The sequence below is a fragment of the Halopseudomonas sp. genome (assembly GCF_036960865.1).
Taxonomy (GTDB): domain Bacteria; phylum Pseudomonadota; class Gammaproteobacteria; order Pseudomonadales; family Pseudomonadaceae; genus Halopseudomonas.
Genome location: NZ_JBALWE010000005.1, coordinates 1 through 114,080 on the forward strand (window position 1 = coordinate 1; position 114,080 = coordinate 114,080).

Consider the following 114,080-nt stretch of genomic DNA (forward strand, 5'->3'; position numbering starts at 1 on the left):
CCGGGGGCAGCAATATCGCCAGTGATCGCCTGCCGGGCGCGGCCGGCATGTTGAGCATCGAGCTGCTGATCACCGAGCCCAGCCAGCACTACATCGCCAGTGCGGTGGGCTCAAGCGCAACCGTACGCGAGGGCGCGCGTTACGTGGCTCTTGGTCCGGGCGTTGCGGCGGCGGAGGCTCGCGCCTCCTTGCAGCGCCTGGTCAGTGAACCGGGTATGCAGCACATCAACGCCATCGCCAATGGCCAGACGCATGCCCTCTGGCATGACTTTTACAACAGCCCGTTCAATGTGGTCGCGGTGCAGGTCATGGCCAAGTGGCTGTATCCCGAGCAGTTTGCCGACCTGCAGCCGGAACAGACGCTGCAGCGGCTGCAGTCGCGCTATCAACCGGTGCCGCTGGCTGGCGTCTACTGGATAACGCTATGACAGCGCAGCAGTCAGACTCTCTAGCAAAGGGCTATCGCCGATTGTGGTGGCGCCGCGCGGCGCTTTTGTTGTTGCTGGCAGCGGCGCTCTTGTCGGCTTTTGTTTTCGACTTGTCGGTCGGGCCTATGGGGCTGGGCTGGTGGGATGTCATTCAGCTGGCCTTTGGCTGGGTAGAAGGTGACGCCGCGCAACGGGTCATCGTGCTGGAGCTGCGTTTGCCCTATGCGCTGATGGCAGTGCTGGTGGGCGCGAGCCTGGGCCTGGCTGGCGCGGAAATGCAGACGGCATTGAACAATCCGCTCGCCAGCCCTTTTACGCTGGGCATCGGCGCCGCGGCAACGTTAGGCGCTTCTCTGGTGATTGTGTTTGCGCCCACGCTTGCAGGGTTTAGCCAACTGATCATGCTGCCGCTGGCGGCGTTCGTATTTGCTGCGGCCTCCTGTGCCTTGCTGCTGTTGGTTGGCCGCACGCTGGGCACCGAGGTGCATACGCTGGTGCTGTTTGGTATCGCCATGCTCTTTGGTCTCAACGCGCTGGTGGGTCTGGTGCAATTTATGGCCGATGCCGAAGCAGTACAGCAGATCGTGTTCTGGACGCTCGGCAGCCTGGCGCGTGCCAGCCTCGACCGGGCTGCATTGCTGGCCGTGATACTGGCGGTCTGTCTGCTGTTTGCTCTGCGCCAAGCCTGGGCTTTGACCATACTGCGCACCGGTGAAGATCAGGCGCGCAGCCTGGGTGTGCCGGTGGGTCGGCTGCGCGCCTTGGTGCTGCTGCGCGTCAGTCTGCTGACCGGGGTGGCCACGGCGTTTGTGGGAGAGGTGGGCTTTATCGGCCTGGTGGGCCCGCACATCGCCCGCCTGCTGCTGGGTGAAGATCACCGTTTCTTTCTGCCCGGTAGCGCGCTGGCGGGTGCTCTGCTGTTGTCGCTGGCGTCGATTGCCAGCCGTGGCATCTTGCCCGGCGTGGTGTTGCCGGTCGGCCTGGTCACGGCGCTAGTGGGTGTGCCGCTGTTTGTTAGCTTGATCCTCGCGCGTGGCCGGAGGGCAGGGCTATGACGTTGCAGATAGCTAAACTGAGCAGCGGCTATCGGCAGCGTAGCGTGCTCCAGCAGATCACCCTGCCGCCAATCGCGCCGGGCTCGCTGGTGGCGCTGATCGGGCCGAATGGCGTGGGTAAATCCACTCTCGTACGGTCGCTGGCTGGATTACAGCCTGCCAGCGGGCAGATAACGCTAGATGGCGATGCGCTTGCGGCGCTGTCTCCCCGCGAGCGACAGCGCCGGGTGGCTTACCTGCCGCAAACCCTGCCGCAGGCGACTTCGCTGATCGTCTACGAAATGCTGCTGGGCGCTGCCTATTTGAGTGGCGAAACAGTGCAGGCACAGATCACCGCCGCCATCGCCCGGGTGGCGGACTCGCTGGGTATCACCGAGCTGATGCTGCGCCGCCTTTCCGAGCTGTCAGGCGGACAGCGACAGATGGTCGGCCTGGCCCAGGTACTGGTGCGCCAGGCGCCGCTGTTGCTGCTGGACGAGCCGACCAGTGCGCTGGATCTGCGCTGGCAACTGAATGTGCTGGAGGTGGTACGCAGCTATGTGCGTGAACGCCAGGCCATCGCGTTGGTGGCCAGTCATGACTTGAACCTGGCGCTGCGCTTTGCCGATCAGGTGATCATGCTGGCGCCAGGTGGCGACTGTCGCACGGGCGAGCCCCTGCAGATGGTGACGCCGGACTCGCTGCAGACCTGTTATGGCGTGCGAGGGCGGGTGGAGACCTGTTCGCTGGGCTATCCGGTGGTGTTGGTGGATGGTGTAGCGGAGCAATGAAAAATACCCGGATTTTTTAGCGCTGGTTGCACGCGGCTGACGAGTGCACGGACCCGTAGTCCCATCTGAGCGGGCGAGTAGCGCAGAGCTGCCGGGAAAAAGATGCTTGCGGTGTCTGAGGTGCGCAGCGCCGAGTTTGCGAGCATCCCCGGCAGGTCGAGCAACGCAGCGGACCCGCAGGGCCGCGCAGCTGGGTGCCCGAGGGGGTTGTTAGGGGGAGATGGGCAAGCATCTCCCCCTGACTCGCCTAGAGGCGAAAAACGATAATCAGCTGAACGAATTACTTGATACCGGGACAGTCCTTTTCCCTGCCTCGGTTGACAAGGTTGTTTGTAACGGCTCCCAGTCAGCAGCGCTTCAAGTTACATCAACTCAATCGCAATAGCAGTCGCCTCACCACCGCCAATGCACAGCGAGGCGACACCGCGCTTGCCGCCGGTGTTCTGCAGGGCGTTGATCAGGGTGATGATGATGCGCGAGCCGGTGGAGCCTACGGGGTGGCCCTGGGCGCAGGCGCCGCCGTAGATGTTGACCTTGGCATGGTCCAGGCCGTGTTCGCGCATGGCCAGCATGGTAACCATGGCAAAGGCTTCGTTGATCTCGAACAGGTCCACATCGTCCTTGCTCCAGCCGGTCTTGTTGAACAGGTTGCGCATGGCGCCGACCGGGGCGAGCGTGAACTCGCTGGGGTCCTGGCTCTGGGTCGCATGGCCGACGATGCGGGCCAGTGGCTTGAGACCACGCTTGTGCGCTTCAGCTTCGCTCATGATCACCAGTGCACTGGCACCATCGGAAATGGAGCTGGCATTGGCTGCGGTAATGGTGCCGTCTTTGCTGAAGGCCGGTTTGAGGGTGGGGATTTTCTCCAGATTGGCGTTGTGCGGCTGCTCGTCATCCTTGATCACGACCTCGCCCTTGCGCGTGTGCACCGTGACCGGGACGATTTCCTTCTCTAGTGAGCCATTCTCGATGGCCGCCTGGGCGCGTTTCAGAGACTCGATGGCATAGGCGTCCATGTCTTCGCGGCTGATGCCGTGTTGCGCTGCGGTGTCCTGCGCGAAGGAGCCCATCAAGCGGCCGGTGCGGGCGTCTTCCAGGCCATCGAAGAACATGTGGTCCTTGATCTCGCCGTGGCCCATACGCAGGCCCGAGCGTGCCTTCTCCATCAGGTAGGGCGCATTGGACATGCTTTCCATGCCGCCGGCGACCATGATGCTGTTGCTGCCGGCCTTGATCAGGTCATGGGCCAGCATCACGGCTTTCATGCCGGAGCCGCACAGCTTGTTGATAGTGGTACAGCCGGTAGCGGCGGGCAGGCCGGCATTGAGGCTGGCCTGACGGGCCGGGCCCTGTTTGAGGCCGGCGGGCAGTACACAGCCCATGATCACTTCCTCGACGGCTTCGGCCTCAATGCCGGCACGGCTGATGGCTTCGCGAATGCTCAGGGCGCCCAGATCGACAGCGCTGACGCTGGACAGGCTGCCCTGAAAGCCGCCCATGGGCGTGCGCGCACCGCTGACGATAACAATGCTGTTGTCGGACATGCTGTTTGGCTCCATTGTTGTGATTGTGAAACTATGAATTATGATTCAGTCATAAAGCGACTTTTATTTACAATTATACGCTTAATGGCCTTGATTAAAATCCGTATGATGTTTTGCGGTTGTGCCGGCTGAGCTATTCTTTAGGCTGTTTTCTCATAGGCTGATTGGGCTCGCGCACTGTTCCCATGCCCTGACAATCCCAAAAACACTAGGTCATTTCATGCTCAATACTCGTATCCTCAAGCCCACCGATGAGGCGCGTTCCACGCCCTTGCTGATCAAGAACCTGTTGCTGTCCGGACAGCGTTACGAGCGTACCCAGGAAATAATCTACCGGGATATCAGCCGGTACGATTACGCCACCTTCAACGAGCGCATCTGCCGCCTGGCCAACGCCCTGTCCAAGGCGGGCGTCAAGGCTGGCGATACCGTCGCCATGATGGACTGGGACAGCCACCGCTACCTGGAGTGCATGTTCGCGGTACCGATGCTGGGTGCCGTCATGCACACCATCAACGTGCGTCTGTCGCCGGATCAGATTCTCTACACCATGAATCACGCCGAAGACATTGTGGTGCTGGTCAACAGCGAGTTCGTTCCGATTTACAAGGCCATTGAAGATCAACTGACCACGGTCACCACCACCATTCTGCTGACCGACGAAGACAGCAAGGAAGCCGATCTGCCAGGCCTGGCAGGTGAGTACGAGCAACTACTGGCCGCGGCTGAACCCACCTACGACTTTGCCGACTTCGATGAGAACTCGGTAGCCACCACCTTCTATACCACCGGCACTACCGGCAACCCCAAGGGTGTGTACTTCACCCACCGTCAGCTGGTGCTGCATACCCTGTCGCAGGCTGCCTCACTTTCGGCGCTGGATACCGTGCGCCAGTTCGGCAATCGCGATGTGTACATGCCAATCACGCCGATGTTCCATGTGCATGCCTGGGGCATTCCGTACACCGCGACCATGCTGGGCCTGAAGCAGGTTTACCCTGGCCGCTACGAGCCTGAGCTGCTGGTCGATCTGATCAAGCAGCACAAGGTCAGCTTCTCGCATTGCGTACCCACGATTCTGCAGATGGTGCTCAACGCCAAGGGCGCCGAAGATTTCGACTTTGGCGGCATGCGCGTGATCATTGGCGGCAGCGCCCTGAACCGCAGTCTGTACGAGGCCGCCAAAGCCAAAGGCATGCAGTTGGGCGCCGCCTATGGCATGTCGGAAACCTGTCCAATGATTTCTGCTGGCTACATCAACCTGGAGCTGGAAGAGGGCAGTGAAGAGCAACGCGTCGCGTATCGCATCAAGGCAGGCGTACCTGGCCCCATGGTGGAAGCGCAGATCATGGGGGCTGATGGCAAGCTGCTGCCCAATGACGGCAAGACCCAGGGCGAGCTGGTGTTGCGCGCACCTTGGCTAACCCAGGCTTACTTCCGCGAGCCGGAAAAGAGCCAGGAGCTGTGGGAAGGTGGCTGGATGCATACGGGTGATGTGGCCACCATCGACCCCATGGGCTTTATCGATATCCGTGACCGCATCAAGGACGTCATCAAGACTGGCGGCGAGTGGTTGTCTTCGCTGGAGCTGGAAGATCTGATCAGCCGCAGCCCCAGCATCAAGGAAGTGGCCGTGGTCGGGATTCCCGACCCGCGTTGGGACGAGCGTCCCTTTGCGCTGGTGATCGCGGCCGCTGGTCAGCAGGTAAGCGCGGCCTCGTTGTGCGAGCATCTGCAGCCCTTCGTCGAAGAGGGCCGCATCAATAAGTGGGCCATTCCCACCCAGATCGCGGTGGTGAACGAGATCCCCAAGACCAGCGTTGGCAAGCTCGATAAAAAGCGCATTCGCGGTGAGATTGCGCAGTGGCTGGAAAACGGCGATGAGTGCATTTCTTCACTGAAGTAAGCTGACAGCGTGTCCACAACCGCCAGCCGCTGCCCCGGCTGGCGGTTTTTTTTGCCTGCGCAGCTGGTGTGAGCAATTGTCACTGAATGTCTCATGCTCTAGTGTCGTCTGTTGTTCGCGGTGCCCCATTGCGCGAGGCCTTCAGCTGGCCTATTGGCTGCCATTCGACTGGCTAAATGGGACAGCTGGGCTTGCTTGCCTCGGCGCCAATCTATAAAGTGCGCAGCTCCTCAAGGAATTACAAAAAGCCTAATAATCCTGAACGCTGTGTTGTGTCGGTCCATCGGACTGTCGGGCACGGGCGTTTTCGTGCGTCTACACTTTATGCAGGCGCGATGCTTGCGCTTCCTTGATGTCACCCGTCCGGCCTTGCCGCTGTGCCTATTTCAGCAGCGCTGAGCCGCCAATAATCAAGCAAAACAGGGCGAATCGATGAAACCCATTATCCTTGCTTCTACTTTTCTGGCCTCTGCGCTGGCCGCACAGATCAGCTTTGCCGCTGCCGATGCACAACAGGTTGCCGAGCTCGGCAACAGCCTGACCCCCGTGGGCGCAGAAGCCGCTGGCAACGCTGCAGGCAGCATTCCGGCCTGGACTGGCGGTCTGGCGACCGACGCTGCCGCTGTGGATGCCAACGGCTTCTTTGCCAACCCCTATGGCGACGACCAGCCGCTGTTTGTGATTACGGCCGCCAACTATGAAGAGTATGCCGATCAACTGGCTCCGGGCCAGATCGCCATGTTCAAGCGCTATCCTGAGACCTTCAAGATGCGCGTGTTCGAGAGCCGCCGCAGTGCTGCCCTGCCGCAGGAAATCTACGACGCCGCCAAGCACAACGCTGCGAAAACCGAGCTGGTTGCCGGTGGCAATGGCCTGACCGATTATCAGATGGCTTATGCCTTCCCGATTCCCAAGGATGGCCTAGAAGCAATCTGGAACCAGATCACGCGCTACCGTGGTGCTTCGCTGCAGCGCACCGTGACCCAGGCGACTCCGCAGGTCAACGGCAGCTACAATCTGGTGCGTTTTGTTGAAGAGTATGTGCTGCCCAGCGCGCTGACCGATTACGATGCCAGTGCCAACAACGAGATGCTCTACTACTTCAAGCAGCAGGTAACCGATCCGAGCCGCCTGGCCGGTAACGTACTGCTGGTACACGAGACCATCAACCAGGTCGCCAACCCGCGCATGGCGTGGATTTACAATGCCGGCCAACGCCGCGTGCGTCGCGCCCCCCAGGTGTCCTATGACGGTCCGGGTACCGCAGCCGATGGCATGCGCACCTCAGACAACCTCGACCTGTACAACGGCGCGCCTGACCGTTACGACTGGAAGCTGGAAGGCAAGCGCGAGATGTTTATCTCGTACAACAACTTCGAGCTGGCTTCACCTGATGTCAAATACGATCAGATCTTCAAGGCTGGTCACATTAATCAGGACCTGGTGCGCTATGAGCTGCATCGCGTTTGGAACGTGACCGCTACCGTGAAGCAAGGTGAGCGCCACATCTATGCCAAACGCGACTTCTTCCTGGACGAGGACTCCTGGCAGGCGGCTCATATCGACCATTACGATGGTCGTGGCGAGCTTTGGCGGGTAGCCGAGGCAGAAGCTCTGCAACGTTTCCCCGACAAGGTTCCAAGCTACGCGATGGAAACCCTGTATGACCTGGTGGCGGGTCGCTACCTGGCCATGGGCATGAACAACGAAGAACGCAGCAACTACGACTACAGCTACAAGGCGTCAAGCAATGACTTCACGCCGACTGCGCTGCGTCAGGCTGGTGTTCGTTAAGCGTTGAGGGATTGTGGCCCGTCGCTCTGGCGGGTGAGGTCCAGAAAAGGCGTATGGAGTCTGCTCCATACGCCTTTTTTTATCGGCTGCTCAGGGTCTCAGAAACTGACGGCCAGGCTCAGTGCGGTACCGGAGACACCATCACCAAACATCTGCCGAATCAGTACGCGGGTTCGCGTAATGAAGACCGGGTAGGCGCTGGAATCGAATTCGATGCCCGCACCCACGGTCGACAGGCGGTCAAAGCCTAGCGCGCCTCGTTGCTCGCCCAGATACTCGGAGTGCGAGTACTCCAGTACATAGCGCAGCGGGTTTTGCATCAGCGTCCAGCCGGTGGGTGCGCGGTAGCGAGTCCAGAGGTTGGCTGTCTGCGCAGTGACATTGCCCTCAATGGCCCGGTCTCCGCCGATGTTCTGCAGATCCAGGTAGCTGTAGCGCAGCTCCAGATCGGCTTCATACTCTTCTCGCACGCGCTCCCAATCGAGCATCATGGCACCGCCCAAGCCCAGCGCGCCCATTTGCCCGTCATCGAGAAACTCGATCTCGCGGTCCAGTTCGTAGTTCAGGTACAGCCGCGCACTGTTGATATCGCTGCTGATATAGCCCAAGGCGATATTGCCGATAGGGCGCAGTACCCATTCATCGTCCAGCGGAAAGTCCCAGCCAATACCGCCGGCGGCGGTGACCGAGGTCCATTTCACCGGGATGGTGCGGGTTTGCACGCCGTCGCTGGCAACGAATTTGGGATCGTAGCGGCTGTAGGCCACCGAGCCCTCGAGGTACAAGGGGATCTCGTCACTCATAGTCGCGCCACCGCCCAGTTGGGTCATGGTCAGCGCCGGATCGCCGGTATCGTTATCGTTGATCTGCAGCGCGCTCGAGGCCAGGTCCAAGGTCATGGAGTATGACATCAGGGTCAGGATTCCATTGACCTTGTCCTCTACGTTGGCAGCGGTGAGCCGGAGCGGTTCGGCAGCCAGAGCAGGAGCGCTGAACAAGGCCAGCAAGGCGAGGGTAGTGGGCGTTCTGGGCATGGTTGCTGGCGCGCTTTGCGGTAGGGTTGGCAATAATATACAGCGTTCTGCGGGAATGTCCTGCCGCTGACGGGGCTCTCCCGGCGGGCGGCAACCCACGGCTAGAAGCGCCAGACCGCGCCACCGCCCAGGATGTGCAGGGCGCTTTTGTCATAGCTGCCGGACAGGGTCTCGCCAGAGCGACTTTTGCTTTGCGCCACGTCCATATCGCCCAGCCACACCAGGGTGTAGGCCGCGTGCAGTTCTAGGTTGTCGTCCACGGCATAATTGAGGCCGCCGGCCAAGCGCCAGGCCGCTGCTGCCGGATTGTCGACCGTGCGATCGGCGTCATCGACCATGCTGCTGTCATAGCCTATACCCAGGTTCCAGCGCAACTGAGCGCTGGCCTGATACTGGGCACCAATGGCGGCGTGCCAGGTATCTTTGTAGCGACGATCCACGCCGGTCGTCACGCTGCCGGCGTCGGCTTCCACCGCGACGCCAATGTCGCCGAACTCGCTCCAGTCCTGCCAGCCGAGGCTGCCCAGCAGGTTCCACTGTGGATCGAGCGCGTAGCTGTAGCTGAACAGCAGCGTCTGTGGCACCTGCATCGCCAACTCCAGGTTGCGGACGTTGGCGGCCTGCAAGGCTCCATTCAATAGCGGGTTGTTGATGTTGTCGAAGCTGGGTCGGTCTGCAAACTCAAGCTCTACCTTACTGGTATAGGCCAGGCCCAAGTCCACACGCTCATTGAGGTGGTAGAGCAGGCCCATATTCACGCCGATACCGACGTCGGTGTCCTGGTATTCCAACTGACCATCGCTGCGACCACCGCCCAACCCCAGTACGTTATTGTAGACGGCCGCCTGGGTACGGTAATAGCCATACATGATGCGTGGCCCGATACCCAGCGACAGCTTGTCGTCCACCTTGTAGGAGTAAACCGGCTCAAAGCTCAGGCCAATAACCGCAGCCTCTTGGGTAAAGTAGCGTCCTGCCCAGCTATCGTTGTACTTCACTGCCAGACCAAAGTTGCCGTACATGCCGAAACCGATACTGGACCTATCGTCGATTTGGTGACTGATGAAAAAACTCGCGCCGGGTAGGTATTTCAGTGCGTTGCCGCCGTTGTTACCGTCGAAATCGCTGGATGCATCACCGGAGAATTTGATGTGGCCAATCACTAGTTGCCCGTTCGCGTTGACCTGGGTCCCTTCAAGCCGTGAAATGCCCGCCGGGTTATTCATCAGCACACTGGGGTCGTTTGCCAATACCGCCGCACCAGCGTTGGCCAGGCCAGCACCTTCCTGGCCAACCTCGTACAGCATGATGCCACCGGCACTGGCCTGGTTGGCGCAGACAAGGCTCAGCAATGCTGCTGCGCCACCCCTGATCACGCGGTGTGAGTTTGTCTGTCTATCCATGTAAGAACTCCCTCAAGTGTCGCGGCAGCGGGCGGGATGCGCTGCGTGGCGACGGGCTGGGTCAGGCTCGGTGGTGTCTCTGCGGCAAACACAAGCGTAGCCAATCTGGGCATATTGGCCAGCCGGCGCTGCGTTGATCACGGCTGACGAGAATGCCAAGCTTGCTGACTGTTATCATGCGGATAGTCGCGCACTGCGCTTTCAAGCCCATACTGCCAAGAGGATTGCCATGACCCTTGCACCAACCCCCTTGATCCGCGAAACCTTTCCCGTCGGTCCGCTGGGATGCAACTGCACTATCGTGGGTGACCCGCTGACGAAGAAGGCGTTGGTGATTGATCCGGGCGGTGATCACCAACTGATCCTTGATCGTCTCGAGGTCTTGGGTCTGAAGGTGGTCAGCATTATTCATACGCATGCCCACCTGGATCACTTTCTGGCCTCGGGCGAAATGAAGAAAGCCACTGGCGCCTCCCTGCACCTGCACCAGGAAGATCAGTTTCTCTGGGACAACCTGGAGATGCAGTGCAAGCGCTTTGGTGTGCCCTACGTGCCGGTGCCGGCACCGGATCAATGGTTGCAGGATGACGAAGAATTGGCCTGCGGCTGCGGTGTGGCGTTGCATACACCGGGGCATACGCCGGGCTCAATGAGCTTCTGGTTCCCGCAGGAAAAGCTGCTGATTGCAGGGGATACCCTGTTCCGTCGGGGTATCGGGCGTACCGATCTGTGGGGCGGCGATTATCAGAAAATTGAACGATCCATCCGTCAGCGGCTCTATAGCTTGGATGAAGAAGCTGTAGTGGTAACTGGCCATGGCCCGGATACCCGTATTGGCGACGAGATTCGTGAGAACCCGTTTATCCGTGGTTAACGTGAATGCCTTGCCTCATTGGTGCAGCTTTGGGAGTGGGTGGTGCTGTTGACGCTGGTCCGGCATGAGCCCTGTTGGTAGTGAATGATTCAGATAACAGATGAAAGGGAACAAAATGATGAAAAAAAGCCAAGGTTTGATTGCTGCCGGCGTGTGCGCGCTGGTATTGACCGGTTGTACCAATAACCCCTATACCGGCGAGGAAGAAGCAGGCAAGTCTGCCAAGTATGGTGGCTTGGGTGCCCTGGCGGGGGCCGCTGTGGGCGCTGCTACCTCAAGTAGTGACGACCGTGCCAAGGGCGCGCTGATAGGTGCTGCTGTGGGCGGCGCAGCAGGCGGCGGCTACGGCTATTACGTCGACAAGCAGGAGCAGCGTCTGCGTCAGGAACTGACTGGCACCGGCGTACAGGTTGTACGCAACGGCGACAGCATCCAGTTGGTCATGCCGGGTAACATCACCTTCGCTTCTGGCTCTTCCGACATCTCCAGCAGCTTCTACCCGACGCTGAATTCGCTGGTCAAGGTGTTCAAGGAATTCGACAAGAACGGCATCAACATCGTCGGTCATACCGATAGCACAGGCTCCAACGAGTTGAACATGCGCTTGTCGCGTGAGCGGGCCAGTGCAGTGGCTTCCTACCTGTCAGGCCAGGGTGTGCCCAGTGCGCGTATCAGCAGCGCCGGTGTTGGCCCAAGCCAGCCGATTGCCAGCAACGATACCGAAGCGGGTCGTGCGCAGAATCGCCGGGTTGAGATCAATCTCCGCCAGCTGTAATTCGGCAGTAAAAAGCCGCGCCGAGGCAAATGCCCGGCGCGGCTTTTTTGTGTCTGCGTTTTGTTCAGTCGTTATGGCTGCGAGCTTGGTCTGCGGGGGTGGGGTACTGGGCGTGCAGTCTTGCCAGGTGAGCGTCTTTCTCCAGCCACAGCTGGTTTACCCAAGCCTGGAACTCGGCCCGAAAGGCAGCATCCTGCTGGTAGTTCTTGCCCAGAAAGTCCGCCGGGATGGGCTTGAGCTCGCAGTGCATGACCACGTGCGGTAACTTGCCGCTAAGCAGATCCCAGAAGCTCGGATTGCCGTTGGGATAATGGATTGTGATATCAAGCAACGAGCGCAGTTGGCTGCCCATGGCATCCAGCACGAAGGCAATACCGCCGGATTTGGGTTTGAGCAGATAGGTGAAGGGTGACTGCTGCTGGGCGTGCTTGGCTGGTGTTAGGCGGGTGCCTTCCAGAAAGTTGAATACCGCCACCGGGGTAGTCTTGAACTTTTCACAGGCCTTGCGGGTGGTTTCCAGGTCCTGGCCGGCTTTCTCCGGGTATTTCTCCAGGTAGGCCTTGCTGTAGCGTTTCATAAAGGGGAAATCCAGCGCCCACCAGCACAGGCCAATCACCGGCACCCAGATCAATTCCTGTTTCAAAAAAAACTTGAGCATGGGCATGCGGCGATTCAATACATGCTGCAGCGCCAGAATGTCGACCCAGCTTTGGTGGTTGCTGGTCACCAGATACCAGCCGCGATAATCAAGCTGGCTTAGCCCTTCCACTTCCCAGCGGGTGCTGCCGACCAGCTTCATCCAGCCGCTGTTGCAGAGCATCCATAACTCGGCAATGGCAATCATCAATACGGTGCAGGCTTTTTGCAGTGCCGGGATTGGCAGCAGTTTGACCAGGGCAATTGCGAACAGCACCGAAGCGCAGCACAACGTATTCAGCGCCAACAGCAGGGTGGCGAGAATGCCGCGCAGAAAGGCAGGCAGGAAAGACAGCATGGGTATGGGCTCGTCAGCAGGACCGCTGCAGCGGTCGTTCTCGTTATGTCATTGGTTGTTATAGGCCTGTATGGCCGTCAACGCGATGGTATACACAATATCGTCCACCAGTGCGCCGCGCGACAGGTCATTCACCGGCTTACGCAGGCCTTGCAGCATCGGTCCAACGCTAATGACGTTGGCGCTGCGCTGCACCGCCTTGTAGGTGGTGTTGCCAGTATTCAGGTCGGGGAAGACAAATACAGTGGCTTGGCCGGCCACTGGGCTGTCTGGCGCCTTCTGGCGTCCGACGCTGGCAATCGCGGCGGCATCATACTGGAGCGGACCGTCGAGCAACAGCCCGGGTTCGCGCGCTTTGGCCAGGCGGGTGGCTTCACGCACTTTCTCGACCTCGCTACCGCTGCCGGAGCTGCCGGTTGAATAGCTGATCATCGCGACCCTGGCGGGAATGCCGAATGCTTCAGCCGAGCGCGCGCTCTGGATGGCGATTTCCGCCAGGTCCTCGGCGTTGGGGTCGGGGTTGACCGCGCAGTCGCCGTACACCAGCACCTGCTCGGGAAGTAGCATGAAAAAGATCGAAGACACCAGGTTGTAACCGGGTGCGGTCTTGATCAGCTGGAAGGCGGGGCGAATGGTATTGGCCGTGGTGTGGATTGCGCCGGAAACCAGGCCGTCTACCTCGTCGAGTGCCAGCATCATGGTGCCGAGCACTACATTATCTTCCAGTTGCTGCAGGGCCATGGGTTCGTTCAGGCCCTTGCCTTCACGCAGCTTGACCATGGGCGCGACGTAGCGCTCGCGCACCTCATCGGGATCGATGATCTGCAAACCCTCGGGGAGGGTGATGTGCTGCGCCCGGGCCACGGCTTCCACCGAGTCACGCTTGGCCAGCAATATGCAATCGGCAATCCCCCGGCGCTGGCAGATGGCCGCGGCTTGCACTGTGCGCGGCTCATCGCCTTCGGGCAACACGATGCATTTGGCTGCCCGCTGTGCCTGACGCACCAGTTCGTAGCGAAAGGCGGGCGGTGACATGCGCTTTTCGCGCGGCAGGTCGCAGCGCTTGGCCAGCCAGGCGTGGTCGATATGCGAGGCCACGAAGTTGGTCACCCGCTCGGCGCGATCGCGGTCGTCAATCGGGATTTCGCGGTTCATACGATCCAGCTGGGTGGCGGTATCGAAACTGTTGGTGCGGACGCCCAGAATGGTCAAGCCCTGATCCAGGGCCGGTTGGCATAGCTGGATGACCCGTGGATCGGGGGGCATGTCGCCGGTCAGCAGCAAGCCCGCGAGCGGTGTGCCGGCTAGTGAGGCCAGGCTGCTGGCAATGATGATGTCGTCGCGGTCGCCGGGTGTGACGATCAGGGTGCCGGGCTTGAGGCGATCAATGATGTTGGGCACGGTGCGCGCGCACAGGGCAATTTCCATCACCCGACGCTGTTGCATCTCGCCAGGATGGTAGATGGTGGTTTTCAGCAGGGTGGCTATATCGGCTGTGCGCGGCGCGTTGAGCTCGTCCTGCCAAGGTACACAGCCGATCAGGCGGAAGTCGTCGGTGTCGAGCCGCACTGATGCCTGCTTGAGCGCTTGGGCGAAACTCTTCAGGGTGTTTTTCAGCGCGCGGCCATCAGGCACATCAACCAGCGCCTCGTCGTCGAGGTCATGCACCTTGTTGACGATCACGCCCAGTACCTTGGGATGGCTGGGCCCGCCGAAAGCCTGCGCATGAATTTCGATGCGATCTGCCAGGCTGGCCATGTCGTCGCCATCTGGGGTAGTGACCAGGATCACGTCAGCATCCAGACTCTTGGCCAATGCCTGGTTGATCTGTGCGGCGTAGCTGCTTTGCCGTGTCGGTACCATGCCTTCGACTACCACCACGTCGGCGTCCTGCGCTGCCTGCTGGTAGCGGCTGACCATTTCTTCCATCAGGTCGTCCAGTTCGCCTATCGCCAACTGGTGCTCGACCTCGGCCAGGGGCATGGCAGGAGGCGGTGACAGGCCGAGTGTGCGGCTGATCAGCTCGGTTGAGCGCTCGGGGCCCTCGTCGCCGGGATGTGGCTGGGCGATGGGCTTGAGGAAGTGCACGCGCAGTCCGGTGCGCTCCAGAGCGCGTATCAAGCCCAGGCTGGTAGAGGTCAGGCCGACACCAAATCCGGTGGGGGCAACAAAAAAGGTGTGTTGGCTCATGCCGGGGATTCCGTTCCAGTGTATGCGCGATCCAGCAGTGCCAGACTCTCTTCTGCAATCTGGCGCTCCTCGTCGGTGGGTATGACCAGAATAGCTGGTGAGCCGGCAGCTTCAATGTGGCCCGCTTCGCGGCGGGCCAGGGTGCTGTTGCGATCCGGGTCAACGTGCAAACCCATGACACCCAGGTGACTGAGCGTTAGCGCGCGGGTCAGCGCCGAGTTCTCGCCAATGCCGCCGGTAAAGATCAACCCGTCGATGTGCGGTAGCGCAATGGCCAGCCCGGCAAGTGAGCGCGCCAAGCGGTAGCAGAATACTTCGATGGCCAGCTGCGCGCCGCCGTGACCGTCGGCACGTGCCTGCTCCAGCTCGCGCATGTCGTTCGACAGCCCCGAGAGGCCTAGTAAACCACTTTCGCGGTTCAGCAATTGCTCAATGCGGGGCAGATCCCAGCCCAAGGTGCGGGCGAGGTGGGCGTGCAGATTGGGGTCGACATCGCCGCTACGCGTGCCCATTACCAGCCCCTCGAGTGGCGTAAGCCCCATACTGGTGTCCATGCTCTTGCCATCAAAAATGGCACAGCTGGAACAGCCATTACCCAAGTGAGCGCTTAGCCAAGCACCTTTGCCGTTCTTTTTCCCGGTCATGAGGCTGGCCTGGTGGGCTACGTACTGATGGCTGGTGCCATGGAAGCCGTAGCGACGCACGCCGTGTACGGCATAAAGCTCGTCCGGCAACGCATAACGGAAGGCGTGTGGCGGCATGCTCTGATGGAAGGCGGTATCGAATACGGCGACCTGCGGGAGATCTGGCAGTAGAGCCATGGCGGCGCGAATGCCACTCAGGTTGGCCGGGTTATGCAGTGGCGCCAGTGGCGCGTTGGCCTCGATGCCCGCGAGTACTTCATCATCGATCAGACGCGCTTCGGTAAACTGCTCGCCGCCGTGCACAACGCGATGTCCTACCACGCTGATCGGGCCGTTGCTGTGCTGTTCGACCAAGGGGAGCAGGACTTTCAGCGCCGCCTTGGTGTCCGCGTCGGGCAGGCTGATGCTCGGGCCACCAGCATACGTATAACTGGCCTGGGGGGTGTTCAGACGTTCAGCCTGCGCCTCGAAGACGGGCTCGGAACTTCCCTGTTTGCGCAGTGCCAGCTTGATCGATGAGCTGCCACCGTTGATGACCAATACCAGACGATCTCTCATGGTATGTCAGTGTTCCTGTTTCATGGGGCAGCATCAGGCTGCCGGTAATTAAGGCGCGTGTTGCGCAGCGTGCCAGCCGTTTGATGCGCCTGTGCCCGCAAGGTTCAGTCGGACTGCGCAGTGGGGGCGCGCTGGTTGTGCCGCGTCCAATGGCACCACGTTGTCGTGGTCTTTATGGGCTGCGGGTCTCATCTTCAGTCTGCCCGCTAGTCGGGTCAAGCCGTGCGTTTGCCACCCAATCCGCGTACACTCACGATTTTTAAGCAAATGATAGGAACGATATTATGCAGATTGCTGCCAACAAGGCTGTTTCCATCGATTACACCCTGACCAATGCAGATGGCGAGGTGCTGGATTCCTCCAATGGTGGCGCGCCGCTCGTCTACCTGCATGGTGCGGGCAATATCATTCCGGGCCTGGAAAAGGCGCTGGAAGGCAAACAGGCAGGTGATGCCGTCAATGTAACCGTCGAGCCGGCAGAGGCCTATGGCGAGTTCAATGCCGAGCTGATCGCTGTACTGGGTCGCAACATGTTTGAAGGCGTTGACGAGCTGGAAGTCGGCATGCAGTTCCACGCGTCCGGTCCCGATGGCAGCATGCAGATCGTGACCATCAAGGCACTGGAAGGTGACGAAGTCACTGTTGATGGGAACCACCCGCTGGCCGGCGAGCAGCTGACCTTCGACGTCAAGGTAGTTGAGGTGCGCGAAGCGACCGACGATGAAATGGCCCACGGCCACATTCACGGCGAAGGCGGCGTAGAGCACTGATAGCAGCGCTCCACAGCACAAAAAACCAGCCGACAACGGCTGGTTTTTTTTCGCCCGCAAATGGCGCGCAGCCGATGCGCTCAATTCTTGGTTATCACTGAAATCAATAGTTATCTCTCGCTCTATTAAATAAAGTTGACCGGTCGTATAGTGCTCGCATGAATACGATCCAGGATAAACGCGCGCGCATTTTGGCGGCCGGCACCAGTGTCATGCTGCGTAAAGGCTATAACGGGACGGGTGTGCAAGAAATCACCCAGGGCGCCGGCGTGCCCAAGGGGTCCTTCTATCATTATTTCGAGAGCAAGGAAGATTTCGCCATACAGGCGCTGCATTACTACTACACGCCGCGCATAGAGCGTTTTGCGGCGGCGCTGAGTGTGCCGGAGCTGTCACCGCGCGAGCGAATCCTGCGGTGTTACCGCGACCTGATCGGCTATTTCGCCAATCAGGAACAGCCATCCCATCAGTGTTTCATTGGCAGTCTCTGTCATGAGAAGGCGGACGAGAGTCAGCCTATCGGGTATGCCGCCGCAGCTATTCTGCAGCGCTCCAGCCAGGTGTTGGCTGAGTGTCTGGAACAGGCGCGTGCGGCCGGCGAAATATCTCAGGACCAAGACCCTGTCGCGCTGGCAGGTTTTATCGGTGCGGCCTGGGAAGGGGCTTTGCTGCGGATGAAGACTGATCGTCAGATAGCGCCGCTGCGGGTATTCATCGATCAACTGGAGCGCCTGCTGCGCGCCTGAATCAACTTTAAATAAACCGAGACGACCGGTCAGCTTCATGTCCTCTGGCAGCGCTGACCCAGACCCAAGAGGATTAACCATGTCTGCTGATGTAGCTCCGCTGTTTGCCCCCATTACCCTTGGCCCGCTGAAGCTGAGTAACCGTATTGTGATGGCGCCGATGACCCGCAACTTCTCGCCCAAGGGCGTGCCGAACCAGGCCGTGGTGGACTACTACCGTCGACGCGCCGAATCGGGTGTGGGCCTGATCGTCACCGAAGGGACCGTGGTCAACCACGCGGGTGCCAACGGCTACCCCAACGTGCCGCACTTCTATGGTGAAGAGGCCTTGGCGGGCTGGAAGCAAGTCGTGGATGCAGTGCACGCCGCCGGCGGCAAGATTGCGCCCCAGCTGTGGCACGTAGGTAATGTCCGCCGTTTGGGTACCGAGCCCGATCCGGAGGTGCCGGGTTATGGCCCGATGGAAAAGCAGAAGGAAGGTAAGGTACTGGTTCGGGGCATGACCCAGGCCGACATCGACGATGTGGTTGCGGCCTTTGCGCAGGCGGCCAAAGACGCCAAGGACATTGGCTTTGATGCCATCGAGCTGCATGGCGCCCACGGTTACCTGATCGACCAGTTCTTCTGGGAAGGTACCAATCAGCGTACCGACGCTTACGGCGGCAGCATGGAAAACCGTGGCCGTTTTGCGGTAGAGGTGATTCGCGCCGTGCGAGCGGCGGTGGGTCCCGACTATCCGATCATCTTCCGTTTTTCGCAGTGGAAGCAGCAGGATTACACCGCGCGCTTGGCGCCGACGCCTGAGCTGCTGGAGCAGTTCCTGGCGCCGCTTTCAGACGCCGGGGTGGATATTTTCCATTGCTCGCAGCGCCGTTTCTGGGAGCCGGAATTCGAAAGCTCCGAGCTGAACCTTGCGGGCTGGACGCGCAAGATCACCGGCAAGGCGGCGATCACCGTTGGCAGCGTGGGCCTGGATGGCGAATTCCTGGAATTCATGGTCAATACCGACAAGGTTGCGCAGACCGCGAACATTGATGATCTGTTGACGCGCCTTGGTGCTGGCGAGTTTGACCTGGTGGCGGTAGGGCGTGCGTTGCTGGTTGATCCGCAATGGGCCGACAAGGTGCGTGAAGGCCGTTTCGCCGACATCGAACCCTTCAGTCGCGAAGCGCTGAAAACCCTGGTCTGATGCCGTCTGGTGCTGGTGGCCTACTTGCTGGGCACCGCCTGCACTGGAATGCTTTGACCTAGCGCGGCCTGCAACAGGCAGCGTTCGAAGCGTTGCACTATTGCCTGCCAGTCCAGCTGGCAGGCACGGTGTCTTGCGTGCAGGCGGATGCTGCGGCGCCCTTCGGCATCTTGTACGAGCCAGCACAGGTTGTCGGTAAATAGCTGATCATGGCCTGCTGGCGCCAGGCATCCACTGTAGCGATCCTGAATATGCTGATGCGCTGCGGCGGTGTCGAATGCGCATACGGCCAGGCCGGATGCCATGGCTTCGGTTACCACGTTGCCGAAGGTTTCGGTCAGACTCGGAAAGATAAAGATGTCGGCACTGGCGTAGGCGCTCGCCAACGCATTGCCGGTCAGGGCGCCGGTGAAGACAGCCTCCGGCATACGTTTGCGCAATTCCCGCGCAGAGGGGCCGTCCCCCACGACCACCATGTGTAAGCGGGCTCCGTTGGCAGTCTGACTGGCGCGCAGCTTATTCCAGCTGTCTATCAGCAACTCCGGGTTCTTCTCTGGCGATAGTCGCCCTACGTGCAGCAGCACTAAATCGTCGACTTTGGCGCCCCACTGCTCGCGCAGGCTTTGGCTGCGGTGGGTTGGGTGAAAATGCGTGCAATCCACGCCGCGACCGAGCAGTGACAGGTTGTGCACGCCCAGGCGATTCAGTTCGCGCTGCTGGGTCGAACTGGCGACCAGGGTCTGTAGGGTCTGATTGTGAAACCAGCGCAAATAGCGCAGTGCTGGCTCGTGAAACAGTCCCAAGTGGAAGTGGTTGCTGTATTGCTGGAAATTGGTATGAAAACCGCTGATCACCGGGATTTTCATGCGTCGCGCCAGACGCAGTGCTGACCAGCCCAGCGGACCTTCGGTGGCCAGGTAGATCGCATCAGGGCGCTGGCGCTGCCACAGCTTTTGCAGCTTTCTCGCGGCCGGCAGGCCCCATTGCAGGCCAGGGTAGCCCGGAATCGGCAGGCCGCGCACACAGCGTTCCAACAGGTTTCCGGACTGAATCAATCCGGGCTTTTCACCCGGCTGGGCAGGGCGGATGAGCTGCACTCGATGGTTGCGGCCCAGCAGGCCTTGGCAGAGTTTGCCCAGCGTATTGCTGACGCCATTGATTTGCGGCGGGTAAGTTTCTGTCACCAATGCGAAGCACTGGCCGGAAGGCTGGGCTATGTTCATGATCCGAGTATGGTCCCGGGCCATGATGCCGGCGTGACATATTTATTACGTTTTTATGATACTCGGCTGCCGCGTTCGCGTACCCACAGAAGGGTAGAGCCGGCCACTGCCGCTGGCATCACCAGCAGATTGACCAGCGGGATCAGCATGCCGACGTAAACCGGCAGACCAAAGCCCAGTGAGATGCCGCGCCGGCCGCGCATCCAGCGCAGCATGTCGATGAAGCTGACCTTTTCATTGTCAGCCTGATAGTCGATGTACTGTACGGCCATCATCCAGACGCCAAAGGCCAGCAACAACGGTGAGGCGACCAGGTTGACCACGGGAACCAGCGTCAGCAGCAACAGAATCCCCATGCGCGGCAGGTAATAGAGCAGTTTGCGCAGCTCGCGGCCAACGCTTTGCGGTACGACCAGCATTATGTCGCGATAACTGGTGGGCGGACTGACCTCGTTGCGCTCTTGTTCGGCGATTTTCTCCGCCAGAAAACCGTAAAAAGGCGAAGCGATGATGTTGGCGACCACGCTGAAACCAAAGAACAGCACCAGCAGTACAACCAATGCGAACAGCGGCCAGAGTAACCATTCGATGAACGAAGCCCACGCCGGTAGCTGCGGCATCAGTTCTGCCATCAACAGGTTGAACTGCTGGACGCCCCAGCTGATCAGGGCCGCAAACACCATCAGGTTGAGCGCTAATGGAATCAGCACAAAGCGGCGCAGGCCGGGTTGCCTGATGCGATGCCAGCCCTCCTTGAGGTAATCGGGGCCGCGCAGAACGTCGAATGTAGCCTTCATGGGGGTAGGTTCCTCGATGAAAAACGGGCTTGGCAAAGCCTATAGGGGTAAACTATTTGGCTGATACAGTCTTTACAATTTCCATAATCGGATGGGCGCCGTAAGCTGCGTCCCTAGATGACTCGGGAGGGTCGCGATGAGTGTTCTGGTGAATCGCACGGCACCAAATTTTGTTGCGCCAGCGGTATTGGCTGATGGCAGCATTGTAGAGGATTTTGACTTCGCCTCACTGCGCGGCAAATATGTTGTGGTATTTTTCTGGCCGCTGGACTTTACCTTTGTCTGCCCGTCGGAAATCATCGCGCACAACAATCGCATGGACAAGTTTCGCGCGCTGGGCGTTGAGGTGGTCGGTATTTCGGTCGATTCGCAGTACACCCACTATGCCTGGCGCAATACCCCGGTCGAGAAGGGCGGCATTGGCCCGGTTGGCTTCACCATGGTGGCTGACGTCAAGCACGAGATAACCCGTGCCTACGGTGTGGAGCACGAGGATGGTGTTGCGTTGCGTGCGTCGTTTTTGATTGATCGCGCAGGCATCGTGCAGCATCAGGTGGTGAACAATCTGTCGCTGGGTCGTGAAGTGGATGAGATGATTCGCCTTATAGATGCGCTGCAGTTTACCGAGGAGCACGGTGAAGTCTGCCCGGCCGGCTGGCGCAAGGGGCAGCCCGGTATGCAGGAAAGCCCTGAAGGTGTCGCCAGTTATCTGGCCATGCACGCCTCGGAGCTCTGAACGAATTGATTTTCCAGAGTGGTCAGCCCTGTGGCGGGTTCCCCTTAACCCAGGATCGCTCTGCTTTTTTTATCGCGCCACTGCGGTGGTGAATCGGAGGATTTTATGTCTGAAGTGCGTCATTCCCGTCTGATCATTCTGGGTTCCGGCCCGGCCGGCTATAGCGCGGCAGTCTATGCTGCGCGCGCCAATCTCAAGCCGTTGTTGATCACCGGCATGCAGATGGGCGGTCAGCTGACCACCACTACCGAAGTCGATAACTGGCCTGGTGATGTAGAAGGGTTGCAGGGTCCGGAGCTGATGGAGCGCATGCGCAAGCACGCCGAGCGCTTCGAAACCGAAATCCAGTTCGACCACATCAACAAGGTCGACCTGAGCAAGCGCCCGTTCACGCTCTGGGGCGACAGCGGCGAGTATCAATGCGACGCGCTGATCATCGCTACCGGGGCTTCGGCACGTTACCTTGGCCTGCCCTCCGAAGAGGCGTTCATGGGCAAGGGGGTTTCCGCCTGCGCTACCTGCGATGGTTTCTTCTATCGCAACCAGGACGTTGCCGTTGTGGGCGGTGGCAACACCGCCGTTGAAGAAGCGCTCTACTTGGCCAACATCGCCAAGAAGGTCACCGTGGTGCACCGCCGTGAGGTGTTCCGCGCCGAGAAGATACTGGTCGACAAGCTGCTGGCGCGGGTCGCCGAAGGCAAGATCGAGCTGAAGCTGAATGCACAGCTGGACGAGGTACTGGGCGATCAGACCGGGGTGACCGGCATGCGTATCGCGCTGAACAGTGGTGGTACTGAAGATATCGCCCTGGCCGGCGTATTTATCGCCATTGGCCACACGCCCAATACCAGCCTGTTTGAAGGGCAGCTGGATATGCATGACGGCTACCTGAAGATCAAGAGCGGCACCGAAGGTAACGCAACCCAGACCAACATCCCCGGTGTGTTTGCCGCAGGCGATGTGGCTGACCATGTATACCGTCAGGCGATCACCTCGGCGGGCGCAGGTTGCATGGCCGCACTGGATGCCGAGCGCTTCCTCGACGAGCTGTAAGCAGTCCTCTGTGCGCTTGAAAAGCCCCGCCCAAGTGGGGCTTTTCTGTTTTCGGCGGCTGTGAAATCATGCGCCGCACAGTCGCGGTGAGGAGTCAGCATGCAGGAGTTGTATCTGGTCATCATTCTGACGCTGATGGCAGGCATGGCGATGCCCCTGGGTGCATTGCTGGCAGGCATAGAGCAGCTGCGTCCGGATTGGCTGAAGGAAGAGTATCGCCACGGCATCATCGCCTTCGGTGGCGGTGCGCTGCTGTCGGCGGTGGCCCTGGTGCTGGTGCCTGAAGGTATTGCGCCGCTGTCACCTTGGCTGGCTGCGCTGTGCTTCGTTGGTGGTGGCGCTGCTTTCATGGCGCTGGATATTCTGCTGGACCGGATTCACACGCCGGCAGGCCAATTGGCCGCTATGCTGTCGGATTATTTGCCCGAGTCACTGGCACTCGGTGCCGCTTTTGCAGTGGGTGAAAGCAGTGGTCTGCTGCTGGCCTGCTTGATGACCCTGCAAAACCTGCCGGAGGGATTCAATGCCTGCCGTGAGCTAAGTGCTGCCACGCACTACCGTGCGCGTCGAGTAGCGCTGATATTTGCCGTGATTGCGCTGCTGGGGCCGCTGTTCGGTGTGTTGGGTTATGCCTGGCTGTCGGCTTATCCGGGTGTGGTGGCGATGGTCATGCTGTTTGCTGCCGGCGGAATTTGCTACTCGGTATTTCAGGATATTGCACCACAGGCGCGACTGGAGAGGCACTGGGCGCCGCCCATGGGCGCGGTGCTTGGCTTTGTGCTGGGCATGGTCGGTCATCAGATGACGCTGGGCTGAGCTGCTTGCGGTCACGCTGAGCGGGAAGCTGGCGGCCAAACCGGCTATCATCATTTATCTGACGGCGTGTCGCTTGCGGCTCTAGGTTGCCAGCCCGGGTTAATCGCCTTTTTCAGTGTGCAATCTTTATTGAGGAACGCCCCATGAAACGACTTTCCCTGCTGGCCGCTGTTGGCGTCTTTGCATTCTCCGGTCTGGCTGCCGCCAGTAGCTTTGTTGCGACTACCGACACCATTGGAGCCTCTTTGGCCAATAGTGTTGAAGGGACCAGCGATGTCAGCTCCGGTGGTAATGACAAGGTACTTTTGCAGGCGCAGGACGATGCCGCCAGCTTTGTTGCCAGCGGTGGCGCCATTCGCGGGGTTCGCCTGGAGGCGGCACTGGCGCATATTCGTCAGCAGCAGCCCGCGCTGAGCGCCACTGACATGCAGCTCGCCGAGGCTATTCTGGCACGTTGATCGGCTTGTCGCTCGGCGGCCAGTCTCGCCTGCGCGTGGCACTACGCTGGTTGCTGGGCTGTGGTTTTCTGGTGTGTCTGCAGGCGCAGGCAGAGTTGCAGTTGGTGCTGCAGCCACGCGGGCTGAACGCCGAACAGCGGCTGGCCACAGAGGCCTTGCTGGCCGACGCTGCAAACGCGCTCCCGCCTAGCCTGCGGCTACGCCTGGATAAGCGCATTCCGGTGCGCTGGAGCGAGCGCTTGGGCGCCGATGTAATTGGGCGTGCCACCGGCAGCGGTACTTTACTGCTCAATCGTCGCTGGCTGCAGCGCTTGTTGGCGCTGGAGGCCCGCGCCGACGCGCATTCCGAATTGCTCGCCACGCTGCTGCATGAGCTGGCGCACTTCTACGATCGCATCGCATACTGGCCAGAGGGTCAGCGCGCGTTGCTGCTGGCCTGCCGTCAGCAGCAAGAGAGTCTGGGGCCGGTGGGGCTGCCACCTCGCTGTCGCGGGGAGGGTGAGCGCCAGTTCAGCTTGAGTGATGATCCGCGCCTGCTGGATCTGGCCGGCTGGCCGGAGCAGGCCGGACAGCGCGGTGTGCGAGTGGATACCAATCCGCAGCGGGACCGCAGCCCAGACCGCTATGAGCTGAACAGTCCGAGCGAGTTTGCTGCGGTCAACCTCGAATATTTCCTGCTCGATCCGCAATACGCCTGCCGCCGTCCGGCACTGTATGGCTACTTCACGCAGCATTTCGGCTGGGCGCCTCCCACGGCAGCGGACTGCGCCCACGCATTGCCTTATGTAAACGCCAGTCTGGATGAACCGCAGGCTGTGGGCCGTATAGACCCCGAGCGTGTCTATGCCGTGCATTATCTGCTGGCTGAGCCAAATGAGGCCTGGGCCAGCCGTTGGGGGCACAGCATGTTGCGCCTGGTGATCTGCGCGCCGGGGCGTCCGCGTGGGCCCGATTGCCTGTTGGACGTCAGTGAGCATCTGGTGCTGTCATTTCGCGCTTTCGTTGAGGATGTGCAGTTGTCCAGTTGGGATGGTCTGGTCGGCAATTACCCATCGCGCCTGTTTATTCTGCCGTTGACCCAGGTGGTGGATGAGTACACCAAGCTGGAGCTGCGTAGCCTCAGCTCGGTACCGCTGCGGTTCAGCCGGTCTGAGCTAAATGACCTGCTGCAGCAAGCGCTACAGCTGCATTGGAGTTATGACGGCGACTACTATTTCATCAACAACAACTGCGCGGTAGAAACGCGCAGATTGTTGCGTGTAGGCACGCAAAGCCCTGCGCTGCGCGACCTGCAGAGTATTACCCCGACCGGCCTGCTGAGCTTGTTGACGGCGCGCGGTATAGCCGACCAGCAGCCCTTGCAGGATCGACAGCAAGCGCTGCGCCTTGGCTATTTTTTCGACTCGTTCCGTGAACGCTATCAGTTGATGTTCACGCAGGTACAGGCTGGCCTGGATCTCCCGGTGCCGGATGTTGAGGCTTGGTTCGCCCTGAGCGCTGAGGCACGTGCTCAGTGGCTGGGGCAAGGCGATGTGCGCACCACGGCGGCGCTGCTCCTGCTCGAGCAGGCCGCGCAGCGGCGCCAGTTGCTGCTAGTGCGGCAGGAGTTGAAGGAGCGCTACCTGTCAGGGCGCGGCGGCGTTGATACGCAGTTGGGTGAGGCTGAAAGTTTGCTGCAGGAGCTGCTGGCGCAAAGTGGCTTTCTCAGTCGCCCGGCAGAGCTGCTTCCTGAGGGTTACGGTCTGCCGCAGCCGGATGAGTGGCAGCAGTTGCAGCAGCAGAGCGAAGGGCGGCGGGCCAGTCTCCAGGCCATGACGGCGCGTCTGGATGATCAGTTGCTGGCACTGCTGGATGCCGCGCGGCAGGCGGAATTGAGCGGCGGAACGCGGAATATTCGGCAATTGGCTGAGCGTCTGAAAGCGCTGCATCAGGCTGCGGGTGGAGTGCAGTTGCCATAATACGGGCACAAAAAAACCAGCTCAGGGCTGGTTGTTTCGGGGGCTTGCCATCACCATCTGAGTTGTACAGATGGTGCCTCGAGGGAGAATCGAACTCCCACTCTGTCACCAGAAACGGATTTTGAATCCGCCGCGTCTACCAATTCCGCCATCGAGGCTCGCATGCTTTTCACAAGCCGGCGCGGAGTATACGAAGCAGTTGCCGGCAAGGTCAATCCTCTCGTCACAATCGTTACGTCTGTGGATCGCGGCGAGGCACGTTTTCGGCTACTATGTGCCCCCTTTGAATGGCCTTCGGAACCGCTCCCCGCATGCGTCTCAGTGATTTTGCCTTTGATTTGCCTGATGAACTTATCGCGCGTCACCCCTTGGCCGAGCGTCGGGGCAGTCGCCTGTTGTGTCTGGACGGTCCTACCGGAGAGCTGCACCATCGGCAGTTTGTGGATCTGTTGGAGCAACTGCAGCCCGGGGATCTGATGGTGTTCAACAACACCCGGGTGATTCCGGCACGGCTGTTTGGTCGCAAGGAGACCGGCGGCCAATTGGAGGTGCTGGTGGAGCGGGTGCTGGACGAGTACCGCGTGCTGGCCCACATTCGGTCCAGCAAGTCGCCCAAGCCGGGCAGTCGCATTCTGCTCGATGGCGACGCAAGTGCCGAGATGGTTGCGCGCCACGCCGCGCTGTTCGAGTTGCGCTTTGCCGAGCCAGTGCTGCCGCTGTTGGACCGCGTTGGCCACATGCCGCTGCCGCCCTATATCGACCGGGAGGACGACAGCGCCGATCGTGAGCGCTATCAAACCGTGTACGCCAAGCGCGAGGGTGCGGTTGCAGCGCCCACCGCCGGGTTGCATTTTGATGCAGCCCTGCTGCAGGCAATTCGTGATAAAGGCGTAGAGACCGCCGAGGTGACCCTGCACGTGGGCGCCGGCACTTTCCAGCCGGTGCGCGTCGATCGCATCGAAGATCACGTAATGCATCAGGAGTGGCTGGAGGTCAGTGCCGAGGTAGTGTCGGCGGTGGTGCAGTGCAAGGCACGCGGCGGCAGGGTGATTGCAGTGGGTACCACCAGCGTGCGTTCACTGGAGTCCGCCGCGCGCGACGGTGTGCTCAAACCCTTCAGTGGTGATACCGATATTTTCCTCTACCCGGGCAGGCCCTTTCACGTGGTCGATGCGCTGGTGACCAATTTTCATTTGCCGGAGTCGACCCTGCTGATGCTGGTCTCGGCCTTTGCCGGTTATCCCGAAACCATGGCGGCCTATGCGGCTGCGGTGGCCGAGCGGTATCGATTTTTCAGTTACGGTGATGCCATGTTCATTACCCGCAATCCTGCCCCGCGTGGGCCAGAGGTATCGCAATGAGTCATATGTCCTTTGAGCTGCTGGCCACCGACGGCAAAGCCCGTCGCGGCCGCCTGACCTTTCCGCGCGGCGTGGTGGAAACGCCTGCTTTCATGCCGGTAGGCACCTACGGTACGGTCAAGGGCATGTTGCCGCGCGATGTCGAGGCGATCGGTGCGCAGATCATTCTCGGCAATACCTTCCATCTGTGGCTGCGCCCCGGCACCAAGGTGATTCAGCAGCACGGCGACCTGCATGACTTCATGCAGTGGAAGGGCCCCATCCTGACCGACTCGGGTGGCTTCCAAGTGTTCAGCCTGGGTGCGATGCGCAAGATCAAGGAGGAGGGCGTCTACTTCTCTTCCCCGGTTGACGGTGCCAAGGTGTTCATGGGTCCGGAGGAGTCCATGCAGGTTCAGCGCGAGCTGGGCTCCGACATCGTGATGATCTTTGACGAGTGCACCCCCTATCCGGCCGATGAAGACACGGCGCGGCGCTCCATGGAGCTGTCGCTGCGCTGGGCCAAGCGTTCCAAAGCGGCGCATGAGGGCAATCCCTCTGCGCTGTTCGGTATCGTGCAGGGCGGCATGCACGAAAATCTTCGGCTGCGCTCACTCGAAGGCCTGTGCGAGATCGGCTTCGACGGCCTGGCTATTGGCGGTCTCTCGGTTGGTGAGCCGAAGGACGAAATGATGCGCGTACTGGATTTTCTGCCGGGCCATATGCCGCCGGAAAAACCCCGTTACCTGATGGGCGTTGGCAAACCCGAGGATCTGGTGGAAGGTGTGCGCCGCGGCGTCGACATGTTCGACTGCGTGATGCCCACGCGCAATGCGCGTAACGGCCATCTGTTTACCGAGGCGGGTGTGATCAAGATCCGCAACGCGGTTCACCGGCACGATCAGAATCCGCTCGATCCGGCCTGTGACTGCTACACCTGCCAAAACTTCTCGCGCGCCTACCTGCATCACCTGGACAAGTGCGGCGAAATGCTCGGCAGTATGCTCAATACCATCCATAACCTGCGGCATTATCAGCGGCTTATGGCAGGTTTGCGCAGTGCCATTCAACAGGGTACATTGACCGACTTTGTGGATGACTTCTACGCTAAACTGGGTCTGCCGGTTCCGCCGTTGCAGGCTTGATTAGCGCCCGGATCGCCCCCATAACCGATTTTCTTGCAGTTCAATAACAGGAGTGTCACATGAGCTTTTTCATTCCCGCCGCTATGGCGCAATCAGCTGGCGGCGCAGCCGCACCCGCGGGTGCCGGCTTCGAATGGATTTTTCTGGTCGGTTTTGTCGTCATCTTCTATCTGATGATCTGGCGCCCCCAGGCCAAGCGTGCCAAAGAGCACAAGAATCTGCTGGCCAACCTGTCCAATGGTGATGAAGTGGTAACCGGCGGCGGCATTCTCGGCAAGGTCAAGAAGGTCACCGACGAGTTCGTGGTACTGGAAGTAACCGAGAGCCAGGAGCTGAAGTTTCAGAAAGGCGCGATTGTCGCCGTGCTGCCCAAGGGCACACTGAAAGCCATCTAATCCTTCACGTAGAACTCTGTTCCGGGCGCCGATTAGGCGCCCGGACTGCTATCAGGCCCTGATATGCTCAACCGTTACCCCCTCTGGAAGTATTTGCTGATTCTGGCCGTGCTCGCGCTTGGTCTGATCTACGCCATGCCCAACCTGTACCCGGACGATCCTGCGATTCAGATTTCCGGTGCCAGTTCCACGCAATCCATCGAACAGTCCGATCTGAACCGCATCGAGCAGGCCCTGGCTGCCGCCGGGTTGCAGACCAAGGGCAGCGAGTTGGGTAGTAACAACCGTTCCGGTCTGGTGCGCCTGGTCAATCGTTCCGATCAGCTGCAGGCGCAGGATGTAGTGCGGGATGCGCTGGGTCGCGAATACGTCGTGGCGCAGAACCTTGCGCCCACCACACCAGAGTGGTTGAGCAACATCGGTGCTGGCCCGATGACCCTGGGTCTGGACTTGTCGGGCGGCGTGCACTTTCTGCTGCAGGTCGACATGGACAAGGCGCTGGAGTCGCGGGTTAATGTCTACCAGAGTGAGGTGCGTGGCCTGATGCGCACCGAAGGGCTGCGTTATCGCAGTCTGCCGACGCAAGGCACCACGCTGCAGTTTGGCTTTGCCGACGAAGAACAGCTGGCTGACGCGCGCCGGCTGATCGGCAAGCAGTACAGCCAGTTTGCCCTGACCTCGGTTGAGAAGGATGGCCAGCAGGTGCTGCAATTGGCGTTGACCGATACCGAAGTGGCTGCGATTCGCGAGTACGCGGTCAAGCAGAACCTGACCACTGTGCGCAACCGGGTGAACGAACTGGGTGTGGCTGAGCCGCTGGTGCAGCGTCAGGGTGCCAACCGCATTGTGGTCGAGTTGCCCGGCGTGCAGGATACCGCCGAGGCCAAGCGCGTGCTGGGCAAGACCGCCAACCTGGAATTCCGCCTGGCTGCGGAGCCCGATGCTGCCGCCGCCACGACCGAAACCTTTGAGTACCACGGCAATAACGGCCGCCCACCGGCGCAGGTTGAGCGCAGTATCATCATCACCGGTGATCAGGTAACCGACGCGCAGTCCAACTACGACGAGAACGGTCGTCCGCAGGTGAATATCAAGCTCGACAGCCACGGCGGCGAGCTGATGAACCGTGCCACCCGCAACAATATTGGTCGGGGCATGGCGGTGCTCTTTATCGAGCAGCGCCAGATCAGCCGTACGGTGACGCAGGAAGTCGATGGCGTTGCGCAGCAAGTCGAGATTCCGGCCTTCGTTGAAGAAAAGTCGATCATCAGTCTGGCCACAATTCAGAGCGCGCTGGGCAACCAGTTCCGCATTACCGGTCTGGATTCCCCGGCTGAAGCCTCGGAACTGGCACTGCTGCTGCGTGCCGGCGGTCTGGCGGCGCCCATGCACTTTGTGGAAGAGCGCACTATTGGGCCAAGCTTGGGTGCTGAAAACATCGCCAAGGGCGTAACCGCCACACAGGTAGGCTTTGCCCTGGTGCTGGTTTTCATGTTGCTGGTGTACCGCGCTTTCGGCGTGTTCGCCGGCATAGCGCTGACCTTCAACCTGGTGCTGTTGCTGGCACTGATGTCGCTGCTGGGCGCGACCCTGACCCTGCCGGGTATTGCCGGTATCGTGTTGACCCTGGGTATGGCGGTCGATGCCAACGTACTGATCTTCTCGCGGATCAAGGAGGAGGTGGCCAACGGCATGTCGCCACAGCGTGCAGTGCACGAAGGCTTCGACAAGGCGTTTTCCGCCATTATCGACGGTAACCTGACTACCCTGCTGGTGGGGGTCATCCTCTTTGCCATGGGCTCCGGTCCGGTCAAGGGCTTCGCCGTAACACTGTCGCTGGGGATTCTGACCTCGATGTTCAGTGCCATCATGGTTACCCGTGCCATGGTCAACCTGTCCGTCGGTGGACGCGACATCAAGAAGCTGTGGCTGTGAGGATCAACCCATGACAAATATCAAAACCATTAATTTCCTCGGCCTGCGCAAAGTTTTCTTCGTTGTTGCCATTGCGCTCATGCTGGGGTCTATCGGCAGCCTGGTGGTCAAGCAGCTGAATCTGGGGCTGGATTTCACCGGCGGTGCCTTGGTGGAGCTGAATTACACTCAGCCCCCTGAGCTTGAAGACATTCGCACAGTGCTGCGGGGTAACGGCTGGAACGACGCGGTGGTGCAGAACTTCGGCGCTTCAACCGATGTGCTGATCCGTCTGCCCAGTGACAACCCGGATCTGGGTGCGGAAATCGCCGAGCTGGTCAAGCGTCAGGACGGCAACGATGTGTCGGTCAAGCGCGTCGAGTTCATTGGCCCGCAGGTGGGTGAGGAGCTGCGCGACAAAGGCGGTATCGGCATGCTGCTGGCGTTGGGTGGCATCCTGTTGTATGTCTCGCTGCGCTTTCAGATGAAATTCGCCGTGGCGGCCATCGTAGCGCTGTTCCACGATGTGATCTTTACCCTGGGTGTGTTCTCGCTGTTTGGGTTGTCTTTCGATCTGACAGTGCTGGCAGCGCTGCTGGCGGTTATTGGCTACTCGCTGAACGATACCATCGTGGTCTTTGACCGCGTGCGTGAAAATATGCGGGTAATGCGCAAGACCGAGCTGACCGACATCATCAACGTTTCGACGACGCAGACGCTGGGTCGAACCTTGGCGACTTCGTTCTCGACCGTTCTGGTACTGCTGGCCTTGTTCTATTTCGGCGGCGAGAATATTCACGGTTTTGCCACGGCGCTGCTAATCGGTGTGGGGGTGGGTACCTACTCCTCAATCTACATTGCCGGCGGTTTGCTGGTGACCATGAAGCTGACCCGTGATGATCTGATTCCGCCGCAGATCGAAGAGGCGATTGACGATCGTCCCTGAAGCATCTGCAATGACAAAAAAAGCCCGCAGCGGAATCCGTTGCGGGCTTTTTTGTAGGCGTTTGGCGGTGTCGGACAAATGCGCTCGACAGCCCAAGGCCGCTCGTAAAAAAGCCCGCACCATGCAAGGAGCGGGCTTTCTTGTTCAGCCAGCGGTGCCAGCAAGTGTGGCGGCTGGGAGCGCTGCTTGGTTAGAGCTTCATGCCTGAGGTCAGATGCGGCTGGATTGCCGTCAGCACTGCCTTGAAGCACTTGGGGTTGCCGGCAACGATGTGGCCCTTGTCGAGGAACTGATGACCACCGGTAAAATCGCTGACCAGGCCGCCAGCTTCCTGGATCAGCAGTGCGCCAGCGGCCATATCCCACTCAGCCAGACCAAATTCCCAGAAGGCGTCGTAGCGGCCAGCGGCAACATAGGCAAGGTCGAGGCTGGCGGCACCGGCACGTCGAATCCCGGCGGTCTGGCCAACCAGGCTACGGAACATGCCGAGGTAGTTGTCCAGCGCGTCAATCTGATTGTCGCGGAAGGGGAAGCCAGTGCCCAGCAGGGCGCCATCGAGTGATTTGCGGTTGCTGACCCGCAGGCGGCGGCCGTTGAGTGCGGCGCCACGGCCACGGCTGGCGGTAAATTCTTCCTGACGGATAGGGTCGAATACTACGGCGTGCTCGGTGCGGCCTTTTACGCGACAGGCGATACTGATCGCGAAGTGCGGTATGCCGTGAATGAAGTTGGTGGTGCCGTCCAGCGGATCGATAATCCAGACGGTGTCTGCGCCTTCACCCTGGCCCGGCTGGAAGCCTGATTCCTCGGCCTGGATGCTGTGGTCCGGATAGGCTTTGCGCAGTTGCGCGATGATGGTCTGTTCGGCAGCGCGGTCAATGTCGGTGACGTAGTCACGCGCATCCTTCTCGTCGACGGTGAGCACATCAATACGTTCCATGGAACGGTAAATCAGTTCTCCGGCGCTGCGCGCGGCACGGAGGGCGATGTTCAGCATGGGCTGCATAGTGATGTATCTCTGTCAGGAAGATGAAAAGCCGGAAATTATAGCAGATAAGCCGGGCAACATGAATGCATCATGGCTATCGCAGCACAGCTTTTGTAAGATGCAGGGTCCATTCTGGCTCGTATAGGTGCTGCTGTGTTGAATAATGTGCGTGTGGTGTTGGTCAATACCAGTCATCCTGGCAACATCGGCGGCGCGGCGCGGGCGATGAAAAACATGGGTTTGCATGAGTTGGTGCTGGTTGACCCGGTCCGCTTTCCCGATCCTGCTGCCAGTTCCCGTGCGGCCGGGGCGGATGATGTTCTGCAAGGCGCGCGTATCGTTGGTACGCTCGAAGAGGCCATCGAGGATTGCGTGCTGGTGCTCGGTACCAGTGCTCGCGATCGGCGTATTCCCTGGCCCGTGCTGGACCCGCGCGAAGCTGCAGATGAAGTGCTGGATCGACTTGAGGCGGCCGAAACGGGCCCCATTGCCATCGTATTCGGACGCGAGGATTCCGGTCTAACCAGCGAAGAGCTTCAGCGTTGTCAGTACCATGTGCATATCCCGTCGATGCCGGATTTCAGCTCGCTCAATCTGGGCGCGGCAGTGCAGGTGCTGGCTTACGAGTTGCGTATGCAGTCCCTGCAGCGCGCTGGCGCGCCGACCAAGATGCACAAGGTGGAAACCACTGCTCTGCCGAATGAAATTCCCGCTACGGCGGGTGAGCTGGAGCAATATTTTCAGCATCTTGAGCAGGTACTGGTTGAAATCGGCTTCCACGACCCTCAAAAACCGAGACAGTTGATGCCGCGTTTGCGTCGCCTGTACGGCCGCATTCAGGTCAATCGCATGGAAATGAACATCCTGCGCGGCATCCTGACCGAAACCCAGAAGGCCATCGGAGTCAAAGCATCCGGTGCGCGGAGACGTTAAGCATGTTTGAACGCATGAAAGAAGATATAGCCAGTGTTTTCCATCGTGATCCTGCTGCGCGCAACACGCTGGAAGTACTGACTTGCTATCCGGGTTTGCATGCGGTCTGGATGCATCGGTTGTCGCATGGGCTTTGGGTGCGCAACGCCTTTTTGCTGGCGCGCATGGTGTCGCACCTGGCGCGCTGGTTGACCGGTATCGAGATTCACCCCGGCGCCAAGCTGGGGCGTCGTTTTTTCATCGACCATGGCTTTGGTGTGGTGATTGGTGAGACGGCCGAGATTGGTGATGATGTGACCCTGTATCAGGGTGTCACGCTGGGCGGCACCAGCTGGGACCAGGGTAAGCGCCATCCGACGCTGGAGGACGGCGTGGTGGTGGGCGCTGGCGCCAAGGTATTGGGGCCCTTCACCGTCGGTAAAGGGGCCAAAATTGGCTCCAATGCCGTGGTCACCAAGGCAGTGCCGGCCGGTGCCACCGCAGTCGGGATTCCCGGCCGGATTATCGTCAAGGAGGCGGATCAATCGGCCGACGAGCAGCAGGAAGCCAAGCGTCAGGCGATGGCCGAGAAGCTCGGGTTTGATGCCTACGGTGTAAGCCGTGACATGCCGGACCCGGTCGCGCGCGCTATTGGGCAGATGCTGGATCACATGCAGGCAGTTGATAGCCGGCTGGAGGGTATGTGCAAGGCGCTCAGCGAGCTGGGCAGTGATTACTGCGCCAAAGAGCTGCCAGCACTGGGCGGCGAGGACTTCGAGCTGTTGAAGGACGATACCGATGCTGCAGTGGACGCTGAACGCAACGACACCACTGCACGCTGAGGCAATCGCATGAAGCAACCCATTTACCTGGATTACGCAGCCACCACACCGGTCGACCCGCTGGTGGCGGAAAAAATGATGGCCTGCCTGACGCTGGACGGCAACTTTGCCAACCCGGCGTCGCGCTCGCACCTCTACGGCTGGAAAGCCGAGGAGGCAGTCGAGCTGGCGCGTCGTCAGGTGGCTGATCTGGTGGGTGCTGATCCGCGCGAAATCGTCTGGACCTCGGGCGCCACTGAGTCGGATAACCTAGCGATCAAGGGCGTGGCGCATGCGCAGGCTGAGCGCGGCCGCCATATCATTACCTCTAAAATCGAACACAAGGCGGTGCTCGACAGTTGCCAACAGCTGGAGCGCGAAGGCTTTGAGGTGACCTATCTGCAGCCTGGCGCTGAGGGTGTGATTACCCCGGAGCAATTGCAGGCAGCGCTGCGTGACGACACCGTGCTGGTGACGTTGATGCACGTCAACAACGAAATCGGCACCATCAATGACATTGCGGCGCTGGGTGCGCTGGCGCATGCCCGCGGCGTGCTGATGCACGTGGACGCCGCGCAGTCGACCGGCAAGCTGGCGATTGATCTGCGCACGCTGCCGGTCGACTTCATGTCGTTCAGCGCGCACAAAACCTACGGCCCCAAGGGCATTGGTGCCTTGTTCGTGCGCCGCGGCCTGGCGCTGCGGCTGCCAGCGCAAATTCACGGCGGCGGGCACGAGCGCGGCATGCGCTCTGGCACCTTGGCCACCCACCAGATCGTCGGTATGGGTACGGCCTTTGAGCTGGCCGGCAAGCTGCTGGTGAGCGAGTCGGCGCGCATTGCCGGCCTGCGTGACAGCCTGCTGTCCGGTCTGGCGGCGTTACCTGGCGTGACGCTCAACGGCTGCGCTCAGGCGCGGGTGCCGCACAACCTGAATCTCGCCTGCGCGGGTGTGGATGGCGAGCTGTTGCTGCTGGCGCTCAAGGATCTGGCGTTGTCGAGCGGTTCGGCCTGCACCTCGGCTGCAGTCGAGCCTTCCTACGTGCTGCGCGCTATCGGTCTGGACGACGAGTTGGCGCACAGCTCTATCCGTCTGTCGCTTGGCCGTTACACCAGTGAAGACGATGTTCTGCGAGCCTCCGAAATCATCTGCCAAGTAGTGCAACGCCTACGTCAGGCGGGCTGAATTCGCCGCCAGTCGGGAACCGCGCTGCTGTTATCTATTTGTCTTTAACCTGCGTATAATCCGCAGGTTAACCATCTTTTATCATTTCAATCCGAAAAAACTGTCTGGAGAGTTACATGGCCGTTGAACGCACCCTGTCCATCATCAAGCCCGATGCCGTCGCCAAGAACGTTGTTGGTCAGATCATCAGCCGCTTCGAGCAGGCTAACCTGAGCGTGGTAGCTGCCAAAATGGTTCAGCTGTCCCAGTCTGATGCCGAAGGCTTCTACGCCGAGCACAAAGAGCGTCCTTTCTTCAAGGATCTGGTTGGCTTCATGACCTCCGGTCCGGTTGTTGTTCAGGTGCTGGAAGGCGAAGGCGCGATCCTCAAGAACCGTGACCTGATGGGCGCTACCAACCCGAAAGAGGCCGCTGCCGGCACTATCCGTGCTGACTTCGCCGAATCCATTGATGCCAACGCGGTACACGGTTCTGACTCTGCCGCTTCTGCTGCGCGCGAAATCGGCTACTTCTTCGCCGAAACCGAGCTGTGCCCACGCTAAGCTTGTTTTTATCCTGACAAACCAAATGATGTGACCACCATGACCAATGCAACCAGCAAGACCAATCTGCTGGGTCTGACACAGCAGAAACTGGAAGCTTTCTTCGAGGAATTGGGAGAGAAGCGTTTTCGTGCCGGCCAGGTCATGAAATGGATTCATCACTATGGTGTCGACGACTTCGATGATATGACCAATGTCGGCAAGGCCCTGCGCGAAAAGCTCAAGGCCTGCGCCGAGATTCGTGGCCCCGAAGTTGTCAGCGAGGATATTTCCCGCGACGGCACACGCAAGTGGGTCGTGCGGGTTGCCTCGGGCAGTTGCGTGGAGACGGTGTATATTCCGCAAAATGGGCGTGGCACCCTGTGTGTCTCGTCCCAGGCGGGCTGTGCGCTGGACTGCAGCTTCTGCTCGACCGGCAAGCAGGGCTTCAATAGTGATCTGACCGTGGCCGAAATTATTGGTCAGGTGTGGATTGCCAACAAGTCCTTCGGCTCTGTGCCTGCTACCGTGGATCGCTCGGTGACCAATGTAGTAATGATGGGCATGGGTGAGCCGCTATTGAATTTTGATAATGTCGTCGACTCAATGCAGTTGATGATGGACGACATGGGTTACGGTATTTCCAAGCGCAAGGTGACGCTGTCTACCTCGGGCGTGGTACCGATGATCGAAAAACTGGGCGAGATTACTGATGTCGCTCTGGCTTTGTCGCTGCACGCGCCGAACAACGAGTTGCGCAGCCAGCTGGTGCCGCTGAACAAGAAGTACCCGCTGGAAGTGCTGCTGCCGGCTTGCAAGAAATACATCGCCGGACTGGGCGAAAAACGTTCGCTGACGATTGAGTACACGCTGCTCAAGGACGTTAACGATCGCCCTGAGCACGCCGCGGAAATGATCGAATTACTGCGCGACATTCCATGCAAGATCAATCTGATTCCGTTCAACCCCTTCCCGCACTCGGGTTACGAGCGGCCGAGCAATAATGCCATTCGGCGCTTCCAGGATATGTTGCATCAGGCCGGCTATAACGTCACCGTACGCACGACACGTGGCGAAGATATCGACGCAGCCTGTGGCCAGTTGGTAGGCCAGGTCATGGATCGCACGCGTCGCAGTGAACGCTATATCGCCGTACGCCAGCTCGCCGCCGAAGCAGAAAACGCGGAACCGGTGAGCGGCAGTAACCACTAATACTCTCCAGCCAGGAAGGATGACCGCATGAGTAAGTCTGCAGCCTTGATGTTAACGCTGAGCCTGCTGCTGACCGGCTGCGTGACCACCGGCGATACCGGTCGCAAGGTAGATCCGGAGCAGGCGCGTGACGCTTACATTCAGCTGGGTCTCGGTTACCTGCAAAAAGGTGAGACCGAACGTGCGAAGAAGCCGCTGAGTGAAGCGCTGGCGCTGGATCCGAAATCCGCGGCCGCCAACACGGCCCTGGCCCTGGTATTCCAGTATGAAGGGGAATACGAAACGGCCGAAAAACACTTTCTTGCTGCCTTGGCTGGCGACCCGCAGAACGCGCGCATTCTGAATAACTACGGTGCTTTCCTGCTGGATCGGGAGCGTTATCCGGAGGCGTTGGGTTATTTCCAGAAGGCCTCGGAAGATACGTTGTACGCCGAGCGTTCACGGGTTTTCGAAAACCTCGGGCTGACCTACCAGCGCATGGGCGCACCCGCCGAAGCCCGCGAGAGTTTTGAGCGCTCACTGCGGCTTAACAGCCGTCAGCCGCGGGCGCTGCTGGAGCTGGCACAGCTCGAATTTCAGGCGCAGGATTACGTGCCCGCGTGGCAGCATTATCGCGCCTTTGCCGAAATGTCCGGACAGAATGCCGCCAGTCTGGGACTGGGTATTCAGTTGGCAAAACGCTTTGAAGATCATAGCCGCGCGGCCAGTTATGCGTTGCAGCTCAAGCGCCTCTACCCTGCTAGTCCTGAAGCGAAAGCGCTTATGGAGTCTGAATAACTATGAGTTCCGAACGTCATGATGCAGGTGCAGGCATGGCTGAACAGCAGCGTCTGAGCAACCCCGGAGAAACCTTGCGGGCAGCGCGGGCCGAGCGTCGCATGACGCAGGTCGAGATTGCTCAGAACCTGAAGATTTCGGTGGCCGCGGTAGAGGGCATCGAGAACGGGCTTTATGACCGCCTCCCCGGTGATACCTTTGCCCGTGGCTACATCCGCAGCTACGCACGCTTGGTGGGGCTCGATCCCAATCGGCTGGCAGTGGAGTTCGATCGCTTTCGGGGTATTGAGGCGCGTGAACGTCCGGTCAGCGGCATCAGTCGAGTAGCAGAGCCGCGCCGCAGCAGTGGCGGCGCGATGCGCTGGGTCGGTCTGGTGGTAGTGTTGGCGCTGGTCGCCTCGGCGGTTTGGTGGTTCGACAACCGCGCCAACGAGGTGGTCGCCCCGCTCGACGATGATGCGCTGTCCGATGATGCCTTGCTCGATGAAGTGGAAGTCGACGCGCTGACCTTGCCGCCGTCGATTGCCGAGCAGGCCGAGAGCCTGACCGACGAGCAGCTTGGGCTGAATGTTGGCGAGCCAGCCACCGAAGAGTCGGCGCCGGTTCAGGGGGCCGAGGAGCAGGCGATCGCTGAGCAGCCGGCAACCGCAGCTGACTCCGCGAACGCCGCGAACGAGGCCGCAGCTGGGCAAACGCCACCGGTAGCTGACAGCGCCGCGCCCGTCACTGCACCTGCCGCCGAGCAGGCTGCAGACGGCGCCACACTGAATATCAGCTTTACGTCCAATTGCTGGGTACAGATCAAGGCGGTCAATGGTGCAGTGCTGCACAGCGCCTTGATGCAGGCCGGTCAGTCAATCAATCTTGACCACGATGGTGCTCTGGATCTGGTGATCGGCGATCGTAGTGCCGTGCAGTCCATCAGCTATCGGGGCGAGCCGGTTACATTGCCGCAACAGAGCCAGTCGGGTGTAGCTCGCCTGCGTCTGGGTCAGTAAGAGGTTATTTCGTTATGCAACATCAATCGCCGGTCAAGCGCCGCGTTTCCCGGCAGATCAAGGTAGGGTCGGTGCTGGTGGGAGGCGACGCGCCCATATCAGTTCAGAGCATGACCAACACCGAAACCTGCGACGTCGCTGCCACACTGGGCCAGATTCAGCGCCTTGAGGCCGCGGGTGCGGATATAGTGCGCATCTCCATTCCCAGCATGGAAGCCGCCGAGGCCTTTGGCGAAATTCGCAAACAGACGCGCATGGCGCTGGTTGCCGATATTCATTTCGATTACAAGATTGCCCTGCGTGTGGCGGACCTAGGCGTCGATTGCCTGCGTATCAATCCGGGCAATATCGGCCGTGAAGACCGGGTACGCGCCGTGGTTGATGCCGCGCGCCACAACGGTATTCCTATCCGTATTGGCGTCAACGCCGGCTCGCTGGAGAAGGATCTGCAGAAGAAGTACGGCGAGCCGACACCGGCAGCGCTGGTGGAATCGGCGATGCGCCACGTGGAGCACCTGGATCGGCTCGACTTTCAGGACTACAAGGTTAGCGTCAAGGCCTCCGATGTATTCATGGCGGTGGGCGCCTACCGCCTGCTGGCCCAGCAGATAGAGCAGCCACTGCACCTCGGGATCACCGAGGCCGGCGGCCTGCGTTCCGGCACGGTAAAATCGGCAGTCGGCCTGGGCATGCTTCTGGCCGAAGGTATCGGTGATACCATCCGCATTTCGCTGGCGGCGGACCCGGTTGAGGAGATCAAGGTCGGGTTCGATATCCTCAAGTCGTTGCACCTGCGCTCGCGCGGCATCAATTTCATTGCTTGCCCCAGCTGCTCGCGGCAGAACTTTGATGTGATCAAGACCATGAACGAGCTGGAAAGCCGCCTGGACGATGTACTCACACCGCTGGATGTGGCGGTGATCGGTTGCGTGGTCAATGGGCCGGGCGAGGCCAAGGAGGCGGATATCGGCCTGACGGGTGGCTCGCCCAACAACCTGATTTACCAGGACGGCAAGCCGGACCAGAAGGTGGATAACGCTGAGCTGGTCGACCGGCTGGAAAAGATGATTCGTGACAAGATTGCTGCCAAGCAGGCGCTGGACGCCAACACCATAGTGCGCGGCTGAATGAAAGGAAAGACGCTTTGAAAACCCTGCAAGCCGTGCGCGGCATGAACGATATTCTGCCCGCCGACAGCGCGCTCTGGCAGTACTTTGAGCGCACCGTAGCCGACCTGCTGGCGAGTTACGGCTATCAGCAGATTCGCCTGCCGATTGTTGAACCCACCGAGCTGTTCAAGCGCTCCATTGGCGAGGTGACTGATATTGTCGAGAAGGAAATGTACACCTTCGACGATCGCAATGGCGACTCGCTGACCCTGCGTCCGGAAGGCACGGCCGGTTGTGTACGGGCCATGCTCCAGCACGGGCTGCTGGGTAGTGGTGTTGGCCAGAAGGTCTGGTACACCGGCCCGATGTTTCGCCATGAGCGTCCGCAGAAAGGACGTTATCGCCAGTTTCACCAGGTTGGCGTAGAAACCTTCAACCTCACCGGACCGGATATCGACGCCGAGCTGATTGCGCTCTCGTGGCGGTTGTGGCAACGCTTGGGTATCAGTGATGCCGTAACGCTGGAGCTTAACAGCCTGGGCACTTCTGCTGACCGTGCGCGCTACCGCGACGACCTCGTGGTATATCTTAAGGCGCGCTTCGAGCAACTTGATGAAGACAGCCAGCGCCGCCTGGCGAGCAACCCGTTGCGCATTCTTGACAGCAAGAATGAAGCGACCCAGGCGTTGCTGGTTGACGCCCCCAAGCTGGCGGATTATCTGAATGACGAGGCCCGAGCCCACTTCGCGGAGCTGCGTGGATTGTTGGACGCTATCGGCATTCCTTACGAAATCAACCCGCGTCTGGTACGCGGGCTGGACTACTACGGGCTCACGGTGTTCGAATGGGTGACTGACCAACTGGGCGCGCAGGGCACCGTTTGTGCCGGTGGTCGTTACGATGGTCTGGTCGAGCAGTTGGGCGGCAAGCAGGCCCCGGCGGTTGGCTTTGCCATGGGCATCGAGCGGCTGCTGCTGCTGATCGAAACGCTCGGCAAGGTGCCGGCTGAACTGGCTAGGCAGGTTGATGTCTACCTCGTCACGCTGGGCGACGCTGCGGTAACGGCCGGCCTACGCTTGGCAGAGCAACTGCGCGATACGCTACCGGGTTTGCGGCTGGTGGTGCACGCCGGTGGTGGCAGCTTCAAGAGCCAGTTCAAAAAAGCGGACAAGTCAGGCGCACTTTACGCTCTGGTGCTGGGGGAAGACGAAGTGGCTGGGCAACAGATCGGGCTGAAGCCATTGCGTACCGAAGAAGAACAGGAAAACCTGAGCTGGCAGGATTTGCCGGCTCGGCTTGCACAGATTATCTAAGCGACAATCGCATCGCTTGTTGAAGGCTAAGGAGTTAAGGGTGGCTTACGAGACAGAAGAAGAACAGGTAGAAAAACTCAAGGATATGTGGCGTCGCCATGGTGCCCCTTTGCTGACCGGTGTCGCCATCGCGCTGGCAGGCGTATTCGGCTGGCAGGCCTGGAACAACCACCAGGATGCGCAGGCACGTAACGCTTCAACGCTCTATCAATCGATGCTGGAATCAGTGTTGTCCAGTGACTCCGAGGCGTCGCGTGCGCGCGCCGCAGAGTTGGCCGCGCAGCTGCGTGAGGAGTACGCCAGTACCCGTTATGCCGACTACGCAGCGCTCATGCAGGCACGCCTGGCGGTTGAGGCCAAAGACTTCCCGGTAGCTGAGAAAAGCCTGCGTGATGTCATCGACAGCAGCAAGAACAGCACCTTGCAAGAGGTTGCCCGCCAGCGTCTGGCCCGTGTGCTGGGTCAGGAGCAGCGTGCTGAAGAGGCGCTTGAGCTGTTTTCCAAGCCAGTCGAAGGTGTCGAGCTGCGCGCCACCCGCGAAGAGATTCGCGGCGACCTGCTGCTGAGCCTTGATCGCGACGATGAAGCCCGCGAGGCCTACAAGGCCGCACAGGAAGCCCTGCCGGACGCATCCACGCGCCCGCAGCTGCAATTGAAGCTGGATGATCTGGCGGAGGAAGTCTAGTGAAGTTGAAGTCTCGTTATCTTGTTATTGCCCTGGCGGCGCTGGTTGCAGCGGGCTGCGGCAGCAACAGCAAGAAGGAACTGCCACCGGCAGAACTGCAGAAGTTTGATGCTGAAGTGAAGCTCGACCGGGTGTGGAAGCGCAACATCGGCAACGGTCAGGGCGATCTGTTCAACAACCTGACACCCGCGATGGATGGTCTGACGCTCTACGCTGCCGACTCCAAAGGACGCGTCATGGCGCTGGACCGCGAAGACGGCTCGGTAAAGTGGCAGGTCAAACTGGATGAGCCGCTGTCGGGTGCCGTGGGCGCCGGCGGTGGTCGGGTCATGGTTGGCACGCTGGATGGCCAAGTCATCGTGCTGAGCGACGCCGACGGCAGTGAAGAGTGGCGCAAGACCGTGACCAGTGAAGTGTTGGCGCCGCCGCAGACCAACGGTGATGTGGTGGTGGTGCAGACCCAGGACGACAAGCTGGTAGCGCTGGATATCAGCAACGGCGAGCAGCGCTGGATCTATGAAGCCAGCTTGCCGGTACTGACCGTTCGCGGGCACAGCACGCCGGTGGTGAATCTGCGTCAGGTCTTCGCTGGTCTTGCCAGTGGCAAGGTGGTTGCCCTGTCAGCCGACAGCGGTGTGCCAATGTGGGAGCAGCGTATTGCACAGCCCCAAGGGCGTTCGGAACTTGAGCGCATGGTCGACATCGACGGCCAGCTGTTGCTGGTAGATGACAAACTCTACGTCGGCTCTTTCCAGGGGAACCTGGCGGTGCTGGATACCCAGTCCGGCCGGCCGCTGTGGCAGCACCCAGCCTCGACCTACGTCGCTCCAGGTGTCGGTTTTGGCAGTGTCTATGTCAGCGAAGCCAACGGTACCGTTGATGCCTTCGATGACGGCAGTGCCTCGCAATTGTGGAGCAACGATAGCCTGGCGCGTCGCCAGCTCACCGCTCCGGTGGCGATCAGCAGCTATGTCGCGGTAGGCGATTTTGAGGGCTACCTGCACCTGTTGGCGCAAACCGATGGCCGCATGGTTGGTCGCATCAAGGTCGATGGTGATGGCCTGCGAGCTAAGCCGATTGCCTTGGGTGACACCCTCTACGTATTCGGCAATAGCGGTGATCTGGCGGCCTACAAGCTGCAGTAAACCGAAACAGGTTATACTTTCCCGGCCGCTGCGCTCGATTGCGCAGCGGCCGTTTTGTTTTCTTGGCACGCCAGGCGTGCGCGGAGTGATCATGGTTCCTGTTATCGCCCTCGTGGGGCGGCCGAACGTCGGCAAATCCACGCTGTTCAATCGTCTGACCAAAAGTCGTGATGCCATTGTGGCCGATGTATCCGGCCTGACCCGCGATCGCCAATACGGCGAGGCGGTGTGGCAGGGCAAGCCCTATATTGTGGTGGATACCGGCGGTATCACCGGCGAAGAGGAAGGCCTTGATATGATGATGGCCGGCCAGTCGCTGCAGGCCATTGAAGAAGCTGACGCGGTGCTCTTTCTGGTTGATTCGCGTGCCGGACGTACCGCTGGTGACGAGCTGATCGCCACGCACCTGCGCAAGCGCAACAAGCACACCTACCTGATCGCCAACAAGATCGACGGCGCCGATCCGGACGCGATCCTGGGCGAGTTTTCTCAGCTCGGGGTGGGCGCGCCCATTGGTATCTCAGCCTCGCACGGTCGTAATATCAATCCGATGCTGGATGCCGTGCTCAATGATGAAGCCTGGGACAAGGTCGCCACCGACGAAGACGGTGCCCCGCTGGTCGTTGAAGCCATAGGCACCAAGATCGCGGTGATCGGTCGCCCCAACGTGGGCAAGTCAACGCTGGTCAACCGTATGCTCGGTGAAGACCGCGTGGTGGTATTTGACCAGGCCGGCACCACCCGCGACAGCATTTATATTCCCTACGAGCGCCACGACAAGCCCTACACCCTGATTGATACAGCCGGCGTGCGTCGCCGCGGCAAGGTCTTCGAGGCGATCGAGAAGTTCTCGGTGATCAAAACGCTGCAGGCCATTCAGGACGCCAACGTGGTGATCTTTGTGGTCGATGCGCGTGAGGGCATCGTCGAGCAGGATCTGCACCTGCTGGGCTTTGTGCTGGAAGCCGGGCGCGCTCTGGTGATTGCGGTGAACAAATGGGACGGCATGGAGAACGAGGAGAAGGAGTTCGTAAAAACCGAGCTGCAGCGCCGGTTGATCTTCGCCCAGTTTGCCGATCTGCACTTTATCTCTGCGCTGCACGGTAGTGGCGTGGGGCTGTTGTATAAATCGGTAGACAAGGCGTTTGAAAGCGCCATGACCAAGATTCCGACGCGGCGCATGACCGAGATTCTGGAAGATGCGGTCACCGAGCACCAACCGCCCATGGTCAATGGCCGCCGCATCAAACTGCGCTATGCGCACCTGGGTGGCTCCAACCCGCCGATTATTATTGTGCACGGTAATCAGGTCGATTCTGTTCCGCGCTCTTATACGCGCTATCTCGAGAACACCTACCGCAAGGTGCTCAAGTTGGCCGGCACGCCAATCCGCGTGGAGTACAAGGGTGGTGATAATCCCTACTCGGAAGTGAAGAACAAGCTGACCGAGCGACAGGTCAACAAGAAGCGCCGACTGATGAGCCACAACAAAAAGTCGAAAAAGAAGAGCAAGGATCGGCGTTAACCCGAACCAGAGGCACAAAAAAGCCAGCATCCGAGCTGGCTTTTTTGTGCCTGTGCAGCGCTGTCTTTGCTCAGTCGCCCAGAACGGGGTAATCGGTGTAGCCGACTTCGGCGCCGCCATACAGGGTGCTGGGGTTGATCTGGTTCCACGGAGCACCCTGGCGAATGCGTTCAACCAGGTCGGGATTGGCGATAAAGGGTCGGCCGAAGGCGGCGAATTGGGCCAACCCTGACTGGATTGCCTGCTCGGCGCTGTCGGCGTCCAGGCCGCCGGCGAGAATCAAGTCGCCTTTGTAGATCTCGCGCAACGCCTGCAGCAGTTCGTCAAAACCCTCATAGCTGCCGCCGGCCCAGTCTGGCTTGTTGATATGCACATAAGCGAGCTGGCGGCTGTTCAGCTCGTTCAGCAGGTAGCTGAAAGTTTCCAGCGGATTGGCGTCGTACACGTCGTTGAAGGTGCCAAGCGGCGAGAAACGCACGCCAACGCGGCCAGCGTCACCCATTGCGGCGATGGTTGCATCGACCACTTCGAGTACCAGTCGCGCGCGATTTTCCAAGCTGCCGCCATAGGCGTCGCTGCGCTGATTACTGTCTGAGCAGAGAAACTGATCCAGCAGGTAGCCATTGGCCGAGTGCACCTCAACACCATCAAACCCGGCCTTGATCGCATTGCGGGTGGCTTGGGCATAGGCCTGCACCAGGTCGGCAATCTCCTCGGTTTCTAGCGCTTTTGGCATCGAGGCGGCGGCCTTGTGGTGGCTGCCATCTGGCTCCTGCACATACACATCCGCTTTGGCCTGCAGCGCGGAGGGCGCCTGTGGTGCCTTGCCCTCGGGCTGCACCAGCGTGTGCGAAATCCGGCCTACGTGCCACAGCTGGGCAAATATGCGGCCGCCGGCGCCATGCACTGCATCGGTGACCTGCTGCCAGCCGATAATCTGCTGCTCGCTGTGAATGCCGGGTGTCCACGCGTACCCCTGACCTTCAGGGGTGATCTGAGTGCCCTCGCTGATGATCAGGCCGGCACCGGCCCGCTGGCGGTAATACTCGGCGTTGAGCGCATAGGGCACATTGCCCGGCTGCTGACTGCGCTGACGGGTCAGAGGTGCCATCACCGTGCGGTTGGGGACATCAAGGCTGCCGATGCGGGCAGGCTGCAATAATAATGGGGTGGTCATGGTTGGGGACTGCTCCTGGTCGTGGCATCGGTCTGATGCCTGAATGCAGTTCATTATGGGGGTGGCATTCCTTTTAACAAGTACGTACGATTTTAGCAGTCACTTACCATGGGGTAAGTTTTGCGGGCATAGGCGGATGTATGGCAATGAATGAGCAGCAGGCCAAATTGGCCGAAGGCAAGCGCCTGGTGCAGGGCGATAAGGTCTACAGCACACCTATTGAGGTTACGCTTGAGGTGATCGGGGGCAAGTGGAAGTCGGTTATTGCCTATCACATCATTCAGGGTCCGCAGCGCTTCTCTGAGTTGAAACGGCTGATCCCGGGTATTACCGAAAAGATGCTCACGCAGCAGTTGCGCGAGCTGGAGCGCAATGGCGTGGTGACGCGCACGGTGTTTGCCGAGGTGCCGCCGCGTGTGGAATACCGCATTACCGAGCACGGCGCGAGCCTGCAGCCGGTGCTGGAGGCCATGTGCCTATGGGGAAGGGGGCACTGGCAGCAGCTGGCTGCCAAGCCCTAGTCCGAGTGGTTAAGCCGCTCTGGCGTCAGCCTGACGCAGTGCGCGGTTCAGTGCGCTGAACAGGGCGCGGAAGCTCGCGGTGGTCAGGTTCTCGTCAATGCCGATGCCGTGCAGCGGGCGGCCGTTATCCAGGCGAATCTCGATATAGGCCGCTGCCTTGGCGTTGCTGCCGGATCCGATCGCATGCTCATGGTAATCCATGATCTCTACCGCTACCGGCAGGCCGGCCACCAGTGCTTCCAGCGGCCCCTTGCCCAGGCCGCGCCAGTGCAGCGTCTCGCCCTGATCAAGCACCTCAACGTCGACGGCGCTGGTGCCGTTCTCTTCCTGCAGGCGATGACGTATCAGCGCGTAAGGGCTGGTGGCTTGCACGTACTCGCGTTCCAGCAGCTCGTGGATCTGCGCTGCGGTCAGTTCCAGCCCCAGCCGGTCGGTTTCGCCCTGGACCACCTGGCTGAACTCGATCTGCATGCGGCGCGGCAGGCTGATGCCGTACTCCTGCTCCAGCAGGTAGGCGATGCCGCCCTTGCCGGATTGGCTGTTGACGCGAATCACCGCCTCGTAGCTGCGGCCTATGTCTGCCGGATCAATCGGCAGGTAAGGGACTTCCCACACTCCTTCGGCCTGTTGCACGGCAAAGCCTTTGCGGATGGCGTCCTGGTGCGAGCCGGAGAAGGCGGTGTGCACCAGATCGCCCACATAGGGGTGGCGCGGATGCACTGGCAACTGGTTGCACTCTTCCACTACCTTGCGCACGGCATCAATGTCGGAGAAATCCAGGCCCGGGTTGATGCCCTGGGTGTAGAGATTCAGCGCCAGGTTGACCAGGTCAACGTTGCCGGTGCGCTCGCCGTTGCCGAACAGGCAACCCTCAACCCGGTCGGCGCCGGCCAGCAGACCCAGCTCGGTGGCAGCTACGCCGGTGCCACGGTCGTTGTGGGTGTGCAGGCTGACCAGCACGCTGTCGCGGCGGCTGATGTGGCGGCAGAACCACTCGATCTGATCAGCATAGATGTTCGGGGTCGAGACCTCAACCGTGGCCGGCAGGTTGAGAATCACCTTGTTGTCGGGCGTCGGCTGCCATACATCCAGCACGGCGTCGCAGACTTCGACCGCAAAGGGCAGCTCGGTAGAGGTAAAGATCTCCGGCGAGTACTGGAAAGTCCACTGGGTCTCGGGCTGCTTGGCGGCCAGCTCCTTGATCAGCTTGGCGGCGTTCACGGCGATATCGGTGACGCCCTGTTTGTCCTGCTTGAACACGATGCGGCGGAAGCTGGGCGCGGTGGCGTTGTAGACGTGAACGATGGCTTTCTTGGCGCCGCGTACCGACTCGAAGGTGCGCTCGATCAGATCGGCGCGCGCCTGGGTGAGCACCTGAATGGTCACGTCGTCCGGAATATGGCCATCGTCGATCAGGCTGCGGACAAAGTCGAAGTCGGTTTGTGAGGCAGACGGGAAGGCCACCTCGATCTGCTTGAGGCCAATGGCGACCAGCGTCTTGAAAAAGCGCAGCTTGCGCACCGGGTCCATGGGCTCGATCAGCGACTGGTTGCCGTCCCGCAGGTCCGAGCTGCACCACAGGGGTACTTCGGTGATGGTTCTGGACGGCCACTGGCGGTCCGGAATATCAATCGGCTGAAAGGCGCGATATTTGCTGGAGGGGTCGTTGAGCATGCTCATGGTTGTATTCCCTTGCTGCAAGGGCCTCTCGTGAAGGCCGAGCTTTTTAATGTGGGTGTTTGTTGCAGTAAAAGGTAAAGAGTGTGCGCGATGATTTCAACTGCGAATAAATATTTGGCAGAAGTATTCGATTATTGAACTATTTACGCATTTTATTTTGCCTTGTGCGGCTTTTATGCGCTTGGTTTGCGCAAATCCACACAGTGGCGTTTAGGGTTTGAACGCGCCAATGAAAATCGCCGGGTCTACGCGGTTGCCGTTGAGGCTGACATTCCAGTGCAGATGGGGGCCGGTAGCACGGCCAGTGGCGCCGACCTTGCCTACTAGGCCGCCGCGCTCTAGCTCATCGCCAAGACTGACGTCGATCTGTGAGAGATGGCAGAACATGCTGATCAGACCCTGGCCGTGATCAATGAAGACGGTGTTGCCATTGAAGAAATAGTCGCCGGTGAGAATCACCCTGCCAGCAGCGGGTGCTTTGATCGGGGTGCCTGTCGCCGCAGCAAAGTCCAGCCCGGAGTGCGGGTTGCGCTCCTCTCCATTGAAAAAGCGTCGCAGGCCGAAGGCGCTGGAGAGAGCGCCTGGCACCGGGCGGTCCAGCAGTAGATTGCTGGGCTGGCGCGGGCTGAACTCGGCGTACGCCGCAAGCTGAGCGTCCAGCTCGCGCTGAATGCGCGCCAGTTGAGCGGGTGCTGGATTGACCTGACTCTTGTTGCGCAGGGTAATGTGCTGTTCTTCATAGCGCTTGCTGCGCACCTCGAACCCGATCTGGCCGCTATTGGCTAGTACCAGCTGTTGCTTGCCCGGTTTGGTTTTCAGATCGATGCCGATGATCGCAATCCAGCGTTCACCGTCTTCCCGAATCGTTAGCACCGGCTTGCCTTGGTAGGTAGCGCGTGGCGCTTCACTCTGTTCCGGCAGGCCTACCACAGCCACCCCGCCGGGCACCGGGTGATTAAGCAGTCGCGTGATAAAGCCTTCGGCCTGGATCGGCAGGCTGCTCAGGGTGAGCAGCAGGGTCAGCGTCAGTTTGCGCAGCATGATCAGTCCAGCAGTGACAAGGTGTAGGGGGCTTGGTTCTCGACGCGTACATTCAGTTCACCGTAATGCAGACGCGCCTTCAAGCGTTGGCCGGGTTGGGTTGCAGCGGCGCTGCGCACCGGCGCGCCCTGGTCGTCGAGCAGAATACTGTAGCCGCGGCCCAGGGTCGCCAGGGGGCTGACCAGATGCAGCGTTTGCGCCGCCTGTTCGAGCTGCTTGCGCTGTTGCTTCAACTGCTGCTGCATAGCGCGTGGCAGGCGCAGGTTGAGCTGCTGCAGCTGGTCGCGCAACTGGCCGAGGCGGCGACCGGGATCTTGTGTCTGCAACCGGGTGCGCAGGTGCCCAAGACGTTGCTGCTGTTGCGCCAGTTGCTGGCGCAGCGCGCGTCGCAAGCGCAGTTCCAGCTCATCGAGCCGTTGCGCCTGCTGGCTTAGGCGCTCGCCGGGATGGCGCAGGCGCTGGCGCAGACTGTCCAGTTGCAGGCGTGCTCGGGCCAGGCGTTCGCGCAGTCGTTGCAACAGGCGTCGCTCCAGTTGCTCCACCTGGCGCAGCAGGGCCTGGGTGTCGGGGCTGAGCAGCTCAGCGGCTGCCGACGGGGTGGGCGCGCGCACGTCGGCAACGAAATCGCAGATGGAAACGTCGGTTTCATGGCCCACGGCGCTGATGATGGGCGTGGTACAGGCCGCAACCGCACGCGCCACCATTTCTTCGTTGAACGGCCAGAGGTCCTCCAGCGAGCCGCCGCCGCGGCTGATGATCAGTGCATCAAAGCCGCCACGATCGGCCATGTCGAGTGCGCGCACCAGTTGTGGTGCTGCTTCTCGCCCCTGCACGGCTGAGGGCACTATCACCAGCTCGATGAAAGGCGCGCGGCGCTGGAACACGCTGATGATGTCACGCACTGCGGCGCCGCTGGCAGAGGTAATCACGCCGATGCGCGCGGGGTGCGTGGGTAGCGGACGCTTCAGCTCCTGCTCGAACAGCCCTTCGGCCGCCAGCTTGGCCTTCAAAGCATCAAAGGCCTGGCGCAGGGCGCCATCACCCGCGGGTTCAATGCTATCGACAATCAGCTGATAGTCGCCGCGCCCCTCATACAGGCTCACACGGCCACGGGCGCGGACCTGCAGGCCATCTTTCAGCGCCAGTTTCAGGCGCGTAGCGTGCTGGCGGAAGCAGGCGCAACGGATTTGTGCACGGTCGTCCTTGAGTGAAAAGTAGAGGTGGCCAGAGGAGGGCCGGGCCAGATTGGAAAGCTCGCCTTCTACCCAGATGCGTGGAAAGACGTCCTCCAGCAGTTGCCGGGCGCGGCCGTTGAGCTGGCTGACACTGAGTACTTCGCGCTCGGCGCCAAGCTGTTTGAATAGGGCATCATCGTTCATGCGGGCATTCTAGTGCATTCGCGCCGTGGCCGGGGTAGGCGCAAAGTAAATTCGTTTTGCCGCATCATTGTAATTGAGTGCAAGGCGCTCGATAGGTATAATGGCGCGCTTCCATTTTCCCGCTCGGGAGCCCTGCTATGCTGCGTATTAGCCAAGAAGCCCTTACCTTTGACGATGTTCTGCTGGTGCCCGGATATTCCGAGGTGCTGCCGAAAGACGTCAGCCTCAAGACCCGGCTTACCCGGCGTATTGAACTGAATATTCCCCTGTTGTCCGCTGCCATGGACACTGTCACCGAAGCCCGTCTGGCGATTGCCATGGCGCAGGAAGGTGGCATGGGCATCATTCACAAGAACATGACCATCGAGCAGCAGGCGCTTGAAGTACGCAAGGTCAAGAAGTTCGAGTCCGGCGTGGTCAAGGATCCGATCACCATCGATGCCAGCGCCACCGTCGGCGACCTGGTCGAACTGACCCGTCAAAACAACATCTCCGGCGTGCCTGTGCTCTCCGGCGGCGACCTCGTCGGTATTGTGACTGCCCGCGACATTCGCTTTGAAACCCGCATGAATGCGCTGATCAGCGATGTGATGACCCCAAAGGATAAGCTGGTCACCGTAAAGGAAGGCGTTAGCGCCGCCGAAGTACGCGAGTTGCTGCACCGCCACCGCATCGAGAAGGTGCTGATTGTGGATGATGCCTTCCGCCTCACCGGCATGATGACCGTCAAGGACATCGAGAAGGCCAAGGCCTACCCCTACGCGGCCAAGGACGACCAAGGTCGTCTGCTGGTCGGCGCTGCGGTAGGTACCGGCCCGGAAACCCCAGCTCGGGTAGAGGCGCTGGCCGCTGCCGGCGTTGACGTGATCATCGTTGATACCGCTCACGGTCATTCCAAGGGTGTGCTGGATCGGGTTACCTGGGTCAAGCAGACCTTCCCCGACATTCAGGTAGTCGGCGGTAATATCGCCACTGCCGCTGCGGCGACAGCGCTGGTCGAAGCAGGCGCCGATGCGGTGAAGGTGGGTATTGGCCCCGGTTCCATCTGCACCACGCGTATCGTCGCGGGCGTGGGTGTGCCGCAGATTTCGGCCATTGCCGACGTGGCCGCAGCGCTGAAGGGCACCGGCGTACCGCTGATTGCCGATGGCGGTATTCGCTTCTCCGGTGACCTCTCCAAGGCGATTGCTGCAGGCGCCTCCGTGGTCATGATGGGCTCCATGTTTGCCGGCACTGAAGAGGCGCCGGGCGAAGTCGAACTGTTCCAGGGGCGCTCCTACAAGGCCTACCGTGGCATGGGTTCAATGGGCGCCATGGCGCAGAGTCAGGGTTCCTCTGATCGCTACTTTCAGGACTCCAGCGCCGGTGCCGAGAAGCTGGTGCCTGAGGGTATCGAAGGACGCGTGCCTTACAAGGGGTCGCTGTCGGCCATCATCCATCAATTGATGGGCGGTCTGCGGGCCTCCATGGGTTACACCGGTGCCAGCAACATTGAAGAGATGCGCACCAAGCCCGAGTTTGTGCGTATTACCGGCGCTGGCATGAGTGAGTCGCACGTGCACGATGTGCAGATCACCAAGGAAGCACCTAACTACCGTATCGGCTGAGTTATTTCCGCTGAACGGGTGAAGCTGAAGGTGGGGTAGAGGGGCAGGGTATCCTTGATACCGGGCACGCTATCCGGCCTTCAGCTTTGCAGTTTCAGCCCTATGTCATTTTCCCGAGGAAGGCCCATGTCCCTGCACGACATTCACGCTCACCGCATTCTGATTCTTGATTTCGGCTCGCAGTACACCCAGCTGATTGCTCGCCGCGTGCGCGAGATCGGCGTGTACTGCGAAATCCGCGCCTGGGACATGACCGAGGCAGAGATTCGCGAATTTGCGCCCAAGGGCATCATCCTTGCCGGCGGGCCGGAGTCGGTTACCCAAGAAGGTTCGCCGCGTGCGCCTGAGGTGGTCTTCGAGCTGGGCTTGCCGGTGCTGGGTATCTGTTACGGCATGCAGACCATGGCCGAGCAGCTGGGCGGCAAGGTGCAGGGATCCGATAAGCAGGAGTTTGGCTATGCGCGGGTCGACCTGGTCGATCAGGGCGCTTTCCTCAAGGGCATCGAAGACGCGGTCAGCGACACCGGCATCTTTGGTCTGGACGTATGGATGAGCCACGGTGACAAGGTCATCAGCCTGCCTGAGGGATTCCACATCCTGGCCAGCACGCCAAGCTGTCCGATCGCCGCCATGGGCGACGAGAGCCGGCATTTCTATGGCGTGCAGTTCCATCCGGAGGTGACCCATACCAAGCAGGGTCTGCGCATTCTGTCGCGTTTCATTCTTGAACTGTGTGGTTGCGAAGCGCTGTGGACGCCCTCGAACATTGTGGAAGACGCCATTGCCACTGTGCGTGCCCAGGTGGGTGATGCCAAGGTGCTGCTTGGGCTTTCTGGCGGTGTCGACTCCTCTGTGGTCGCAGCGCTGCTGCATGAAGCCATCGGCGATCAGCTGACCTGCGTGTTCGTCGACAATGGTCTGCTGCGCCTGCACGAAGGTGAGCAGGTGATGGCCATGTTCGCCGAGAACATGGGCGTGAAAGTCGTACGCGCCGATGCCGAAGACAAGTTCCTGTCGCGCCTGCTGGGTGTGACCGACCCGGAAGAAAAGCGCAAGATTATCGGCCGTACCTTTATCGAAGTCTTCGATGAAGAAGCCACCAAGTTGCAGGGCATCAAGTTTCTGGCGCAGGGCACCATTTACCCGGATGTGATCGAGTCTGCCGGCGCCAAGACCGGCAAGGCACACGTGATCAAGTCGCACCACAATGTGGGTGGCCTGCCGGACGATATGCAGTTCGAGCTGGTTGAGCCGCTCCGCGAGCTGTTCAAGGATGAGGTGCGCAAGATCGGCCTGGAGCTGGGCCTGCCCTACGACATGGTTTACCGTCACCCCTTCCCAGGGCCGGGGCTCGGGGTTCGTATTCTGGCCGAAGTGCGCAAGGAGTACGCCGACATCCTGCGCCGCGCCGATCACATCTTCATTGAAGAGCTGCGCCGCGCCGATCTGTACCAAAAGACCAGTCAGGCCTTTGCCGTGTTCCTGCCGGTCAAGTCGGTTGGCGTGGTTGGTGATGGCCGTCGCTACGAGTGGGTGATCGCACTGCGTGCAGTGGAAACCATCGACTTCATGACCGCGCGCTGGGCGCATCTGCCCTACGAGTTTCTGGAGCTGGTATCCAACCGCATCATCAACGAAATCAGCGGTGTATCGCGGGTAACCTACGACATCTCCAGCAAGCCGCCGGCGACGATCGAGTGGGAATGATCTGAATCGGCAGGGTTAAAAAGGCCGCCTCGTATGATCCGAAGCGGCCTTTTTTTGGTCCACGGAATTCTCCATTTACTGATTCTGTCGTTGGGTCAGCGCCGGCGGGCGGCAAGGCGGTCCTTGCCCGGAGGCAGGCCAAACAGCCGTGAATACTCGCGGGTAAATTGCGAGATGCTTTCATAGCCAACCTCGAATGCTGCGCGACTGGCCGTCAAGCCGCCTGCTTGCAGCAGACGCCTGGCTTCGATCAGGCGCAGCTGCTTCTGGAACTGTAACGGCGACAGTGTGGTTGCGGTGCGAAAGTGCTGGTGAAACGCCGAGCGGCTCATGCCGGCAGCAGTGGCGAGACGGGTTACCGACAAGGTCTGGGTGTAGTCAGACCTGATCAGCGTAACGGCGCGTGCGATACGCCGCACATGGCTGTCTGGCAGCCCGAGTTGCCGCACGCCCTCGCCGTGCCGGCCCATCAGCAGCCAATGGTGTATCTCGCGTAGCAGCGAGCCTTTCAGTGCGGCAAAGGTGTGCGGCCGATCCAGTGATTGCACCAGTCGCCGCACGGCATCTTTGAGTTCGTGCTCAGCTTGCGCGCGTTCTATCTGAGTAATTGGCTCGTCCGGGTTGAGAAGCGTCAGTTCGGTGATCAAGGGAATATCCAGCTCGATTGCCACAGCCAGGTACGGCGCGGCTGCGCTGGCCACCACAATGCGGCTGAGGGTCGGCAGGTTGCTGCTCACCAGCATGCTGTCGCCAGCGGTAAAGCGATGTTCGGTTGTACCGATGCTCACCTGTTTGCAGCCCTGCAAGACCAGACACAGCAAAGGTCTGACCAGGGCGTGCTCTAGTTTGCTGGGGGCAGGGGTGCGCACCAGCGTCAGGCCTGGCAGGCTGGTCTGCGTCAGCCCATCGGCAGCGACCTGGGTTCGGGTGTAACGCTCTACTGCCTGCAAGAGGTCATCAGTCATGCTGCATTCTTATCTGGCTTGAATCCTTGGTTAAAGTCGTTTTGGATGATTAGGCAAATAATCGCGACGTTGTGGCAGCCTGTATCCTTGTGTCGAATCTAGAGTGACATGGCAGTCAACGTCAATCTGGAGATTATTATGCAAGACAAGACTACGCCAAGTATTGCCGCAACAGGGTCTAGAGCTGCGCCGGATGCGGCTTCCCATGCTGGGGTTCAGGTCCTGGGTGAGCAGGGCAGTGAGGGGCGCAAGGCCTTTTACATTCATATCGAGGCGTTGCCCGGTAAGGAACAGCAGGTCATGCAGATGTTGCAGGATATTCGTGATTGCGTAGAGCACGAGCCGGCGACGGGGCCCTGGTTCGCGCTGCGGCTAGCGCCTACCACCTTTGGTATCTTTGAAGCCTTTCCTGATCTGGCTGGGCGTCAGGCGCATGTGGAGGGCGGTGGTGGCGACATCTTTCGTGACCTGGCGCGCATGAATGCGATCCTGGCTTTTCCGGCGCAGGTGCACAGGGCGGATGTGCTGCTGAGCAAGGACCGGTTCAGCCACTTGTTGTCGTAGGGTGCGTTGCTGTCGTCGGACAGCTGCTGTTTGTGGCGGGCAATGACAAACAGCAGCAAACGGCGCCAACGTGGCTATAATTGCGCAGGTGTCCAGCAGACTACCGCCAGCCCTCTGCAGCGGCGTGTGGTAGCGCATCAGGGACGGACAGCAAGGCAGGAACGGTCAGCTACAGGAGCTGCACGGTTGCTACATATCAGGGGCGATAGGGTCTTGAAACCATTCATCTGGCTGCTTTCGGCCTGTCTCATGACGGTGCTGGTCGATGCGGGTGCAGCGACTGCAGAGTTTACCGACTGCCGTGACGAGACGACCTTGTTACGTTCTCTTGAGCGCGAACGTGCCGAGGTTAACGCGCAGCGCCGGGTATTCGATTCCATTTATGCCGATCAGTTTGCCACTGACCTGACCATAGAACAGGCGATGGCGCCCACTTCTGCGCAACTGGAACAATGGGACTGGCCTGAGCAGATTGACTGCCCTTCACTTGAAGAGCAGTACCAGAGTGCACGCGCCAGTCTGCTGCGCTCGCAGCAGCGGCTCAGCCGCCAGCAGACGGCCTGGCTTGATCAGCCTGAGGCCGCCCGCGACGCGCTGAGTCGGGTGTGGGAATCGCGCCAGCGCCTGGCGGCGCAGGCCGACGCGCTGCGTGCAGCCAGCGAGTCGGATAAAAGCCCGGCGGCGACCGTCAGCCGTGCGGCTGCCGAGCAGGTGCAGCGGCAACTGAGTGAGCTGCGGCGCGAATTTTTCACTCAGATATCGTTTCTGCCTCGTGACGTGACACCGGGGCGTATCGCTGAGCTACTCACCCTGTGGCGACAGTCCTACGAAATTCATCCTGCTGACGGGCAGCCGGATGCCCAGACGCTGGCCGCCCTGCCGGCCGCGCAACAACAACTGCTGATCGATTACTTCCGCTTAGCGCAGCACGATGTATTGGTGCAGCGTAATGCGCTCAACAGCGTGCGCGGCTGGCTGTGGCAAGCGCGCGCCCCGGTCTTTGCGCAGCTTGATCCGCGGGAGACGCGCCATCTGCTGTCCGAGGAGATGCGGGCGTTTACCACTCGCTTGACCTGGCTGTTCAGCGATGTGCGCCTGAGCTATCGGGACACCGGCGGGGCGGGGCGTGGAAACGCACTTTGGCTAACCCTGATGGAGTATCTGTTTGGCATTCTGGCCGCGGTTGCGCTGGTGCTGCTGGCGCGCGCTTCGGCGGCGCCGGCGGCGCGGCTGCAAAGCCGTTTTGCGCACTGGAGCCGCAAGCGGCGGCTGGCGTCCAGAATAAGCAGGGTCACCGCCAGTTTGCCGCTGCTGCTGCCCTGGCTGGTGGGGCTGCTAGGCCTGCAGGTGCTTTACGAGCTGTATACCCACTATCATCTGGCCTTGCTGACCCTGCTGACGCCGCTGGCCCGGCTGTTCATCCTCTATGGACTTCTTTGTCTGGCAGGGGAGTGGCTGTTGCAGCGCATCGCCCAGCAGGCCGGCAGCTTTCTCAATCAGGAGCACTTGGCCCAGGTTCAGCGCGCTGCGAGGGTATCCGCCGCGGTGGTGGTGCTGTTTCTGCTGGCCAAAGATTTCGTTGCGCTGGGCGTAGGCCCCTCGAGCTTGCTGGACTGGTGCTATGTACTCAGCCTATTTGGCATGTTGCTGGCGTTGGGCTTGCTACTGCGGTGTCGGCGGCAAGACTTTATTGATGCACTCAAGTCGGTGCTTCCATCGCGCTTCGATCACGCCCTTGAGCTGCTACTGAGTGAGCGCTATTTTCTGTTGATAGCACCGATCGCAGCACCGCCACTGCTGGTGGCGCTGTTGGCGAGCTTTATGCACAAGTCGCTGTTCGACTACGATTGGTATCGTCGACTGTTCGCCCGTAGCTTCAAGCTGCGCGCCGCCGCTAACGATAGCGCTCAGGCGGAATTGAAAACTGACGCGCAGGCGCTGGAAGGCTACGAACACTGGTTTCTGGAGACAGACGATGCGCAGATACCCTTTATCGATTCCGGCTTGTACACCCTGGTGCGCAAAGGGGTGGATAACTGGTTGAGCGATAAAAGCAGCGAGAACTCGCTGCTTTTGACCGGTCCGCGTGGCGCCGGCAAGTCCGCGGTGTTGAAGCAGTTGATACAGGACCTTGGCGACGAGCAGGACGATTTTCAGGTGCGCCTTTGCGATGTGGCTGACAAGCTCTGTACCCGTGAAGAGATGTTGTCGCTGCTGGGTGAAGCGCTGCAGTGCGATCTTGCTGCGGGGCCACCGGCGCTGGTGCGTACCGATGCCGAACGGCAGCCCACGCTGATCATTCTGGATAACGCGCAAAACCTGTTCCTGCGCCGAGTGGGCGGGATGAGTGGCTGGGAGACGCTGCTGGGCTTGGTCAACACGCGCATTGAGAACGTGTTCTGGCTGGTGGTCATCAATAACCAGAGCTGGGCCTATCTGAGCAATATCTACGGTGGGGATTACCAGTTCCGCAAGGTCCGCACGACCCGTCGCTGGTCACAGAACGAAGTACGCTCGCTGATCCTTTCGCGCAATCATCTGAGCGGCTACAAGATCCGCTACGACGATATCCTGCTCGCTACCCGCGGCCCTGAGGCTGGCAATATCCGTAACGCCGAGCAATTGTATTTCAGCCTGCTGTGGGATGCCTGTCAGGGTAATCCGCTACTGGCGCTGCGGCTTTGGCTGCGTTCCATTCATCTGCAGGGCAATACGGTTGTAGTGGGGCTGCCGGACGAGGTCTCCGCTGCGGCGCTTGAGCAGCTGGATAACGACCTGCATTTCGCGTACGCGGCCATAATGATTCATGAAAATATGACCAGCGACGAGTTGGTTGCGGTGACGGCATTGCCGGAGCGAGTGGTTCGAGCCGCGCTGAAGACTGGCTACGACGCTGGCTTTCTGCAGCGCTCGGAGAACAAGCGTTATCGCATCGTACCGCTCTGGTACCCTCCCATCATGAGGCTTCTGGCCAGGAAGAACCTGTTGCATGAATGACGACAATCTTGCCAGTCAGCTATCTACCTTCGTAGATATGTTCAACGCAGGGACCATTTTCCTGCTGTTCTTCTGCATCTTTGTGTTGTGGCTGATCAATTGGTTGATCCGCCACATGATGGGGCGGGTGATGACGCGGTTCCCGTCGCGCCGCTTTGCGATCATGCAGCTCACCACCTTGCTCAGCTTCGTGCTTTACATCATCGGCGCGGTGGTGCTGGTGGTGGGTGTGCTGCGCCCGCCGCAGGAGTTTCTGATTGCTATCGGTGGCTCCGCTGCGGTCGCGGTAGGTTTTGCTCTCAAGGACGTCGCTGCCTCGCTGATTTCCGGTTTGATCCTGCTGTTTGATCGCCCGTTTCAGGTCGGTGATCGCGTGACGTTTGATAATGTGTATGGCGAGATCATGGCGATTACCCTGCGCACAGTCCGCTTGCGTACGTTGGACGACAACATCGTCACTATCCCGAACTCGCGTTTTATCACCGATGTGGTGGCCTCGGGTAACCTCGGTGCGATGGACATGATGGTCGTCACCGACTTCCATCTGGCGCTCGATGCCGACATCCAGCAGGCGCAGGACATCGCCCGCCAAGTGATCGTCACTAGCCGATTTGCCTACCTGAAGAAGCCGGTGACCTTTGCGATTGAAGAAGTACAGGTGGCCGAGCGCCTCGCTATTCGCTTGCGGGCCAAGGCCTATGTGCTGGATGTGGATTACGAGAAGGCGTTCCAGAGCGATGTGACGGTGCGCACCTCGGCGCTGTTCCGGGAGCGTGGGGTCTTGCGGCCAGCGGGCTGACCGATGAGATTGCCGCCCGTCAGGGCGGCAGCTGAGTCACTGGATGGCGCTACTGCGGCTGTTGGCTCTGCGCCGGTTGCATGGTGGCAAGCTCAATGCGGCTCCAACTGATCAGCTCGCGCGCCAGCTGATCTGATGCGGCGCCCAGTCCTTTCACTACCGCCGGTACCTGTGGATCATCCAACGACTGCTCCAGCTGAAAGTGCTTGGCGGCGATGACGCGGCGTGTGGAGGGGTCGACAAGCTTGGCATCCAGTGTCACGTTGACCTGCGGCTTGCCGTTCAAATAAACCGTCTGGAAACGTCGCAAATCACTGTAAAGGTGGACGTCGCTTTCCAAGGCCTGATTTTCGTTCGTGACTGTGGCGAAGCTACCCTCTTGCTGGAATGCTTGAATCAGGTGCTCGCGCAGTAGGGCAGGATTGGGGTCGGTCCAGCGCGCGCCCTGATAGCTGTTGAGGGTGTTTTCATCCGGGCTGACCATGATGCGCGGGGCCTGTAATGCGTAGCTGGCGTCGGGGGTTGTGATCCGCAGCGAAAGAGGTAGCGGCTGTGCCTGGCTCGCTGTTAACTGCGGGCTCGGTAGCCGGTAGAAGGTAATCGGCTCTGCCTCGGGCAGCACAGAGCAGGCACTGGCCAGGCTGAGTAGCAAGGTGCCGGCACCGAGCTGCAGCATGCGATGGGCAATCATGGTTGAAACTCCTGTTTGTTCTCACGCCCCAGCAAAAAGCGGGCGGGATCGTCCTGCAGGCGCCGCGTCAGCAGGCGCAGTTCGGCGAGCGTTGAACGCAATTCGTTGATAGCCGGGTCAAGTTGACCGAGTCCCTGCATGCCGCTTGAGAACGCCGCCTGGTTGTCGGTCAGGATCTGCTCCAGGGTGGCGCTCGACTTGGCAACTGAGGCCATTGCCTCTTCCGCGCTGTTGAGGGTTTGCGCACCCTGATGGGTAACCAAACGATCCGCATTGGCAATCAGTTGATTGCTTTGCTCCAGCGCGGCCTTGGCGGCGCGGCTGGTTTCGGTCAGTTCAACCAGAAGTTGCTGCAAGTTGCCGTCAGGGTTGGAGATGCTATCAGTGGCCTGGTGTAGCCCTTCCAGGGTTTGGCTCAGGTGCTCGACGTTTTCCTCGGACAGAATATCGCGGGCACTGACAATCAACTTGTTGATGTTGGTCATCAGGTCTTCGCCGTTGGCCAGCAGGCTGGAGATGGGCGAAGGTTTGGCCGGAATCACCGGATCCTCGCCGTTCACGCCCTCTAGGGGCGGACTATTCAACTTGTCGTGACTCAGTTCGATCACTGAGTTGCCGGTAATGCCAGTGAAAGACAGGCTCGCCGTAGTGCTTTGCTTGATCGGTACGCTGGGATCAATGCGAATGCGCGCGCGCACTTTGCGCGGATCTTCTTTGTCGAGCGTCAATTCGGTGATGTCGCCAATGCGAATGCCGCTGAACTGCACGGCGCTGCCGCGTGACAAACCAGTGACCGCCTGTTTGAACAGCACGGTGTAGTAACGGTACTCGCTGCTGGTGCTGGAACTGCTCATCCAGATGGCGAAGCTGATGGCGGCGAGTGCCGAGAGCACTGTAAACAGCCCAATCAGTACGTGGTGGGCGCGGGTTTCCATGGTCTAGTTAGACTCCGGGGTAAGGGCTTGGTGGCTGGCGGCGGCTGCTCGGCCGCGGGGGCCATGAAAATAGTCCTGAATCCAGGCGTTGTCCGTCGCGCTTACGCGCTGCAGGCTATCGGCCACCAATACGCGTTTTTCCGATAGTACCGCAACGCGGTCGCAGATGGCGTAGAGGGTGTCGAGGTCGTGGGTGACCAGAAAGACGCTCAGTCCGAGGGCGTCACGCAGGGTTTTTATCAACTGGTCAAAGGCGGCTGCGCCGATCGGGTCCAGGCCGGCGGTCGGCTCATCCAGAAACAGAATATCCGGGTCGAGCGCCAGGGCTCGGGCGAGTGCGGCGCGCTTGACCATGCCGCCAGACAGCATTGAGGGGTACTTGTCGCCAGCCTCTGGCGGGAGGCCGGTGAGCGCCACCTTCATGCGCGCCAGATGCTCTGCATCCGGGCGACTGAGGCCTGCGTGCTCAATCAATGGCAGGGCGATGTTTTCCAGTACGGTCAGCGAGGAAAACAGCGCGCCGGCCTGAAACAGCACGCCAAAGCGGCGCTCCTGTTGCGAGCGCTGTTCCGGCGACAATGTTTGCAGGTCCTTGCCAAACACCTTGACCGAGCCTGCATTGGGACGGCGCAGACCTACAATGGAGCGTAGCAACACCGATTTACCGGTGCCGGAGCCACCGACTACACCGAGAATTTCGCGCGGGTAGATGTCCAGGTCCAACTGGTCATGAATGGTTTGGCTACCAAAGCGATTGACCAGGCCGCGCACCGCAACCAGCGGCTCTTTGTTTTGTGTCTGTGCGCTCACCAGCCCATCTCCATGTAAAACAGGGCCGCCAGCGCATCGACCAGAATAACCACGAAGATGCACTGCACCACGCTGGAAGTGGTGTGCTCGCCAACAGATTCAGCGCTCCCGCTGACCTTGAAACCCTCCAGACAGCCTATGACGGCGATCAGGAAGGCAAAGACCGGCGCCTTGGCAATACCGAGCAGAAAATGCCTGAGCTCGATGTTCTGGTGCAGCATACTCAGGTACATGGTCGGCGAAATATCCAGCGACATTGCGCAGACCATGGCGCCGCCAAACAGGCCGGAGAGCATGGCGATGAAGGTTAGCGCGGGCATGGCGATCAGCAGTGCCAGCACGCGTGGCAACACCAGAATCTCCAGCGGGTTCAGTCCCAGTGCTCGAATGGCGTCGATTTCTTCGTTGGCTTTCATCGAACCGATCTGTGCGGTGAAGGCGCTGGCGGTGCGGCCGGCCATCAGAATGGCAGTCAGCAATACGCCAAATTCACGCAGAAAAGAGAAGGCAATCAGATCAACTGTGTAGATGCTTGCGCCAAAGGACTCCAGCACGGTGGCGCCGAGAAACGCGATCACGGCGCCCACCATAAAGGTCAGCAGCGCAACGATGGGGATGGCATTGAACGCGGTCTGTTCGATCTGCGCGACTATCGCAGTCAGCCGCCAGTTACCGGGCCGTAACAGGTTTCTCGCCAGGCTGCTGAGTGTCAGTCCGATAAAGCCCAGCAGCTCGATCACGTGGGCGTAGAGACCGGCCATGGAGGCGCCAATACGCTCAAGCAGGGAAATCAGCAGCAGCGGCTCTTTTTTTGTGGGGTCCGGTTGGTCACCGCAGCTGCTGGCGATGCGCTGCAGTAGGGTGCGCCGCTCGCGGCTCAGATCAGCGCTGTTCTGCGTTGCTTGCTGCAGCTGCTCGGGGCCCAGCAATTCTGCCAGTAGCTGGCCGCCGGCTGTGTCCAATCCCGCCAGCCCGCTGAGGTCTACCGCGCTGAAGGCCTGGCGCTCGGTCGCAGGAACCTGGGCGATCAAATCGCGTAACTCGGCGTAGTGCTGGAGGGTCCAGTCACCGGCGATTCGTAACGAGTCAGAGGGGGCTTTGGGCAGGCTGAAGAAGGCGGTTTCGGGTATCGGCATGGAGTGGGTTGCCCGCGCTGATGTCAGCGCGGGTCATGGCCTCAGGGCTTGCGCTTGATGCCGTAGTCTTCGGACAGGGTGCCGGGGCCGGCACCGTCCTTGGGGGCGTAATCGCGTGGTGGTTCGAGACTGTCGAAGGCGCCTTCATGCTGCTTGCGGCTGCCGGGCGCAATGGGGGCATCCTGATCCAAGGCGGCGAGCAGGCGCTGGCGCGTCATGTCGTCGGGAGCAAGCTCCATGGCGCCGTGGGTCAGGTGCTCCTGAATGTCCTGATAGCTGCGATTGAGGCGGCCAGCCAGATTTGCCGTGGTTTTAAAGTGCGCGGCAACCTCTTGCTGATACTCTTCAAAGCGTAGTTGCAGACTCTCTAGCTGAGCCTGGGAGCTGGATGAGTTGCCGCCGCTGACGCGCCGCGACACTTGGGCCAGTACTACGCCGATGATGACGCCTACTGCCAGGGCAATGGCTGTTGCTATCCAGAGATTCTCGCTTGCTTCCACCTTGGGTCCCTCGTCTATCGGTTGATGCTGCCAGGCAATGGTACTTTTGCTGTCAGAGCATGGTCTTACGGTAACGACATTTACTGGCCAAGGCTAGTGTCTATATCGCTACCGAGCGTTCTATTCGGCGTCCTCTGCGTGGTCTTGGCTACAGCAGGCGTGCAGCTTGCCAGTGGCGGTGGCCTGAGGTCAGAATATCCTACTTGGAGCGCCGGCGTTGTCGGCAGTTCCGCATGTGCGACGCCATTCATGCAGTAGTAGTCACGGAGAACGCCATGAGCCGTCCAGGCGAAGAGCAGGTAGTCATCGAAGGGCCGGCAGGGCCGCTGGAAGCCATCCTCACCCGTGGTGAGCGTCCAGGCCTGGTTGCGATCATTTGTCACCCCAACCCGGTGCAAGGTGGGACGCTGCACAATAAGGTAGTGCACACCTTGATGCGCGCCGCCCGCGACGAGGGGGCGACGACCTTGCGCTTCAATTTTCGCGGGGTTGGCAACAGCGCTGGCGAGCACGATTACGGCGTTGGCGAGGTAGATGATTGCATTGCCGTCATCGATTGGGCTCGCCGCGAACTGCAGATGGAATCGCTCTGGCTGCTGGGATTTTCTTTCGGCGGTTATGTGGCCGCCGCCGCGGCCTCGGCGTTGGCGGCATGGCCGCAGCGGTTGATCTTGGTGGCGCCTTCAGTGGAAAAGCAGCGTTTTGCCGATTTGAAACCGTTAGCTGGGCCTGCGGTCGTGATGATGGGCGAAGCAGATGACGTGGTCGCGCCAGAGGCGGTCTACGCTGCCTTCGCGAATGAGGCCGGCTCGACGGTGCAACGTTTTGCCGACACGGGGCACTTCTTTCACGGCCAGTTAGTTCCGCTGAAGGCCGCGGTTGAGCAGGCCCTTGGCTAGCTGCCCGATTGCCAAGGTGGGAGCGGGCGAGTAGAGTATCGCACCCGTCGTACTCCCTTTGGTAACAGCGTATGTCTCCCCTTGAGCGTTACAAGGCGGACCTTCAGCGTCCGGACTTCTTCCATGACCCAGCCCAGGAAAAGGCAGTTCGCCATCTGCAGCGTCTGTTTGATGAGCTGATCGCCAGTGAGCAGGCCAAGCCCGGGTTGCTCGGTCGCTTGCGCGGCAAAAAGCCCGAGCCGGTGAAGGGGCTGTACTTTTGGGGCGGCGTAGGCCGCGGCAAGACGTATCTGGTCGATACCTTTTTTGATGCGCTCCCTTTCGAGCGCAAGATGCGCACGCACTTTCATCGCTTTATGCAGCGCGTGCATCAGGAACTCAAGGTGATGAAGGGCAAGAAGGATCCACTCAAGCTGATCGCGGCGCGTTTTGCTGAAGAGGCTAGGGTGATCTGTTTTGACGAGTTTTTTGTCTCTGATATTACCGATGCGATGATTCTCGGCAGTCTGATGGAGGAGCTCTTCGCACAAGGCGTAACTCTGGTAGCGACCTCCAATATTGTTCCGGACGGTCTGTACAAGGATGGTCTGCAGCGCGCGCGCTTCCTGCCGGCGATCGCGTTGCTGAACAGTCAGACCGAGGTGGTCAACGTCGACAATGGAGTGGATTACCGTCTGCGGGCGTTGGAACAGGCCGAGCTTTATCACTGGCCGCTCGATTGTGAGGCCAATGCCAGCTTGCGGCGCAGCTTTGATAGCCTGGTCCCCGATATGGATGAGGTGGTTGAAGGCGAAGAGCTGATGATCGAAAACCGGGGGATCAAGTCGCTCCGAGTCTGTGAAGACGTTGCCTGGTTTGAGTTTCGTGCGCTATGCGATGGTCCGCGCAGTCAGAATGACTACATTGAACTGGGTCGTATCTTTCACGCGGTATTGATTGCCAACGTCGAGCAGATGGGTGGCAGCAAGGACGACATGGCGCGTCGCTTCATCAATTTGGTGGATGAATTCTATGACCGCAACGTCAAGCTGATCATTTCGGCAGAGGTTGAGCTCAAGGATTTGTATACCGGTGGTCGGCTGGAGTTTGAATTTCAACGCACTCTCAGCCGGCTACTGGAAATGCAGTCACACGAGTTTCTGGCTCGTGCGCACAAGCCCTGATCATTCCTCGTTCTGGCGCTGGTACTGGCGGCGGTACTGGTTGGGGGATAGCTCGGTGTGCTGGCGAAACAGCCGCGCAAAGAAGCTGGCGTCGTCGTAGCCTACATCGTAGCTGATGGTCTTGATACTTTGCCGGCTGGTGCTGAGCAGCGCTTTGGCCATTTCAATGCGCAGCCGCTGCAGATATTGCAGGGGTTTGTCGCCGGTGGCCTGCTGAAAGCGCCGCATGAAATTGCGAATGCTCATGCCATGCCGGCTGGCTACATCCTCAAAGCGGAATTTCTCCGCAAAATGTCCTTCCAACCACTGTTGAATCTGCAGGATTGCCAGGTCCTGATGCATTTTCTGCCCGCCGAAGCCGATCACCCCGGGTGAGTAGCTGCGCTGAACTTCGTAGAACACATCCCGCGCGACAGTCTGCGCCACTCCTGGGCCGCAAAGCCGTTCGGCCAGATGCACAAAAAGGTCGCGCCCGGAGCTAATGCCCGCTGCGCAGAGTACGGCACCAGCGTCGGTCAGGTGCTTGTCACGTTGCAGCTCCACTTTTGGGAAGCGCGCGCTGAACTCACTGTAGTAGCGCCAGTAGGTGGTGGCTTCGCGGTGGTCGAGCAGTCCGGCCGCTGCAGCCCAAAAGGCGCCGTTGGCCACGGCACCGATCAGCGCGCCTTCAGCGTGGGCGGTCTTGAGCCAGGGTAGTACAGTCGGGTAGCGGGTCAGTAACTCGTCGAAGTTACCCCAGAATGCCGGCAGGATGATCAACTGCGGCGCGGTCTGGTCGATACGCGTCTGCACCGGCAACGGATCTTGGCTGAAACTGGTCGCCGGGCGTTCGTCGGGCGCGGCTATCAGAGTGCTGAAGCTGGGGGTCAGGCCAAGGCCGCGCTGGCGGCCGTCGTTCAGGCTGGCCATATAAAAGAAGTCTTTTGCCTGCATGACAGTAGAGGCGATGGTGCAGTCGGTGGCGAGGATGGCGACCTGCTGCAGTGTATGCGGAGCTGGAGCTGAGGCGGGCATGCGTATTATCTTGCTGTGCTGTATCGGCCAAGCGCGGCAGAAATGCCGTGTTGTGTCCAGAGTGTGGCTTGCGCTGAGGGGTGCGGTCAAGCACATGATCCTCGCTTGAGGATCATGTGCCAGAGGGGGAGCTTGGTATTACGGGGCGGGGTTTGGCTGGCTCTGGTGAATCTCGGCGATCGCCTGCAGGATGCTGTCGGTCAGCCCCATGTTGACGCTGCTCAGGTTGCGATTGAGCTGGTCCATGTTGGTGGCACCAATAATGTTGCTGGTAACAAAGGGCTGGCGCGTTACAAAGGCCAGCGCCATTTGGGCCGGATCGAGACCATGGTCGCGTGCCAGTTGGACATAACGCGCGCAGGCCTTCTGGGCTTGCGGGTTGCTGTATCGGTTGAAGCGGGTAAACAGTGTCAGGCGACCCTTTTCGGGCTTGAGGCCATTGAGGTATTTGCCGGTAAGGGCACCAAAGGCCAAGGGAGAGTAAGCCAGTAGTCCGCAGTGCTCGCGCATCGACATTTCTGCCAAGCCGATTTCATAGGTGCGGTTCAGCAAGTTGTAGGGGTTTTGAATCGAGACCACGCGCGGCCAGCCACGGGCTTCGGCCAGCTGCAGAAACCGGCTAACGCCCCAGGGCGTTTCGTTGGATAAGCCGATGTGGCGAATCTTGCCGGCTTTTACCTGTCGGTCCAGCGCGTCGAGTGTATCTTCGAACGGGGTCAGTTCGTCGTCGACGTGGTGCTGATAGCCCAGTTGGCCAAAGAAGTTGGTGCGGCGATCAGGCCAGTGCAACTGATAGAGATCGATATAGTCGGTCTGCAGTCTCTGCAGGCTACCGTCCAGTGCGCTGTCGATATGTTCGCGGGTAAAGCGGGTGCGACCGTCACGCAGGTAGCTCAAGCCATTGCCGGGGCCGGCAATCTTGCTGGCCAGTATCCACTTATCGCGTTCGCCGCGCTGCTGGAAGAAGTTGCCGATGATGCTTTCGGTAGCGCTGTAGGTGTCTGCCTTGGGCGGAACTGGGTACATTTCCGCGGTATCGATAAAGTTGACGCCTGCATCGCGCGCGCGGTCGATTTGGGCAAAAGCATCAGCTTGCGAATTCTGCTCACCCCAAGTCATGGTGCCGAGGCAAAGGGCGCTGACTTTCAGATTGGTGCGGCCGAGGGGGCGGTATTGCATGGCGTGCTCCTTGGTTGCCGAAGTGTGGGCTCATTATTGACCATGGATCCAAATAAAGGTTGTATTTTTTCAACGCCTTGGCATAATGCCCGCCACTTTCGACAGGATGCCTAGCCTGTCGTTGTTGTTTACAGCGCAGATGCCACCCAGACCCACGCAGCCCCCACTGAGTGTCTGTTCTAGGCTTTGTTGTCTTGTAAAAACACATTTCATTCTGTAAGATTCGCCGTCTTCTTTATAGAGCGGCCTCTGAGGCTAGGATTAATGAAAACCTTCAGCGCAAAAACTGAAACCGTAAAACGTGATTGGTACGTAGTTGACGCCAATGGTCTGACCCTGGGTCGTCTCGCTACCGAGATTGCTTCACGTCTTCGCGGTAAGCACAAGCCCGAATACACCCCGCACGTCGATACCGGTGATTACATCGTAGTCATCAATGCCGAGAAAGTGCATGTGACCGGTAACAAGACTCAGGACAAGATCTACTACAGCCACTCCGGTTTCCCGGGCGGTATCAAGTCGATCAACTTCGAGAAGCTGATCCAGCGTGCTCCTGAGCGTGTGATTGAGAGTGCCGTAAAAGGTATGTTGCCGAAGAACCCTCTGGGTCGTGCCATGTATCGCAAGATGAAGGTCTACAAAGGCTCAGTTCATCCGCATGCTGCACAACAACCCCAAGAACTGAAGATCTAACAGGAGTTCACTATGTCGGCGACACAGAACTACGGCACCGGCCGTCGTAAAACCGCCACCGCTCGCGTATTCCTGCGTCCGGGTTCTGGCAACATCTCTATCAACAACCGCAGCATCGACGTGTTCTTCGGTCGCGAAACTGCTCGCATGGTTGTTCGTCAGCCGCTTGAGCTGACCGAGAGCACCGAGAAGTTTGACGTGTACGTTACCGTCAGCGGCGGTGGTATCTCTGGCCAGGCTGGCGCCATCCGTCACGGTATTACCCGTGCACTGATGGAGTATGATGAGACTCTGCGCGGCGCACTGCGTAAAGCGGGTTATGTTACCCGTGACGCACGTGAAGTTGAGCGTAAGAAAGTGGGTCTGCGTAAAGCGCGTAAGCGTCCTCAGTACTCCAAGCGTTAATCGGCTTTTGCCGTTCAAAGCGCCCGGGCTTCCGCTGGAAGTGCCGGGCGTTTTTGTGTCTGCGGCAAGGTGTCGCAATGAACTATGCTGTCTGAAGCGGTTGAATGGCGCGGCATTCGGTATAGTGTCTGCCTGCCTTGGAAGTGGATATCACCTTGTCAAAAAAGGGGTTTTTCATTACCATCGGTTTCATTTTGTGCAGGCAGTATAAAACTTGAAAAAGGCCTTGGAAAAGGTCTGAAATTAGCTGATGGGAGACGACTGGATGAGTAATGACGGCGTGAATAATGGCCGGCGTCGCTTCCTGGTGGCCGCCACGAGTGTGGTAGGTGCCGCCGGAGCAGTAGGGGTAGCAGTCCCCTTTGTGGGATCTTGGTTCCCGAGCGCCAGAGCCAAAGCGGCTGGTGCGCCGGTGAAGGTGAATATCAGCAAGATCGAGCTGGGGCAGCAGATCGTTGTTGAATGGCGCGGTCAGCCAGTATTCGTCTCTCATCGTACGCCTGAAGCGATCGCTCTGCTGGATGACACCGATTCCGAGGTGGCTGATCCGCAATCCGAAGCCTCCTCTCAGCCGGATTATGTTGATGGCAAGACCCGGGCGATCAAGCCTGAGCTGCTGGTCGTCATGGGTGTGTGTACGCACCTTGGCTGCTCTCCGTTGTTCAAGCCGGAAGTCGCTTCTGCTGACATGGGCGCCGACTGGAAAGGTGGCTACTTCTGCCCTTGCCATGGCTCGCACTACGATATGTCTGGCCGCGTTTTCAAGGGGCAGCCCGCACCGCTGAACTTGCCAGTGCCTCCTTATAACTACGAGTCTGATGACATTATTGTGATCGGCGTGGATCAGGAGAGCGCTTGATGAATAAGTTGATGCAGTGGGTCAATGAGCGGATGTCGGTCAATCAGGTGATGGAAGATCACCTGACCAAATATTACGCTCCCAAGAACTTCAATTTCTTTTATTTCTTCGGCTCTCTGGCGATGCTGGTACTGGTTAACCAGTTGATCACCGGTATCTGGCTGACCATGAGTTATGAGCCCTCCGCCGATGGTGCATTCGCTTCAGTCGAATACATCATGCGGGACGTGGAATATGGCTGGTTGTTGCGCTATTTGCACTCGACCGGTGCTTCTGCATTCTTCGTGGTGGTGTATCTGCACATGCTGCGTGGCTTGATGTACGGCTCTTATCAGAAGCCCCGCGAGCTCATCTGGCTGTTTGGTATGATGATCTACCTTGTGCTGATGGGTGAAGCTTTCATGGGCTACCTGTTGCCGTGGGGGCAGATGTCCTACTGGGGGGCCCAGGTAATTATTTCCCTGTTCGGTGCTATCCCGTTCATTGGTCCTGATCTGGCGCAGTGGGTACGTGGTGACTTCCTGATTTCCGGTATCACCTTGAATCGCTTCTTTGCGCTGCACGTCATTGCGCTGCCGATCGTATTGCTGGGGCTGGTTGTGCTGCACATTATTGCGCTGCACGAAGTTGGGTCCAACAATCCGGACGGGATCGACATCAAGAAGTACAAGGATGAGAACGGCAAGCCGCTCGACGGCATCGCTTTCCACCCTTATTACACCGTGAAGGACATCGTCGGTGTTGTGGTCTTCCTGTTCATCTTCTGCGGGATCGTGTTTTTCTTCCCTGAAATGGGTGGTTATTTCCTGGAGAAGCCGAACTTCGAACTGGCCAACCAGTTGAAAACGCCTGACCACATTGCGCCGGTGTGGTACTTCACACCTTTTTACGCGATTCTGCGTGCGGTGCCCTCTATTGCGGGCTCGGCTTTCCCTGGCGTTGTCGCCATGGGTGCAGCAATTGCGGTGCTCTTTGTTCTGCCTTGGCTGGACCGTAGCCCGGTTCGTTCAATCCGTTATAAGGGTTGGATGAGCAAGCTTGCGCTGTTCGTATTCTGCGTGGTCTTCGTGATTCTCGGGATTCTGGGTGCTGTGCCCTCTACTCCAACACTGACCTTGCTATCGCAAGTTTGCACCGTACTGTATTTCGCGTTCTTCATCCTGATGCCTTTCTATACAAGCATGGAGAAGACCAAACCGGTTCCGGAGAGGGTTACTGGCTGATGAAAAAACAATTGATTGCCCTGCTTTTTGCGCTGGTTCCGGCGGTCTCCATGGCTGCTGGCGGACACGGCGTCGAGTTGGATGAGGCTAATATTGACCTCACTGACAAAGCCGCGTTGCAAGATGGCGCGCGCACTTTCGTCAACTACTGCATGGGGTGTCACGCAGCGCAATACCAGCGTTATGAGCGCGTCGCCAACGATCTGGGAATACCGGAGCAGTTGATGCTGGATAATCTGGTGTTCACTGAGGGCACCCTGATTGGCGAGCACATGAAAAACGGCATGCGCCATGATGACGCCAAGACCTGGTTCGGTGCAGCGCCGCCGGATCTGACCTTGGTGGCGCGTGTACGTGGCGCCGACTGGCTCTACACCTACCTGCGTACCTTCTACGAAGATCCGCAGCGTCCTTTGGGGGTCAACAACAAGGTATTCCCGAATGTGGGCATGCCTAACGTGATGGCCGAACTGCAGGGGCGTCAGGTTGTAGGTTGCAAGGCCATGCCGGTAAAAAATCACGACGGCAAGGTCATGCGCGATACGCTGACGGGCGACGTCATGAAGGAAGAGCAGTGTGATGTTCTGACTATCGTGCCTGAGACCGGAACGCAATCCGAGGAGGAGTTCGATACCACGGTGAAGAATCTGGTAACTTTCCTTGCCTACTCGGCCGACCCGGTCAAGCTCGAGCGTCAGCGCATTGGTGTTTATGTTCTGCTGTATCTGGCCTTCCTGTTCGTGTTTGCTTACCTGCTGAAGAAGGAATACTGGCGCGACGTGCATTGACAGCCGGTATTTGCTGATGATCGGTGCGCGCCCTTTGGGGCGCGCACTTGTTTCTAGGGTATAATGCCGTTTCGTTTGCGCGAGCAGAGGCTCGCGTTTTCTTGTGTTTCATGCTGCATTCAGTGTGCTTGCCGCAGTCCGCTAAAGGATGAGGGTTGATTTATGGGCGTCACCGCCAACAAGCGTTCTTCGATGGCTTTTTTCTCCGATCCACGTGATCACTACTGTCACCGCGTACGTATCGTACTGGCGGAGAAGGGTGTCACCGTCGATGTGGTTGATGTAGAGCCTGATAATCACCCGCAAGAGCTGGCTGAAACCAACCCTTACAACAGCGTGCCAACGCTGCTGGATCGTGATCTGGTGCTCTACGAGCCCAACATCATGATGGAGTATCTGGATGAGCGCTTCCCGCATCCTCCTTTGCTGCCTGTGTATCCGGTTGCGCGTGCCAATAGTCGTCTGCTGATGTATCGCGTGCAGCGGGATTGGTGCCGCCTGGTGGATCTCATCGTCGATGCGAAAAGTGCGCCTGCTGCCGTTACCAAGGCCCGCAAAGAGTTGCGCGAAAGCCTGACAGGTGTCGCGCCGGTATTCGCCGAGATGCCGTTTTTCATGAGTGATGAATTCAGCTTGGTCGACTGCTGTATCGCACCTATTCTCTGGCGCCTGCCGGAGTTGGGTGTGGAGTTGCCCAAGCAGGCAAAGCCTCTGCAGGATTACATGGATCGTGTATTCCAGCGTGAAGGTTTTATCGCCAGTCTTTCTGCTGCCGAGAAGGAAATGCAGTAACTCATTCGACGCAACCAGAGGAGCAAGGCATGACGGAGATGAATTCCAGTCGCCCCTATCTGATTCGAGCGCTGTATGAATGGATTCTGGATAATCAGTGCACGCCTTATTTGTTAGTCAATGCCGGTTTTCCGGGTACGGCGGTGCCGGAAGGATTCGTCGAAGATGGGCAGATAGTACTTAATCTGTCGCCCAGCGCCGTACGCCATCTGGACATGGATAATGAGCGTATCTGCTTCGATGGTCGCTTTGGTGGTGTAGCGCAGCAGGTATGGCTTCCGGCAGAGGCTGTCATGGCCATATACGCGCGTGAGAACGGCCAGGGTATGGTGTTTGAGGTGGAGCCGCTGAGTCCCCCTCCTGGGCCTGGCGACGGCGCCGACAGCCCAGCCAAGGCGCCGACTAAGCCGGAAAGTGGTCGGCCTGCATTGAAGGTCGTGAAGTAGACACTCTTTTCAGTCGGTACAAAAAAGCGCCATCCCCAGTTTGGGAGGTGGCGCTTTTTTGTGGGTTTTTAAATGCTTTAGTTGATGTATTCGAACAGCTTGACGATGCGCTGCACACCGCCGACCTGCTGGGCTTCAGCGACGGCCATGTTGGCCTCGGCCTGGCTGACCAAGCCCATGAGATAGACCACCCCGGCGACGGTGACCACCTTGATGCGACTGCCCGGAATATTGCCGTCAGTCAGCAGTCGCGCCTTGAGGTTGGCGGTTATCAGTGCGTCCTGATTGCGTGCCAGCAGGGATAGCGGGGCAATGGTGCTCAGCTCGTTGTGTACCACTTTTACACGCTGGGTGTTTTTGGCGGCTTCGCCAGCTAACGCGATGAGCTCCTGGCGAGGCACTTGGCCAGCAAGAAGCACGACGCCGTTATAGCTGGTGACCGATATGCGTCCTTGCCTCTCGATGTCGGGATGCGCCTTGTTGACGTTGACCGAGACCTTGGTTTCGATGAACTGGTCATCAATGCTGCTACCAAGGGTCCGGGTGCCGCGATCGTCCTCGATTGGGGTGTCGCGGGCTGCGGTGAGCACGCTGGTGCAGCCGGTCAGTAATACAAAAGCAGTTACAGCGAACAGACGGATCATTCCTCGCTCCCAAACAATTGACGGTCAATCAGGTCGCACAGGCAGTGGATGGCCAGCAGGTGCACCTCTTGAATGCGTGCAGTAGAACGCGCCGGCACGCGAATCTCCACGTCCTCGGGTAGCAGCAGCGAGGCCATGGCGCCGCCATCGCGGCCGGTCAGCGCAACCACCAGCATTTCGCGGTCGTGCGCCGCCTGGATAGCCTGCATGACGTTGGCCGAGTTGCCGCTGGTAGAGATAGCCAGCAGGATGTCGCCCGGCTGGCCTAGGGCGCGAATCTGCTTGGAGAAGACTTCTTCGTAGCTGTAGTCGTTGGCAATCGAAGTGATGGTCGAGGCATCGGTAGTCAGCGCAATTGCAGGTAGGCTGGGCCGCTCGCGCTCGAACCGGTTGAGCAGCTCGGAGGAAAAGTGCTGTGCATCACCGGCGGAGCCGCCGTTGCCGCAGGTTAGGATCTTGCCCTCGTTGAGCAATGCATTGACCATGGCTTGGCTGCCTTGCTCAATGCTTGGACCGAGCACATCCATGGCGCGGGTTTTGGTCTCGATGCTATCGGTAAACAGCTGTCTGATTCTGTGTTGCATGTCCATAGGGGAACTCGCTAGCAAGTGAAAGCCTCTCGGATCCACTGGTAGTCAGCGGCATCCGCGGGATTGCCTTCGGCGGCAATGACATCGAAGCGGCAGGGGCGGTTGGCCAGCGTCGGATGATGCAGAAGAAAGTGCTGGGCTGCCAGTATGACGCGCTGTTGCTTTGGCTGATTGACACTTTCCGCCGCGCCACCCCAGCGGTTGTGGCGCCGGTAACGCACTTCAACAAATACTACTGTATCCCCATCACGCATGACCAGATCAAGCTCGCCCTGCTTGCACCGGTAATTGCGCGCGAGACAGCTTAGACCGGCCTTGCGCATGATTTGTTCAGCCAAGGCCTCGGCCTGATTGCCGACACGCTGCTTGGGCGTAAAGCGCAGCATCAAAAGCGGTCGTCGAGCACCGCGGGTTCCAGCAGGCCTTCCTGGATCTGCCCCCACGCCAGGTCACGTTGAATGCGTCCGCCTTGGCCAAGGGAGAGCAGGCCGGTGGCACCATCGATGCGCGTATCCGGATACTGGCGCATCTGCGGCAGGCGGCTGAAGATGCGCTGCGCGTCTATGCCCATTGCATAGAGGCGGCCCAGTGGGCCCGCTGCTTGTGGCCAGTTGCTGGTAACACTCGAGTAAAGCGGATCGTCCTGATCCAGGAGCCAGGGTGTCTCTGCCACCAGCAGGCCATCCAGATCAGTGTTTTGCGTGCCGCTAGGGTCCACCTGATAGGAGTGCGATGTGGCATAGACCGGTAGGTCTGCTGCATATTGGAAAGCCAGTGTGGGTTTGATTTGTCTGGCCTGTAGCGGTGTGGCTGCGAGGAAGAGCGCATCCAGGTCCTGACGAGGAGTGGGTTGTGCTTTCACGTCGCCTAGGATGCCCTGGATGTTGTTGGCGCGGCGCTCGCTCTGGCGGATCTTCAGCAGTTCGCCCATCTGGTTGGCGACGGTGGCTGGCTGGTCGACGATCTCCTGCCCCAGCAGTTCCCCGCCTAGGGCTTCCCATTGTTGCTTGAAGGCGAAATTGGCGCGCTGGCTCCAGTCGTCGTTGGTGGTCAGTGTGGCCATGCGTCGGCGCCCGTCTTCCCAGGCGCGGACGGCGGCCGAGCGGGCTTCATCTTCCGGTGCCAGACCGAACTGGTAAAAGGTCAGCGCGTTATTGCTCTGCTGTTCGCTGTAGTTAAGCGACAGCACAGGCAGTGGCAGCTCGGGCAGGCCGGCCAGATAGGCAACCTTGTCTTTTTCCAGTGGGCCGATAATCCATTGCACGCCCTCTGCCTTGGCCTGATTCAACGCCTGCAGTGCGTCGACGTACTGAGTGCTGTCGTACAGGGTGACCTGGGGCTGTTCTATGCCCTGGCTCTGGGCCTGGTACTGTGCAGCCAGAAATCCGTCTCGCAAAGCTTGCGCAACATTGGCCAGTGGTCCGGAGAACGGCAATAGCAGGCCGATATGCGTGGGGCGGCTGGCTTGCAGCTCCTGTAGCTGTTCCATCGCCTCGGGCAGTTTGCTGTTGGCAGGGTGGTTGGGGTAGGTCTCGCGCCAAGCCTGTAATGCTTGAATCTGCAGATCCAGATTGCTGTTCTGGCGGTTGATCAATGCCAGCTGGACCCAGCCGGCAAACTCCCCTGTCGCGGCATTGGCTGCCTGCTGCAGGGCTGGTGTGCTGGCCTGTGCCAAGCTGTCCCAGATTGCTTGCTGGTTGTTGTTCTGTGCGCTGACGGGTAGCAGGCTGTTGATGAACATGCGCTCGCGGGCAGCATCGATCGGCTTTTCGTTCGCATCGTAGATATTGGCACGCAGTTGTTGCACGCGCAGTTGTTCTTCCAATGGGCGGCTATCCAGTTGCCGAATGGAGGGGTGTTGAATGGCGCGCAGCGCGCCAGCGTTGTCGCCCATGGCCAGAGCGCTTTGGGCCTGCAGCTCGCTGAAGCGGATCTGCTGTTCGGTCGGTAATTTGCTTTGGGGCACGCGTTGCAGAACCTGCTGGGTGCGTTCTGCATCGCCTGCCTGCATCGCGGCCTGAGCCGCGTAAAGGCGCATCAGGTCGGCCTCGGCACCTTCCTCGCGATCCGCATCTTTCAGCAATTGATCTACCGAGGCTTGGGGAGTGCGCGGTAAATCGTCCAGTTGGGTCGGTTGGGATGAGCAACCAACCACCAGCCAGCTGAGTGCAATGCTAAGTGCGGACAGGCGGAGTGTGCGGGGCATGCGGAGGTGTCCTTACGCGGCGGGTAGCAGCGAGAGTGCTTCCCTTGAGATGATCAATGTGAGCATTGTAACCAAGGCCCATGGCAATCTCCAGGCAATCGCAGTGGTGGTTGACGCTCCTGTACAATGCGTCACAGATTACTTATCGGGGTTTTTATGACGACCAGCACCGGAACGCTCTATGTGGTTGCCACACCTATCGGCAACCTGCAGGACATAACGCCGCGCGCATTGGAGGTGCTGCGTTCAGTGGCTCTGATTGCCGCGGAGGACACGCGTCACAGTGCTCGGCTGATGCAGCATTTTGGTATTGCCACGCCGATGACCGCCTGCCACGACCATAATGAGCGTGACAAGGGTGAGCGGCTGGTCGCACGCCTGTTGGCCGGTGATGACCTGGCACTGATCTCTGATGCTGGTACGCCGCTGATCTCCGACCCCGGCTATCATCTGGTGCGGCAGGCGCGGGAGGCGGGTGTCAGAGTCTCGCCCTTGCCCGGTGCATGCGCGCTGATCGCTGCACTTAGCGCAGCCGGCTTGCCTTCGGACCGTTTTGCCTTCGAGGGCTTCCTGCCTGCCAAGTCGCACGGACGTCGGCAACGGCTGCAGGATCTCGCTGCGGAGCAGCGTACCTGGATGGTCTATGAGGCGCCGCATCGCCTTTTGGAGTGCCTGGATGATATGCGCGAAATCCTTGGTGGCGAGCGGAGGGTGGTGTTGGCCCGCGAGTTGACCAAGACGTTTGAAACTCTGCGCAGTGCGCCGCTGGCGGAGCTGGCAGATTGGGTTCGGGGTGATAGCGATCAGCAGCGCGGGGAATGTGTCTTGGTGGTGGAGGGTGCATCCGCGCCGGCAGTCGATGCGGTTTCTGCGGAAGCTGAGCGCGTTCTCGATGCGCTGTTGCAAGAGCTACCGGTAAAGCAAGCGGCGCGCCTGGCTGCACAGATCACCGGCGAGCGCAAGAATCAGCTTTATCAGTTGGCATTGCAGCGAGGCGAGCAGCGCGACTGAGACCGAGTGCTGTGCGGTGTTTTCTGCTTGCTCTGGTTGGCGAACGCAGCTAACCTTGCCGCCAAGAGTTGGCTGGACAGTCGCTGTGTTGGCTCCTTCGGGAATCGGCGTGGAGGAAAGTCCGGGCTCCATAGGGCAGAGTGCCAGGTAACGCCTGGGAGGCGTGAGCCTACGGAAAGTGCAGCAGAAAGCAAACCGCCTAAGCGCGCAAGCGCCGGTAAGGGTGAAAAGGTGCGGTAAGAGCGCACCGCGCAGCTGGTAACAGACTGTGGCGTGGTAAACCCCACTCGGAGCAAGACCAAATAGGAATCCATTGGTGTGGCCCGCACTGGATTCGGGTAGGTTGCTAGAGGTCACCAGTGATGGTGGTCCCAGAGGAATGACTGTTCTCGACAGAACCCGGCTTACAGGCCAACTCTTATTTTTCTTCTCGTTGTGACTCCCGTCTCTTTTAGATCAAAAAAATCTTACTCTTCATAATCCACTTTAAGTTGTGAGGGGATCTGTTTGCTTTGTTTCTCCTTTGTAACTTCTCCTATTCCCGCTTTGTAAGTAATTCCCTCCTTTTTATTGCTAAACCCCTGCTCTGCAAGGCTTTTTTCCTCAAATGCCCGCTTGACGCTGTATCGGCGCATTTCTATAGTGTGCCAAAGTGGTACGAAGTGGATAAAAGTGGGAAATATTGGCGCCAAGCGTCATAAAACCAAAGGGGAAGGTAAAGAGCGTGTTTCGGGGATCCAACGCCATCAATCTGGACGCCAAGGGGCGACTCGCGATGCCTGCGCGCTATCGCGACCGCTTGGTGGAGTCCTGTGGCGGTCAGTTGGTGGCGACTATTGCACTCGAGGAACGCTGCCTCTGGATCTACCCCTTGCAGGAATGGGAAGCGGTTGAAGCGCAATTGCGCTCCGCGCCGAACATGAATCCCGCAGTTAAACGTCTGCAGCGCCTGTTGATTGGTAACGCCAACGACCTGGAGCTGGACAGTAACGGCCGCTTCGTTATTCCACCGCTGCTGCGCGAACACGCTGGGCTGGATAAGAAAGTCATGCTGGTTGGGCAAATCAATAAATTCGAGCTCTGGAGTGAAGAGGCCTGGACGGCCACCACCAGTGCCTATCTGGAAGAATCGCAGGAAGCTGGCGAGTTGCCGGTTGAACTGCATTCCTTGAGCCTATGACCGCGCAAGCCAATTACCAGCACATTAGTGTGTTGCTCAACGAAGCACTGGAAGGTCTGGCCATAAAGCCTGCAGGGCTTTATGTCGATGGTACGTTCGGGCGTGGAGGACATAGCCGCGCGCTGCTTGCTGCGCTGGCGCCCGAGGGGCGACTGGTCGCCTTCGATAAAGATCCGGAAGCCATCCGGACGGGTAACGAACTGGCGGCCATAGACGGCCGCTTTGTCGTTGTGCAGCGCTCGTTTGCCGACATGGCGCAAGAGCTCAAGGACAAGGGTTTGCACGGCAAGGTTGACGGCGTATTGCTGGATCTTGGCGTGTCTTCGCCGCAGTTGGATGACCCGGAACGCGGCTTCAGCTTCCTGAATGATGGCCCGCTGGATATGCGCATGAATCCCGGTTTGGGGCAAAGCGCCGCGGACTGGATTAATAGCGCCGCCGAGGCGGATATCGCCACCGTGCTCAAAGAGTACGGTGAAGAGCGTTTTTCCAAGCGCATGGCGCGCGCCGTGGTAACCCGCCGCGCACAGACTCCCTTTACCCGGACCGCCGATCTGGCGGCGGTTATCAAAGAAGCCAATCCGGCCTGGGAGAAGGGCAAGCACCCGGCGACGCGTGCTTTCCAGGGTATTCGAATTTTCATTAACCGTGAGCTGGATGATCTGGCTGACGGTTTGCGCGCTGCGCTGGAGGTTTTGGCGCCCGGCGGTCGGCTGGTGGTGATCAGCTTTCACTCGCTGGAAGATCGTCTGGTCAAGCAGTTCATGCGTCGTGAAGCCAAAGGTGCACCTTTGCCGCGTGACCTCCCCATCCGCGATATCGATATTCCTGTTTCGGTCAACTTGGTAGGCAAGGCGATCAAGCCTTCGGCCGCTGAGGTGTCAGCCAATCCACGTTCGCGCAGCGCCGTGCTGCGCATTGCAGAGAAGCGTTAATGAGCGCCACTGAGCAGTCCGTCAAGCCACAACGCCACCTGCCTGCCGGCAGCGGATGGCTGTTGCTGGCTGGCGTGCTGGTGGTGGTCAGCGCGCTGGCGGTTTCCTATAGCGCGCATTGGAGCCGTCTGCTGCTGAACGAGCTGGCTGGGCAGATTGAAGTGCGCGAAAAAGCGCAGGCCGAATGGGGGCGCCTGGTGCTGGAGCAAAGCACCTGGACTGCTTATAGCCGGATCGAGCGTATCGCGACCGAGCAGTTGGGCATGCACGTGCCTGAGCCGGCCGATGTGATCTTGGTGCAGCCATGAAGAAATTCGGTTTCAAGCCCAACGGTAGCCTATATCCCTGGCGTTTTCGCCTGGTGATCGCGCTGCTCGGCTTGTGCTGCGTCGCTGTGGCCTGGCGGATTGCCGAGCTGCACGTGCTGGATGAGGGTTTCCTCAAGAGTCAGGGTGACAAGCGCAGTGTGCGGCATGTGCCAATTCCGGCGCACCGCGGGCAGATTACCGACCGCAATGGCGAGCCTCTGGCCGTGAGCACACCGGTACTCACCATCTGGGCAAATCCATCACAGCTGATCGATCAGCAGGCACACTGGCCTGAATTGGCGCGTGTACTGGGGACCGACCTGTCGACTTTCTCGGAGCGTCTGAAAGCCAATGCCGACAAGGAGTTTATCTACCTGCGTCGGCGCATGACACCGCTGGACGGTGAGGCTGTCATGGCGCTCAAGGTGCATGGCGTTTACAGCATCGAGGAATATCGCCGCTTTTATCCGGCCGGTGAAGTGGCTGCTCACCTGGTGGGCTTCACCAATGTTGACGAGAAAGGCCAGGAAGGGCTTGAGCTGGCCTATGACCAGTGGCTGCAGGGTGTCCCGGGCAAACGTCAGGTGCTGCAGGATCGCCGTGGTCGCCTGATCAAGGATGTGCAGGTCATCAGTAACGCGCGCCCCGGCAATGACCTCAAGCTGTCGATCGACCTGCGTCTGCAGTACCTGGCGCACCGCGAGCTACGTGAGGGGATGAAGAAGTTCGAGGCTAAGGCCGGCTCGATCGTGATGCTCGATGTGCGCACCGGTGAGGTGCTGGCTATGGTCAACCATCCCAGCTACAACCCGAACAACCGCTCCAACCTGCAGCCGGGCATGATGCGTAATCGCGCGATTATCGATGTGTTCGAGCCCGGTTCCACCATGAAGCCGATCTCCATGACTGCGGCGCTGGCGACCGGTCGCTGGAAGCCAACTGATCAGGTCAATGTCTATCCGGGCACCATGCGCATTGGTCGCTATACCATTCGCGACGTCTCCCGCGCACCGGGCGGCGTGCTGGATTTGAGCGGGATTTTGCTCAAGTCGAGTAACGTGGGCATGAGCAAGGTTGCCCTGGATATCGGCGGTCAGGTCGTTCACGACGCCATGCAGAGTGTCGGGCTTGGCGAGTACACCGGTTTGGGTTTCCCTGGAGAGCGCGTCGGCAAGCTGCCGAGCTACCGCGAGTGGCGTTCGGCGGAAACTGCCGCGCTGTCATACGGTTATGGTCTCTCGGTTACTGCCGTTCAGTTGGCTCAGGCCTATTCAATCCTCGCCAACGATGGGCGCAAGGTGCCCATGTCACTGCTGCGCGTGGACGATCGTCCGGTCGGCCAGCAGGTGCTGCCTGAGGCGGCAGCAAAGACCGTACAAGGCATGCTGCAGAATGTGATCGAGGCCGAGAGCGGCACCTATCGCGCTCGCGTTCCCGGCTATCACGTGTCCGGCAAGAGCGGCACCGCGCGTAAAGCCAGCACCTCAAGCAAGGGTTATCAGGAAGACTCCTATCGCTCCCTGTTTGCCGGCTTCGGCCCCAGCAGTGATCCGCGGATTGCCATCGCTGTGGTGATTGATGAACCCAGCGAAGGTGGCTATTACGGCGGCTTGGTGGCAGCTCCCGTGTTCAGCGGGCTGATGTCCAACGCCCTGCGTCTGATGAATGTGGCGCCGGACAATCTCGGCGACATGCAACAGGTAGAGCTGCCTATGCCCCCGGTAACAGGAGAGCGCGGATGAAGCTTGCGCACCTGTTTTTTGGACTGACCGAGGCGGATGTAGATGTCCGCGGCATGACGCTGGATAGCCGCCGAGTGCGCCCCGGCGACTTGTTTATTGCGGTCCCCGGGCTGCAGCAGGACGGTCGCGACTATATCAATCAGGCTGTTGCTGCGGGTGCGGCGGCGGTGGCCTACGAACCAGCGGATTACCCATTGCCGGTGTTGTCGGTTCCGGTTGTTGCCATTACCGGTTTGCAACAGCGGCTGTCTGCGTTGGCTGGCGTGTTTTATCAGCAGCCCAGCCAGCAGTTGCAGGTGGTAGGTATTACCGGGACTAACGGCAAAACCAGCGTCAGCCAGATGCTCGCGCAGGCGCTGGCCTTACTCAATAAGCCCTGCGGCGTCATTGGTACCTTGGGCAGTGGTATGCCGGGGCAGCTGACAGAGCACGGCATGACTACGCCGGATGCGCTGGTGGCGCAGGCGCAGTTGGCCCGTCTGCTGGCGCAAGGCGCCAGCCACGTGGCAATGGAAGTGTCTTCGCACGCGCTGGATCAGGGGCGGGTGGCGGCGATAGCGTTCGCCGTGGGTGTGTTCACCAACTTGAGCCGCGATCACCTGGATTACCACGGTGACATGCAGCAGTACGGCGCAGCCAAGGCGTTGCTGTTTCAGCAACCGTTACGCGCGGCGGTGATCAATCTGGATGACAGCTTTGGTCGCGAGTTGGCGGTGCAGTGTACCTGCCCGGTAATCGGTTACAGCCTTACTGATCGCTCAGCTGAACTCTATTGCAGCGACGTCAGCTACAGCAGCGAAGGCATCCGCGCCCGCCTGCATGCGCAAGGCCGTGACCTGGAGCTCCGGAGTCCGCTGATTGGCAGCTTCAACCTGAGCAATTTGCTCGCTGTCATTGGCAGTTTGCTGGCGCTGGACGTTGAGCTGGAACAAGCCGTCGAGCAGGCGGCAGAACTACAGCCTCCGGCCGGACGCATGCAGCGCCTGGGCGGCGGCGCAGTGCCCTTGGTCGTGATTGACTATGCCCACACCCCGGATGCGCTGGACAAAGCGCTGTCTGCCCTGCACGAGCACGCCAGTGGCCGTGTTGTGTGCGTTTTCGGCTGCGGCGGCGACCGCGACAAGGGTAAGCGTCCGTTGATGGCGAAAGTCGCCGAACAGCACGCCGACGCCGTGGTGGTCACCAGCGACAACCCGCGCAGCGAACCAGCGCAACAGATTATCGAGCAAATTTGCCTGGGGATGGAACGCAGCGGCGCTGCCACCGTCATACCCAACCGTGCTGCCGCCATCGCCGAGACGATCGCCGCAGCGAGCGTCGGCGACGTGATTCTGCTCGCCGGCAAAGGGCATGAAACCTATCAGGAGATTGAAGGCGTGCGCCATCCCTTCAGCGATATAGAACACGCGCAACAGGCGCTGAAGCAATGGGAGGCGATGCATGCTTGAAGCTATCCGCCTGTCCCAACTGCTGAAACCGCTGGCTGCCACCATGAACAGCGTCGATACCCATTTTGACAGCGTCAGCATTGATGCCCGTGGTGTACAGCCGGGCGGCTTGTTCGTTGCACTGGCCGGCTCGCGGGTCAACGGTCACGACTTTGTTGCACAGGCACGTGAGAACGGTGCCGCCGCCGCCATGGTGGAATACCTGGTGGACGATGAGCTGCCGCAACTGCTGGTACACGATTGCCAGTTGGCGCTGGGCCAGCTCGCTGCGCTGGTTCGCAAAAGCTATACAGGGCAGGTCATTGCGATCACCGGTTCCAGTGGCAAGACCAGCGTCAAGGAAATGCTGGCCTCGATTCTGCGTCGCGCTGGTCTGGTGCTGGCCACCGAGGGCAATCTGAATAACGAGCTTGGCGTGCCGCTTACGCTGCTGCGCCTTCAGGCAAAGCACCAGTTCGCGGTAATCGAAATGGGTGCGGCAGCAGTAGGTGACATTGCCTACACCATGAGTCTCGCCAAGCCGCAGATCAGCGTGCTGACCAACGCCGAAATGGCGCACGTGGGCCGTTTTGGTAGCCCCGAGAGCATCGCCAAGGCCAAGGGCGAGATCGTCAGCGAGCTGCCCGATGGCGGTCAGGCGGTGTTGAATCTGGATAGCCCCTGGTTCGAGCAGTGGTATCAGTTGCTCGGCAGCAAGCGCACAGCCTGTTCTTTCAGCCTGACAAACCCTACCGCGCAACTGCGCGCCGACAACATTCAGATGGATGCAAAGGGTTGCCCCGCATTTGAACTGCAGACGCCCGCGGGCGCGGTGTCGGTTCAGCTGCAACTGCGCGGTCAGCACAACATCGCCAATGCCCTGGCTGCAGCCGGCGCAGCGCTGGCTGCGGGTGTGTCGCTCGACTGCATCAGCGCCGGTCTGAGCGTATTGCCACCGGTAGCAGGTCGCGGCAATAGCGTCGCGGGCATCGCTGGGGCGCAGATCATTGATGACAGTTACAACGCCAACCCGGCTTCGGTGAAAGCGGCGATCGACTTGCTGGCCGGGCTTCAGGGTACGCGCATCCTGGTGCTGGGTGATATGGGCGAGTTGGGCGAGTGGGCAGAGTCGAGCCACCGCGAAGTGGGTGAGTACGCAGCAGAGCAGGGGCTGGATGCACTTTATGCGGTGGGCACACTGTCATCCCTGGCGGTACAGGCCTTTGGTGAACGTGGGCAGTTATTTGCCAGCAAGCAGGATTTGCTCGAGGCGCTCAAGGGGCGTCTGGACATCAGCACCCAGGTGCTGGTGAAGGGCTCGCGCAGCGCGGGTATGGAAGAGGTTGTTGCCGGCCTAACGGCTGCGGTTGACACGCAAAATAACGAAAACAGGGTCAACTGACATGTTGCTTTTACTTGCCGAATTTCTCCAGCAGTACTACTCCGGTTTCTCGGTATTCCAGTACCTCACCCTGCGCGGGATTCTGGGTGTGCTAACGGCGCTGGCCCTAGCCTTGTTTCTGGGCCCCTGGATGATTCGTACCCTCAGCTTCCGCCAGATAGGTCAGTCGGTGCGTAACGACGGCCCGCAGTCGCATCTGTCCAAGGCTGGTACACCAACCATGGGCGGCGCGCTGATCCTGGTCGCCATCGGCATCAGTACGCTGCTGTGGGCAGATCTGAGCAATCTGTACGTCTGGGTCGTGCTGGGCGTGACCTTCAGCTTCGGCGCTGTGGGCTGGGTGGATGATTACCGCAAGGTGGTCGAGAAGAATTCACGTGGCCTGCCGTCACGCTGGAAGTACTTCTGGCAGTCGGTGTTCGGTCTGGTCGCAGCGGTAATACTTTACATGCACGCGCAGACGCCGGTTGAAACCACGCTGATCGTACCCTTCTTCAAGCAGGTCGAATTTCAGCTGGGCGCTTTGTTCGTGGTGTTGACCTACTTCGTGATTGTCGGCTCCAGCAATGCGGTCAACCTCACTGACGGCCTCGACGGTCTGGCGATCATGCCGACGGTGATGGTCGGCGGTGCGCTGGGTATCTTTGCCTACCTCTCGGGTAACGCCAAGTTTGCTGAATACCTGTTGATTCCCTATGTGCCTGGCGCCGGCGAGCTGATCATTTTCTGCGGTGCACTGCTGGGCGCGGGTCTTGGCTTCCTCTGGTTCAACACCTACCCCGCCCAGGTCTTCATGGGCGATGTGGGGGCGCTGGCGCTGGGCGCAGCCCTGGGCGTCATTGCAGTGATTGTGCGACAGGAAATCGTGCTGTTCATCATGGGCGGTATTTTCGTGGTGGAGACCCTGTCAGTCATCGTGCAGGTGGCGTCATTCAAGCTGACTGGTCGCCGAGTGTTTCGCATGGCACCGATTCATCACCATTTTGAACTTAAAGGCTGGCCTGAGCCGCGCGTCATCGTACGGTTCTGGATCATCACCGTGGTACTGGTGCTGATCGGTCTGGCCACTCTGAAACTGCGTTGAGGATATTTGGGTGTCACTGATTACCACGGACAAACAACGGATTATCGTCGGGCTCGGCAGCAGCGGGCTCTCGGTCGCCCGTTATCTGGCGGGCCGCGGCCTGCCGTTTGCCGTGGTTGATACCCGTGAGAACCCGCCGGGCCTGGATAAGCTCAAGCGCTTTGCGCCCATGGCGGACCTTTATCTGGGCGAACTTGACGAGACCTTGCTGTGCTCTGCTGGTGAGTTGGTGGTAAGCCCGGGTGTGGCGCTGGCCACGCCAGCACTGCAGGCGGCAGCCAAGGCAGGGGTGTCCATCGTCGGTGACATTGAGCTCTTTGCCCGCGAGGCCAAGGCGCCGATTGTTGCTATCACTGGCTCGAACGCCAAGAGCACGGTCACCACACTGGTGGGCGAGATGGCCGCAGCGGCTGGGGTGGCGGTTGCCGTTGGTGGCAATTTGGGTACGCCGGCGCTGGACCTGCTCGACCAGAACGCAGCGCTCTACGTGCTGGAGCTGTCGAGCTTTCAACTGGAAACCACCGACCGCCTCAACGCACGGGTCGCGACCGTACTCAACGTCAGTGAGGATCATATGGACCGCTACAGCGGTCTGGCGGCTTATCACTTGGCCAAACACCGTATTTTTCGCGGCGCAGAGCAGATTGTGGTCAACCGTGATGACGCGCTGTCTCGCCCGCTGGTAGCCGACCAGCTGCCATGCCTGACCTTCGGACTGTCGCGCCCTGACTTCAAAGGCTTCGGCCTGATCGAGCAGGAGGGTGAAAGCTGGCTGGCGTTTGAGTTCAGCGCCCTGATGCCGGTTAGTGAGCTGAAAATGCGCGGCGCGCACAATCACGCCAATGCTCTGGCTGCGCTGGCTTTGGGCCACGCTGCGGGCCTGCCGATGCAGCCGATGCTGGATACCCTGCGCCGCTTCACCGGTCTGGCGCACCGCTGCCAGTGGGTGGGCGAGCACGCTGGCGTTACCTATTTTGACGACTCCAAAGCGACCAACGTGGGCGCCGCTCTGGCTGCGATCACCGGTCTGGGTAGCGATCTTGCAGGGAAACTCGTGCTCATCGCTGGCGGTGACGGCAAAGGGGCTGACTTCAAGCCGCTGAGTGCGCCCTGTGCCCAGTACTGCCGGGCCGTGGTTTTGCTGGGGCGTGACGCGGATAAACTGGCTGCAGTATTGCCTGCGGGCCTCGATGTGAGCCGCGTTGATACGCTGGATGCAGCGGTATCTCTGGCCGCCGAAAAGGCTCAGGCTGGCGACGCTGTGCTGTTGTCGCCCGCTTGCGCCAGCCTCGACATGTTCAAGAATTTTGAGCAGCGCGGCCAGTTGTTTGTCGCCGCCGTCGGGAGGTTGAGCGTATGAACTGGCTCGCCACCGCCCGTGATGCCAGCGCGCCGTTGTTGGGCGAACGCCGCTTCGACATGGATTTGCCTTTGCTGGTGGGCTCGCTTTGCCTGCTCGCGCTGGGGCTGGTGATGGTTACCTCCGCCTCGATGGAAGTCGCCGCAGGGCGCCTGGGTGACCCGCTGTATTACATGAATCGGCAGATCGTTTATCTGCTGATTGGCCTGCTGGCGATGGCGGTCACCCTGGCAGTCCCGGTGCGTGTTTGGGAACAATTCCGCTTCCCGCTGTTGTTCCTGGGTTTTGCCTTGCTGCTAGCGGTGTTGATTCCTGGCATTGGCCGCGAAGTGAATGGTAGCTGGCGCTGGATTGCGGTCGGCCCGATCAACGTGCAGCCGTCAGAACTGGCCAAATTGTTTGCCGTGGTTTTCCTGTCGGGCTATCTGGTGCACCGCCAGGACGAAGTTAAAGAGCAATGGTTTGGGTTTATCAAGCCATTCATGGTGTTGGGCCCCATGGCCTGGTTGCTGATTATCGAGCCTGACTTTGGCGCTACCGTGGTGCTGATGGGCGCGGCCACTGGCATGTTGTTCCTGGGCGGTGTTGGTCTGTTCCGCTTCCTTCTGCTGTTCGGCTCGCTGGGTGGCTTGGCCGGTTTGCTGGTCGCCTTCGAGCCCTACCGTCTGCAGCGCCTGACCGGCTTTCTCAACCCTTGGGACGACCCCTACGGTACCGGTTATCAGTTGACCCAGGCTCTTATTGCGTTTGGCCGGGGTGAATGGCTGGGCGTGGGGCTGGGCAACAGCATTCAGAAGCAGTTTTATCTGCCCGAGGCGCATACCGACTTTGTGTTCTCCGTGTTGGCCGAGGAGCTCGGGATGATTGGCGCGCTGGCCGCGTTCGCGCTGCTGATTTTCGTTGCGATCCGCGCGCTGTACATCGGCCTTTGGGCGGAGCGCGCAGGGTTGATGTTTTCGGCTTACCTGGCCTATGGCCTGGCCATCATGTGGTGTGGTCAGGTGCTGATCAACGTTGGCGTGAATATCGGGCTGCTGCCGACCAAGGGTCTGACCTTGCCGTTCCTCAGTTATGGCGGCAGTTCGCTGGTGGTGTGCTGCGTGTCGCTGGGGCTGTTGCTGCGCATTGATTGGGAGCGCCGGCAGGCGCTGCGGGAGGCGTCCAATGGCTAAGACATTTTTGGTCATGGCCGGTGGCACCGGCGGGCACGTGTTTCCGGCGCTGGCCTGTGCACGCATGCTGCGCGACCAAGGCTACGAGGTGCACTGGTTGGGGACTCGCCGAGGTATTGAGGTTGACCTGGTACCGCAGGCCGGTTTCCCGATCCACTACATCGATATTCAGGGTCTGCGCGGCAAGGGCAAGCTGGATTTGCTCAAGGCACCTTTCCGTATTGCGCGCGCGCTTATGCAATCGCTAAAGCTGCTTGCCGAGCTGAAGCCTGTCTGCGTACTGGGCGCGGGCGGCTATGTTACAGGTCCGGGCGGGCTGGCAGCCTGGATGCGTCGTACCCCAGTGGTCATACACGAGCAGAATGCCGTGGTCGGCACCGCAAACCGTTTGCTTTCGCGGATTGCCAAGCGCTGCTGCGAAGGCTTTGCCGGCAGCTTCGTGGCCGATGCGCGCCGCCGCAGTACCGGTAATCCGGTGCGCGACGAGATTTTTCAAGTACCGGCGCTGGAGTGGAATGGAGATCGTCCGCTGCGTCTGCTGGTACTGGGCGGGAGCCTGGGCGCCATGCCGCTGAATACCCTGCTGCCTGATGCACTTAGCCGCCTGCCGCAGGCGCAGCGACCGCAGGTGGTACATCAGTGTGGCAAACAGCACTTGCTGGTTGCCCGCGACGCCTACCAGGCCGCTGGCGTGCGGGCGGATGTTGAGGCGTTCATCGCCGATATGGCGGGCGCCTATGAATGGGCCGATCTGGTGATCTGCCGCGCAGGTGCCCTGACGGTTTGCGAGCTGGCAGCAGCTGGCCGCCCCTCGTTTCTGGTGCCTTTGCCGCACGCGATTGACGACCACCAGAGCGCCAATGCGCGTTATCTGGCCGAGCGGGGCGGTGCGGAGTTAATGCCCCAGGCCGAGCTCAGCGGCGCATTACTGGCTGAAAAACTGACCACCTATATGAATCAACCGGAGTTACTGCGAGAGATGGCCCAACGTGCCCGCGAACAAGCAACCCCCAACGCCACCGCCGATGTGGTGAGAGCCTGTCTGGAGGTTGCCCGTGACCAGTAAAACCCGCGCTCAAGCGACTTTTACGCTGCCAGAAATGCGCCGCATTCGCCGTATTCACTTTGTTGGCATCGGTGGTGTGGGCATGTGCGGTATCGCCGAGGTGCTGTTGAATCTCGGTTATGAAGTTTCCGGTTCCGATCTCAAGCGCTCGGCGGTAACGCAGCGGCTGGAGGACTTTGGCGCGCGCGTGGACATTGGACATCGTGCCGAGAACTTGCAGTCGGCCGATGTGCTGGTGGTCTCTAGTGCGATCAATCCGCAGAATCCTGAGGTCGCTGCAGCCATTGAGCAGCGTATCCCGGTGGTGCCGCGTGCAGAAATGCTGGCTGAGTTGATGCGCTATCGCCACGGTATCGCGGTCGCCGGCACCCATGGCAAGACCACTACCACCAGCCTGATCGCCTCGGTACTGGCTGCCGACGGCAAGAGCCCGACCTTTGTGATCGGCGGCCGCCTGACCGCCGCCGGCACCAACGCGCAGTTGGGTGAGAGCCGTTATCTGGTGGCCGAAGCCGACGAGAGCGATGCCTCCTTCCTGCACCTGCAACCGATGGTGGCGATCGTGACTAACATCGACGCTGACCACATGGCGACCTATGAAGGGGACTTCAACCGCCTCAAGAGGACCTTCGTCGAGTTTTTGCACAACCTGCCATTTTACGGTGTAGCGGTACTCTGCATCGACGATCCGGTAGTGCGTGAAATTCTGCCGCAGGTGAACCGCCAGGTGATTACCTATGGCCAATCCGACGACGCAGACATCCGCGCGGTGGACATCCACCAGACCGGCATGCAGACCCATTTCACGGTGCTGCGCGACGGGCGCGAGCCGCTGAAGGTGTCGGTCAACATGCCTGGCGTGCATAACGTGCTCAACTCGCTGGCCACCATAGCCGTGGCAACCGATGAAGGTGTATCCGATCAGGCCATCGTCAAGGGGTTGACCGGGTTCCAGGGTGTTGGTCGCCGCTTTCAGGTCTACGGCGATTACAGCTGGGCCGATGGTCAGATCATGCTGGTCGACGATTATGGCCACCATCCGCGTGAAGTGGCCGCGGTCATCAAGGCAGTTCGCGCTGGCTGGCCAGAGCGCCGCCTGGTGATGCTGTATCAGCCGCACCGTTACAGCCGAACCCGCGACCTGTATGAGGATTTTGTGCAGGTGCTGGGTGAAACCAATGCTCTTTTGCTGATGGAAGTCTATCCCGCCGGTGAAGAGGTGGTGGCGGGCGCCGACAGCAAACATCTGTGCCGCAGCATTCGTCAGCGTGGCCAGATCGATCCTATTTATGTAGAACGCGACGCCGACGTCATGCCGCTGCTCGAAGCCGTATTGCAACCGGGCGACATCTTGCTGACGCAGGGTGCGGGTGATATCGGCGGCCTGGCGCAGCAACTGGCTGACGCTCTGGCTGCCCGCAACAGTGGAGGTAAAGCCTGATGGTCGATGTAGCTGCTTTTGGGCGAGTAGCCGTGTTGTTCGGCGGCACCTCTGCCGAACGTGCTGTCTCGTTGAAGTCCGGTGCAGCCGTGCTGGAAGCGCTACTGGGCGCTGGCGTGAATGCCTACGGCATTGATGCCGATGAACGTCTGGCCGAGCAACTGGTCGCTGAGCGGCCTGATCGCGTGTTCATAGCCCTGCACGGCCGTGGTGGTGAGGACGGCAGTCTGCAAGGGTTGCTGGAGTCGCTGCGTATTCCCTACACCGGCAGTGGCGTCATGGCTTCTGCGGTTGGCATGGACAAGCTGGTCACCAAGCAGATCTGGCAGAGCCTGGGCCTGTCCACGCCCGCTTACGCCATGCTCGGGGCCATTCAGGACTGTGCTGCCATTGTTGAAAAACTGGGAACACCGCTGATCATCAAGCCGGTACACGAAGGTTCTTCCATCGGTATGGCCAAGGCGAACAGTCTGGCCGAACTGCAGGACGCTTGGCAGGGGGCACAGGCCTACGACGATCAGGCCCTGGTGGAGCAGTGGGTTCAGGGCGCGGAATTCACCGTGTCCATTCTGGACGGCAAGGCGTTGCCGGCCATTCGGCTGCGTACCCCGCACAATTTCTATGACTACGACGCCAAGTATCTGGCCAACGATACCCAGTACCTCTGTCCGTGCGAGTTGTCGCCAGAGAAAGAGGCCGAGTTGGCCGAACTGAGTCTGCGCGCCTTCAATGCGGTTGGCTGCCGCGGCTGGGGACGGGTTGATGTGATGCAGGACGAAGCTGGGCGTTTCTACCTGCTGGAGGTCAATACCGTGCCAGGTATGACCGACCACAGTCTGGTACCCATGGCGGCGAAAGCCACGGGGATGTCATTCACTGATCTGGTGCTGGCGATTCTCGCTGGCGCCCGTTGCTGAGTAAGCACCTATGTTGGGGCAGATGATTCGCGACTCTCGCAGCACGCCGGCGGCACGACGCAAAGCGTCGAGCCGCGGCGCTGTGCGGGTGACGCCGCCTGCTCCTCGCGTCAGTGCACGTAGCCGATTCAGTCGTCCATCATTTGATGGTTTTGGCAGACGGCTGCAAAGCCTGATGTGGCCTCTGCTGCTGGTGGCTCTGGGCATGGGCCTGTACGAATTGGGTAGCCGCCTGATGCCCCTCGCGGACCGCCCGGTAGCCTTGATAACGGTAGAAGGGGAGCTGCAGTACATCGATCGCGAAGCAGTACAGCAGGTGATTCAGCCCTATCTGCATGAGCGCTTTTTGGGTATCGATCTGGACGGTCTGCACGCTGATTTGCTGGCGATGCCTTGGGTAGCGGACGCGTCGGTGCGTCGGGTTTGGCCGGACAAGCTGGTAATTGATCTGGATGAACAGCTGCCGATCGCCCGCTGGGGTGATCAGGCTCTACTGAACAACGAAGGCAAGGCGTTTGCGCCAGAGGATATCAGCCGCTTCGCGCAGCTGCCTCAGCTTAACGGGCCGGAGCGGGCCAAGCGCCGCGTAATGCGCCATTACCAGCAGTTCAGCAGCCTGCTGCGCCCGCAGGGCATGGTGGTCAGCAAGTTGGAACTGCGTGATCGCGGCAGCTGGTTTTTAACCACCGAGGACGGCATCGAAGTGCTGCTCGGACGTGACAATCTGGTGGACAAGATGCAGCGGTTCATGACGGTCGAGCAGATGCTGCTGCAGGATCGTCGGGAACTGATCGCGCGGGTAGATCTGCGCTACAGCAATGGCATGGCCGTGGCCTGGCGCGAGCCAGTTGAACCGGTCGAATCGGGGGAGTAACGGAAAGACTATGGCAAGCAAGCAGGGTAGCAGGATGATAGTGGGGCTGGATATCGGCACCTCCAAGGTCGTGGCACTGGTCGGAGAGATCGGCGCGGATGGCGAGCTGGAGATCGTGGGTATTGGCTCGCACCCCTCACGCGGGCTGAAGAAAGGCGTGGTGGTCAATATCGAATCCACCGTTCAGTCGATTCAGCGCGCCATCGAAGAGGCTGAGCTGATGGCTGGCTGCCAGATTCACTCGGTCTTTGCCGGGATCGCGGGAAATCACATCCGCAGCCTGAACTCCAACGGCATAGTTGCGATTCGTGACCGCGAGGTGGTGCAAGCCGATATCGAGCGGGTACTGGACGCCGGCCAGGCGGTCGCTATTCCTGCGGACCAAAAAGTACTGCACATTCTGCCGCAGGAGTACGTGATCGATAACCAGGAAGGCGTGCGCGAGCCACTGGGTATGTCGGGCGTGCGCCTGGAAGCCAAGGTACACCTGGTGACCTGTGCACTGAACGCGGTGCAGAACATCGAAAAGTGTATCCGTCGCTGTGGCCTGGAAGTAGAGGACGTGATTCTGGAGCAGCTGGCATCCAGTTATGCGGTGTTGACCGAAGATGAGAAAGAGTTGGGTGTCTGCCTGGTGGATATTGGCGGTGGTACCACGGATATCGCGATCTTTACCGAGGGCGCCATTCGTCATACCGCGGTGATCCCGATTGCCGGTGATCAGGTAACCAATGACATCGCCATGGCGCTGCGCACTCCGACCCAGTACGCCGAAGAAATCAAGATTCGCTATGCCTGCGCGCTGGCCAAGCTGGCCGGCCCGGAGGAAACCATCAAAGTGCCTAGCGTTGGCGAGCGGCCGCCGCGTGACCTGTCACGCCAAGCGCTGGCCGAGGTGGTCGAGCCGCGTTACGACGAGCTGTTCACCCTGATCCAGGCTGAACTGCGCCGTTCCGGCTTTGAAGACATGATTCCGGCGGGCATCGTCATGACCGGCGGCACCGCGAAAATGGAAGGCGCCATTGAACTGGCCGAAGAGATCTTCCACATGCCGGTACGTCTGGGCATGCCGCAGGAGTTCAAGGGGCTGACCGATGTGGTGCGCAATCCGATTTACGCCACCAGCGTGGGCTTGCTGCATTACGGCATCAAGCACCACGGTGAACAGAGCAATAGCCCGAGCGACAGCGGCCCTAAAGTGCCGGTAGTCGAGCGGGTGAAGAAGTGGTTTCAGGGCAATTTTTAAGCTTTGCGATTTCAGTAGCAGACCCGCTCAAGCGGGCTAAACGCAGTAAACGAAACGAAAACGAAACGAGTCTGTACTCAAGGAGAAGGTCATGTTTGAACTGATCGATAACGTCCCGCAGAACGCAGTAATCAAAGTTGTTGGTGTTGGCGGCGGCGGCGGAAACGCCCTGCAGCACATGGTCGTCAACAACGTAGAAGGTGTGGATTTCATCTGCGCCAACACTGACGCACAGGCGCTGAAGAACGTTAGCGCACGTACTGTGTTGCAACTGGGCTCCGCTGTTACCAAGGGCCTGGGCGCCGGTGCCAACCCGCTGATCGGCCGTGAAGCCGCCATCGAGGACCGGGAGCGCATTGCTGAAGTGTTGCAGGGTGCGGACATGGTGTTCATCACCGCGGGCATGGGTGGCGGTACCGGTACCGGCGCAGCCCCGATCGTTGCCGAAGTGGCGCGCGAAATGGGTATCCTGACCGTGGCGGTAGTAACAAAACCGTTCCCATTCGAAGGGCGCAAGCGTTTGCAAATCGCCGAAGAGGGTATTCGTGAGCTGAGCCAGCACGTTGACTCGCTGATCACCATCCCGAACGAAAAACTGCTGACCGTACTAGGCAAAGACGCCAGCCTGCTGGCCGCTTTCAGCAAGGCTAACGACGTGCTGCTGGGTGCGGTGCAGGGTATTGCTGACCTGATCATGCGTCCCGGTATGATTAACGTCGACTTTGCCGACGTGAAAACCGTCATGAGCGAAATGGGCATGGCGATGATGGGTACTGGGCACGCCAGCGGCCCTAACCGTGCACGTGAAGCTGCAGAAGCTGCGATTCGCAGCCCGCTGCTGGAAGACGTCAACCTGATGGGCGCACGCGGTATTCTGGTCAACATCACTGCCGGCCCTGATCTGTCGCTGGGTGAGTTCTCCGAAGTCGGTAGCACCGTGGAAGAGTTTGCATCCGAGAGCGCCACTGTCGTGGTGGGTACGGTTATCGATCCGGAGCTGCGCGACGAACTGCGCGTGACCGTGGTTGCCACCGGCCTCGGTGCCAAGGTCGAGAAGCCCGTCAAGGTAGTCGACAATACTGCCGTCCAGGCGCAAGCTGCAGCAACGCGTCAGAGCGAAGGTTCTGCGCCAAACTACCGCGATCTTGATCGTCCTACCGTGATGCGCAACCAGCATCCGCAGGGCAGCGCAGCTGAGCGTTTGAGCCGTCCGGCAGAAGACCTGGATTATCTCGATATTCCGGCCTTCCTGCGGCGCCAGGCCGATTGATTTGATCAATCGGGAGCATAGGGCTTATTGGTATTCATCAAAGGCGTACTTTGCTATTATGCACGCCAATTTGTTGAAAATTATTCGCAACTAGAGCGGACCCAGTCAAGCATGATCAGACAACGCACACTGAAGAACATCATCCGGGCCACTGGTGTTGGTCTGCATTCGGGTGAGAAGGTATACCTCACACTGAAACCGGCGCCGGTAGATACCGGGATTGTGTTCTGCCGCACGGATCTCGACCCTGTGGTCGAGGTCCCGGCGCGTGCCGAGTTTGTGGGTGAGACCACCATGTCCACCACCCTGATCAAGGATGGCGCCAAGGTTGATACGGTAGAGCATCTGCTGTCGGCCATGGCTGGTCTGGGTATCGATAATGCCTATGTTGAACTGAGCGCCTCCGAAGTTCCGATTATGGACGGCAGTGCTGGTCCTTTTGTGTTCCTGATCCAGTCCGCTGGTATTGAGGAACAGGACGCTCCCAAGCAGTTCATTCGCATCAAGCGGGAAGTGACTGTGGAGGAGGATGGCAAGACGGCCACCTTCGTGCCCTTTGAAGGCTTCAAGGTTTCATTTGGTATCGACTTTGACCACCCGGTTTTCCGCGGTCGGAGTCAGAACGCCTGTGTGGATTTCTCCAGCACATCGTTCGTCAAGGAAGTCAGTCGCGCGCGTACTTTCGGTTTCATGCGTGATATCGAGTACCTGCGATCGCAGAACCTGGCGCTGGGCGGCAGTGTCGACAACGCCATTGTCGTTGACGAATACCGCGTGCTCAACGAAGACGGTCTGCGCTATGAAGACGAGTTTGTGAAGCACAAGATTCTGGATGCCATTGGTGATCTGTATCTGCTGGGCAAAAGTCTGGTGGGTGAGTTCCAGGGCTATAAATCCGGTCACGGGCTGAACAACAAGCTGATCCGCAAGCTGCTGCTAACCAAGGATGCTTGGGAGGTGGTCACATTCGACGATGCAGGTACGGCGCCTATCTCCTTTATGCGTCCTGCCGCTGCGGTTTGATGTCGGTCAACTTAGTAGTCGTCTGACACCTATCTCGTTTCGTTTCTATTCAACGGCCACCTCGGTGGCCGTTTTCTTTTTTAGTAAGCCGCAGGGAGCGGGTGGCCGGACAATGGGAAGGCGGCTCGGGTTCAGTTTTGGTGCTGTCTATTTGTGCCTTCTGGGTGTCTCTAGGTGTCCGCATGATGGCGTGCGAGTTTTTCCAATGCGCTGCGCAGGCGCTCGTCTGTAACGTGCTCTGCGGTATCACGCAGGTGTTCTGCGGCGACTTGTGAACGTCGCATTGTGCGAACTGGTGGTGCTTTTTTGACCAGTGGCGGTTGTACCTTGCAATGAATTTTCGTTAAGGTTGCGAATTCTTTGTAGGCCTGTAACTGGCGTACGAGCCGTTTTTGTTGGTATCTGAGTCGTGTGGCCCACTGGCTGTTGCTGACCACCATACGCAAGATCCCGTTTTCACATGAGGCTACCTTGCAGTGCTCTCGTGCGGCCGGCTCAAGTTGAGTCTCTACCAGCGCTTGTAAGCGCTCTAGGTTTTTCGCTTGAGCATATAGGTGCTTCAGCGTCATGTTGGTGCGCAACAGGTCAACGGGTCTGCGAGCATCCAGCGGGTAGAAGGCCATGCAGGTGTACACCGGTTTGGAGTGATAGAGCGGTCATCCTATCAGAACCGCCATCGTGATTGTTTGAGGTCGTTATTTGAACATTATTATTCTCACTGGACGCCATGGCGCGTCACGCACGCTGACCCTGGGGGCTCCCTGGGTTGTGGCCGGCATCGCGGTCCTGACCGCGCTCCCGGTAACTGCCGCGTTGCTGACTTGGCAATTGCTCAGCGCGGGCGCCCCGGTTGCAGAGGTGAAGGCATCCGACGGTAATCGAGAATGGCAGCAGGTGCTGCACGATTATGATATCGGCGATGTCGAGGCGGATGACGGAACCCAGGCCCAGATAGAGCGGATGAGTCAGCAATTGGCACGCTTGCAGATGCGCCTGACGCGGCTGGATGCATTGGGCGAACGCCTGACCGAGCTGGCGGATTTCTCTGACGGCGAGTTCAATTTTGGTGACGAGATTGACCCCGGTATGGGCGGTCCCGAGCTGCGCAGCGGCGACGATCTCAGCTATCACGCGCCTGACGCACCTGACCTGCAGAACGTGATTGAGCAACTGTCTGAGCGAATCGATGATCGTACTCAGCAGTTGCAGTTGCTCGAGGATCTGATGGTCAGCCGGCAATCGGATGTCGATTCCGCGTTAGACTTCAAACCTGTTCGTCTGGGGCACCTTTCGTCTGGTTTTGGTCGGCGTACCGATCCTATTACCGGGCGTATCTCGATGCATACCGGGCTGGATTTTGCCGCGCCGCGTGGCACCCCTATTTACGCGGTGGGCAGTGGCGTAGTGGTATTTGCCGGGCGCAACGGCGCCTACGGCAATATGGTCGAGATTAATCACGGCGGCGGCTACAAGACTCGCTACGCGCATACCTCTGTTATCAAGGTCAGCAAAGGTGATCTAGTGCAAAAGGGTGAAGAGATCGCTGCGGTAGGGAGTACCGGGCGCTCTACTGGCTCGCATCTGCACCTCGAAGTCTACCGCAACGGCATGGCCGTTAACCCCGCACGTTACGTCGCATTGAAATAACCGTTTTAGCCCCCATTACTGAAGCTCGGATGCCACCACGGTGGCATCCGGGCACGCTGCCGGGTGCGCGGTTTATTGTCAGGCAATAATCAGAGTAGAATGCCTTTTTCCAGGCGCCCGCCCGTCGCAGGTTTTGGGTGCGCCGATCACCAAATGGATATCGAAGTCGACTATGTTTGCGCCTTTAATGAGAAAGCTGTTGGGAAGCAAGAACGATCGTGAGTTGAAGCGGATGGGCAAGGTCGTTAACACGATCAACGCTCTGGAAGAAGGCTTGAATGCACTGAGCGACGCGCAGCTGAAGGCCAAAACCGAGGAGCTCAGGCAGCGGGTTAGCGGCGGCGAATCGCTTGACGCAGTGTTGCCAGAAGCGTTCGCGCTGGTACGCGAGGCAAGCAAGCGCGTGATGGGAATGCGCCACTTCGACGTGCAAATGATCGGCGGTATGGCTCTGCACGAAGGCAAGATCGCAGAGATGAAAACCGGTGAGGGTAAAACCCTGGTTGCCACCCTGCCCGTTTATCTGAATGCGCTGTCGGGCAAGGGCGTGCACGTTGTCACGGTGAACGATTACCTGGCCTCCCGTGATGCCAATACCATGCGGCCGTTGTACGAGTTTCTTGGTATGTCAGTCGGTGTCGTGGTGCCTTTCCAGGATCCGCAAGAGAAGCGCCAGGCCTATCGCTGCGATATCACCTATGGCACCAATAACGAGTTGGGCTTTGACTACCTGCGCGACAACATGGCTTTCCGGCTGGAAGACAAGTTTCAGCGTGAACCCAATTTTGCGGTAGTCGACGAGGTTGACTCGATTCTTATTGATGAGGCGCGAACGCCGCTGATTATCTCGGGTCCGGCTGAAGACAGCTCCCGCCTCTACACCGCCATCAACACGCTGATCCCACTGCTCAAGCGCGGTTACCCGGCAGAAGAGGCCGAGGAAGTCGTAGAAGGGCACTACAGCATCGATGAGAAGACCCGTCAGGTTGAGCTGAACGAGGCCGGGCACCAGTTCGTGGAAGAGCTGCTGGTCAAGGAAGGTCTCTTGGAGGAGGGCGACAGTCTGTATGCCGCGCAGAATCTGAATCTGCTGCACCACGTACATTCTGCCCTGCGTGCGCACACCCTGTTCCACCGCAATGTTGAATACATAGTGCAGAACAATCAGGTGCTACTGGTCGATGAACACACCGGCCGCACCATGCCAGGTCGTCGTCTTTCCGAGGGCCTGCACCAGGCGATCGAAGCCAAGGAAGGCCTGAAGATTCAGGCCGAAAGCCAGACGCTGGCGTCCACTACCTTCCAGAATTATTTCCGTCTCTACACCAAGCTGTCCGGCATGACCGGTACGGCTGATACCGAAGCTTTTGAGTTTCGCCAGATCTATGGTTTGGATGTCTTGGTTATCCCAACCAACAAGCCGATGGTCCGCAAGGATCACAACGATCTCGTGTATCTGAGCATTGACGAGAAGTTCGCCGCCATCGTCGCGGATATCAAGCAGTGCATGGAGAGTGGTCGGCCGGCCCTGGTGGGTACCGCGTCAATCGAGTCTTCCGAAGTGGTGGCGCAGCTACTTACTCGCGAAAAGATCCCGCACAAGGTATTGAACGCCAAGTACCACGAAAAAGAAGCTGAAATCATTGCGCAGGCCGGTCGCCCTGGAGCTGTGACTATTGCCACCAACATGGCTGGCCGTGGTACCGATATTATTCTGGGCGGCAGCTGGGAAGCTGAAGTCGCCAGTCTGGAAAATCCGTCAGAGCAGCAAATTGCGCAGATCAAGGGCGAATGGCAACAACGCCATCAGCAGGTGCTGGAGGCGGGCGGCTTGCACATCATCGCCTGCGAGCGCCATGAGTCGCGTCGTATCGATAACCAGCTGCGTGGCCGTGCAGGGCGTCAGGGTGATCCGGGCTCAAGCCGGTTCTACCTCTCTCTAGAGGACAGCCTAATGCGCATCTTTGCTTCTGACCGAGTGAAGAACTTCATGAAAGCGCTGGGCATGGAGAAAGGTGAAGCCATTGAACATCGCATGGTCACCAATGCCATCGAGAAAGCACAGCGCAAGGTAGAGGGGCGCAACTTCGATATTCGTAAGCAGTTGCTGGAATACGATGACGTTGCCAACGAGCAGCGCAAGGTTATCTACGGTCAGCGTAACTCTATTCTCGCCAGCGAAACCGTGCTGGATACCATCCAGGCGATTCGTGAGGATGTGGTCTCGGATCTGGTGGGGCAGCACATGCCGTTCGGCAGTCTGCCTGAACAGTGGGATATCGCAGGTTTAGAGCAGCAGATCGCCAGTGATCTTGGACTGCATCTGCCGCTGCAGCAATGGCTTGATGAAGACGAAACGTTGACTGAAGAAGGTGTCAGCAAACGCGTCTTGGAAGCGCTTGTGCTGGCCTACGAAGAAAAAGAGTTGTTGGCTGGCGCCGAAGCCATGCGGTCTTTTGAAAAACAGATGCTGTTGCGTGTGCTTGACGATCTTTGGAAAGAGCATCTGGCCACCATGGATCACCTGCGCCAAGGGATTCACCTGCGGGGTTACGCACAGAAGAATCCTAAGCAGGAATACAAGCGCGAAGCCTTCAATCTGTTTGAAGAAATGCTAGGCAATCTCAAGCGCGATACCGTGCGGGTGTTGAGTCATGTGCAAATCAAGCGCGAAGACCCGGCCGAGGAAGAAGCTCGGTTGCGTCAGCAAGCCGAGGAGTTGCAGCGCCGCATGCAGTTCAAGCACGAGGATGTGCGTAGCGTAACCGATGAGCAAGGTGGCGATACGGAGCAGCAAGCGGCGACGCCGACTGGGCCGACCGTCCGTGACGGTGAAAAGGTAGGCCGCAATGACCCCTGTCCTTGTGGTTCCGGCAAGAAATACAAACATTGTCACGGTCAGATCAGCTGAAGCCGCTTGGTACCGTTGCTGTTTGGTTCGGATAGGACATGTGTGGGGGTTGACGATATGCTCGCAACCCCCACACTAGCTTCTAGCTTCTAGCTTCTAGCTTCTAGCTTCTAGCTTCTAGCTTCTAGCTTCTAATTTAAATTTCTTTGGAGTCTACGCCATGCCCGTTGGTCTCGGCCCTCTGCCCGTGCTGCACCCTGTTCCAGGTTTTCGTCTTGGCATCGCTTCCGCGGGCATAAAGCGGGTAGGGCGTAAAGACGTGGTCATCATGGAGGCGGCTGAAGGTGCGAGTATTGCCGGTGTGTTCACCACCAACGCATTCTGCGCGGCGCCGGTTACGCTGACCCGGCAGCATTTAAACAGTGCCCCGCGTTACTTGCTGGTCAATACCGGTAACGCCAATGCGGGCACGGGAAAACCAGGTATGCAGGCGGCAATAAATACCTGTGAGGCGCTGGCAGGGCTCACAGGCGTGTCGGCGCAGCAGGTTTTGCCGTTCAGTACTGGCGTGATCGGCGAACTCTTGCCCGCCGCCAAGGTGATCGGGGCTATGCCAGCAGCGCTGGCTGATTTGTCCGAGTCAAATTGGGCTGTAGCAGCCGAAGGCATCATGACTACCGACACCCAGCCCAAAGGTGCCAGCCGGCAGATTCAACTGGCCGGCCAGACTATAACCATTACCGGTATCTCCAAGGGTGCCGGTATGATCCGCCCTAACATGGCTACCATGCTGGGTTACGTAGCAACCGACGCCAAAATGTCCCAGCCGATACTGCAGCAGATGGTCAAGGCTGCAGCGAACCTGTCCTTCAATCGCATCACCATCGATGGCGATACCAGTACCAATGATTCATGCATGCTGATTGCAACCGGTCAGGCCGATATGGCTGAAATCGTCTCTACCGACAGTGCCGAGTATCAGCAGTTGGCGGAAGCCGTCAACGCGGTAATGCTGGAGTTGGCACAGGCGATCGTACGCGACGGTGAAGGCGCTACCAAGTTTGTGACTATCCAGGTAAACGGTGGTGGAAACAGTGATGAATGCTTGGATGTGGGCTACGCGGTGGCGCACTCTCCGCTGATCAAGACGGCTCTATTCGCTTCCGACCCCAACTGGGGGCGTATTCTGGCTGCAGTAGGTTATGCCGGCGTGACCAATCTGGATGTCGAGAAGGTTGATGTCTATCTGGATGATGTTTGCATTACCCGCAACGGTGGGCGTGCGGATGAATACCATGAAGAGCAGGGCGCGGCCGTCATGGCACAGGCCGAGATCACTATTCGTATTGAGTTAGGACGTGGTGACTACAGTGAAACCCTGTGGACCACAGATCTCTCGCACGAGTATGTGCGGATCAATGCCGAGTATCGTACCTGACTGCAGACGCTAAGACGGTATTACATCTAAGGCAGCCTTTAGGGCTGCCTTTTTATTGCGCCGGTGATGCAGGGCAATAGCGCTGCTTTGCAGTTTCACGGTCTAGACGTAAACGGCCAACGCGGTTAATGATCAATAGTCGCGCATCATCCTCCTGTCTCTGTGGACATAGGCGCAATGTGCCGGCCAGAAATCCGCCATTGATCAGTTCGGACTCGCCCAAGGCGTTGTAGCGCAGATAGCGCGCCAGTGCGCCGCTGCCGTGAATATGGCGCACACTCGCGGCAATCTCCTGCCCAAGCAGTTGGTCACCCTGGTCGAAGGTAGCATTACTGTTGCGGTCAATGAATACCTGCCAACCGGCGTTCCAGTCTCCGCCAACAGGTGCCATGGTAACCGCCTGGTTGCGGCGTACGGCTTCTTCGCGGGTCTGTTGTATGCTGCGTGCCAATTGCTCCTTGCCAACGTCCATGCGCTGGTTGTCGATCAGTCTGCCGAATGCTGGTAAACCTATGCATAGCAATACGGCCACCAGTGCCAACGCAGTGAGCAGTTCTATAAGAGTGAAGCCATTGCAGCGCATTGCTCTCTCCTTGAGCGGGCCGACTTCTTCCGGAAGGCGGCGAAAATTACCTGTCATGCTGCGCATTTGACCGGCTATCGGCGCAAGCAAGACCTTGTCAGCTCCTATTCTTATATTGCATGAACTACTAGGAGGGTTGTTTTGATGCGAAGTGTGAAGGGGTTCACTGTCATTGAGCTAATGGTGACGGTTGCTTTGGCGGCTATCGTCCTCGCGATTGCGCTACCATCTTTTAAGCGTTCAATCGCGAGCAACCAGCTGCAGTCGACCACGCAGGATCTAATCTCTTCCATCAATACTGCACGAATGCAATCTGTCAGTACTAGGCAGAACACGACTATCGATCCTGTGGGCGGAAGTTGGGCGAACGGCTGGACCTTGACCTACGGCGCAGATGCAATAGAAGACGACAAAGAGTTTTCAGCGGCCAGAGATACTGTCGTCGCGCGCGAGGATGGTATGGGGGCGTTAACTTTCCTATCTCGCGGCGGGATGGTAAGTGGGGGAGCTGTATTGTCAGTTTGTCATACCACTGGGTTGGTTAACGGTAGAACTATTACCCTTAATTTCCTGGGCAAAGTTACTACAGAGACAAAGGTGGATTGCCCATGAGCGGATTATCCCCGGCAACAATTCGTAGGGCACAACGTGGCATTGGCATGCTTGAAGTGCTGATCGCTTTGTTGATACTGGTTATAGGAGTGCTAGGCTTCGCCGGCCTGCAGTTGGTAGCACTAAAGAATACTGGAGAAGCAAGTCATCGTGCGCATGCCACTCTTATTGCGCAAGACGCGATTGAGCGCTTTCAATCCAACCCTGGGCAGCTTCCCTTTTATCTCAGTGAGGATAACTGGCCGAGCGATATAGCGGAGCCCGGTGGAGCGCCGACTGATTGGAAAGGCTGTATGAGTTCTGCTTGCTCCGCAGCAGAGATGGCTGCATGGGATATTGACCAGCTAGCTTGGGTGGCCACCAATACCCTCCCTGCCGGGCTTGTGCTCGCGAAACGGTGCGATTTCAATGACATGGAGTGTGTGATCGTTAGCTGGGATGGTCAAGACGCTGCGGGCTGTGTCACCGACGACGGTGTTAACGAGGATGTGGAAAGCTCTTGCCTGGTTATGGAGGTGGCGCAATGAAAGCGGTGGAGCGCGGTTATTCTCTTGTAGAGGTGCTTGTCGCGCTGATGTTGGGTGTGCTGATTTCCGGTGCAGCCTTTCAGCTTTTCGCTGCTAATCAGCGTACCTTTGCGTTACAGAATGCCTTGTCCAGCCTGCACGAGGACGGGCAGATGGTGTTGCGATATATGATGGCTGATGCGCGTAACGCTGGACGGGGCTCAGCTCTCTTGGGAGCCATACCTGGCGTCATTTTTGATGCATCTGCCGCGGTGCGTTCGGTTGATGGCGGGGATGGTGGTAATGATAGCGTTGTGCTCAATTATTTTGGTATCACAGACTGCCAAGGCACCACCGTCGCTGCCGAAGTGGAGATTATCAATCGGTACTTCGTAGGAAACGACGGGGTTTTGTCTTGTTCTGGAAACCTGTCTGCAGGCGAGGTGGAGCTGCTGCCCAACGTTGAGAGTTTTCAAGTTCAGTATGGCATTGATACGTCTCCGGGAGATGGCGTAGGCGCTACGCAGTATGTGGGGGCTAATGCGCTGACCGCAGCGAACCCGGTGGTTGCTATCCGCTTTGCTTTGCTCTTGAGCAGTGGAGAGGTAAGTATCGGCACCGATAGTTCAGCGGAAAGCTATTACGTGTTAGACCAGAAGGTCGATACGGATGATGATCAGAAAATTCGCCGGGTGTTCATGTCCACGGTGCAGTTACGGAATTACAACTGGGATGACGTCTGATGGATGCGAATATGCGCCACATGTATTTTGGCAAACAACAGGGAGCAGCGCTGCTAGTTGCCTTGGCTGTTTTGATTCTGGTGTCCATGCTGGGGCTGGTAGCAATGAAGTCCAGTATTTTCTCGGCTAAAGTTGCGACAGGCCTGCAAACGGATGCCATGGTATTTGAAGCAGCTGAGACTGCGATTACTGATGCTTACAACGGCCTTTCTGGACTGTCGAATGAAGAGCTCTATGCGGCCATTGGCGCAACATCGACTGAGCGGTGCGTGAGATCTACTGGTGGTGCTTCTGCCGGGAGATGCGGTGCTGATGATTTCATGGATGAGCGTGACTTGTTGAAGGCAGAATCGCTCAGCTATTTGTCAGGCTATCAAGCTATCCCCAACAGCCAAGTGAGCGTGACTGGTGGCGGTGGCGTCTTCGTCGACTACCGCGTGGATATTCTGGGTGAAAGCGAAATGCCGAGTTACAACATAGCTAATTACCACTTGCAAGAAACACTGAAGCGCGGCATTAAGCCGGGCTCAGAAATCGAATAGGAGCAGAAATGAAAACTTTAAATAAAGTGCTGCGTTCGGTTTTTTTAACAAGTTTGATAGCGGTGCCGGTGACGAACAGCTTTGCCGACGACACGGAAATTTACTTTGCACGAGCAACCGCAGATAACTCGGAAAACAAACCTGTTGCTAATGTATTGATTATGCTGGATACATCTGGGTCTATGCGTTTTTGCAAAGACGAATTGACTGGGGGTTCTGGCTACAATGCCGAATGGTGTAGCGATTATCAGAATCGTAGAATAAATATGCTCCAGAAGTCGGTGAGCGCGTTGCTAGATAATGTATCGCCTAGTATTCGCATCGGCTTGGGCCGTTTTAATTATAATATTGATTCTAGTGGTAATGGTTCTGGGCAAAAAGGCGGGCGCATTCTGTTTCCTGTCGCGCCTGTGAATGACCTCACCAAAGAGGGTGTTAGAGCTGAGTTAGCAAAGCTCAATGATGCTGGAAATAGCGCAAGCGCCAGTTCAGCTAGCGCGCAGCCGGTGGGCGACACACCCACTGGCAGGGCTTATTCTGAGGCGGCTAGATATATGATGGGCATGGAGCCAAAGTATGGAGTATCTGCAAATGGTGCTAATAACGCTTCCGCCTGCGTGATTCAGTCTGAAAGACAAATAAATTGTCGGCAAGAGGTGGGTACTTGGACCGATTGGGCTGTGGTTTCTTATTGTGATCCAAGTGATAGCAGTACATGCCGCATTCAGTCCACTACGGGTGACTGGTATAACGTTTCGACGGATTGTAATACTAGCTTGGATAACTGCCGAATTGGGGGGGAGGTAAGAATATCTGGGACTTGTGATACCGCAAGTCCGCTGTGTCGACGTCAACGAGTTTTTTTTGGGTATCGCTATTACTTGAGTTCTTATCAAAAAATCAACAGAGTGTATGAAGGTAGAAGTCCTCTTACTTATACGCAAGTTTGTGATACTGAAACCTATTGTTCTGAGGCGGTTGGGATACTGGATGGGACTCGGTATAAGTCACCTATGAATGAGGCAAATCAATGTGAGTCGAACCACGTTATTCTGTTTACCGATGGTCGGCCCAGTAATAACGACCAGCCGGGTAATCAGGGATTTGTTGATTGTGGTTCTAATGGGTCTTATGACTGTCAAGTTTCTATCGCTAGTTACTTGAATCAAGACGGTAATGCGAAGGGGCGTCCGGTAAAGACTCACAATATTGGCCTGTACATGGGCGACAATCAGAGCAATATGGAGCGAGTCTCTGACGCTGGTGATGGCAGTACTACCAATGCCAACTCCGCCGATGAGCTGCTCAATGCCTTTATTTCTAATCTCGACCTGATTGATGAAGATTCTCGTTCAATTTCGGCTCCTGGTGTTGCGGTAAATACCATGAATCGATTTCAACACCTTGATGAGCTTTATTACGCAGTGTTCCAGCCGTCAGAAAGCAGTTACTGGGAAGGTAATATAAAGAAGTATAGGCTTAATGATGGCCAGATTCAGGGCTCTAATGGCAATGCCATTGATTCGAGCACGGGCTATTTTAGAGAAGGCGCCCGCAGTTACTGGAGCAGTGAGGTCGATGGGCCTGATGTGACTAAAGGTGGTGCGCGTGCGAATATTGGAACGCGCAGATTGTTCTACACCAGCGAGCCCGGTGGGGATCTAGCTCGATTTAGCTGGACCAATACACTGTCGCCAAGTAACGAGTTCTTGGGTCTGCCTGCGGCAGCTACCACCGCTGAGCGCACAGAGCTTGTGAGCAAGCTTCAAGCTATGTGGGGCGATCCCCTGCACAGTGTTCCAGTGATGGTGAACTATGGTGAAGACGAGGAAAATAATTATGTATTTGTTTCCAATAATGGCGGGATGCTTCACGCTATCGACACATCCGATGGGTCTGAAGCCTTCGCCTTCATGCCTTATGAATTTATTTCTAGAGCAACTGAATACACTGTAAGTCGTCCCGAGTTGCGGGCGGATAATACGCGCCTAACTTATGGATTGGATGGCAGTTGGATTGCTTGGCGTCGTCCTGGGGAGCAAGTAATGGACGCGCCCCGCAGCGTCTACTTGTACGGTGGGATGCGTCGAGGCGGCCGTTCATATTATGCGCTAGACGTGACGGATCCAAGTTCGCCTGAGATGCTTTGGCAAATTAGTAACGACACTGAAGGCTTCGAGGATTTAGGCCAAACTTGGTCTACCCCAACACTAACAAGTATTCCCTCTGACTCAGGTTCGGTGCCAGTGCTCATTTTTGGTGGTGGCTACAGTCCGCAAGATCATGATGGCGTTAGTACCAGAAGTGCTGCTGACCGTATGGGTAACGCAGTTTATGTGGTTAACGCTGAAACCGGTGCTTTGATATGGTCGGCAGGTAGTTCCACCAACGCGCAGGCACAAGTCGGGGCAATGAAGTGGGCTGTTCCTGGCGGTGTTTCGGTGGTTGACATAGATTTCGATGGAGTAGCTGATCACCTGTATTTCGCCGATCTAGGTGGACAGGTTTTTCGTGTAGATGTGAGCCTTGACTCGGGCTCGCTGTTCAGCGTTACCCAGTTGGCATCCCTCAGTAGTGCGAGCGGCGCAAATTTTCGGCGATTTTACGAGGCCCCTGCTGTGGGCTATGTAAAGAATGGCGCTAATGAAGAGCTTTATGTCGCGCTTGGTTCGGGTAACAGATCCCACCCATTGGATGAGGCTACAAACGACGGTTTCTTTGTCATTCGTGATGTTTCGGCATTGGAGCCTCAGTCCACGGTGATAGCGAATACTACCAACATGACCGATGTCACCTCCGGCAGTGATCCTGCGACTAGCTCTAGAGGTTGGTTCTATACCTTCTCCGAGACAGGTGAGAAGTCTATGGCCTCGCCACTTATATACGATGGCCGGATACTGTTTACCACTTACGCTCCTACGGAAGATCAGGAACAGGAGAACGTTTGTGCCGTGCGCTATGGCCGCTCCTTCTTGCATACGGTCAGCCTGTTGACCGCTCGTCCCGCCGCGTTGACGGATGAGGCGCCAACGCCATCCTCGCGGAGCGAGCAGCTCAATCAGACTAACCCTGCGCCCACGCCAACGATGCTGGTTGATAGAAATGGTGATCTCATTACTATAGTTGGCACCGAAGTGGTTGGTGAGGCTGATCCGGGTGATTTAAGGTTGCGCAAGCGCCGTTGGATGCAACTACCTAAGGATGAGGCAAACGTGATTCGCCAGCAGGAGAGCTCTGATGAGGAGGAATGATTGCATGTCATCGCCTTTTGTTCGGAACTCACGAGGGTTCACACTCGTCGAGCTAATGATTGCTGTGGTGATACTGGGGATACTTGTCTCAATAGCTTATCCTGCGTATCAGGATCATGTTCGTCGTACGAGGCAGGCCGATGCTCAGTCGCAGATTATGGCGTTTGGTAGCGCGCTCGAGCGTTATCGAGGTAAGCACTTTTCCTACGACGGCGCTACGCTTGCTGCGTTAGGGTCTGAGTTAAACGCTAATAGTGATTACGTAGTGGATTTTGATATCGCAGGAGGAAATCAGTCTTATACGATTGAGGCAACGCCTCAGGGCTCGCTGATGTCTGGGATGCCTGTTTTAACATTGAATAGCGCTGGTGAAGCCTCTTGGGATTGAATTTGTTAGAGCGGCGCTTAGCGCCGCTCTAACAACACCCCACTTTCCATATGATGGCTATACGGGAACTGATCGAATAGCGCGCAGCGCGTTATTCGGTGAGTTTTTGTCAGTTCGTCCAGGTTCTGCGCCAAGGTTTCCGGGTTGCAGGAGATGTAAAGGATACGCTCGTAACCTTTGACTAGTTCAAGCGTCGCGGCGTCCAGTCCCGCCCGCGGGGGGTCGACAAACACAGTGCCGAAGTTGAAGTCGCCCAGATCAATACCCTGCAGACGACGAAATTCGCGCACGCCTGTCAGTGCTTGGGTGACTTCCTCGCTTGCCAAACGCACCAGAGTAACGTTGTCGACGCGGTTCATCTCCAGGTTGGCGACGGCAGAGCGAACTGAGCTTTTTGAGAGCTCAGTCGCCATGACCTTACGGAAGCGAGTAGACAGCGGCAGAGTAAAGTTGCCGTTGCCGCAATACAGCTCCAGCAGGTCATCGGTATTCTCGCCAGCGGCATTCAGCGCCCAGCTAAGCATGTGCTGGTTGACGCCGCCGTTCGGTTGGGTAAATCCGCCCTCTATTTGCTGGTATCGCCACGGTTTGCCGGCTACCTGCAGCTCCTCGACGACATAATCTCGCTCCAGCACGCGCTTGCGGCCTCGGCTGCGCCCAATCAGTTCGATGTTCAGCGCCTTTGCCAGCGCCGCGGCAGGGGCATCCCAGTCATCGTCGAGCGGGCGGTGATAGCAGAGGGTGACCAGTGCCTCGCCGGACAGCGTCGTGAGAAACTCAACTTGAAAAAGTTTGCGTCCAAGTAGCGGGTCGGCCTTGCAAGCGTCGAGCAGTGGCTTCATCAAATCGTTGATACGTTGGCTGGCGATAGGCAACTGATCAATCAGTACGGCCTTGCGCTTGTCACCCTGTTCGAACATCGCGTAATGCGGCTGACCCTGCTCATACCATAGGCGGAATTCGGCGCGTAACCGAAAATGCTCTGGCGCCGAGGCAAATACCTCGGGTTCGGGGGCCTGGAAGGGAGCGAGCAGGTTAATCAGGCGCGCGCGTTTGTCCGCCAGTTGCGCGTCGTAGTTGGCGGGATCGAATGCAAGGCCCATTAGTTGAACAACGCGAGTTTGATGACAAAAAGGCCAGCCAGAACATAGAGGCTGGGGTTCAGATCCTGCCAGCGACCGGAGAGCAATTTGATTGCTGTCCAGACGATAAAGCCAGCTGCGATGCCGTTGGCGATAGAAAAAGTCAGCGGCATCATGATCGCGGTAATCACCACGGGCGCGGCTTCAGTAAGGTCATCCCAGTCGACTTGGACCAGGCCACCGGTCATGAGTACTGCAACAAATAGCAATGCAGGTGCGGTGGCGAACGCGGGCACGGCGCCCGCCAGTGGAGAGAAGAACAGGCTGAGCAGGAATAACAGGGCTACCACGCAGGCGGTCAGGCCGGTGCGACCGCCTGCGGCGGTTCCGGCAGCTGATTCGATATAACTGGTGGTGGTGGAGGTACCCAGTGCAGCGCCGGCCATGGTGGCGGTGCTGTCGGCCATCAGTGCACGCCCGAGGCGCGGCATCTTGCCTTCGGCATCGATTAGGTTGGCGCGCTGAGCGACGCCGATAAGGGTGCCGGAGGTGTCGAACAGGTCTACGAACAGGAAGGCGAATATGATGCTTAGCATGCCCACTTCCAGCGCGCCTTTGATGTCGAATTGCATGAGCGTGGGTGCAAGGCTAGGTGGTGCGGAAACTACGCCACTGGCTTGGCTCAGGTCGGTGATCAGGCTGATGCCGGTGATCAACAGGATGCCGATCATCACGGCGCCGGTTACCTTGCGATAGGCCAGCGCCACGATCACGGCAAAGCCCGCGGCAGCTAACAGGGCGCCGGGCTGGGTGAGATCACCCATGGAGACCAGGGTGGCGGGGTGGTCAACCACGATGCCTGCGCTCTTTAGTGCTATCAGCGCCAGAAACAGGCCTATACCCGCGGCTATGGCGGAGCGCAGAGCCATGGGGATGCTGTTAATGACCCATTCGCGGATGCGGAAGATGCTGAGCAGAAAGAACATCAGGCCGGAAAGAAATACTGCGCCCAAGGCTACCTGCCAGCTATAGCCCATGGAGCCCACGACCGTGTAGGAGAAAAATGCGTTCAGCCCCATGCCGGGGGCTAGGGCGATCGGGTAATTGGCCCACAACCCCATGATCAGCGAGCCTATGGCGGCCGCCAGGCAAGTGGCGACAAAGGCCGCGCCCGGGTCGATGCCTGCATCTGCCATCATCATCGGGTTGACGAAGATGATGTAGGCCATGGTCAGAAACGTGGTCAGGCCGGCCAGCAGCTCGGTGCGCACAGTGGTGCCGTGTTCGCGAAGTTTGAAGAGTTTTTCAAGCATGGTGGGCGCTTCCGGGGTGTGGGCAGAAAGCCGACTATTGTAGCGGATTCACTCCCGTGGGTGAATTTTTGCCGGGCTTGTGTCAGGCTTGTCGGCCATTTTTCTGACTGGAGGCTCGCCATGAGCAACACTTTTGACAACGACGAACAGCGCGTCAGCTACGGCATTGGCCGCCAGATGGGCGAGCAACTGCTGGCCAGCAATATTCCCGACTTGACGCTTGATCTGGTTGCTGCCGGCCTGCGTGACGCTTACAACCAGCAGCCAAGTCAGGTGCCTGAGGCTGAGCTGCAGGCGGCGTTTCAGCAGCTGCAAGAAAAAATGCGCGCTGTGGCGCAGGAAGCGGCCAAGGCTGCAGCCCAGGCCGGTGTGGATTTTCTCGCCGAGAATGCCAAGCGCGATGGTGTAGTGACGCTAGCCTCTGGATTGCAGTACGAAGTTGTTACCGAGGGCGCGGGTGCCACGCCAGAAGCCAGCTCCACAGTGCAGACGCATTACGAAGGCACGCTGATTTCCGGCGAAGTTTTCGACAGCTCATACAAGCGCGGCCAACCTGCCGAATTCCCGGTGGGTGGTGTGATCGCTGGTTGGACCGAAGCGCTGCAGTTGATGCAAGAGGGTGCCAAGTGGCGGCTATTTATCCCTGCCGAGCTGGCCTATGGCGAGCGTGGTGCGGGTAACAGCATTCCGCCGCACAGCGCGCTGATTTTTGATATTGAGCTGCTGAAGGTTCTATAACGTCTGGCGGGTTGTCACCGGTCGTCCTCGATAGAGGTCGGCCGGTGACGATCTGAACCAGTGCGCTGCTCTGCATGCATGCTGGCGGCGCGTGCCTGTGCGGCGGGCGGCTTTAGTGGTTGCGGTCTACTGCAAAGCGGGCCAGTTGCTCCAACGCGTCGCGATAATCGGAAGCGGGTAGTGTTTGTAGCAACTGGACGGCTTCATCGGCCTGCTCGCGCGCCAGTCGCGCTGTATAGTCCAGTGCGCCTGAGGCTGCAACTGCATCACGGATCGGCGCAATATTCTCGGTACCGCCTTTTTGGATCGCTTGACGCACTAGTGCGGCCTGCTCGGCGGTGCCATGGCGCATGGTGTAGATCAGCGGCAGGGTAGGCTTGCCTTCGGCTAGGTCGTCGCCCACATTCTTGCCCATCTCGGCAGCATCGCCACTGTAATCAAGCAGATCATCCATCAGCTGGAAAGCAATGCCCAAGGCGTTGCCATACTGGCGCAGCGCTTCAGTTTGTTGCGCATTGGCCTTTGCCAGAACGCCGGCCGTATGACACGCAGCCTCAAAAAGCATGGCGGTCTTGCTGCGGATGACTTCCATGTAGGTGGCTTCATCGGTGTTGGCGTCGCGCACTTTGGAAAGCTGCAGTACTTCGCCCTCTGCGATCACGTTGGTGGCGTTTGCGAGGATCTGCATGATCTGCATGTCGCCAAGTGCCACCATCATTTCAAAGGCGCGTGAGTACAGGAAGTCGCCAACCAGTACGCTGGGAGCGTTACCCCAGAGTGCGTTGGCTGTAGAGCGGCCGCGACGCAGATCTGAGGTATCGACTACGTCGTCGTGCAGTAGAGTAGCGGTGTGCAGGAATTCAATGATCGCTGCCAGGCTGTGCTGGCGTGGATCGGACAGGCCGCAGGCGCGTGCGCCCAGCAATACGACCAGCGGGCGCAGGCGTTTACCGCCGGCGCTGATAATATAGTGGCCGATCTTTTCTACCAGCGGGACCCGGGAATGCAGTTGCTCTAGAATGAGCTGGTTCACCGCATCAAAATCATCGGATACCGGTGCATAGAATGGCAGGGTGGTCATCGGTTGCAGACTTCCTGAAAAGGTTCCGCGGCATGCTAGGTTGCAGGCCATTTACTGTCAAGAAAAGCGCAGTCTATCAGGCTTGTACGGTGCTTGCGCAAAGCGACGTGCTTGAGTACAATCCTCGCCCCTAAGATACAGCATCCCTGTTTTGACAATGGCAAGGTCGGGTCCGATAGGCGGAGCCACTTGCAGCCATGCCAGCCACTAATGATTCTAACCAAGCGCTGGGTGAGCAGGATTACGGAGAAAGCAACATGTACGCAGTCATTATTACCGGCGGCAAGCAATACAAGGTCGCTGAAGGCGAGTTCCTGAAAGTAGAGAAGCTGGACGTTGAAACTGGCGCCAGCATCGAGTTTGACAAGGTTCTGCTGGTTGCAGACGGTGATGACGTTAAAATCGGCGCTCCCGTCGTTGCAGGCGCTAAAGTGACAGCTGAGATCAGTGCTCACGGCCGCGGCGATAAGGTTCGCATCATCAAGTTCCGTCGTCGTAAGCACCACATGAAGCGTCAGGGCCACCGTCAGTGGTACACCGAAATCAAGATTACTGGCATCTCTGCCTAAGCTGATTCAGGAGATATAGACTCATGGCACACAAAAAAGCAGGCGGTTCCACGCGCAACGGTCGCGATTCAGAATCCAAACGCCTTGGTGTAAAAATGTACGGTGGCCAGGCCATCATTCCGGGTAACATCATCGTTCGTCAGCGTGGCACAGAGTTCCACCCTGGCAAGAACGTTGGTATGGGCAAGGATCACACCTTGTTCGCCAAAGCTGAAGGCGTGGTGAAATTCGAAGTTAAGGGCAAGTTCGGTCGTCGTTACGTCAATGTCGTAACCGCCTGATAGTTCTTTGCTGCTGAAAAGCCCCGTCTTGCGACGGGGCTTTTTTGTTTGTAGCGTACTCTTTCCATTAGCCCGTCCCGACAGGGAAGGGGAGATAGATGAAATTCGTTGATGAAGTATCCATCACGGTCAAGGCTGGTGATGGTGGTAACGGGTGTATGAGTTTTCGGCGTGAAAAGTTCATCCCCAAAGGTGGACCGGACGGTGGTGATGGCGGCGACGGTGGCTCCATTTTTCTGGAGGCCGATGCCAATCTCAATACGCTGGTTGACTACCGCTACACTCGCCGCTTCAATGCGCAGCGGGGTGAAAATGGTCGTGGCAGCGACTGCACTGGCGCCAAGGGTGAGGATATGGTGCTGCTGGTGCCCGTCGGTACCACGGTGATTGATGCGGGTACCCAGGAGATTATTGGTGACCTGACCGAGCCTGGGCAGCGTTTGCTCGTTGCGCAGGGTGGCTTTCATGGTCTGGGTAACACGCGCTTCAAGTCTAGTGTTAATCGCGCGCCACGGCAGACTTCCAACGGCTCGCTGGGCGAGTTGCGGGATCTTAAGATGGAGCTGAAGGTGTTGGCGGATGTTGGCCTGTTGGGTCTGCCGAATGCTGGCAAGAGCACTTTTATCCGCTCGGTTTCTGCCGCCAAGCCTAAGGTTGCCGACTACCCCTTTACCACCATGGTGCCCAATCTGGGGGTGGTGGACGTCGGGCAGCTGCGCAGTTTTGTGATTGCCGACATTCCCGGTGTTATTGCGGGGGCAGCTGAGGGGGCTGGCTTGGGAACGCGCTTCCTCAAGCACTTGTCACGCACACGGCTATTGCTCCACCTGGTTGATATGGCGCCGCTGGATGAGTCTGATCCGGTTGAGGCGGTTGAGACCATCATTCATGAGCTCGGCAAATTCAGTCCGGCGCTGACCATGCGTGAGCGTTGGTTGGTG

General features: G+C 59.0%; 106 protein-coding genes, 1 tRNA gene, 1 other RNA gene and 1 pseudogene (1 of these 109 running past the window's edge). 78 read left to right on the forward strand and 31 right to left on the reverse strand.

Annotated features, from left to right (window positions below; all coding sequences use genetic code 11):
• From V7747_RS08085 to V7747_RS08095, 3 genes and pseudogenes are all read left to right on the forward strand, one after another.
• Positions 1-428, forward strand: a pseudogene (locus V7747_RS08085) (ABC transporter substrate-binding protein); the annotation flags it as partial.
• Positions 425-1,483: a FecCD family ABC transporter permease gene (locus V7747_RS08090; protein WP_335615542.1), complete on the forward strand. Its 1,059-nt coding sequence runs from the start codon at positions 425-427 to the stop codon at positions 1,481-1,483. The pseudogene V7747_RS08085 and the gene V7747_RS08090, both read left to right, overlap by 4 nt.
• Positions 1,480-2,253, forward strand: coding sequence for an ABC transporter ATP-binding protein (locus tag V7747_RS08095; protein WP_335615543.1), 774 nt, complete (start codon positions 1,480-1,482; stop codon positions 2,251-2,253). The genes V7747_RS08090 and V7747_RS08095 overlap by 4 nt, the downstream gene beginning before the upstream one ends.
• A gap of 362 nt (positions 2,254-2,615) precedes the next feature.
• Here the strand turns inward: V7747_RS08095 and V7747_RS08100 are convergent, their stop codons facing one another.
• Positions 2,616-3,797 carry an acetyl-CoA C-acyltransferase gene (locus tag V7747_RS08100; RefSeq protein ID WP_335615544.1) on the reverse strand — a complete coding sequence of 394 codons (1,182 nt, stop codon included), beginning with the start codon at positions 3,795-3,797 and terminating at the stop codon, positions 2,616-2,618.
• A gap of 220 nt (positions 3,798-4,017) precedes the next feature.
• Here V7747_RS08100 and V7747_RS08105 point away from each other — a divergent pair, with 220 nt between their 5' ends.
• Together V7747_RS08105 and V7747_RS08110 are read left to right on the forward strand one after the other, a co-directional pair.
• Entirely contained in the window at positions 4,018-5,703 is a 1,686-nt protein-coding gene (locus tag V7747_RS08105) for a fatty acid--CoA ligase (RefSeq protein WP_335615545.1), read from the forward strand.
• Positions 5,704-6,135: 432 nt separating this feature from the next.
• The gene (locus tag V7747_RS08110) at positions 6,136-7,497 is read left to right on the forward strand and encodes a DUF1329 domain-containing protein (protein WP_335615546.1); all 1,362 of its coding nucleotides are present in this window, start codon (positions 6,136-6,138) and stop codon (positions 7,495-7,497) included.
• A gap of 98 nt (positions 7,498-7,595) precedes the next feature.
• On the opposite strand, the gene V7747_RS08115 is transcribed toward V7747_RS08110, so the two are convergent.
• On the reverse strand, positions 7,596-8,531 hold the full coding sequence (locus V7747_RS08115; RefSeq protein WP_335615547.1) for an outer membrane beta-barrel protein: 936 nt from the start codon (positions 8,529-8,531) through the stop codon (positions 7,596-7,598).
• A 101-nt stretch (positions 8,532-8,632) separates the two neighbouring features.
• Positions 8,633-9,934 (reverse strand): OmpP1/FadL family transporter, encoded by a 1,302-nt coding sequence (locus V7747_RS08120; protein ID WP_335615548.1) that lies wholly within the window; start codon positions 9,932-9,934, stop codon positions 8,633-8,635.
• Positions 9,935-10,163: 229 nt separating this feature from the next.
• Here V7747_RS08120 and V7747_RS08125 point away from each other — a divergent pair, with 229 nt between their 5' ends.
• Both V7747_RS08125 and V7747_RS08130 read left to right on the forward strand, forming a co-directional pair.
• Positions 10,164-10,808 carry an MBL fold metallo-hydrolase gene (locus V7747_RS08125; RefSeq protein WP_335615549.1) on the forward strand — a complete coding sequence of 215 codons (645 nt, stop codon included), beginning with the start codon at positions 10,164-10,166 and terminating at the stop codon, positions 10,806-10,808.
• Positions 10,809-10,926: 118 nt separating this feature from the next.
• The gene (locus tag V7747_RS08130) at positions 10,927-11,583 is read left to right on the forward strand and encodes an OmpA family protein (RefSeq protein WP_335615550.1); all 657 of its coding nucleotides are present in this window, start codon (positions 10,927-10,929) and stop codon (positions 11,581-11,583) included.
• 64 nt (positions 11,584-11,647) lie between these two features.
• On the opposite strand, the gene V7747_RS08135 is transcribed toward V7747_RS08130, so the two are convergent.
• Genes V7747_RS08135 through V7747_RS08145 form a run of 3 tightly spaced genes read right to left on the reverse strand, consistent with a single transcriptional unit; the run spans position 11,648 to position 15,969 of the window.
• Entirely contained in the window at positions 11,648-12,577 is a 930-nt protein-coding gene (locus tag V7747_RS08135; protein ID WP_335615551.1) for an acyltransferase, read from the reverse strand.
• A gap of 48 nt (positions 12,578-12,625) precedes the next feature.
• Positions 12,626-14,767, reverse strand: a complete 2,142-nt coding sequence (gene pta, locus V7747_RS08140) for a phosphate acetyltransferase (RefSeq protein WP_335615552.1) — start codon at positions 14,765-14,767, stop codon at positions 12,626-12,628.
• Positions 14,764-15,969, reverse strand: coding sequence for an acetate/propionate family kinase (locus tag V7747_RS08145; protein ID WP_335615553.1), 1,206 nt, complete (start codon positions 15,967-15,969; stop codon positions 14,764-14,766). Before V7747_RS08145 ends, pta begins: the two co-directional genes overlap by 4 nt.
• A gap of 284 nt (positions 15,970-16,253) precedes the next feature.
• On the opposite strand from V7747_RS08145, the gene V7747_RS08150 reads away from it, so the two are divergent.
• The 3 genes from V7747_RS08150 (at position 16,254) to V7747_RS08160 (ending at position 18,674) form a co-directional block, all read left to right on the forward strand.
• Positions 16,254-16,739: an FKBP-type peptidyl-prolyl cis-trans isomerase gene (locus V7747_RS08150; RefSeq protein ID WP_092285668.1), complete on the forward strand. Its 486-nt coding sequence runs from the start codon at positions 16,254-16,256 to the stop codon at positions 16,737-16,739.
• 158 nt (positions 16,740-16,897) lie between these two features.
• A complete protein-coding gene (locus V7747_RS08155; protein WP_335615554.1) occupies positions 16,898-17,485 on the forward strand; it encodes a TetR/AcrR family transcriptional regulator in 588 nt (195 codons plus the stop codon).
• Between the two features lie 79 nt (positions 17,486-17,564).
• Positions 17,565-18,674 (forward strand): NADH:flavin oxidoreductase, encoded by a 1,110-nt coding sequence (locus V7747_RS08160; protein WP_335615555.1) that lies wholly within the window; start codon positions 17,565-17,567, stop codon positions 18,672-18,674.
• Between the two features lie 20 nt (positions 18,675-18,694).
• Here V7747_RS08160 and V7747_RS08165 read toward each other — a convergent pair whose 3' ends face one another.
• Both V7747_RS08165 and cysZ read right to left on the reverse strand, forming a co-directional pair.
• Positions 18,695-19,921: a glycosyltransferase family 4 protein gene (locus V7747_RS08165; protein WP_442909207.1), complete on the reverse strand. Its 1,227-nt coding sequence runs from the start codon at positions 19,919-19,921 to the stop codon at positions 18,695-18,697.
• A gap of 29 nt (positions 19,922-19,950) precedes the next feature.
• Positions 19,951-20,694, reverse strand: coding sequence for a sulfate transporter CysZ (gene cysZ, locus V7747_RS08170; protein ID WP_335615557.1), 744 nt, complete (start codon positions 20,692-20,694; stop codon positions 19,951-19,953).
• Between the two features lie 136 nt (positions 20,695-20,830).
• Here cysZ and V7747_RS08175 point away from each other — a divergent pair, with 136 nt between their 5' ends.
• From V7747_RS08175 to V7747_RS08195, 5 genes are all read left to right on the forward strand, one after another.
• Positions 20,831-21,430 carry a peroxiredoxin gene (locus tag V7747_RS08175; protein WP_335615558.1) on the forward strand — a complete coding sequence of 200 codons (600 nt, stop codon included), beginning with the start codon at positions 20,831-20,833 and terminating at the stop codon, positions 21,428-21,430.
• A 105-nt stretch (positions 21,431-21,535) separates the two neighbouring features.
• Entirely contained in the window at positions 21,536-22,483 is a 948-nt protein-coding gene (trxB, locus tag V7747_RS08180) for a thioredoxin-disulfide reductase (protein WP_335615559.1), read from the forward strand.
• Between the two features lie 99 nt (positions 22,484-22,582).
• Positions 22,583-23,299 carry a ZIP family metal transporter gene (locus V7747_RS08185; protein ID WP_335615560.1) on the forward strand — a complete coding sequence of 239 codons (717 nt, stop codon included), beginning with the start codon at positions 22,583-22,585 and terminating at the stop codon, positions 23,297-23,299.
• Positions 23,300-23,442: 143 nt separating this feature from the next.
• A complete protein-coding gene (locus V7747_RS08190) occupies positions 23,443-23,757 on the forward strand; it encodes a DUF2388 domain-containing protein (protein ID WP_335615561.1) in 315 nt (104 codons plus the stop codon).
• 29 nt (positions 23,758-23,786) lie between these two features.
• Entirely contained in the window at positions 23,787-25,715 is a 1,929-nt protein-coding gene (locus tag V7747_RS08195; protein ID WP_335615809.1) for a DUF7844 domain-containing protein, read from the forward strand.
• Positions 25,716-25,786: 71 nt separating this feature from the next.
• Here the strand turns inward: V7747_RS08195 and V7747_RS08200 are convergent.
• Positions 25,787-25,873 (reverse strand) — tRNA-Leu (locus V7747_RS08200).
• A gap of 153 nt (positions 25,874-26,026) precedes the next feature.
• On the opposite strand from V7747_RS08200, the gene queA reads away from it, so the two are divergent.
• From queA to secF, 5 genes are all read left to right on the forward strand, one after another.
• Entirely contained in the window at positions 26,027-27,076 is a 1,050-nt protein-coding gene (gene queA, locus V7747_RS08205; protein WP_335615562.1) for a tRNA preQ1(34) S-adenosylmethionine ribosyltransferase-isomerase QueA, read from the forward strand.
• A 5-nt stretch (positions 27,077-27,081) separates the two neighbouring features.
• Positions 27,082-28,200 carry a tRNA guanosine(34) transglycosylase Tgt gene (gene tgt, locus V7747_RS08210; RefSeq protein WP_335615810.1) on the forward strand — a complete coding sequence of 373 codons (1,119 nt, stop codon included), beginning with the start codon at positions 27,082-27,084 and terminating at the stop codon, positions 28,198-28,200.
• Positions 28,201-28,259: 59 nt separating this feature from the next.
• Positions 28,260-28,595: a preprotein translocase subunit YajC gene (gene yajC / locus V7747_RS08215; protein ID WP_335615563.1), complete on the forward strand. Its 336-nt coding sequence runs from the start codon at positions 28,260-28,262 to the stop codon at positions 28,593-28,595.
• Between the two features lie 63 nt (positions 28,596-28,658).
• Positions 28,659-30,530 (forward strand): protein translocase subunit SecD, encoded by a 1,872-nt coding sequence (gene secD, locus V7747_RS08220; protein WP_335615564.1) that lies wholly within the window; start codon positions 28,659-28,661, stop codon positions 30,528-30,530.
• Positions 30,531-30,540: 10 nt separating this feature from the next.
• Entirely contained in the window at positions 30,541-31,455 is a 915-nt protein-coding gene (secF, locus tag V7747_RS08225; protein WP_335615565.1) for a protein translocase subunit SecF, read from the forward strand.
• Between the two features lie 190 nt (positions 31,456-31,645).
• Here secF and suhB read toward each other — a convergent pair whose 3' ends face one another.
• Positions 31,646-32,461 (reverse strand): type III secretion system regulator SuhB, encoded by an 816-nt coding sequence (suhB, locus tag V7747_RS08230; RefSeq protein WP_335615566.1) that lies wholly within the window; start codon positions 32,459-32,461, stop codon positions 31,646-31,648.
• 135 nt (positions 32,462-32,596) lie between these two features.
• Between suhB and V7747_RS08235 the strand changes: the two genes are divergently transcribed.
• From V7747_RS08235 to der, 12 genes are all read left to right on the forward strand, one after another.
• Positions 32,597-33,376: an RNA methyltransferase gene (locus tag V7747_RS08235; protein ID WP_335615567.1), complete on the forward strand. Its 780-nt coding sequence runs from the start codon at positions 32,597-32,599 to the stop codon at positions 33,374-33,376.
• A 2-nt stretch (positions 33,377-33,378) separates the two neighbouring features.
• Positions 33,379-34,197, forward strand: coding sequence for a serine O-acetyltransferase (gene cysE, locus V7747_RS08240; RefSeq protein WP_092285637.1), 819 nt, complete (start codon positions 33,379-33,381; stop codon positions 34,195-34,197).
• A 9-nt stretch (positions 34,198-34,206) separates the two neighbouring features.
• Complete coding sequence (locus V7747_RS08245; RefSeq protein WP_335615568.1) at positions 34,207-35,361, forward strand: IscS subfamily cysteine desulfurase; 1,155 nt, start codon at positions 34,207-34,209, stop codon at positions 35,359-35,361.
• A 116-nt stretch (positions 35,362-35,477) separates the two neighbouring features.
• Positions 35,478-35,903 carry a nucleoside-diphosphate kinase gene (ndk, locus tag V7747_RS08250; protein WP_335615569.1) on the forward strand — a complete coding sequence of 142 codons (426 nt, stop codon included), beginning with the start codon at positions 35,478-35,480 and terminating at the stop codon, positions 35,901-35,903.
• A 39-nt stretch (positions 35,904-35,942) separates the two neighbouring features.
• A complete protein-coding gene (rlmN, locus tag V7747_RS08255; protein WP_335615570.1) occupies positions 35,943-37,094 on the forward strand; it encodes a 23S rRNA (adenine(2503)-C(2))-methyltransferase RlmN in 1,152 nt (383 codons plus the stop codon).
• A gap of 27 nt (positions 37,095-37,121) precedes the next feature.
• The gene (gene pilW, locus V7747_RS08260) at positions 37,122-37,871 is read left to right on the forward strand and encodes a type IV pilus biogenesis/stability protein PilW (RefSeq protein ID WP_335615571.1); all 750 of its coding nucleotides are present in this window, start codon (positions 37,122-37,124) and stop codon (positions 37,869-37,871) included.
• A 2-nt stretch (positions 37,872-37,873) separates the two neighbouring features.
• The gene (locus tag V7747_RS08265; RefSeq protein ID WP_335615572.1) at positions 37,874-38,869 is read left to right on the forward strand and encodes a RodZ domain-containing protein; all 996 of its coding nucleotides are present in this window, start codon (positions 37,874-37,876) and stop codon (positions 38,867-38,869) included.
• Positions 38,870-38,883: 14 nt separating this feature from the next.
• Positions 38,884-39,996, forward strand: coding sequence for a flavodoxin-dependent (E)-4-hydroxy-3-methylbut-2-enyl-diphosphate synthase (gene ispG, locus V7747_RS08270; protein ID WP_335615573.1), 1,113 nt, complete (start codon positions 38,884-38,886; stop codon positions 39,994-39,996).
• A 17-nt stretch (positions 39,997-40,013) separates the two neighbouring features.
• Positions 40,014-41,291 (forward strand): histidine--tRNA ligase, encoded by a 1,278-nt coding sequence (gene hisS, locus V7747_RS08275; protein ID WP_335615574.1) that lies wholly within the window; start codon positions 40,014-40,016, stop codon positions 41,289-41,291.
• A 40-nt stretch (positions 41,292-41,331) separates the two neighbouring features.
• Positions 41,332-41,976: a YfgM family protein gene (locus tag V7747_RS08280; RefSeq protein ID WP_335615575.1), complete on the forward strand. Its 645-nt coding sequence runs from the start codon at positions 41,332-41,334 to the stop codon at positions 41,974-41,976.
• Between the two features lie 5 nt (positions 41,977-41,981).
• Entirely contained in the window at positions 41,982-43,121 is a 1,140-nt protein-coding gene (gene bamB / locus V7747_RS08285) for an outer membrane protein assembly factor BamB (RefSeq protein WP_442909219.1), read from the forward strand.
• Between the two features lie 91 nt (positions 43,122-43,212).
• The gene (gene der, locus V7747_RS08290) at positions 43,213-44,646 is read left to right on the forward strand and encodes a ribosome biogenesis GTPase Der (RefSeq protein ID WP_335615577.1); all 1,434 of its coding nucleotides are present in this window, start codon (positions 43,213-43,215) and stop codon (positions 44,644-44,646) included.
• Between the two features lie 70 nt (positions 44,647-44,716).
• Here the strand turns inward: der and V7747_RS08295 are convergent, their stop codons facing one another.
• A complete protein-coding gene (locus V7747_RS08295) occupies positions 44,717-45,823 on the reverse strand; it encodes an alkene reductase (protein ID WP_335615578.1) in 1,107 nt (368 codons plus the stop codon).
• A 146-nt stretch (positions 45,824-45,969) separates the two neighbouring features.
• On the opposite strand from V7747_RS08295, the gene V7747_RS08300 reads away from it, so the two are divergent.
• A complete protein-coding gene (locus tag V7747_RS08300; protein ID WP_335615579.1) occupies positions 45,970-46,344 on the forward strand; it encodes a winged helix-turn-helix transcriptional regulator in 375 nt (124 codons plus the stop codon).
• Between the two features lie 9 nt (positions 46,345-46,353).
• Here V7747_RS08300 and leuA read toward each other — a convergent pair whose 3' ends face one another.
• The 3 genes from leuA to xseA form a co-directional block, all read right to left on the reverse strand.
• The gene (leuA, locus tag V7747_RS08305) at positions 46,354-48,024 is read right to left on the reverse strand and encodes a 2-isopropylmalate synthase (RefSeq protein ID WP_335615580.1); all 1,671 of its coding nucleotides are present in this window, start codon (positions 48,022-48,024) and stop codon (positions 46,354-46,356) included.
• Between the two features lie 210 nt (positions 48,025-48,234).
• Complete coding sequence (locus V7747_RS08310) at positions 48,235-49,065, reverse strand: peptidoglycan DD-metalloendopeptidase family protein (RefSeq protein WP_335615581.1); 831 nt, start codon at positions 49,063-49,065, stop codon at positions 48,235-48,237.
• 2 nt (positions 49,066-49,067) lie between these two features.
• The gene (xseA, locus tag V7747_RS08315) at positions 49,068-50,444 is read right to left on the reverse strand and encodes an exodeoxyribonuclease VII large subunit (RefSeq protein ID WP_335615582.1); all 1,377 of its coding nucleotides are present in this window, start codon (positions 50,442-50,444) and stop codon (positions 49,068-49,070) included.
• 137 nt (positions 50,445-50,581) lie between these two features.
• Here xseA and guaB point away from each other — a divergent pair, with 137 nt between their 5' ends.
• Positions 50,582-52,051 (forward strand): IMP dehydrogenase, encoded by a 1,470-nt coding sequence (guaB, locus tag V7747_RS08320; protein ID WP_335615583.1) that lies wholly within the window; start codon positions 50,582-50,584, stop codon positions 52,049-52,051.
• 126 nt (positions 52,052-52,177) lie between these two features.
• Positions 52,178-53,758 carry a glutamine-hydrolyzing GMP synthase gene (gene guaA / locus V7747_RS08325; RefSeq protein WP_335615584.1) on the forward strand — a complete coding sequence of 527 codons (1,581 nt, stop codon included), beginning with the start codon at positions 52,178-52,180 and terminating at the stop codon, positions 53,756-53,758.
• A 95-nt stretch (positions 53,759-53,853) separates the two neighbouring features.
• Here the strand turns inward: guaA and V7747_RS08330 are convergent, their stop codons facing one another.
• Positions 53,854-54,723 (reverse strand): AraC family transcriptional regulator, encoded by an 870-nt coding sequence (locus V7747_RS08330; RefSeq protein WP_335615585.1) that lies wholly within the window; start codon positions 54,721-54,723, stop codon positions 53,854-53,856.
• A 138-nt stretch (positions 54,724-54,861) separates the two neighbouring features.
• On the opposite strand from V7747_RS08330, the gene V7747_RS08335 reads away from it, so the two are divergent.
• From V7747_RS08335 to V7747_RS08345, 3 genes are all read left to right on the forward strand, one after another.
• On the forward strand, positions 54,862-55,287 hold the full coding sequence (locus tag V7747_RS08335; protein ID WP_335615586.1) for a putative quinol monooxygenase: 426 nt from the start codon (positions 54,862-54,864) through the stop codon (positions 55,285-55,287).
• Between the two features lie 213 nt (positions 55,288-55,500).
• Positions 55,501-58,284, forward strand: coding sequence for an ATP-binding protein (locus V7747_RS08340; RefSeq protein WP_335615587.1), 2,784 nt, complete (start codon positions 55,501-55,503; stop codon positions 58,282-58,284).
• On the forward strand, positions 58,277-59,083 hold the full coding sequence (locus V7747_RS08345) for a mechanosensitive ion channel family protein (protein ID WP_335615588.1): 807 nt from the start codon (positions 58,277-58,279) through the stop codon (positions 59,081-59,083). Before V7747_RS08340 ends, V7747_RS08345 begins: the two co-directional genes overlap by 8 nt.
• 49 nt (positions 59,084-59,132) lie before the next feature.
• On the opposite strand, the gene V7747_RS08350 is transcribed toward V7747_RS08345, so the two are convergent.
• From V7747_RS08350 to V7747_RS08370, 5 genes are read right to left on the reverse strand one after another with little or no spacing between them, the layout of a single operon-like run.
• Positions 59,133-59,774 (reverse strand): ABC-type transport auxiliary lipoprotein family protein, encoded by a 642-nt coding sequence (locus V7747_RS08350; protein ID WP_335615589.1) that lies wholly within the window; start codon positions 59,772-59,774, stop codon positions 59,133-59,135.
• On the reverse strand, positions 59,771-60,709 hold the full coding sequence (locus V7747_RS08355) for an MlaD family protein (protein WP_335615590.1): 939 nt from the start codon (positions 60,707-60,709) through the stop codon (positions 59,771-59,773). The genes V7747_RS08350 and V7747_RS08355 overlap by 4 nt, the downstream gene beginning before the upstream one ends.
• A gap of 3 nt (positions 60,710-60,712) precedes the next feature.
• Positions 60,713-61,519: an ABC transporter ATP-binding protein gene (locus V7747_RS08360; RefSeq protein WP_335615591.1), complete on the reverse strand. Its 807-nt coding sequence runs from the start codon at positions 61,517-61,519 to the stop codon at positions 60,713-60,715.
• A complete protein-coding gene (locus V7747_RS08365; RefSeq protein WP_335615592.1) occupies positions 61,516-62,655 on the reverse strand; it encodes an MlaE family ABC transporter permease in 1,140 nt (379 codons plus the stop codon). The genes V7747_RS08360 and V7747_RS08365 overlap by 4 nt, the downstream gene beginning before the upstream one ends.
• Before the next feature lie 41 nt (positions 62,656-62,696).
• Entirely contained in the window at positions 62,697-63,155 is a 459-nt protein-coding gene (locus tag V7747_RS08370) for a YhcB family protein (RefSeq protein ID WP_335615593.1), read from the reverse strand.
• Positions 63,156-63,430: 275 nt separating this feature from the next.
• On the opposite strand from V7747_RS08370, the gene V7747_RS08375 reads away from it, so the two are divergent.
• Positions 63,431-64,054, forward strand: a complete 624-nt coding sequence (locus tag V7747_RS08375; protein ID WP_335615594.1) for an alpha/beta hydrolase — start codon at positions 63,431-63,433, stop codon at positions 64,052-64,054.
• A 71-nt stretch (positions 64,055-64,125) separates the two neighbouring features.
• A complete protein-coding gene (gene zapE, locus V7747_RS08380) occupies positions 64,126-65,217 on the forward strand; it encodes a cell division protein ZapE (protein WP_335615595.1) in 1,092 nt (363 codons plus the stop codon).
• Here zapE and V7747_RS08385 read toward each other — a convergent pair whose 3' ends face one another.
• Both V7747_RS08385 and V7747_RS08390 read right to left on the reverse strand, forming a co-directional pair.
• Complete coding sequence (locus V7747_RS08385; protein ID WP_335615596.1) at positions 65,218-66,231, reverse strand: GlxA family transcriptional regulator; 1,014 nt, start codon at positions 66,229-66,231, stop codon at positions 65,218-65,220.
• A 138-nt stretch (positions 66,232-66,369) separates the two neighbouring features.
• On the reverse strand, positions 66,370-67,410 hold the full coding sequence (locus tag V7747_RS08390; RefSeq protein ID WP_335615597.1) for an NADP(H)-dependent aldo-keto reductase: 1,041 nt from the start codon (positions 67,408-67,410) through the stop codon (positions 66,370-66,372).
• A gap of 264 nt (positions 67,411-67,674) precedes the next feature.
• Between V7747_RS08390 and rplM the strand changes: the two genes are divergently transcribed.
• The 7 genes from rplM (at position 67,675) to V7747_RS08425 (ending at position 72,616) form a co-directional block, all read left to right on the forward strand.
• The gene (gene rplM / locus V7747_RS08395; RefSeq protein ID WP_335615598.1) at positions 67,675-68,103 is read left to right on the forward strand and encodes a 50S ribosomal protein L13; all 429 of its coding nucleotides are present in this window, start codon (positions 67,675-67,677) and stop codon (positions 68,101-68,103) included.
• A 12-nt stretch (positions 68,104-68,115) separates the two neighbouring features.
• Positions 68,116-68,508, forward strand: coding sequence for a 30S ribosomal protein S9 (gene rpsI, locus V7747_RS08400; RefSeq protein ID WP_092285575.1), 393 nt, complete (start codon positions 68,116-68,118; stop codon positions 68,506-68,508).
• Positions 68,509-68,773: 265 nt separating this feature from the next.
• Positions 68,774-69,367: a ubiquinol-cytochrome c reductase iron-sulfur subunit gene (petA, locus tag V7747_RS08405; RefSeq protein ID WP_335615599.1), complete on the forward strand. Its 594-nt coding sequence runs from the start codon at positions 68,774-68,776 to the stop codon at positions 69,365-69,367.
• On the forward strand, positions 69,367-70,590 hold the full coding sequence (locus V7747_RS08410) for a cytochrome b (protein WP_335615600.1): 1,224 nt from the start codon (positions 69,367-69,369) through the stop codon (positions 70,588-70,590). The genes petA and V7747_RS08410 overlap by 1 nt, the downstream gene beginning before the upstream one ends.
• Positions 70,590-71,378: a cytochrome c1 gene (locus tag V7747_RS08415; RefSeq protein ID WP_335615601.1), complete on the forward strand. Its 789-nt coding sequence runs from the start codon at positions 70,590-70,592 to the stop codon at positions 71,376-71,378. Before V7747_RS08410 ends, V7747_RS08415 begins: the two co-directional genes overlap by 1 nt.
• A gap of 162 nt (positions 71,379-71,540) precedes the next feature.
• The gene (locus V7747_RS08420) at positions 71,541-72,170 is read left to right on the forward strand and encodes a glutathione S-transferase N-terminal domain-containing protein (RefSeq protein ID WP_335615602.1); all 630 of its coding nucleotides are present in this window, start codon (positions 71,541-71,543) and stop codon (positions 72,168-72,170) included.
• A gap of 38 nt (positions 72,171-72,208) precedes the next feature.
• On the forward strand, positions 72,209-72,616 hold the full coding sequence (locus V7747_RS08425) for a ClpXP protease specificity-enhancing factor (protein WP_335615811.1): 408 nt from the start codon (positions 72,209-72,211) through the stop codon (positions 72,614-72,616).
• Positions 72,617-72,693: 77 nt separating this feature from the next.
• Here V7747_RS08425 and V7747_RS08430 read toward each other — a convergent pair whose 3' ends face one another.
• Genes V7747_RS08430 through V7747_RS08445 form a run of 4 tightly spaced genes read right to left on the reverse strand, consistent with a single transcriptional unit; the run spans position 72,694 to position 76,056 of the window.
• Positions 72,694-73,260 (reverse strand): BON domain-containing protein, encoded by a 567-nt coding sequence (locus tag V7747_RS08430; protein WP_335615603.1) that lies wholly within the window; start codon positions 73,258-73,260, stop codon positions 72,694-72,696.
• Positions 73,257-73,850: a phosphoheptose isomerase gene (locus V7747_RS08435; protein WP_092285563.1), complete on the reverse strand. Its 594-nt coding sequence runs from the start codon at positions 73,848-73,850 to the stop codon at positions 73,257-73,259. The genes V7747_RS08430 and V7747_RS08435 overlap by 4 nt, the downstream gene beginning before the upstream one ends.
• A gap of 11 nt (positions 73,851-73,861) precedes the next feature.
• Complete coding sequence (locus V7747_RS08440; protein WP_335615604.1) at positions 73,862-74,236, reverse strand: YraN family protein; 375 nt, start codon at positions 74,234-74,236, stop codon at positions 73,862-73,864.
• Positions 74,236-76,056: a penicillin-binding protein activator gene (locus V7747_RS08445; protein ID WP_335615605.1), complete on the reverse strand. Its 1,821-nt coding sequence runs from the start codon at positions 76,054-76,056 to the stop codon at positions 74,236-74,238. The genes V7747_RS08440 and V7747_RS08445 overlap by 1 nt, the downstream gene beginning before the upstream one ends.
• Positions 76,057-76,212: 156 nt before the next feature.
• Between V7747_RS08445 and rsmI the strand changes: the two genes are divergently transcribed.
• From rsmI to lpxC, 18 genes are all read left to right on the forward strand, one after another.
• A complete protein-coding gene (gene rsmI, locus V7747_RS08450; RefSeq protein WP_335615606.1) occupies positions 76,213-77,067 on the forward strand; it encodes a 16S rRNA (cytidine(1402)-2'-O)-methyltransferase in 855 nt (284 codons plus the stop codon).
• Positions 77,068-77,131: 64 nt separating this feature from the next.
• An RNA gene (rnpB, locus tag V7747_RS08455) (RNase P RNA component class A) lies at positions 77,132-77,490 on the forward strand.
• Positions 77,491-77,791: 301 nt separating this feature from the next.
• On the forward strand, positions 77,792-78,247 hold the full coding sequence (mraZ, locus tag V7747_RS08460) for a division/cell wall cluster transcriptional repressor MraZ (RefSeq protein ID WP_092285555.1): 456 nt from the start codon (positions 77,792-77,794) through the stop codon (positions 78,245-78,247).
• Positions 78,244-79,182, forward strand: a complete 939-nt coding sequence (gene rsmH / locus V7747_RS08465) for a 16S rRNA (cytosine(1402)-N(4))-methyltransferase RsmH (protein WP_335615607.1) — start codon at positions 78,244-78,246, stop codon at positions 79,180-79,182. The genes mraZ and rsmH overlap by 4 nt, the downstream gene beginning before the upstream one ends.
• A complete protein-coding gene (ftsL, locus tag V7747_RS08470) occupies positions 79,182-79,490 on the forward strand; it encodes a cell division protein FtsL (RefSeq protein ID WP_335615608.1) in 309 nt (102 codons plus the stop codon). The genes rsmH and ftsL overlap by 1 nt, the downstream gene beginning before the upstream one ends.
• Positions 79,487-81,232, forward strand: coding sequence for a peptidoglycan D,D-transpeptidase FtsI family protein (locus V7747_RS08475; protein WP_335615609.1), 1,746 nt, complete (start codon positions 79,487-79,489; stop codon positions 81,230-81,232). Before ftsL ends, V7747_RS08475 begins: the two co-directional genes overlap by 4 nt.
• Entirely contained in the window at positions 81,229-82,680 is a 1,452-nt protein-coding gene (locus tag V7747_RS08480) for a UDP-N-acetylmuramoyl-L-alanyl-D-glutamate--2,6-diaminopimelate ligase (RefSeq protein WP_335615610.1), read from the forward strand. Before V7747_RS08475 ends, V7747_RS08480 begins: the two co-directional genes overlap by 4 nt.
• On the forward strand, positions 82,673-84,061 hold the full coding sequence (locus V7747_RS08485; RefSeq protein WP_335615611.1) for a UDP-N-acetylmuramoyl-tripeptide--D-alanyl-D-alanine ligase: 1,389 nt from the start codon (positions 82,673-82,675) through the stop codon (positions 84,059-84,061). Before V7747_RS08480 ends, V7747_RS08485 begins: the two co-directional genes overlap by 8 nt.
• Before the next feature lies 1 nt (position 84,062).
• Positions 84,063-85,145, forward strand: a complete 1,083-nt coding sequence (gene mraY, locus V7747_RS08490) for a phospho-N-acetylmuramoyl-pentapeptide-transferase (protein ID WP_335615612.1) — start codon at positions 84,063-84,065, stop codon at positions 85,143-85,145.
• Between the two features lie 10 nt (positions 85,146-85,155).
• Entirely contained in the window at positions 85,156-86,505 is a 1,350-nt protein-coding gene (gene murD / locus V7747_RS08495) for a UDP-N-acetylmuramoyl-L-alanine--D-glutamate ligase (protein WP_335615613.1), read from the forward strand.
• Positions 86,502-87,677, forward strand: a complete 1,176-nt coding sequence (ftsW, locus tag V7747_RS08500) for a putative lipid II flippase FtsW (RefSeq protein WP_092285538.1) — start codon at positions 86,502-86,504, stop codon at positions 87,675-87,677. The genes murD and ftsW overlap by 4 nt, the downstream gene beginning before the upstream one ends.
• Positions 87,670-88,743: an undecaprenyldiphospho-muramoylpentapeptide beta-N-acetylglucosaminyltransferase gene (gene murG, locus V7747_RS08505; RefSeq protein WP_335615614.1), complete on the forward strand. Its 1,074-nt coding sequence runs from the start codon at positions 87,670-87,672 to the stop codon at positions 88,741-88,743. The genes ftsW and murG overlap by 8 nt, the downstream gene beginning before the upstream one ends.
• A 34-nt stretch (positions 88,744-88,777) precedes the next feature.
• Positions 88,778-90,184 carry a UDP-N-acetylmuramate--L-alanine ligase gene (murC, locus tag V7747_RS08510; protein WP_335615812.1) on the forward strand — a complete coding sequence of 469 codons (1,407 nt, stop codon included), beginning with the start codon at positions 88,778-88,780 and terminating at the stop codon, positions 90,182-90,184.
• Positions 90,184-91,101: a D-alanine--D-alanine ligase gene (locus V7747_RS08515; RefSeq protein ID WP_335615615.1), complete on the forward strand. Its 918-nt coding sequence runs from the start codon at positions 90,184-90,186 to the stop codon at positions 91,099-91,101. The genes murC and V7747_RS08515 overlap by 1 nt, the downstream gene beginning before the upstream one ends.
• Before the next feature lie 10 nt (positions 91,102-91,111).
• A complete protein-coding gene (locus V7747_RS08520) occupies positions 91,112-91,975 on the forward strand; it encodes a cell division protein FtsQ/DivIB (RefSeq protein ID WP_442909209.1) in 864 nt (287 codons plus the stop codon).
• A 10-nt stretch (positions 91,976-91,985) separates the two neighbouring features.
• The gene (gene ftsA, locus V7747_RS08525; RefSeq protein WP_335615617.1) at positions 91,986-93,221 is read left to right on the forward strand and encodes a cell division protein FtsA; all 1,236 of its coding nucleotides are present in this window, start codon (positions 91,986-91,988) and stop codon (positions 93,219-93,221) included.
• 91 nt (positions 93,222-93,312) lie between these two features.
• The gene (gene ftsZ, locus V7747_RS08530; RefSeq protein WP_335615618.1) at positions 93,313-94,491 is read left to right on the forward strand and encodes a cell division protein FtsZ; all 1,179 of its coding nucleotides are present in this window, start codon (positions 93,313-93,315) and stop codon (positions 94,489-94,491) included.
• Between the two features lie 111 nt (positions 94,492-94,602).
• Positions 94,603-95,514, forward strand: a complete 912-nt coding sequence (gene lpxC / locus V7747_RS08535; RefSeq protein ID WP_092288412.1) for a UDP-3-O-acyl-N-acetylglucosamine deacetylase — start codon at positions 94,603-94,605, stop codon at positions 95,512-95,514.
• A gap of 170 nt (positions 95,515-95,684) precedes the next feature.
• On the opposite strand, the gene V7747_RS08540 is transcribed toward lpxC, so the two are convergent.
• On the reverse strand, positions 95,685-96,137 hold the full coding sequence (locus V7747_RS08540) for a DUF721 domain-containing protein (protein WP_335615619.1): 453 nt from the start codon (positions 96,135-96,137) through the stop codon (positions 95,685-95,687).
• 76 nt (positions 96,138-96,213) lie between these two features.
• Between V7747_RS08540 and V7747_RS08545 the strand changes: the two genes are divergently transcribed.
• The 3 genes from V7747_RS08545 to argJ all read left to right on the forward strand — a co-directional run bounded on the left by V7747_RS08545 (position 96,214) and on the right by argJ (position 101,450).
• On the forward strand, positions 96,214-97,161 hold the full coding sequence (locus V7747_RS08545) for a M23 family metallopeptidase (RefSeq protein ID WP_335615620.1): 948 nt from the start codon (positions 96,214-96,216) through the stop codon (positions 97,159-97,161).
• A gap of 172 nt (positions 97,162-97,333) precedes the next feature.
• The gene (gene secA / locus V7747_RS08550) at positions 97,334-100,072 is read left to right on the forward strand and encodes a preprotein translocase subunit SecA (protein WP_335615621.1); all 2,739 of its coding nucleotides are present in this window, start codon (positions 97,334-97,336) and stop codon (positions 100,070-100,072) included.
• 160 nt (positions 100,073-100,232) lie between these two features.
• Positions 100,233-101,450 carry a bifunctional glutamate N-acetyltransferase/amino-acid acetyltransferase ArgJ gene (argJ, locus tag V7747_RS08555; RefSeq protein ID WP_335615622.1) on the forward strand — a complete coding sequence of 406 codons (1,218 nt, stop codon included), beginning with the start codon at positions 100,233-100,235 and terminating at the stop codon, positions 101,448-101,450.
• A gap of 52 nt (positions 101,451-101,502) precedes the next feature.
• On the opposite strand, the gene V7747_RS08560 is transcribed toward argJ, so the two are convergent.
• Positions 101,503-102,033, reverse strand: coding sequence for a GspH/FimT family pseudopilin (locus V7747_RS08560; protein ID WP_335615623.1), 531 nt, complete (start codon positions 102,031-102,033; stop codon positions 101,503-101,505).
• A 144-nt stretch (positions 102,034-102,177) separates the two neighbouring features.
• Here V7747_RS08560 and V7747_RS08565 point away from each other — a divergent pair, with 144 nt between their 5' ends.
• The 6 genes from V7747_RS08565 to V7747_RS08590 are packed head-to-tail and all read left to right on the forward strand — an operon-like array spanning position 102,178 to position 108,075.
• Positions 102,178-102,645, forward strand: a complete 468-nt coding sequence (locus V7747_RS08565) for a GspH/FimT family pseudopilin (RefSeq protein ID WP_335615624.1) — start codon at positions 102,178-102,180, stop codon at positions 102,643-102,645.
• Positions 102,642-103,172, forward strand: a complete 531-nt coding sequence (gene pilV / locus V7747_RS08570) for a type IV pilus modification protein PilV (protein ID WP_335615625.1) — start codon at positions 102,642-102,644, stop codon at positions 103,170-103,172. The genes V7747_RS08565 and pilV overlap by 4 nt, the downstream gene beginning before the upstream one ends.
• Positions 103,169-103,894: a PilW family protein gene (locus tag V7747_RS08575; RefSeq protein ID WP_335615626.1), complete on the forward strand. Its 726-nt coding sequence runs from the start codon at positions 103,169-103,171 to the stop codon at positions 103,892-103,894. The genes pilV and V7747_RS08575 overlap by 4 nt, the downstream gene beginning before the upstream one ends.
• Entirely contained in the window at positions 103,894-104,436 is a 543-nt protein-coding gene (locus tag V7747_RS08580) for a hypothetical protein (protein WP_335615627.1), read from the forward strand. The genes V7747_RS08575 and V7747_RS08580 overlap by 1 nt, the downstream gene beginning before the upstream one ends.
• A gap of 8 nt (positions 104,437-104,444) precedes the next feature.
• Positions 104,445-107,687 (forward strand): PilC/PilY family type IV pilus protein, encoded by a 3,243-nt coding sequence (locus tag V7747_RS08585; protein ID WP_335615628.1) that lies wholly within the window; start codon positions 104,445-104,447, stop codon positions 107,685-107,687.
• 4 nt (positions 107,688-107,691) lie between these two features.
• Positions 107,692-108,075, forward strand: a complete 384-nt coding sequence (locus V7747_RS08590; RefSeq protein ID WP_335615629.1) for a type IV pilin protein — start codon at positions 107,692-107,694, stop codon at positions 108,073-108,075.
• 17 nt (positions 108,076-108,092) lie between these two features.
• Here the strand turns inward: V7747_RS08590 and trmA are convergent, their stop codons facing one another.
• Positions 108,093-109,178: a tRNA (uridine(54)-C5)-methyltransferase TrmA gene (gene trmA / locus V7747_RS08595; RefSeq protein WP_335615630.1), complete on the reverse strand. Its 1,086-nt coding sequence runs from the start codon at positions 109,176-109,178 to the stop codon at positions 108,093-108,095.
• A complete protein-coding gene (locus tag V7747_RS08600; RefSeq protein ID WP_335615631.1) occupies positions 109,178-110,470 on the reverse strand; it encodes an NCS2 family permease in 1,293 nt (430 codons plus the stop codon). Before V7747_RS08600 ends, trmA begins: the two co-directional genes overlap by 1 nt.
• 120 nt (positions 110,471-110,590) lie before the next feature.
• Here V7747_RS08600 and V7747_RS08605 point away from each other — a divergent pair, with 120 nt between their 5' ends.
• The gene (locus V7747_RS08605) at positions 110,591-111,208 is read left to right on the forward strand and encodes an FKBP-type peptidyl-prolyl cis-trans isomerase (protein WP_335615632.1); all 618 of its coding nucleotides are present in this window, start codon (positions 110,591-110,593) and stop codon (positions 111,206-111,208) included.
• Between the two features lie 112 nt (positions 111,209-111,320).
• Here V7747_RS08605 and V7747_RS08610 read toward each other — a convergent pair whose 3' ends face one another.
• Entirely contained in the window at positions 111,321-112,289 is a 969-nt protein-coding gene (locus V7747_RS08610; RefSeq protein ID WP_335615633.1) for a polyprenyl synthetase family protein, read from the reverse strand.
• A gap of 257 nt (positions 112,290-112,546) precedes the next feature.
• Between V7747_RS08610 and rplU the strand changes: the two genes are divergently transcribed.
• The 3 genes from rplU to cgtA all read left to right on the forward strand — a co-directional run.
• Entirely contained in the window at positions 112,547-112,858 is a 312-nt protein-coding gene (gene rplU / locus V7747_RS08615) for a 50S ribosomal protein L21 (RefSeq protein WP_335615634.1), read from the forward strand.
• Positions 112,859-112,881: 23 nt separating this feature from the next.
• The gene (gene rpmA / locus V7747_RS08620) at positions 112,882-113,139 is read left to right on the forward strand and encodes a 50S ribosomal protein L27 (protein ID WP_092285498.1); all 258 of its coding nucleotides are present in this window, start codon (positions 112,882-112,884) and stop codon (positions 113,137-113,139) included.
• Positions 113,140-113,237: 98 nt separating this feature from the next.
• Positions 113,238-114,080, forward strand: the 5' portion of a protein-coding gene (gene cgtA / locus V7747_RS08625) for an Obg family GTPase CgtA (RefSeq protein WP_335615635.1). The gene runs 366 nt beyond the window's last position; the window shows 843 of its 1,209 coding nt (coding positions 1-843); it begins with the start codon at positions 113,238-113,240; its stop codon lies off the right edge, out of view.

Coding starts and splice junctions, on each gene's coding strand:
- V7747_RS08410 (WP_335615600.1), top strand. CDS start 69,367: ATGAATAAGTTGATGCAGTGGGTCAATGAGCGGATGTCGGTCAATCAG.
- rpsI (WP_092285575.1), top strand. CDS start 68,116: ATGTCGGCGACACAGAACTACGGCACCGGCCGTCGTAAAACCGCCACC.
- V7747_RS08120 (WP_335615548.1), bottom strand. CDS start 9,934: ATGGATAGACAGACAAACTCACACCGCGTGATCAGGGGTGGCGCAGCA.
- tgt (WP_335615810.1), top strand. CDS start 27,082: ATGTCCTTTGAGCTGCTGGCCACCGACGGCAAAGCCCGTCGCGGCCGC.
- V7747_RS08115 (WP_335615547.1), bottom strand. CDS start 8,531: ATGCCCAGAACGCCCACTACCCTCGCCTTGCTGGCCTTGTTCAGCGCT.
- V7747_RS08425 (WP_335615811.1), top strand. CDS start 72,209: ATGAATTCCAGTCGCCCCTATCTGATTCGAGCGCTGTATGAATGGATT.
- lpxC (WP_092288412.1), top strand. CDS start 94,603: ATGATCAGACAACGCACACTGAAGAACATCATCCGGGCCACTGGTGTT.
- trxB (WP_335615559.1), top strand. CDS start 21,536: ATGTCTGAAGTGCGTCATTCCCGTCTGATCATTCTGGGTTCCGGCCCG.
- petA (WP_335615599.1), top strand. CDS start 68,774: ATGAGTAATGACGGCGTGAATAATGGCCGGCGTCGCTTCCTGGTGGCC.
- V7747_RS08245 (WP_335615568.1), top strand. CDS start 34,207: ATGAAGCAACCCATTTACCTGGATTACGCAGCCACCACACCGGTCGAC.
- V7747_RS08480 (WP_335615610.1), top strand. CDS start 81,229: ATGAAGCTTGCGCACCTGTTTTTTGGACTGACCGAGGCGGATGTAGAT.
- V7747_RS08185 (WP_335615560.1), top strand. CDS start 22,583: ATGCAGGAGTTGTATCTGGTCATCATTCTGACGCTGATGGCAGGCATG.
- pilV (WP_335615625.1), top strand. CDS start 102,642: ATGAGCGGATTATCCCCGGCAACAATTCGTAGGGCACAACGTGGCATT.
- argJ (WP_335615622.1), top strand. CDS start 100,233: ATGCCCGTTGGTCTCGGCCCTCTGCCCGTGCTGCACCCTGTTCCAGGT.
- yajC (WP_335615563.1), top strand. CDS start 28,260: ATGAGCTTTTTCATTCCCGCCGCTATGGCGCAATCAGCTGGCGGCGCA.
- V7747_RS08165 (WP_442909207.1), bottom strand. CDS start 19,921: ATGGCCCGGGACCATACTCGGATCATGAACATAGCCCAGCCTTCCGGC.
- cysE (WP_092285637.1), top strand. CDS start 33,379: ATGTTTGAACGCATGAAAGAAGATATAGCCAGTGTTTTCCATCGTGAT.
- zapE (WP_335615595.1), top strand. CDS start 64,126: ATGTCTCCCCTTGAGCGTTACAAGGCGGACCTTCAGCGTCCGGACTTC.
- V7747_RS08095 (WP_335615543.1), top strand. CDS start 1,480: ATGACGTTGCAGATAGCTAAACTGAGCAGCGGCTATCGGCAGCGTAGC.
- der (WP_335615577.1), top strand. CDS start 43,213: ATGGTTCCTGTTATCGCCCTCGTGGGGCGGCCGAACGTCGGCAAATCC.
- V7747_RS08310 (WP_335615581.1), bottom strand. CDS start 49,065: ATGCTGCGCAAACTGACGCTGACCCTGCTGCTCACCCTGAGCAGCCTG.
- V7747_RS08415 (WP_335615601.1), top strand. CDS start 70,590: ATGAAAAAACAATTGATTGCCCTGCTTTTTGCGCTGGTTCCGGCGGTC.
- V7747_RS08105 (WP_335615545.1), top strand. CDS start 4,018: ATGCTCAATACTCGTATCCTCAAGCCCACCGATGAGGCGCGTTCCACG.
- V7747_RS08515 (WP_335615615.1), top strand. CDS start 90,184: ATGGTCGATGTAGCTGCTTTTGGGCGAGTAGCCGTGTTGTTCGGCGGC.
- V7747_RS08135 (WP_335615551.1), bottom strand. CDS start 12,577: ATGCTGTCTTTCCTGCCTGCCTTTCTGCGCGGCATTCTCGCCACCCTG.
- rpmA (WP_092285498.1), top strand. CDS start 112,882: ATGGCACACAAAAAAGCAGGCGGTTCCACGCGCAACGGTCGCGATTCA.
- V7747_RS08435 (WP_092285563.1), bottom strand. CDS start 73,850: ATGGACATGCAACACAGAATCAGACAGCTGTTTACCGATAGCATCGAG.
- V7747_RS08150 (WP_092285668.1), top strand. CDS start 16,254: ATGCAGATTGCTGCCAACAAGGCTGTTTCCATCGATTACACCCTGACC.
- V7747_RS08190 (WP_335615561.1), top strand. CDS start 23,443: ATGAAACGACTTTCCCTGCTGGCCGCTGTTGGCGTCTTTGCATTCTCC.
- V7747_RS08330 (WP_335615585.1), bottom strand. CDS start 54,723: ATGACTGATGACCTCTTGCAGGCAGTAGAGCGTTACACCCGAACCCAG.
- V7747_RS08565 (WP_335615624.1), top strand. CDS start 102,178: ATGCGAAGTGTGAAGGGGTTCACTGTCATTGAGCTAATGGTGACGGTT.
- ftsW (WP_092285538.1), top strand. CDS start 86,502: ATGAACTGGCTCGCCACCGCCCGTGATGCCAGCGCGCCGTTGTTGGGC.
- mraY (WP_335615612.1), top strand. CDS start 84,063: ATGTTGCTTTTACTTGCCGAATTTCTCCAGCAGTACTACTCCGGTTTC.
- guaB (WP_335615583.1), top strand. CDS start 50,582: ATGCTGCGTATTAGCCAAGAAGCCCTTACCTTTGACGATGTTCTGCTG.
- V7747_RS08580 (WP_335615627.1), top strand. CDS start 103,894: ATGGATGCGAATATGCGCCACATGTATTTTGGCAAACAACAGGGAGCA.
- V7747_RS08485 (WP_335615611.1), top strand. CDS start 82,673: ATGCTTGAAGCTATCCGCCTGTCCCAACTGCTGAAACCGCTGGCTGCC.
- V7747_RS08130 (WP_335615550.1), top strand. CDS start 10,927: ATGAAAAAAAGCCAAGGTTTGATTGCTGCCGGCGTGTGCGCGCTGGTA.
- rsmI (WP_335615606.1), top strand. CDS start 76,213: ATGACGACCAGCACCGGAACGCTCTATGTGGTTGCCACACCTATCGGC.
- V7747_RS08090 (WP_335615542.1), top strand. CDS start 425: ATGACAGCGCAGCAGTCAGACTCTCTAGCAAAGGGCTATCGCCGATTG.
- V7747_RS08295 (WP_335615578.1), bottom strand. CDS start 45,823: ATGACCACCCCATTATTATTGCAGCCTGCCCGCATCGGCAGCCTTGAT.
- V7747_RS08375 (WP_335615594.1), top strand. CDS start 63,431: ATGAGCCGTCCAGGCGAAGAGCAGGTAGTCATCGAAGGGCCGGCAGGG.
- V7747_RS08390 (WP_335615597.1), bottom strand. CDS start 67,410: ATGCAATACCGCCCCCTCGGCCGCACCAATCTGAAAGTCAGCGCCCTT.
- V7747_RS08125 (WP_335615549.1), top strand. CDS start 10,164: ATGACCCTTGCACCAACCCCCTTGATCCGCGAAACCTTTCCCGTCGGT.
- secD (WP_335615564.1), top strand. CDS start 28,659: ATGCTCAACCGTTACCCCCTCTGGAAGTATTTGCTGATTCTGGCCGTG.
- V7747_RS08600 (WP_335615631.1), bottom strand. CDS start 110,470: ATGCTTGAAAAACTCTTCAAACTTCGCGAACACGGCACCACTGTGCGC.
- ispG (WP_335615573.1), top strand. CDS start 38,884: ATGCAACATCAATCGCCGGTCAAGCGCCGCGTTTCCCGGCAGATCAAG.
- V7747_RS08265 (WP_335615572.1), top strand. CDS start 37,874: ATGAGTTCCGAACGTCATGATGCAGGTGCAGGCATGGCTGAACAGCAG.
- V7747_RS08350 (WP_335615589.1), bottom strand. CDS start 59,774: ATGATTGCCCATCGCATGCTGCAGCTCGGTGCCGGCACCTTGCTACTC.
- V7747_RS08300 (WP_335615579.1), top strand. CDS start 45,970: ATGAATGAGCAGCAGGCCAAATTGGCCGAAGGCAAGCGCCTGGTGCAG.
- xseA (WP_335615582.1), bottom strand. CDS start 50,444: ATGAACGATGATGCCCTATTCAAACAGCTTGGCGCCGAGCGCGAAGTA.
- ftsA (WP_335615617.1), top strand. CDS start 91,986: ATGGCAAGCAAGCAGGGTAGCAGGATGATAGTGGGGCTGGATATCGGC.
- V7747_RS08110 (WP_335615546.1), top strand. CDS start 6,136: ATGAAACCCATTATCCTTGCTTCTACTTTTCTGGCCTCTGCGCTGGCC.
- V7747_RS08575 (WP_335615626.1), top strand. CDS start 103,169: ATGAAAGCGGTGGAGCGCGGTTATTCTCTTGTAGAGGTGCTTGTCGCG.
- rsmH (WP_335615607.1), top strand. CDS start 78,244: ATGACCGCGCAAGCCAATTACCAGCACATTAGTGTGTTGCTCAACGAA.
- V7747_RS08520 (WP_442909209.1), top strand. CDS start 91,112: ATGTTGGGGCAGATGATTCGCGACTCTCGCAGCACGCCGGCGGCACGA.
- V7747_RS08365 (WP_335615592.1), bottom strand. CDS start 62,655: ATGCCGATACCCGAAACCGCCTTCTTCAGCCTGCCCAAAGCCCCCTCT.
- queA (WP_335615562.1), top strand. CDS start 26,027: ATGCGTCTCAGTGATTTTGCCTTTGATTTGCCTGATGAACTTATCGCG.
- V7747_RS08440 (WP_335615604.1), bottom strand. CDS start 74,236: ATGCTGCGCTTTACGCCCAAGCAGCGTGTCGGCAATCAGGCCGAGGCC.
- V7747_RS08430 (WP_335615603.1), bottom strand. CDS start 73,260: ATGATCCGTCTGTTCGCTGTAACTGCTTTTGTATTACTGACCGGCTGC.
- V7747_RS08160 (WP_335615555.1), top strand. CDS start 17,565: ATGTCTGCTGATGTAGCTCCGCTGTTTGCCCCCATTACCCTTGGCCCG.
- ndk (WP_335615569.1), top strand. CDS start 35,478: ATGGCCGTTGAACGCACCCTGTCCATCATCAAGCCCGATGCCGTCGCC.
- V7747_RS08335 (WP_335615586.1), top strand. CDS start 54,862: ATGCAAGACAAGACTACGCCAAGTATTGCCGCAACAGGGTCTAGAGCT.
- V7747_RS08385 (WP_335615596.1), bottom strand. CDS start 66,231: ATGCCCGCCTCAGCTCCAGCTCCGCATACACTGCAGCAGGTCGCCATC.
- ftsZ (WP_335615618.1), top strand. CDS start 93,313: ATGTTTGAACTGATCGATAACGTCCCGCAGAACGCAGTAATCAAAGTT.
- suhB (WP_335615566.1), bottom strand. CDS start 32,461: ATGCAGCCCATGCTGAACATCGCCCTCCGTGCCGCGCGCAGCGCCGGA.
- pta (WP_335615552.1), bottom strand. CDS start 14,767: ATGAGCCAACACACCTTTTTTGTTGCCCCCACCGGATTTGGTGTCGGC.
- rplM (WP_335615598.1), top strand. CDS start 67,675: ATGAAAACCTTCAGCGCAAAAACTGAAACCGTAAAACGTGATTGGTAC.
- V7747_RS08445 (WP_335615605.1), bottom strand. CDS start 76,056: ATGCCCCGCACACTCCGCCTGTCCGCACTTAGCATTGCACTCAGCTGG.
- V7747_RS08590 (WP_335615629.1), top strand. CDS start 107,692: ATGTCATCGCCTTTTGTTCGGAACTCACGAGGGTTCACACTCGTCGAG.
- guaA (WP_335615584.1), top strand. CDS start 52,178: ATGTCCCTGCACGACATTCACGCTCACCGCATTCTGATTCTTGATTTC.
- V7747_RS08420 (WP_335615602.1), top strand. CDS start 71,541: ATGGGCGTCACCGCCAACAAGCGTTCTTCGATGGCTTTTTTCTCCGAT.
- V7747_RS08355 (WP_335615590.1), bottom strand. CDS start 60,709: ATGGAAACCCGCGCCCACCACGTACTGATTGGGCTGTTTACAGTGCTC.
- V7747_RS08475 (WP_335615609.1), top strand. CDS start 79,487: ATGAAGAAATTCGGTTTCAAGCCCAACGGTAGCCTATATCCCTGGCGT.
- secF (WP_335615565.1), top strand. CDS start 30,541: ATGACAAATATCAAAACCATTAATTTCCTCGGCCTGCGCAAAGTTTTC.
- V7747_RS08540 (WP_335615619.1), bottom strand. CDS start 96,137: ATGGCCTTCTACCCGCTGGATGCTCGCAGACCCGTTGACCTGTTGCGC.
- pilW (WP_335615571.1), top strand. CDS start 37,122: ATGAGTAAGTCTGCAGCCTTGATGTTAACGCTGAGCCTGCTGCTGACC.
- trmA (WP_335615630.1), bottom strand. CDS start 109,178: ATGGGCCTTGCATTCGATCCCGCCAACTACGACGCGCAACTGGCGGAC.
- cysZ (WP_335615557.1), bottom strand. CDS start 20,694: ATGAAGGCTACATTCGACGTTCTGCGCGGCCCCGATTACCTCAAGGAG.
- murG (WP_335615614.1), top strand. CDS start 87,670: ATGGCTAAGACATTTTTGGTCATGGCCGGTGGCACCGGCGGGCACGTG.
- secA (WP_335615621.1), top strand. CDS start 97,334: ATGTTTGCGCCTTTAATGAGAAAGCTGTTGGGAAGCAAGAACGATCGT.
- V7747_RS08175 (WP_335615558.1), top strand. CDS start 20,831: ATGAGTGTTCTGGTGAATCGCACGGCACCAAATTTTGTTGCGCCAGCG.
- rplU (WP_335615634.1), top strand. CDS start 112,547: ATGTACGCAGTCATTATTACCGGCGGCAAGCAATACAAGGTCGCTGAA.
- V7747_RS08610 (WP_335615633.1), bottom strand. CDS start 112,289: ATGACCACCCTGCCATTCTATGCACCGGTATCCGATGATTTTGATGCG.
- V7747_RS08585 (WP_335615628.1), top strand. CDS start 104,445: ATGAAAACTTTAAATAAAGTGCTGCGTTCGGTTTTTTTAACAAGTTTG.
- V7747_RS08605 (WP_335615632.1), top strand. CDS start 110,591: ATGAGCAACACTTTTGACAACGACGAACAGCGCGTCAGCTACGGCATT.
- murC (WP_335615812.1), top strand. CDS start 88,778: ATGCGCCGCATTCGCCGTATTCACTTTGTTGGCATCGGTGGTGTGGGC.
- leuA (WP_335615580.1), bottom strand. CDS start 48,024: ATGAGCATGCTCAACGACCCCTCCAGCAAATATCGCGCCTTTCAGCCG.
- rlmN (WP_335615570.1), top strand. CDS start 35,943: ATGACCAATGCAACCAGCAAGACCAATCTGCTGGGTCTGACACAGCAG.
- V7747_RS08560 (WP_335615623.1), bottom strand. CDS start 102,033: ATGCGCTGCAATGGCTTCACTCTTATAGAACTGCTCACTGCGTTGGCA.
- V7747_RS08100 (WP_335615544.1), bottom strand. CDS start 3,797: ATGTCCGACAACAGCATTGTTATCGTCAGCGGTGCGCGCACGCCCATG.
- V7747_RS08155 (WP_335615554.1), top strand. CDS start 16,898: ATGAATACGATCCAGGATAAACGCGCGCGCATTTTGGCGGCCGGCACC.
- V7747_RS08145 (WP_335615553.1), bottom strand. CDS start 15,969: ATGAGAGATCGTCTGGTATTGGTCATCAACGGTGGCAGCTCATCGATC.
- ftsL (WP_335615608.1), top strand. CDS start 79,182: ATGAGCGCCACTGAGCAGTCCGTCAAGCCACAACGCCACCTGCCTGCC.
- V7747_RS08345 (WP_335615588.1), top strand. CDS start 58,277: ATGAATGACGACAATCTTGCCAGTCAGCTATCTACCTTCGTAGATATG.